Source organism: Bacillus cereus group sp. BfR-BA-01492 (genome assembly GCF_022662815.1).
Lineage (GTDB): Bacteria > Bacillota > Bacilli > Bacillales > Bacillaceae_G > Bacillus_A > Bacillus_A cereus_BD.
In genome coordinates, this window is sequence record NZ_JAKUEH010000009.1 from 1 (window position 1) to 115,343 (window position 115,343).

Here is a 115,343-nt window from a genome sequence, read left to right on the forward strand (position 1 = left end):
AGGCGGCTCGTTCAGAATGGGAGGGGGATGGAACTCCTGACAAAGAGGCGCACTTTGCCTCGGAGGAAGGAGTGAAGCCACCGAGCATTCTAGCGGCCGGAGCTGGATCAAGAAAAGCGGAGGCGGCTCGTTCAGAATGGGAGGGGGATGGAACTCCTGACAAAGAGGCGCACTTTGCCTCGGAGGAAGGAGTGAAGCCACCGAGCATTCTAGCGGCCGGAGCTGGATCAAAAAAAGCGGAGGCGGCTCGTTCAGAACAAGAGGGATCGTAATAAAGAAGTGAAATGACCAACAGAGCTGCATCAAAGAAAAGTAACTTGTATTCTGAAGCAATCATTTCTGCAAAGAAAATGGAAAGTTTTTAGGAATATCCATATAATAAAAAGAGCAAAACTCTCTCTGTAAAAGGCGGGGAGAGTTTCCCTTGTTTTTTATACAAACGTAACAGTAATTGCATAGAGGTGAAGGAAATGGAATTAGTTGAAATTAGACAGGAATTAGAGAAAATGGCTAAGAGATTAGCGGCTTTTAGGGGGTCTCTTTGACCTTCCTGCAAAAGAAAAGCGCATTGCAGAATTAGAAGAAACGATGATGGGAGCAGGCTTTTGGGATGACCAACAAGGTGCCCAAACTGTTATTAATGAAGCGAATGCATTAAAAGACATGGTTGGGAAGTTCCGTCAGCTAGATGAAACATTTGAAAATTTAGAAGTAACACATGAACTGTTAAAAGAAGAATATGATAAAGATTTACATGAGGAATTGGAATCTGAAGTGAAATCTTTAATACAAGAAATGAATGAATACGAATTGCAATTATTATTAAGTGATCCTTATGATAAAAATAATGCCATTTTAGAATTGCACCCAGGTGCAGGTGGAACAGAGTCACAAGACTGGGGTTCTATGTTATTGCGCATGTATACAAGATGGGCTGAGAAGCGCGGATTTAAAGTGGAAACAGTGGATTACTTACCAGGTGATGAAGCTGGTATTAAGAGTGTGACACTGTTAATTAAAGGTCATAATGCGTACGGTTATTTAAAAGCTGAAAAAGGTGTACATCGCCTTGTTCGTATTTCACCATTTGATTCTTCAGGTCGTCGCCATACATCATTTGTATCTTGTGAAGTTGTACCTGAATTTAATGATGAAGTTGAAATTGAAGTGCGTACAGAAGATTTAAAAGTTGATACGTACCGTGCAAGTGGTGCTGGTGGACAGCACGTTAATACGACAGATTCGGCAGTTCGTATTACACATATACCAACAAACACGATTGTAACTTGTCAATCGGAACGTTCACAAATTAAAAACCGTGAACATGCGATGAAAATGTTAAAAGCGAAATTGTACCAAAAGAAATTAGAAGAACAACAAGCGGAATTAGATGAAATCCGTGGGGAACAAAAAGAAATTGGCTGGGGTAGCCAAATTCGTTCTTACGTATTTCACCCATATTCTCTTGTTAAAGATCATCGTACAAATACAGAGATTGGTAACGTACAAGCGGTTATGGATGGAGAAATTGATCCATTTATTGATGCATATTTACGTTCTCGCATTTCCTAACAAACATGCTAATAATAGTAGCGCAGATCACAACTATGGTCTGAGCTACTATTTTTTATAATAAGCAGTGGCTTGCATAAAAACTCCGATTTCGTGCGAAAAATGTGTTCTTTCGCTGTTTTTTCTGATGTGAACTTTTCAATTGTTGATGAGAAGAGGTGGCATGTATAAACTGTGGATTAATCTTTGATCAAAAATTAAAAAAGGGCTCCAAAAACTCAAGTTTCGCTGCTTTTTTGGATACCCCATATCGGAGAAAAAACAGGGGATAAAAAGAGGCTTTATCTGTATAGGTAGGAAAAAGGAGGAGAAGTTGAGTAGCAACTTCTTTTTGCTGGAGTTGCTTTTAGCATACAAGGTTACATATTGTTTTGTAAAAAGCGGAAAATATAAGAATTAGGATATAAATGAAGAAAATACATTCAAGATTTTCGGTTGTTTTTTTCTGAAAAAACTTCTTTATAAAGGTGTAGAGATGTTCACAGAATTGAAACAATTGGCAGAAGTGCTATATCTATAGTCTTTCTAGAGGAATTGTTAAAATTATTCTATGCAGGTTAGTTTTTCTTCATTAGGATAATGATTATAATGACAAGTGAGAGCATATGAAAGGTATAGCTACATCGATTGCGAAATGAATATGAACAATGGGAGCGATAGAGTTGAAAAAGAAACTGTTGGCTGTTGTCTTAGGAACATCATTAGTTTTTGCCCTAGGGGCATGCGGAAAGAAGGAGGAAGAGAAATCTTCTAATCAATCTGCAAGCACTGATACTGCAGAACAAATTTTCCAAAAGAGTTGTGCAGGTTGTCATGCGAAGGATTTATCTGGAGCAACTGGACCTGACTTAAGAAAAGTAGGCGATAAATATGATGCCGCTGATATTGAAGATATTATTAAAAAGGGCCGCGGATCAATGTCGCCAGGATTGATTCAAGGTGAAGATGCAAAAAAAGTAGCGGAATGGTTGGCAGAGCATAAATAAGAAGTGAGTTACTGAGGATACAATTGAGAAACCGAGCAGACTTAAACTTTCATCAGATTAATTTTTTATGTATGAAACGAGAGTTTGCTCGGATTTTTTGTTGCGTATTTGAAGGCAGTGGAATTCTTTTATCCTGTAACATAACTGTAACAAAAATGTATCTGAATTGGAAACCGATTGATGTTACAATGTAATTTGTAGAATTTTGATGAAAGACATACATAAGGTAACGATAGTGATAAGGAATAAAGCTTTATCACTGTTATTTTGTATAGGTTTTGATGCAATAAGAATTGGGGAGTAAGAGCTATTACTCTAAGTTTTAAATAGATAAAAAAAGTGTTTCGAAAAAAATCATTAAGTATTGGGTGATAAATAATGATAAAAATGACGAATGTTTATAAGGAGTATCCGAATGGTATGAAAGCCATTTCTGGGATTACGGTTACTATTAAGCAGGGTGAATTCGTATATGTAGTTGGGCCGAGTGGAGCCGGGAAATCAACGTTTATTAAAATGATGTATCGTGAAGAGAAACCATCAACAGGATCTATTAATGTAAATGGTCTTGTAATTGAAAGTTTAGCAGAAAGAGATGTTCCATATTTCCGCCGCCAATTAGGTGTCATCTTCCAAGACTTTAAATTACTACCTAAATTAACGGTATATGAGAATGTTGCGTTTGCCTTAGAAGTAATTGAAGAAGAACCTGATGCAATCCGTGAGCGAGTAACAGAAGTATTAAGTCTTGTAGGTCTTGAGGATCGCGCAAGTGCACTTCCAAGTGAGCTCTCTGGTGGGGAACAGCAACGTGTGGCAATTGCAAGAGCGATTGTAAATAGACCAAAGGTTGTAATTGCCGATGAACCAACAGGTAACTTAGATATTGATACAGCGCTTGATATTATGAATATTTTTAAACGCATTAATGAGCGTGGTACAACAATTATCATGGCAACGCATAATGCAGATATCGTAAATACAATTCGCCATCGCGTAATTGCGATTGAAGATGGAAAAATTGTTCGAGATGAGATTGAGGGAGGATACGGATATGAAGGCTAAAACCCTTAGTCGACATTTACGAGAAGGTGTAAAAAATCTATCCCGTAACGGATGGATGACGTTTGCTTCTGTAAGTGCAGTAACAGTTACATTATTACTTGTAGGTGTCTTTTTAACAGCGATTATGAATATGAACCATTTTGCAACGAAAGTAGAGCAAGATGTAGAAATTCGTGTACACATTGATCCAGCAGCAAAAGATGCTGATCAAAAGAAATTAGAAGATGATATGAGTAAGATTGCAAAAGTAGACTCTATTAAATATTCTTCTAAAGAAGAAGAGTTAAAACGTTTAATTAAAAGCTTAGGTGATAGTGGAAAAACATTTGAGTTATTTGAACAAGATAATCCACTTAAAAATGTATTTGTTGTAAAAGCAAAAGAACCAACAGATACAGCGACAATCGCGAAGAAGATTGAAAAAATGCAGTTTGTAAGTAATGTTCAGTACGGAAAAGGACAAGTTGAAAAATTATTTGATACTGTAAAAACAGGCCGTAACATCGGAATCGTGCTAATCGCTGGTCTTTTATTCACAGCTATGTTCTTAATCTCTAACACCATTAAAATTACAATTTATGCACGAAGCACGGAAATTGAAATTATGAAACTTGTAGGTGCTACAAACTGGTTTATTCGTTGGCCGTTCTTGTTAGAAGGTTTATTCTTAGGTATTTTGGGTTCTATCATCCCGATTATCGTAATTTTATCTTCTTACAACTCTTTACAAGGTATGTTTAATGAGAAACTAGGCGGAACAATTTTTGAACTATTACCATATAACCCATTCGTATTCCAATTAGCAGGTTTGTTAGTATTAATTGGTGCTTTAATCGGTATGTGGGGAAGTGTCATGTCAATTCGTCGCTTCTTAAAAGTATAAAAAGTTGCAAACATAATTCGTACAAGCTTATCATATAGTAGAAATAGGTAAAGGCATCACACAATGTGTGATGCCTTTTGCTACACCACCTGTGTGTTTTGGAAAGGGGAATTCCGCATTGAAACGTAGAGTCGCGATTATTGGAATGATTGTTACATTTTTAATCGGTGCTGGTGGAATGTTTGCGGGTATGTATCTGTTTGGTATTAACCCGTCATATGTTGCGCAAACAATAACAAACGATCGTGCTGGCACTACACAAGAGAATTTAACAAAAATGAGTGAAGCGTACGCATTGATTCATTCGCGTTATGTGGAAGACGTGAAGGATGACAAGCTTGTGGAGGGTGCGATACAAGGAATGTTATCTACTCTGAAAGATCCTTATTCCACGTATATGGACAAAAAGACAGCAAAACAGTTTAATGAAGCTCTTGATCCCGAACTAGAAGGAATTGGAGCAGAAGTGAACAAAACAGATGACAAATTGATTATTGTTTCTCCAATTAAAGGGTCACCGGCAGAGAAGGCAGGTATGAAACCGAATGATGAAATTTTATCGGTAGATGGAAAGAGTGTAAAAGGTTTATCGCGTGAAGAGGCTGTGTTAAAGATTCGTGGTAAAAAAGGAACGACGGTTGCAATTGAAATTAAGCGTGCAGGAGTCACTGATCCAATCGAATTTGAAATTAAGCGCGATAAGATTCCGATTTTTACTGTATTTAGTTCCGTGAAGAAGGAAATGGACAAAAACATTGGGTATATGCAAATTACTTCGTTCTCTGAAAACACAGCGAAGGAGTTTAAAGATCAATTAAAAGAGCTTGAAAAGAAAGATATTAAAGGATTGATAATCGATGTACGTGGTAATCCAGGTGGCTATTTAAATAGTGTTGAAGATATTTTAGGATTAATCATGACAGATAAAAAGCCAATGTTGCAAGTAGAACAACGCAATGGTGAGAAAAAGAAATTCTATACTTCATTAAAAGAGAGAAAGTCGTATCCAATTTCGGTATTAATTGATAGTGGAAGTGCTTCTGCTTCGGAAATTTTAGCTGGTGCGTTAAAAGAAGGAGAAGGGTATAATTTAGTTGGTGAAAAAACATTTGGTAAAGGAACTGTGCAACAAGCTGTTCCGTTTAAAGATGGTAGTAATATTAAATTAACGATGTTTAAATGGCTAACCCCTAATGGCAATTGGATTCATAAAAAAGGGATTGCCCCAACCGTAGAGGTAAAGCAACCAGATTATTATCATGCAACACCAATTCAAATTGAAAAGACACTTTCTTATAATTCAAATGATGTACAAGTGAAACATGCTCAACAAATGTTGAAAAGTCTCGGATATGTGCCAGGTCGTGAAGATGGATATTTCAGCAAAGAAACAGAATCAGCTGTTAAAGCGTTCCAAAATGCAAATCAGATGGAAGCAACGGGAGAGCTTGATAAAAAAACAGCAGAAGCTATTCAAAATAAAATTATTGAAAAGATTCGCTCTGGTGAAAATGACTTGCAGCTGCAAGCAGCATTAAAATTAATGGCGAAATAAGAAAAAACACAGGCAAAATGCGATGCCTGTGTTTTTTTATGCGTGTTAAACAAACGCTTGTTTAGTTGTGATAATATAAAAAGAAAGAATGATATAAATGGTGGTGAATGAATTCGTGGAGGCGTGGGCTTTTGAAATTATACGAGCAGTTGGACGCTTTTTTTTGCATCCTGCTGTCTATATATTTGTAATAAGTAGTATTTTTGTTGGCTATTTACGTATAGTAAGAGAACGAAAAGATTTTTCTTTTAAAGTATATGATCTTTGGTTTGAACTGCGAACATCTTTATTGGCTGGAATTGGATATGGGCTGTTCGCATCGATTGTAACGATTGGGCTTGGACTTGTTGTATCAGAGGCAAGTATATGGATGATTTTCATTTGGACACTCATATTTGCTTTAACGGCTTGGTATCGATATTTATCGGCAGCTTACACATTTGGGATAGCGATTGTCGTCGTTTTATTATCTACAAATATACCAATCTCTCTGCTAAAAATAGGTGCAGGAGAAGAAGAGACGATTGTATCACTTGCGATTTTACTCGGGATCATGCTCGTTATTGAGGGACGATTAATTTCGAAGAATGCAGTCCGATATTCTACACCGATGTTAAAAAGAAGTAAGCGCGGCTTAAAGATTGGACTGCATGAATCGAAGCGTATCTGGCTCGTTCCACTCTTTATTCTTGTTCCAGGTGATGCTGTAACACAACTATTTTCATGGTGGCCTATTGTTTCAGTAGGTTCACAAACATACTCTTTATTTCTTGTTCCATTTTTAATCGGTTTTATGAGGAAAATTAAAAGTTATGAGCCGAGAGAAGCGCTGCTATTTACAGGAAGACGTGTATTTGGATTGGCTATAATTGTGCTGGTTTTAGGTATTGCAAGTTATTGGTGGCATGTATTAGCCATTGTAGCGATGGGAGCCGCGATGCTTGGACGCTTTACAATTGCGATGCAGGAGCGAATTGCCGATGAGACACGCCCAGCCTATTTTGCAACACGTGAAGCTGGACTAGTAGTATTAGATACGATTCCAAACACTGTTGGGGCAGAACTACAATTAAAGCCAGGAGAGATGATTACAAAAGTAAATGGTGTGATTCCAAAAACAACAGAGGAATTTTACGATGCTTTACAAACGAAGACAACAGGAGCGTTTTGTAAACTAGAAGTACTTGATACAAAAGGTGAGCTTCGTCTTGCGCAAACGGCATTGTATGCAGATGGACATCATGAATTAGGGATTGTGTTTGTAGAACAAGATCATCAGTGGGATACAGAAGCTGTATAAAGTGAAAGACCTTCGGAATAGAAGGTCTTTTTCAATAAATAAGCAAAGCAATGACAAGGAACTGGCCTATTATGTTGAATTCTATCTATTTCTTGGGAAATATGAAATGTCTTGCTGAAATATAGGGAAGCTGATGAAGAGCTTCCTTATTTGTTAGTTTTGTTTCAGTAGTTGATTATACAATTGTGCTTTTGCTATTGCATCTTTATCATTAGAAATGTCTCCTGGTGCATTAGCCTCTCCGATTATATAGCCCGCAAATGATGGACCGACGAAATCAAAAATGTATTGGAATTGAGCGATAAGCGGTAATGCTTTTAATGTTGGATGATCCCCTCCAACAATGACAACATACATTTGTTTCGATTTCATTTTTTCTTTGAAAGGAAGAGATGCATCTTGTAAACTTTGAGACCAACGATCAATAAAGTTTTTCATATGTCCGCTCATGCCATACCAGTATAGCGGTGTAGCGAAGATAATGGTATGATGCGCTAGCATTTGTTCAATGAGATTTTGATAGTCATCATTGACTGGTTGAAATCCTTTCGTATCATGACGTTGATCTGTAACGGGTTGAATATTGTAATTACGCAAATAAATTTGTTTTGCCTGAATACTATCAATCATCACATGTGTAAGAGTTTCTGTATTTCCATTTGGTCGGGAACTTCCGTGTATAACGAACATAGAATCACTCCTTTTCTTTTGCTTGTTTTAGGAGTGAAACGTGCCTTTGTAGATTTGTTTGAATGGTAGAGAGTAAGGGAGTTTGCCTTGTTACTTCAGTCAGTTTATCTTCATACAGTGTCAAAATACTACTGCATGGATTTTCATAAAGATTTGGTTCAAATTTCTCGGCAGCGTAGCATTCGTGCCGTTTCTTCTAAATTTAAACCAATCCTTACATACATTTGGATCAGCTCTACCTTCTCGATAGCATTCTCATCAAAATCACGATATCCATTGGCGAGGCGCTTGGAAGGCAGCAATCCTTTTTCTTCATAATATCGCAATGATCGTTCACTTACGCCAGTTTGTTTGGCTAATTCTCCAATTCGCAATGCACGCCCCTCCTTTCATATACAGTATAAACCTTTACATTAGTGTAAAGGTCAATCTTGTTTGTTTGTAAAAGACTGTACATGATCTAGAAAGACTTGAATAGCTTTGGAAGGAGTAAAATATTTACCGCGAACAATCGAGAAGGGGCGAATAAGCTTCTCATTGGGAAGTGCAATATGGAACAACTCTTTTGCTTGTAACTCTTTTCGAATGGTCCAGTTAGAAAGGATGGCAATACCAAGCCCTGCGCTAACGGCTTCTTTCACACTTTGAATACTACTAAATGTAAAGAACCGTTTCATCTTTAAATGATGCTGATGAATAAAGCGATCACTATAAGCGCGTGTTCCAGATCCACTTTCTCGTAAAATCCAAACTTGATCTTGTAATGTATGCTCATTTATTTCATTTATATAAAGCAATGGATGATTTGGTGGAACGATGAGCTTCATTTCATCTTGCATAAAGGGTTCTACGTCTATGTCGGCATATACAACTTGTCCTTCTACTAAACCAATATCAATTTGATTCGAGCGAAGGCTTTGAAGTACTTCTTCTGTATTGGAAATGAACGTATGCACTTCGACATAAGGATTTTCTTTAGCATAGGGCGCTAATATTTTAGGAAGTAAGTATTCGCCGATTGTAAAACTAGCACCAATGCGGAGAGTTCCTGTTACAACGTTATGTAGCTCGTTAATTTCCTGCTTTGCTTCGTCATAAAGAGAGAGTATTTGCTTTGCATAGGTATATAAAATATTGCCAGCTTCTGTGACTTGGACATGCTTTGGAGAACGTTGAATCAGTGTCGTGCCAAATTCATTTTCTAAATTGCGAATATGCATGCTAACCCCTGGTTGAGAAAGGTTGAGCAAATCCGCAGCACGAGAAAAATGCTGTTGTTCTACGACCGTAACGAATATTTTTAAAATGTCGACATTCATTATATGACTCCCTTTATATTTTTTATTATGAAACTTTTTTTAAAGTAAGCTACCTGCGCTTCTTCTTTTCATTTTATCATAAGTTTTTTTTATGATTGGGATTATATATTGGTATTAAACTTATTATTAAAGTTCTTCTATAATGTAAATAGATAGAACATGCATGTTCCAATATGACTATTGGAGTGGTACGAAGTGGAAGAAACAGTTGTTATACAAAAGAGAAAGCGTTTTGGTTTTTCGAAAGGAATTGGGATTACGTTATTCATTGCGATTGCTGCAAAATATTTAGCCAATTTTCCCCTTTTCAATATAATGGGGCAATTAGTGATTGCTATTTTAATTGGGATGATTTGGAGAGCGAAAATTGGTCTGCCTTCCGAAGCGATTGCGGGTACGAATTTTGCGAGTAAGAAGTTGCTTCGCTTTGGCATTATTTTGCTCGGGATGCGCTTAAATTTAATTGATATTGTGAAGGCGGGGCCAAAGGTGTTAGTGATAGCTGTAATTATTATTACCTTTACGATCTTTGTTGTATATGGGTTAACGAGGATATTCCAAGTAGATAAGAAAATAGGAATTTTAACGGCGTGCGGTACGGCAATTTGTGGCGCGGCAGCAGTCGTGGCTATTGCGCCGCAAGTAAAAGCGAAGGACGATGAAACTGCAGTTGGCGTGGCAATCATCGCAATTTTAGGTACAATATTTACACTCATTTATACTTTATTATATCCAGTGCTTCCTTTATCACCATACGGTTATGGTGTCTTTTCTGGCGCAACGCTACATGAAATTGCACACGTCATTGCTGCGGCCGCGCCAGGAGGAAGTACAGCTGTTGATATTGCAGTGATTGTAAAACTAACACGCGTTGCTATGCTTGTACCAGTAGCCATTTTAATTGGTCTATGGTTCGGAAAGAGCGAGGGCAGCAAGCAAAAAAGGTCGTGGCGTGATCTTCCAATTCCATGGTTCATTTTTGGATTTTTAGCGATGAGCGCGGTGCATTCACTTGGAGTGGTTTCAGAGCTTGTTGCGAGTTCCATTGTCGTCATTGCCTATATGCTAATTGCGATGGCGATGGCAGGGCTCGGATTAAATGTAGAATGTAAAGCGTTCCGTAAATTAGGAAGCAAAGCATTTGTAGCAGGGATGATTGGCTCCGTTTGTCTTTCTATTCTTGGGTACATTTTAGTTTATGTGATATAGAGAAAGGAGGCATAAGTTATATGCCTCCTTTTTATGTAATTGAATGAATACTTTTTGATAGGTGAGAGTTGTTATTTTCTTGTCGTGATTTGTCGACGCGCCGATATTTTCTGTCGAAATGCCGATAAAAGTGGTTCAAACGCCGATATTTTTCATTTTGCGCCGATAAAAGTGGCTCAACCGCCGATATAATTTCATGTACCGATAAGAATGCTGCCGGAACATTGAATTTCATGTACCGCCCTTTCTCGCCCTCGCCCACTCTATTTACCACGACCTTCAATCTATGTTATTTTTTTACAAAATACCTTGAAAGTTACGTTACGTCATCTTTTACAATAGAATGGAAAGGGAAATGAGGATGATTTCGATTCAGGAACTGACTAAGGAGACCGGAGTTACGGTGAGAACGCTTCGTTATTACGATCAAATCGGTTTATTAAAGCCAAGTGGCAAAACGGATGGAGGTCATCGGTTATATAGTGAAGCGGATGTCATTCGATTGCAGCAAATTTTATTTTTAAAAGAAATGGGTTTTTCATTAAAAGAGATTATGAATATGTTAGTAACAGATCAATATAGCTTAAAGGAGTCGTTAGAAAGGCAACTGAAATTTGTTCAAGGGGAACAAAAGAAATTTGAACGAATGGAGAAAATACTACAAGCTGTTATATATTCTACGGAGTTAGAAGGGGAATTAAATTGGAAGGTCATGTTTGAACTGATACAACTTTCAAAGCAGTCCCCGCATATACGTGGACAATTTCAACAACAGGTATTTTCAGAGGAAGAAAAGAAATTTCTTGAGAAATTACCAAATATGAGTGATGACAATGAAAATGTTCAGGAATGGATAGAATGATTTAAACAGTTACGTGGATTTATGATAGAAGGGAAAGAGCCATCCCATGCTGATGTGCAGGAAGCTACGAAGCAATTCATGATGAAATGTTTGGCGATGGCGGATGGAGATGAAGCCTTTTTAGATAAATCATGGGAAGTGCGGAAATCAAAAGAGGGCTCACAAAATATGAACATGTATCCAATGGAGGAAGAGTTTTTCGTATATATGGATGAAGCTTTTCGGATATACGATGAAAGGGAGCGAGGAAGATGAGTATACTGACAGAATATAGGTGGTATTTTTTAATTGGTGCGGAAATTGTATTTTGGATATCGGCGATTGGATTTTTTATTTTGCGGTATGGGTTTCGGCTTCGGAAAGCAAGTTTTATTGCAGGTATTGTATTACTTTTAAATGAAATATTTATACTCGCGCTAGGCGTTCTTGACTATTATCAAACAGGTAAGTTTTCAAACTTTCAACTCATCACCATGATTATACTAATCTATGCACTTTTATATGGAAAAAAGGATTTGCGAAAATTAGATATGTGGGTACAAAAGCTTATTGCAAAATGGCGAAATGAGCCGGTGCCTCCTATTGAAAAAGTATCAGAATTGACTGGATGGGCTTATACGAAACAAGAACTAGGACAGTGGGTGTTACATCTTATTTTATTTATGACTGTTCATATTATCTTTTTCTTTATGTATGGGCTTGCTCCATTGGAAGAATGGAAGAATTGGTTGGACGACGGGATTGTTTTAGATAAATCGGCAAGTCGTTTCAGCCGAGTGTGGGGAATTGTTTTTTTAATTGATACGGTCATTACTTTTTCATATGTGATTTTTCCGAAGAAAGAGAAGGGGAAAAGAAAGTTGCTTTCTTAATGATGAAAGCAGCTTTTTTCTTTTTTCATTATATATTGTCGAAAATTTTACCGAATATTTGTTCGTTTTCTTGGTCTTTTTATGGGTATTCGTGGTAAAATGGGAATACAAATTTTTTAGAGGAGGTCGGATTTGGTGGAACGTGAATTTGAAATTGTTTCAGAATACTCCCCGCAGGGTGATCAGCCGAAAGCAATCGAGCAGCTTGTCGAGGGAATTCAAAGCGGTAAGAAACATCAAGTGTTGCTTGGAGCGACAGGAACGGGTAAAACATTTACAATCTCGAATGTAATTAAAGAAGTGAAAAAGCCGACACTTGTTATGGCTCATAATAAAACATTAGCAGGACAACTGTATAGCGAGCTAAAAGATTTCTTTCCAAACAATGCAGTTGAGTATTTCGTTAGTTATTACGATTATTATCAACCGGAAGCATATGTGCCACAAACCGATACGTTTATTGAAAAAGATGCACAAATTAATGACGAAATTGATAAGCTGCGCCACTCGGCAACGTCAGCTTTATTTGAGCGTGATGATGTCATTATTGTAGCAAGTGTATCTTGCATTTATGGCTTAGGTTCTCCAGAAGAGTATCGTGAGCTTGTCGTTTCACTGCGCGTTGGCATGGAGAAAGATCGCAATCAATTGCTGCGCGAGCTCGTTGATGTGCAGTATGGACGCAATGATATTGATTTTCAGCGCGGAACATTTCGCGTTCGCGGTGATGTCGTAGAGATTTTTCCAGCATCTCTTGATGAACATTGCATCCGAATTGAGTTTTTTGGAGATGAGATTGATCGCATTCGTGAAGTGAATGCATTAACAGGTGAAGTATTGGCAGAACGTGAGCATGTAGCAATCTTCCCAGCATCTCACTTCGTTACACGTGAAGAGAAGATGAAAGTCGCGATTGAAAATATTGAAAAAGAATTAGAAGAACGTTTAAAAGAATTAAATGAGCAAGGGAAACTGTTAGAAGCGCAGCGCATCGAGCAACGGACGCGTTACGATTTAGAAATGATGCGTGAGATGGGTTTTTGCTCAGGGATTGAAAACTACTCCCGTCATTTAACGCTCCGTCCTGCTGGTTCAACGCCATATACATTATTAGATTATTTTCCGAAGGACTTTTTAATCGTAATGGATGAATCTCATGTAACGGTTCCGCAAGTAAGAGCGATGTATAACGGCGACCAGGCGCGTAAGCAAGTGCTTGTTGACCATGGGTTCCGCTTGCCTTCAGCTTTAGATAATAGACCGCTTAAGTTTGAAGAGTTTGAAGAGAAAGCGAATCAAATTATATATGTTTCGGCAACGCCAGGTCCATATGAGTTAGAGCATGCACCAGAAGTTGTAGAGCAAATTATTCGTCCAACTGGGCTCTTAGATCCGAAAATTGAAGTAAGACCAATTGAAGGACAGATTGATGATTTATTAGGAGAAATACAAGATCGAATTGCGAAAAACGAGCGCGTGTTAATTACGACATTAACGAAGAAAATGTCAGAGGATTTAACAGATTACTTAAAAGATATCGGGATTAAGGTAAACTATCTGCATTCTGAAATTAAAACGCTTGAGCGAATTGAAATCATTCGTGATCTTCGTCTTGGTAAGTTCGACGTACTTGTTGGAATTAACTTATTGCGAGAAGGTCTTGATATTCCAGAAGTATCGCTTGTTGCAATTTTAGATGCGGATAAAGAAGGTTTCTTGCGCTCAGAGCGATCGCTTATTCAAACGATTGGCCGTGCTGCGCGTAATGAGAACGGTCACGTCATTATGTATGCAGATCGTATAACAAAATCGATGCAGATCGCCATTGATGAAACGAAACGTCGCCGTGAAAAACAAGAAGCTTACAATGAAGAACATGGCATTACACCAAAAACAATTCAAAAAGAAGTGCGCGATGTGATTCGTGCGACAGTAGCGGCGGAAGAAACAGAAGTATATGAAGCGACACCAACGAAGAAACTGACAAAGAAAGAACGAGAAAAAACAATTGCGAAGATGGAAGAGGAAATGAAGGAAGCAGCAAAAGCTTTAGATTTCGAGCGTGCGGCTGAGTTAAGAGATGTAATACTAGAACTAAAAGCGGAAGGGTGAAGAGAGTGAGCAAAGACCATATCGTTGTAAAAGGTGCGAGAGCGCATAACTTAAAAAATATTGATGTAACCATTCCGAGAAATCAACTTGTTGTTGTGACAGGGCTATCTGGTTCAGGGAAATCATCGTTAGCATTCGATACGATTTATGCAGAAGGGCAACGCAGATATGTGGAATCTTTATCTGCGTATGCGCGTCAATTTTTAGGACAAATGGATAAGCCTGATGTCGATACGATTGAAGGCTTATCTCCAGCGATTTCAATCGACCAGAAAACGACGAGCCGTAACCCGCGTTCAACAGTTGGAACAGTAACGGAAATTTATGATTACTTACGTTTATTATTTGCTCGTATTGGGACACCAATCTGCCCTAAGCATGGGATTGAAATTACTTCCCAAACAGTAGAGCAAATGGTCGACCGTGTTCTTGAATATCCAGAGCGTACAAAATTACAAGTATTAGCGCCGATTGTATCAGGGCGTAAAGGCGCTCATGTGAAAGTACTAGAAGATATTAAGAAACAAGGGTATGTACGTGTTCGTGTGGATGGGGAAATGCTTGATGTATCTGATGAAATTACATTAGATAAAAATAAGAAACATTCCATTGAAGTTGTCATCGATCGTATCGTTGTAAAAGATGGAATTACAAGTCGTCTTGCTGATTCGCTTGAAAGTGCGCTGAAACTAGGCGGGGGACGTGTGTTAATCGATGTAATTGGCGAGGAAGAACTGTTATTTAGTGAACATCATGCATGTCCGCATTGCGGTTTCTCAATTGGCGAGTTAGAGCCGCGCATGTTCTCATTTAATAGTCCATTTGGTGCATGTCCAACTTGCGATGGACTTGGTTCAAAATTAGAAGTAGATTTAGAACTTGTGATTCCAAACTGGGATTTATCTTTAAATGAGCATGCCATTGCTCCGTGGGAACCGACAAGTTCACAATATTACCCGCAATTATTACAATCTGTATGCAAACATTACGGTATCGATATGGATATACCAGTAAAAGACATTCCAAAAGAGTTGTTTGATAAGGTGCTGTATGGAAGTGGCGAAGAGAAAGTTTATTTCCGTTATGTCAATGACTTTGGGCAAGTGAAAGAAAGCGAAATTGTATTTGAAGGAGTCATTCCGAATATTGAACGTCGCTTTCGGGAAACGAGTTCTGATTACATTCGTGAACAAATGGAAAAATATATGGCGGAGCAAGCGTGTCCAAAATGTAAAGGCGGCCGTTTAAAACCGGAAAGTTTAGCTGTATTCGTAGGCGGAAAAACAATTGCTGATGTGACAAAGTACGCTGTGCAAGAAGTATATGATTTCTTTTCAAAGATTGAACTGACAGAAAAACAAGCGAAAATTGCTTACCAAATTTTACGTGAAATTAAAGAGCGGCTTACTTTCTTAAATAATGTCGGGCTCGATTATTTAACGTTAAGTCGTGCGGCAGGGACGCTGTCAGGCGGTGAAGCGCAGCGCATTCGCCTCGCTACACAAATCGGCTCTCGTCTTACTGGCGTTCTTTATATTTTAGATGAACCGTCCATTGGGTTACATCAGCGCGATAATGATCGCCTTATTCATACATTGCAAGACATGCGTGATTTAGGAAATACGCTCATTGTTGTTGAACATGATGAAGATACAATGATGGCGGCAGATTATTTGATTGATATTGGTCCTGGCGCGGGTATTCATGGGGGACAAGTTGTATCAGCTGGTTCGCCAGAAGAAGTAATGAATGACGAGAATTCATTAACTGGTCAATATTTAAGTGGGAAAAAGTTCATTCCTGTTCCGCTTGAAAGAAGAAAAGGGGACGGGCGTAAAATTGAGATTATTGGTGCGAAAGAAAATAATTTAAAGAATGCAAGAATGTCATTCCCGCTCGGCACTTTTGTAGCAGTAACTGGTGTATCTGGTTCTGGTAAAAGTACGATGGTTAATGAAGTATTGTATAAGTCTTTAGCGCAGAAACTATATAAAGCAAAAAGTAAGCCAGGGGCTCACAAAGAAATTAAAGGTCTTGAACATTTAGATAAGGTAATTGATATTGATCAATCGCCAATCGGACGGACACCTCGTTCTAATCCAGCAACATATACAGGTGTTTTTGATGATATTCGTGATGTGTTTGCACAAACGAATGAGGCGAAAGTACGCGGCTATCAAAAAGGACGCTTTAGCTTTAACGTAAAAGGCGGGCGCTGTGAAGCTTGCCGCGGTGATGGGATTATCAAAATTGAAATGCACTTCTTACCAGATGTATATGTTCCGTGTGAAGTGTGCCATGGCAAACGCTATAACCGCGAAACGTTAGAGGTAAAATATAAAGATAAAAATATTTCTGAAGTATTAGAGATGACGATTGAAGACGGAGTGGAATTCTTTGCGAATATCCCGAAAATTAAACGGAAATTACAGACGCTTGTAGATGTTGGACTTGGATATATGAAGCTCGGACAGCCAGCTACGACATTATCAGGTGGTGAAGCGCAGCGTGTAAAACTAGCATCTGAATTGCATCGTCGTTCTACAGGACGTACACTATATATTTTAGATGAACCGACAACGGGCTTACATGCACATGATATTGCGCGCCTTCTTGAAGTGCTGCAACGTCTTGTTGAAAGTGGTGAAACAGTACTTGTGATTGAACATAACCTAGATGTGATTAAGACAGCAGATTACATTGTTGATCTTGGTCCAGAGGGTGGAGATAAAGGTGGACAAATCGTCGTTTCAGGAACGCCAGAACAAGTCGTAAAAGAAGAGCGTTCGTACACAGGTAAATATTTAAAAGGGATTTTAGAGCGTGATACAGCCCGCATGAAAGAGAAAATAAAAGAAGTGGAGGTAGGGAGCTAAGCCGATTGGCTAGCTCTTTGCTTTATTTTTGAGGAGTATAGGATGGAATTTGTAGATAGATTGAAACATAAAAAAATAAAGGTAAGAGAAATTTCGAAGTGGGGCCCGTACTTTAGAAAGCGATGGGCAAGTCACTTTGCAAGTCATTTAAGCGAAGAAGAAAAAGAAGAGATGGGTCTATATAGTAATCGTGATGCATGTGGCTACTTATGGTATATGTTTAGTTATGAGAAGAAGCGGTATTTAGAAGGTGAACAGGCAGAGCAAGCATTTCATGGTGAAAGGAAAAATAGTTGTTATATTTTTTATCAACATTGCAATGAGGTGCTCATAATAAAAGATGCAAATGCACTACATGCTCATGATCTGTTACGAGAAACAGATGATTTGTTCAAAGGAGATATATATGTTGTAGATGATGATTTTACGTGGACGTATGTGAAAACCCATGAAGCAAGATGGCATGGCCCATATTTTACTCGTAATCATTGGTGAGAAGAGAAGTGGGTATACAAGAGAGAAGGATAGAATAAGTTGTTATAGAAGTTTTCTCGTTTGGATTCGTACTTGGCGTTTATAGTCTATTAGCGTATGATTAAATATATATATAGTAAAAGGATGTGTAAGAAAATGAGATGGATTCTATCACTTCTTGTAAATAGCGTAGTATTAATTGTTGTATCCGGTCTTTTAAAAGGAATCGCACCAGACGCATTTTACATAGAAAACATTCAAACAGCCATTATTGCAAGTATTATTTTGGCGATTTTAAATGTAGTTGTAAAACCATTTTTAATTTTAATTACATTACCAATTACGGTACTCACATTTGGCTTTTTCCTTATTATCATCAATGCGATTACTTTAGAAATAACAGATTCATTATTAGGCGATGCTTTTAATATATCTGGATTTGGCGTGGCCATTCTTGCAGCCATTTGTATTTCTATTCTGAACATGCTGATTGATAAAGTGATTGTGGAGCCGTTATCTGAAAAGAAATAGAAACGTGACAAATAGAAAAACATTTCATCCGTGCTATGAAATGTTTTTTTCTATTTGTTAGAAACCTTATTTCTTGTTTTCAGAAAAAAATGGTACAATATCCGTTAGAATGGAATTGTACATCAAATGAGAACGAGCCCGCAGCGGAGTGGAGGTTTATATATGCCGAAAGTAAGGACAAAGGATTTAATTGAACAATTTCAATTGGAACTCGTAAGTGGCGAAGAAGGGATTCATCGTCCGATTGATACAAGTGATTTATCACGACCTGGAATTGAAATGGCAGGTTTTTTTACTTATTATCCAGCAGATCGTATTCAGCTTCTTGGAAAAACAGAGCTTACTTTCTTTGATACGTTAACAAATGATCAAAAACAAGAAAGAATGAAGGCACTTTGTACAGAAGAAACACCTTGTATTATCGTGACGCGTAATCAAGATGTACCTAAGGAATTATTACAAGCATCACGTGAATCAGGTGTGCCATTGTTACGTTCTTCCCAAACGACAACGAGATTATCAAGTCGTTTAACGAACTACTTAGAAGGAAAGTTGGCACCAACAACAGCTGTTCATGGTGTATTAGTAGACGTTTACGGTGTTGGCGTTTTAATTACAGGTCAAAGTGGCGTTGGGAAAAGTGAAACGGCTCTTGAACTTGTCAAGCGTGGCCATCGTCTAGTAGCTGACGATAGTGTAGAAATTCGTCAAGAAGATGAAGATACATTAGTAGGAAGCTCTCCAGATTTAATAGAACATTTATTAGAAATTCGTGGTTTAGGTATCATTAACGTTATGACGTTATTTGGTGCAGGTGCTGTCCGAAATTATAAGCGTATTACGCTTGTTATTAATCTTGAGATTTGGGACCAAAATAAAAACTATGATCGCCTAGGTCTTGATGAAGAGAAAATGAAGATTATTGATACAGAACTTACGAAGATTACGCTTCCGGTTCGTCCGGGCCGAAACTTAGCGGTCATTATCGAGGTAGCGGCGATGAACTTCAGATTAAAACGTATGGGAGTGAATGCAGCTCAGCAATTTTCAGAACGGTTAATGAGTGCGATTGAATTAGGAAACCAAGAGTAAGCACAAAGGGAGGTCATACATATGATTTTAGGGTCTGTACCGCAGTTAGACCGCATAGCGATCCAGCTCGGACCATTCCCAGTCTATTGGTATGGGATTATTATTGGGACTGGCGTTTTACTTGGGCTTTGGCTGGCTACTCGCGAAGGAGAACGATTAGGTATTCCGAAGGATACATTTGTCGATCTTGTTTTATTTGCGGTGCCAATTGCGATTATTTGTGCAAGAGTATACTATGTTGCGTTTGAATGGGAATACTATATATATATACAAAATCCAATTCAAATGATTAATATTCGGCAAGGTGGATTGGCGATTCATGGTGGTCTAATTGGGGCTGTTATGACGGGAATCATCTATGCAAAAGTAAAAGGAATTTCATTTTGGAAGCTAGCGGATATCGCAGCACCAAGTATTCTTCTTGGACAAGCAATTGGTCGTTGGGGCAATTTTATGAACCAAGAAGCTCATGGTGGTGAAGTGACAAGACAGTTTTTAGAAGGTTTGCACTTACCGGACTTTATTGTGAATCAAATGTATATTGATGGTGTCTATTATCATCCAACGTTCTTATATGAATCATTATGGAATTTTGCTGGAGTCATTTTATTATTGTTATTGCGAAAAGCGAACTTGCGCCGCGGTGAATTATTTTTTACGTATTTAATTTGGTATTCAATTGGCCGTTTCTTTGTAGAAGAATTGCGTACAGATAGTTTAATGTTAGGACCGCTTCGCATCGCGCAAGTGATGTCTATCGGGCTTATTATTATTTCCATTATTTTTATTATTGTAAGACGTAAAGCGGGACAAGCTGATAAAAGATATTTAGAAAAGTAGAGGAAAGTAGCATCTTATAGAAGATGCTGCTTCTTTCGTATTGAGCCAGCTGAAATAGAAAGGAAAATGAGAAAGATGAAGATAAATACAGTGTTATTTGATTTAGATGGAACGTTAATTAATACAAATGAACTCATTATTTCTTCTTTTTTACACACTTTGAATACATATTACCCAAATCAGTATAAACGTGAAGATGTCTTACCATTTATTGGACCATCTTTACAGGAAACATTTCATTCTATTGATGAAAGGAAAGTAGAGGAAATGATTACACGCTATCGCCAATTTAATCACGATCACCATGATGAACTAGTAGAAGAATATGAAACTGTTTATGAGACAGTTCAAGCATTAAAAGAAAAGGGTTATAAAATTGGGATTGTCACAACAAAAGCAAGACAAACAGTGGAAATGGGATTGAATTTGTCCAAGCTAAATAAATTTTTTGATGTGGTGGTCACAATTGACGATGTAGAACATGTGAAACCGCATCCTGAGCCAATTCAAAAAGCTCTTCAATTATTAGATGCAAAACCAGAAGAAACGTTAATGGTTGGCGATAATCATCATGATATTGTAGGTGGACAGAATGCTGGTACAAAAACGGCAGCGGTAGGGTGGACCATTAAAGGAAGAGCATATTTAGAATCCTATAAACCAGACTACGTACTAAATAAAATGAGTGATTTATTATCAATTTTGTCTGAATAATGGAGAGAGGGAGTGTGTGAAAGTGCGACGGACAACGCGCTACCCTGTTTCAGGAGCAAATTCATTATGGAATGTATATAAAACCGTATCATTTTGGAAGGTCATGAAAAACTTTATTGTGATTCAAATTGCGCGTTATACACCATTTTTAACGGTAAAAAATTGGCTATATCGCACGTTTTTGCGAATGGAAGTAGGAAAACAAACCGCATTTGCGCTTATGGCAATGCCGGATATTATGTTTCCAGAAAAGATTACAGTTGGAGCAAATTCAATCATTGGTTATAATACGACAATTTTAGCTCATGAATATTTAATTACTGAATATCGACTTGGTGAAGTAATCATTGGAGATGAAGTAATGATTGGGGCAAATTCAACAATATTACCAGGCGTTACAATTGGGGATGGTGCTATTGTTTCCGCGGGTACGCTCGTTCACCGCGATGTTCCAAAAGGTGCGTTTGTAGGTGGGAATCCGATGCGTATTATTTATACGAAAGAAGATCAAAGTTAAAAATGTAACATTTTCTTTCTCTTTTGATGAATAAAAAGGAAATAATTGATTATAATATACTGTTTTGTTTTTTTAAGAATCGTTTATACTTAAAGATAGAATAATGTGTGAACGTAGAAAACAAAAAACTGGAGGATTTATGGGGAAAAATCAAAGAATATATAAGGAGAATGGACAAGTTATCTCTTTTCATCAATTAGCGGATTTCTTTTATAAAAAAGGGATGAAAGCGTATCAAGGGCATAAATTAGAAGATGCGATTAAATATTTTCGTAGAGCGGCACAAAATAAGAAAGAGCCGTTTATTTTATGCCAATTAGCAACTGTGCTATCTGAGGCTGGTGAATATCAAGAGTCGAATCAAATTCTTCTAAAATTGATTCGTTCTCATTCTGAGATTGAACAGTGCTATTATTTTATCGCGAATAATTATGCCTATCTTGGCTTATTTCAACAGGCAAAAAAATATGCGGAGCAATATTTAGAAATTGCAACCGAAAAGGAATTTGTAGAAGATACGTTAGAATTACTTGAAATTATGGAAGAGGAATCATTAGATGCTGAAGAGATGGAAGATGAAGACGAACTGATTGTGATGCAGGAAGAAGCAAATCGTTACATTCGTAATGGTCAATTAGAAGAAGCGATTGCTACTTTAGAAATTGTTACGAAGGATTATCCGGAATTTTGGTCCGGTTATAATAATTTAGCAATTGCTCATTTTCAGTCGGGGAATGTAGATCAGGCGCTGAAGTTAATAGAAATGATTTTAGAGAAAAATCCCGGCAACATGCATGCTCTTTGTAACACACTTATTTTTCTATACTCAATTGGAGAACATAAGCAAGTAGAAGCGCTAGCAGAGCAAATGAAATCTGTATATCCAATTTCATTTGAACATCGATTAAAATTAGGAACAACGTTTGCAACTATCGGTCATTTTGAGCATGCTTATAAATGGTTAAAGCTATTGAAACGTCAAGGATATGAAGGGGATGTTAGCTTTTATTATTGGTTCGCATACGCTTCTTATATGGTAAAAGATTATCGTACAGCGGAGAAAATGTGGCAGTCAGTGGTAGAGTTACACCCTGATAAAAAAGGAAAAGAACCTTGGAATGCCTTGAATTTAGCTGATGAAGGGCAAAAAGTTTTATTTGAAGAATTGCGTAAAACATTTCAAGAAAGTACAACGTTAGAAGAGCAAATGTTAGCACTATATTTAATGAATGAACTGACAACGCCCGAAAAAATTGGTTTTTTCTTTGATATTGTACAGGCGAAGAACGGTGTTCCCGTTGTGTCGGAAATTGCAAAATGCTTCTTCTTACTTGGTAGTCATAAGAGTATTCCGTCTGAACTAAAGCCATTTGAACAATGTATTCGAATTGCGGATATCTTATATAACTACACAAATAAAGAAGATGAATTAATTGAAGAGTGCTTACATTTTTGGTTCTGTACTTTCATACGTTTATATACTTCCGATACGGCTTTTACTAATATATTTGGATGGTCAGCGGCAATTGAATATATTGTCCGCAGTGAGAAAAAAAATAAAATGACACAGGCCGAACTAGGAAATATATATAATGTATCTGTAGCTACGCTAAGAAAATATGTGCAAGCAGTAAGGCGTACACATGCATAGGCATATCGCTAGGAAAAAGCAAATGCTAACAGTATAATGAGGGTAAGTTGTAGGTATGAATAGGAGTGAATAGTGTGTCAGAAGAAAAAATTTATGATGTCATTATTATTGGTGCAGGACCAGCTGGGATGACAGCTGCAGTTTATACATCTCGTGCGAATTTAAGTACACTTATGTTAGAACGCGGTATTCCAGGTGGACAAATGGCAAATACAGAAGAAGTAGAGAACTATCCAGGTTATGAATCCATTTTAGGACCGGATTTATCCAATAAAATGTTCGAGCACGCAAAGAAATTTGGTGCTGAATATGCATATGGTGATGTAAAAGAAGTCATCAATGGAAAAGAATATAAAACAATTATAGCAGGTAAAAAAGAGTACAAAGCACGTGCCATTATCATTGCAAGTGGGGCAGAGTATAAAAAACTTGGTGTTCCAGGTGAAAAAGAACTTGGAGGCCGCGGTGTATCGTATTGCGCAGTATGTGACGGTGCATTCTTTAAAGAGAAAGAACTTGTTGTAATCGGTGGTGGAGACTCAGCGGTTGAAGAGGGTGTCTATTTAACACGTTTCGCTTCAAAAGTAACAATCATTCATCGTCGCGATGCTCTTCGTGCACAGAAAATCTTGCAAGACCGCGCTTTCCAAAATGAAAAAGTAGACTTCATTTGGAACCACACTGTAAAACAAATTAACGAGGAAAACGGTAAAGTAGGTAGTGTTACAATTGTAGATGTAAACACTGGTGAAGAAACAGAATTTAAAGCGGACGGCGCATTCGTTTATATCGGTATGTTACCATTATCAAAACCATTTGCTGAATTAGGGATTACAAATGAAAATGGTTATATTGAAACAAATGAGCGCATGGAGACGAAAGTACCTGGTATTTTCGCAGCTGGCGATATTCGTGAAAAAATGCTTCGCCAAATTGTTACAGCAACTGGCGATGGTAGTATAGCAGCACAAAGTGTACAGCACTATGTAGAAGAGTTATTAGAGGAATTAAAAACTGTAAGAGAGAAATAAAAAATGTATTAGAAATGTTGATTTAAAAGGTAAATTCGGTCTTGTATCGAGTTTACCTTTTTTATTTTGTGCTAATATAAAAAAATTTGTTCAGTTATGAAAACAATAATTTTTTAAGAACTTTCTCTTTATAATTAAGGTAAAATATGGAATTTTAAAAATTATTTGTAAGTTAGAAAGGTCGCAATAAGAAATATGCGTGATACACTGGGGTTTTCTTAAATTATATTTTTTATAATGAACTGGAAAAGAGCTTATATGAGGGGAGTAGGAGTAAAAAAATCTGGATACTATGAGGGGGATGATATTAAAGGAATATTATTATCAAGAATATGTTTATATTCGATAAAAATAAAAAGTGAAGAATTAATTAATAGCACTTAGTAGATATAACGATATGAATACTAATATATTAAGTGAGTATTCAAAAGAAGAAAAAGTATTTTTTAATACTATTAAATCAACTATAGGATACGTGCTTAATTCATTAAAAAATAGGAAAGGTTATTTCTATTCTTAATAGGATCATATCTCTGCAACTCTGTATTGTGAAAATTACATTACATGTTATGTCAGGTAAGAGTTCTGGTTACTATACCGTAATAGGTGGTTTTTAGGGAGTGTAGATGTAATGAAAAAATATGTAAATGGAGACGATATATGAAATCAATCATTGAATTTTCAATTGGAAATAAGCTAGCCATTTGGATTGTAACGTGCTTTATTATTGTGTTTGGAATATACGTAGGTTTTTCTATGAAACTAGAGACTATACCTAATATTAATGAGCCAGTTGTAAACATTACAACTGTATACCCTGGAGCATCACCAGATACGATATTGAGTGATGTAACAGAACCAATTGAAAAAAAGGTGTCTAACCTGGAAGGGGTTAAAAATATTACTTCTACTTCTTTTGAAGGTGCTTCTACAATCGAAATTCAGTACGATTTCAAGACCGATATGGAAAAAGCAGAAAATAAAATTAAGGAAATGGTATCTGGATTGGATTTTCCTGAAGGAGTTATGAATCCAGATATAGCAAGAGCTAACTTTAATGGTTTACCTGTAATGGTGTTATCTTTAACTGATAATACTAAAAAAATAGAGGATTTAAGTGTGTTGGCTCAAAAGGAGATAATGCCTGCATTTGAAGAGGTGGAAGGTGTTTCTAAAGTTGAAATTATTGGGAAGAAAAACAAGGAAGTGGAGATTAAGTATAAACAAGATAAGCTAGATCAATATGCTTTGTCTGTAAAAGACGTAACAGCATATTTAAAAACTATTAAAACTGATATGAATTTAGGAATGCACGTACTTGATGGTAAAGAAAAAATCATAAAGGTTAATGGCAATGAAGATAGTTTTGAAAAGATAAAGGAATTACCTATTCCTATAAATTTAAAAGCACAAAATAATAATTCTAATGAAAGAGAAACTTCGGTTACTCTCAAAGAGGTTGCAGATGTAAATATTGTTCAAAAATCTCAATCTGTTTCTAAAGCTAACGGGGTAGAAGGAATTGGTATTCAAATATTACAAAGTAGTAATAGTAATAGTAATACGGTAAATGTAGTGGATGATATCAAAGATAAAATGAAAAAATTACAACAGAAGCATAACTCGTTAGAGTTTGTATCCGTTTTAGATAGTGGAGAGCCAATTAAAGAATCTGTTGGAGTGATGATAAATAAAACATTGATGGGTGCTGCTTTCGCGGTACTAATTATCTTACTGTTCTTAAGGGATATAAAATCTACAATTATTGCTGTTATTTCTATACCAGTATCACTTGTCATTTCTTTAATAATGTTAAAACAGTTAAATATGACATTAAATCTAATGACATTAGGTGCCATGACGGTAGCAATTGGAAGAGTTATAGACGATTCTATTGTAGTTATAGAAAATATCTACCGACGCATGACATTAACTGAGGAAAAATTAAGTGGAGTTAATTTAATAAAGGCAGCAACTTCTGAGATGTTTTCATCAATTATGTCATCTACTATTGTAACTATTGCAGTGTTCTTGCCATTAGGTTTAATTGATGGACCTGTTGGAGAGTTGTTTATGCCATTTGGAGTTACAATTGTATTTGCTTTATTAGCTTCTCTAGTTGTTTCAATTACTGTTGTTCCAATGATGGCGCATTTAATGCTTAAGAGGAAAGGGGAAGTTACTAAGAAAACATCTTCGAGTCGAGTAACTAAAAGCTATCATGCGATATTGAATTGGAGTTTAAATCATAAATTAATTACTTTTTGTTTAGCCAGCGCACTATTTATAGGAAGTATATTCTTAATACCGTCTATTGGAGTCAGTTTCATCGGTTCCAATGGGAATAAAATGATATTAGCAACTTACAATCCCGTACCTGGTGCTACAGACGATACAATTAAGAAGGACGTTAAAAAAGCAGAAGAATATCTACTCAAACGGGATCACATAAAGATGATACAGTCATCTTATGGAGAGGGTAATCCGCTACATCCAGCTAACAAGAAACAAGTTTTGTTTTTTATTACTTATAAAGATGGTTTAAAAGATTTAACCAAAGAGAAAGATATTATTTTTAATGATCTTCAAAAGTTGGGAATGGGTGAGTGGGGATTCAATAGTTCAGGAAATAGTAATGGGAGTGTAGATGTTTTCGTTTATGGAAAAACGATTGAAGAAATTAGACCAGTTGCAGATTCGGTGAAAAAAAGCTTGGATAATAATCAGAAGGTTACAAATGTTAAGTCGGATTTATCGGATTCTTTAAGACAGGTGAATTTTATATTAAATACAGAAAAAATGGTTTCTTTAGGAATTCAGCCAACGCAAATATATAATAAACTTGGTTCGGCTAAGGAAGAACAGATTGGTGAATTAAAAGTTGATGGGCAAAAAATACCAATTAAGACTGTGGAAAGAGATAATATAGTACACCAAGCCGAACTTACTAAACAGCAAGTTACTACAAATTCAACTCAAAAGGTAGAGTTAGGAGAAATCTTGAGTGAAGCGGAGGTGGATACCCCGGCGTTCATAACTAAGCGAAATGGAGATGTATATACAAAAATATCAGCTGAGATAACTGATAAAGATGTTGAAAAAGTTACGGAGAATATTCAAAAGAAAATCGATGAATTATCAGTACCGTCAGGAGTACAAGTTAATGTTGGTGGGGTAACAGAACAAATTGATGAGTCTTTTGCACAGATAGGAATCGCAATAGGTAGTGCAATTGTAATTGTATACTTTGTTTTAGTGGTTACTTTTGGAGGCGGATTAGCTCCATTAGCTATACTATTCTCTTTGCCGTATGCTCTAATTGGAAGTTTATTAGGTTTATTAATTACAAATGAATCAATTAGTGTCTCTGTAATGATTGGTGCATTAATGTTAATAGGTATCGTTGTAACAAACGCTGTTGTTCTAATAGATAGAGCAATTAAAAACGAGAAAAAAGGTATTCTATTAAGAGAGTCAATTCTTGAAGCAGGAGTAACTAGGTTGAGACCTATTCTTATGACTGCTATTGCTACGGTAGGTGCATTATCGCCATTGTTATTTACGGAAAATTCAGATGGTAGTGGACTTATTTCAAAGGGACTAGGAGTCACTGTAATTGGCGGACTGACATCTTCAACGTTACTAACATTAATTATTGTGCCTATTGTATACGAAAGTTTAATGAAGTTGAAATATAAATGGACAAAAAAGCGTAAGAAGAAACATGAATTTAAAATTGGTGCTTAGTGAAATATGCTAAGCCCCTCTTTTTTATAAATGAGGGATAAATAAAAATTTTAATTACAATTTATTATTTCGTTGTTTTAAAAATGAAAACAAGAAAAAAGAGGGAGTAATATGGAAGCGGTAGCTGAGGATCAGGAGTATTTATCAAATTTATTTAGAAATAAACCCTTTATTTTAATTATGATGGCAGCAGGATTTTCTAGTTTAGGTTCATCAATGTTTCTTTTTACACAGACATGGTATATAGTAAGGTTTTTAAATTTAGGAGAAGCGGTAGGGTGGGTAATGATGGGGTCGAGTGTTCCACAAATATTATTTTTATTTGTAGGAGGTGTGCTTGCTGATCACGGGAATAAGGGGAAGATTATGTTATGGTCAGATTTTATGAGAACGATTCTTGTAGTCTCTATTGTTTTATTATTCCTACTATTCACAAGAGTTCACTTTACAATATTTATTGCCTACTCTTTTTTATTTGGAATATTGAACGCATTTTTCTATCCTGCTAGGGATTCAGTTATACCATTAATAGTCGGATCATCACAATTAGCAAGAGCAAACTCTATTATTTATACGACAAATCAGTTTACAGTAATCGCAGGACCTGTAATTGCTGGGATATTAATAGGGAAATACAATTATATGATAGCATTTATATTTGTTGCTAGTATGCTACTAATAAGTACGATTATGGTTGCCTTTATTAAGATTCAGCATGATAAAAAGAAAAGTGTAGAGAGAATTAGGATTGGAACAGAAATGCGAAAGGGTATTCAATATTTACACCTATCTAATATTTTGGTATCTCTTGTATTAATTTCTATTTTAGTGAATTTTCTTATAGTTGGGCCCTTATTTATAGGATTGCCTATTTTTGTTGATACCATATTAAATGGAGAAGCATTTGACTACAGTTTTTTAGAGGCGAGTTTATCATTAGGTTTATTTATTGGATCCATTATTATGGTATTACTCAATGTAAAAAAGCAAAGAGGAAAATTAATTCTTATACTTCTTATGTGTTTATCTATAAGTTTTATAATTTTTAGTACATCGATAGAACTTTTGTATAGTGTAATTATGTTGTTTCTTGTTGGATTGTTCACACAAATGATAATAATTCCAGTAATTGGTATCATTCAAGAGTATACAGAAAAACAGTATTTAGGAAGAGTTATGAGTTTACTCACTTTAGCATCGATGGGACTAACACCGCTTTCTTATGGAGTCACATCAATACTTCTTACGTATAACATTGGGATTTCAAATATTATATTTTGGAGTGGTATTTCTTTGTTTGTTGTAGCGATTGTTTTTTATTCTTTCCGTCAAGGAATACGTTATGTTGAATAAGTTGTTCTAGAATATAAATTGTTAGGCCATAGTTAGAAATATGAAAGTTGGCAAGTATATAGTAAACAAATTTTTAATTGAGTGAATTAAAAAAAGGGAAATATAGTTTGACATACAGGAGGATAAGAAATGATTAAAAAAATTGAGCATATTGGAATTGCGGTAAATTCTTTAGAAAGGGCATTACCTTTTTATGTAGATGTCCTAAAGCTAAAATTATTAGGGATAGAGGAGGTAGTGGTACAAAAAGTAAAAGTTGCCTTTTTAGCTATTGGTGAAAGTAAATTAGAGTTATTGGAACCATTAAGTCCAGAAAGTTCAATTGCACGATTTATACAGAAAAATGGGGAGGGAATACATCATATAGCATTAGGAACAACCTCGCTTGAGGAGAGGATTCAGCATATGAAGGAATGTGGAATACAAATGATTAATGAAATACCTCAAAGAGGGGCAAAAGGTACGTCAATTGCTTTTATTCATCCTAGTTCAAGCTATGGTACATTGTACGAGCTATGTGATAAGGGGGGAGAATATGATTGATATTTACAGTAAAATAACTGAATTGTATGACAAAAAGAATAGTATTGAAATTGGAGGAGGTTACAAAAGAATAGAAAGGCAGCACCAAAAAGGTAAACTGACAGCGAGAGAACGTATAGAATTGCTACTAGATAAAGATACATTTGTAGAGTTACAACCGTTTATTGAACATAGGTGTACAGATTTTGGGCTAGATAAAAAAGTAGGTCCTGGTGACGGAGTTATCACAGGATATGGAAAAGTAAATGGCCGTCCAATTTATCTATTTTCACAAGACTTTACTGTATTTGGTGGCGCGCTCGGAGAAATGCATGCGAAGAAAATTTCAAATATCATGGATTTGGCTGGGAAAAATGGTATTCCCATTGTTGGTTTAAATGATTCAGGTGGTGCACGTATTCAAGAAGGGGTGCTATCTCTAGATGGATATGGTCAAATTTTTCATAGAAATGTGAAATATTCAGGAGTTATCCCTCAAATATCAGTGATTTTAGGAGCTTGTGCAGGAGGAGCGGTATACTCTCCAGCTATTACAGATTTTGTTATTATGGTTGAAGAGAAAAGTCAGATGTTTATTACAGGACCAAAAGTAATTGAGGCAGTAACAGGAGAAATAATTTCACCTGAGAATTTAGGTGGAGCGATGGTTCATAATAAAATCAGTGGAAATGCGCATTTTTCTGCAGTGGACGAGTATGAAGCATTGTATCTTGTTCGTACACTTCTTTCATATTTACCACAAAATTATCAAGAGAAATCACCTATAATTAAAGAAGAATCAGTGGAAGATTATCGTGAAGATTTAGCTGATATTATCCCTGATGATAAACAAAGGCCTTATGATATACGTCATGTTATTGAACAAGTGGTTGATATTACGTCTTTTTTTGAAGTGCAAAAAAGTTTTGCGGAAAATATTGTGATAGGGTTTGCTCGTATAAAAGGAGAAGTAGTTGGTCTTGTTTGTAATCAGCCGAAGAAATTAGCTGGAAGTTTAGATATTGATTCATCTGATAAAATAGCACGTTTTATTCGTTTTTGTGATTCTTTTCAGATTCCATTGATTACATTTGAAGATGTAACGGGTTTTTTTCCGGGTGTAAAGCAAGAACATAATGGTATTATTCGTCACGGTGCTAAAATTTTATACGCTTATTCTGAAGCAACAGTTCCGAAAATTACAGTGATTTTGAGAAAGGCTTATGGTGGAGCATACGTTGCATTAAATAGCAAGGCTATCGGAGCGGATGTTGTATATGCATGGCCAAATGCAGAAATTGCAGTAATGGGATCGCAAGGGGCAGTAAATATTATTTTTTCAAAGGATATTCAAAAGAGCGATAAGCCTGACATGAAACGTAGAGAGCTGGGTAAGGAATATAGTGATAAATTTGCAAATCCATATATTGCTGCAAAGTATGGGTTTGTTGATGATGTTATAGATCCAAGGGAAACACGTATAAAATTGATACAGGCACTTGATATGTTACGAACGAAGAAAGAGGAGAAAGTCATGAAAAAACATGGGAACATGCCACTTTAAATTCTTTTGCATTAAGTTGATTTTTTGTTATAAAACATACTAAGATTAGTAGCACAGACCATGGCCATGGTCTGTGCTACTAATCTTTAATAATTACAAAAAGTTTTTTTATTAGTGCATATACTTTCTATATTTAATAAGAAGTATTTTTTGATGTCCCTTCTTTAGGAAAGAATGTATAAGATAGAGAGATTACTGCGTCTATAGCTAGTATAAGTGACCAAATCCTACTTAAATTATTAAAAGCAATGTTATTAGATGGGAAATGTGGTTGCTTTTCTTCAAACCAAGTTACTAGTGTATTCCATATACTGTGAATATCGGTGAGCTGATCAGATAGTCCGAATATGGAAACCAGTATAACATGAGCTACTATATAAATAAGTAAATGGATGAAAAAATGTTTTCGTTCACTTTTTGCATGTTCTTTTCCGGATAATTTTTTAACATCCTGAAATTCAGGTATAGGATTTCCCTTCCATTTTGCAACCTTTTTTTGGATAAAAGCATCGAGTTTTCTAAAGTCAGTTTTTCCATAAGTGAGTGCATATACAATAATTATCACTATAATGGTTTGATAATTGGAAAATTTGCCTGTGTTTAAATAATCAAAAAATCCCATAGTAGCAATCCATAAATCATTTACAATAAATAGTATGAAGAATGCGATACTTAATTTTTTAAATTCAAACCAATAACGTAGTAATAAGAAGCATATAATAGAAACCCAAAATATAGCCTCAGCCATAATGAGAAATGTCCATTTATTTTCTAGAATAAAATCCATTTTTAATCCTCCTTAATCTTTTTGAAACATATCTAGCCACTTTAAATCAGCTTCTAAATGAAGCAGTTTCCCTTCAATTAGGAATGACATTCCTTCACTTTCTTTAGTAGAATCAATATTGAGCCGTAATCTTTGAAGCTGTAATATTGTTTTGATAATAGATTCTTTTTGTTGTTTAATCATGCTGGATAGTTGAGAGTAGTGTAATCTTTTTGCACATAATAACTTAAAGTAAAATTCATCTTTTAGGATTGAAGTTTCTACAGGGAGGAGAAGCCAGTTGTGAAGTTCCTCTTCCCCGCTTTTAGTAATTCTATAAGTTTTTAAATCAGATTCACTTTCTTCGTATATCTCTTCTACAAATCCATCCCTAATTAGTCGATCTATAGTCGTGTAGATTTGCCCGGTATTTAGTTCCCATTGATTGTAAACCATCGTATCAAAAGAGATTTTTAAATCATAACGATGTCGAGGGGATTGAGATAACAATGTTAATATCGCATGTTTTACTGACATATTTATTCACCACTAATCTTCTTTTAGTGCTCTATCAAGTTTAGTATTTGATGCCTTGTAAGCCGGTATAATAGCGGACAGACAGCTAACGAGAATACCGGAAATAATTGCAGTTACTAAGGTAGGAAGTGACATGGAAAATTCAATTAAAGGATCAGACGCAAGTGAAGTGTTTAAGTATATAGTAAGAATTCCTAGGATGACCCCTATAATTACACCGTTTATTCCTATAATAAGGCCTTCGTATATAATCATTTTATATACTTGGGTAGTTGTGAAGGCAACTGCTCTCATAATAGCGATTTCTCGTGTGCGATCTATTACATTGATAATTAAAGTATTTAAAATTCCAATCCCAGAAACAATGATGGCAATAATAAGTAAACCGTTAAATAAAGATTTTACACCTGGTAGAGCCCGTTTTTGTTTTTCAATTTCTTCATGTAAAGTTCGAATTTCAGAAAGTTCATTCTGGAATGTTTTCAGAAAGTTCCGTTTTATATAAGCTTCATTCTTATTATTGGTAGTTAGTATAAGTCCTTTGTAAGCCTCTATCCCATGGAAGTGAGTATCAAAGTTTTCTTTCTCCATGAAAGCGGTATAGCCACCGTATACCGAAGCGCTGACTTTCCCAACTACTTGTAGTTCCTTTGTTTTATTATTATCTTGCAAGATGGTGATAGTTTCTCCTATAGATCCGCCCCATTCTTTAAATGCATAATCACCTAATAAAATTCCATTTGTATTTTTAGCTAGCTGTTTTAATAGTTCTTTTTCTTTATGATTTGGATCATAAAATAAGGGATTTTGTTTATACCAATTTATATCTGTACTAATAATGGTGAAATTACGAGTCTCTTTTTTGGATTTCCAAATTACTTCTTTTTCTTTATAAGAGATAACCTGTTTTACACCCTCCATCTTTTGGATTTGTGGCAATATATTAGTAATAGGAGTTTCAGTTGAAAATTGTAGATTTCCACCAAAAGAACGAGTCACATCTTCACTTAAATTTTTTTCTAAGGAAGTAAAGATAGAAGAAACTAGTAGTCCTAAGCAGATAGCTAAAGCTAAAATAGCTGACATATTAGCTGATCGTTTTAATGTGAATAAAGTATTGTTACTTGCCACTTTCCCTTCGTAACCTAATATTCTCCTTCCGCCCAATGATTTTGTAATTATTCTCGTTAAAAAGGGAAACAGCAATATAATTCCTATAAACAAGAATAATATTGAACTAATATGATTAATGAAGATACCCAAAAGTGAAACAATACCGATGATAGCACGCAGCTTACTGTTTTTTACTTGTACAGAAGGCACATTTTTTAAGGTAGCAATTATATTAACTTTACTCGCATACGTTACTGGAATAATAGAAGCTAGCATAGGTATAAGGATGCCCAGGAATAGTGTTGCAGGTAAAGCAAATTGATATTGTATTGTATATGCCATATTTTCTTGAAATGAATTGAATAATGTCCCCTGTAAGATAGTAGCCAAACCAAATCCGAGTGGAACCCCAAATATTAAGCTTATACCAGCTAGCATAATTACTTCCGTAAGAAAGAACTGCTTGATTTGAAAAGGGGTATAACCAATTGTTTTCATAATGGCAATTTCATTCTTTCTCTCTACGATGTTAACATACAAAGTATTATAAAGAATAAAGGAGCTAATAAACATTGCTAATCCACCGATTGCATAAAGCATAAAATATAAATCATCTAACTGATTGGTTTGTTTTTCATCTAGAATAACCTTTTGTACTGATATAAAAGGATCAGTAATGTTAGATTTTAAAGATGTTACAGTTGATTGAGAATCTGATGTAGATTGTAATTTTAGTCGTATTTCTTGTATTTCGTTAGGAAGATGAAACCATGATTGAACAGCAGTCAATGAGGATAGTGCTCTCCAACTCTTATCACTTGCTTCCTTCCAATTATTTGGTCCTTCTAATAAAGGAGTGTTTTCAACAATAGCAGCAATTGGGACTAGCTTTTTCCCAGACGGAAGATTTAGTGTAATAGTATCTTGCACATTTACGCCCCAAATTTCAGCTGTTCTCATTGGAATGATGATTCCTTCATTATTTAGATTACCATGAATTACTTTAAGGGAAAGTAATTCATTTTGAAAAGAAGAAAGCCCTGTAACACGAATTCTAGTTTGAGTAAAACTTCGATCTTCTGTTAGATGAAAGCTAGCTTGCTTGTGAAGTACAGCTGTTGCACTACGTACTCCTTTTTCCCGTTCTGCAATATTTAATATGTCTTTCGAAAATAGGTGCTTACTAGATGAAATAGTATAATCTGCGTTTCCTGTATAGAGTTGTAGACGCTTATTTGTTATTCCTTTAGCGGTTTCTACAGTACTAATTACTGCAAACATGGTGGAAATTCCAATGATAATTGCCATGATCGTGATAAGTGCTCTTAGTTTTTTACGTATTAAGCTTCGATAAGACACTCGCCATAACATCATCAGTATCGCCCTCCGTTTTTATATCTGATTCAATTAATCCATCTCTTAGTAGAATAATACGATCTGCATAACTTGCAGCTAATATGTCGTGAGTAACCATAACGATGGTCAATCCTTTGTTACGATGTAGAGAGGATAATAATTGCAAGACTTCAGTGCCAGTTTTACGATCTAAATTTCCTGTTGGTTCATCAGCTAAGATCAACTTAGGATTCATTGATAGCGCTCTTGCAATTGATACGCGTTGTTGTTGGCCACCGCTTAGCTGAGAAGGAAAATTATTCTCTTTTCCTTCCAGTTTTACGGCTTGAATAAGAGAGGAAACTTTTTCATTAATAGCATTTTTATTTAAATGCGCAGCCTGCATAGGGAAAGCGATGTTTTCTGTAACAGTCATGTTAGGTAGTAATTGATAATTCTGAAATATAAACCCTACATTTTTTCTTCTAAATAATGTACGTTGTCTTTCGTTTAATTTATTGATAGTATTCCCATCAATAAAAATATCTCCTTCGTCAGGTGTGTCAAGACCACCAAGTAAATTTAGTAAGGTGCTTTTTCCAGAACCAGATGGCCCCATTATTGCTATAAATTCCCCTTTAGGAATCTCTAAAGTGATATCACGTAGTACGGGAAAGATCGACTCTCCAAGAAGATAATTTTTATTTATATTCTGCCCTTTAATCATAAAGTACCTCCTATTCATTGTATATACTCAGTATATACCAAGTGTATACTGAGTATATACTGGGTGAATAGAAGATGTCAAAAAAAAATGAAAATTACTTTTATTTTTGGGGGGCTGAATATAAAGATGCAATAGTTGGGAGCTGAATGGGGTGAAAAATTATATTGTTTTTTGTGCAAATGCAGGTGGAGTAACTATTCTTAACAATAAAGCTATTGAGTCTCCAATCTTCAATATGAAAATTATTTAAATTAATGTCTGTTGTTAAATAACCTGAAATGTTATTTGGCGCTTTTTGAAAACCGGTTCCCTCTGCTTTAACAATAGCTTCTTTTTGAGTCCAAAGATGATAAAATGCATAGATCTTTTCTGATTGGCTGAGTTTATGAAAATTTTTTAATTCTGTATCAGTCATAATATGGGGACTAAGTTCGTTAGGATTGAGATTAGAATATATATTCTCAATATCAATACCGATAGTTTGATATTGGGAGAAAGAAAAAGCGGCAATATCTTGAGAATGTGAGAGACTAAAATTTATACATTGATAGTTTTGTAAAGGAGATACGTGTGGCTTACCATATGAATTATATTCTAGTTTAATTTCTTGCGGGTCTAGCTTAAGGTATATACCTAATAAAGTACGTAAAATGCCACGACAAGCAATAAAAGTCTGTTTGGACTTTTGATTTATAAATTGGTTTGCTCGCATTCTTTCATCTTCTGAAAGGATGCTATTTAATAGATAGGAAGATTTATCTAATTCTAATAGCCAAACATGAACATTAGTTTCTGATAAAGCTGGAACATCCTTTAAGTAATCTTTAATTATAATCATTTTATCTCTCCTTTTAGGATTGTTTTCTTTTAACGTATTGGAAATATAAATAGGAGTCAATATAGTTATGGATTTCTTGCGCTTTATACGGATGTGTAGAATGTTGAGAAATATTACAATTTTGTTGAGTAAGTAGATTGGAAGAAAGGAGAGTTTAACATTTGAAGGATTTACATTTGTTTGTAACACTACTTGTTGTACTAGTAATAATTATTGCAGTATCACGGTTTATAGGATATTTATGTTTGCGTGTTGGTCAACCGCGTGTTTTAGGAGAGATGATAGCGGGGGTTTTATTAGGACCGACTTTGTTTGGAGCCCTTGTACCGGATTTACATGCAGTGCTATTCTCAGCTGACATCAAAATGGTATTGTACATGCTTAGTAATCTAGGTTTAGCTCTTTATATGTTTTTAGTTGGGGCGGAACTTAACTTTGGGGAATTTGACAAGCGTTTTTATAAAAATTCAGTTGCTTTAGCATCAGCGGGGTTTATTACTCCTTTTGTATCTGGTATTTTTCTGGCCCTATTATTACACAATCAATTTTCAAAGGGAAGTAATTGGTTACATTTTAGTTTGTTTCTCGCGATTGCTATTTCTATGACGGCATTTCCAATGTTAGCTAGAATTTTCCAAGAGAGAAAATTAATGAATTCTAAAATTGCTAACATTACTTTGTTAGCTGCTAGCATTATTGATGCACTTGGTTGGATTGCATTGGCTATTGTAACGGCTTTAGTGACAACAAATTCAGTTAGAGGTGGCTTGATTGCTGCAGGAGGAGCGCTAGTTTTTATGCTAGTATTGTTAACTGTTATTAAACCGTTAATGAATAAGTTTGGAAAACTTGTTGAAGAAAGAGGGCGTTTATCACAAGGACATTTAGGGGTTATCATTGCTCTTGTATTGAGTGCTGCGGCTGTAACGGACTATATCGGCGTATATTCAGTGTTTGGTGGTTTTATGTTAGGGCTTGTTATGCCAAAAAATCCTAATTTTCAAAGAGAACTTCGTTCTAAATTAGAGGATATAGTTGTAGTATTTTTAGTTCCTATTTTCTTTACTTATTCTGGAATTAATACAAGTTTTGCAACTTTGAATTACTCTCTTTTTGTTGCCTTTCTTGCTATCTTGTCAATTGCTGTCGCTAGTAAATATATCGGTTGTCTTTTAGTAATGAAAAGAATGGGGTTTGGATGGAGAGAATCTTCTGCCATCGGTTCTCTTATGAATGCAAGGGGATTAATGGAATTGATTGTTTTAAATATAGGACTCGCTTATGGGGTAATTTCCCAGGAGTTATTTTCTTTGTTGGTCTGGATGGCTATTATTACAACAGCCTTGGCAATGCCAGTATATAATCTTTCTTTTTCATTAAAGAAAAAAGTGAAAGCGGAAAATAAAGAGTTGAAAGTTAGTTGATTTTTTACTTGTTTGGTGCTATTTAAAATTTATTTCAAAATATATAGGGGGATTTAGAAATGGAGAAATTTATTCATGATGTAGTAATTATTGGTGGGGGACCTGGTGGCATACAATTAGCATTAACTTATAAAGAATTATGTAGAGAACAGGGAAAAGAGCCTAACATGGTAATTCTTGAAGCTTCTCATGAGGTGGGACATTCATTTAGTAAATTTCCGGTCCATGGTAATTTAATCAGTAATAATAAATTATATTCAGGAAAGCCTTATAAGAGCCGGTATGCAGAGAGATTTGATTGGAATAGCTTAGTTACAAAAGATAAAGATATTCTAATGCGTAATTATAGTACGGATTTTTATCCGCGTCGAGAAAGCGTTGTTCAAATGTTAGGTGATCTAGTATGTAAGTATGAATTACCAGTTCAATATAGTACGAAATGGATAGGGACAAAAAAGAACGAAGACGATTTATTTGAAGTGGAAACAACAAAAGGGGTGTTTTTAGGACGTATAGTTGTTGTGGCAACAGGACTAAAACCAAGTAAGCCCAAGATCAAAGGTATTGAGATGGTCACGATGTATGAAGACATGAAACCGAAAGAATATTACCGAGATAAAAGAGTAATGATCATTGGAAAAGGAAATAGCGGGAGTGAAAGTGCATTAGATATTTTAAATGAAGCAAATGTTATTATGTTAGCCAGTCCTACGCCAGCTAAATTAGCTTATCAAACACATTATGTTGGTAATCTGCGGGCTGTCAATTCTATTATTGCAGAGAATTATCAATTAAAACATCAGGCGGCTCTACTTGATTGTAATATCGTGAATATTGAGAAAGTTGAAAACGGATTTGAAGTTACTGTAGCATACGTACATGCTAAAGGAGAGGTTGAAACACTATTTTTTAATGAAATTATTGCTGCAACTGGGTTTGAAGCAAATGTGGAATTGCTTATTCAAGATTTTGATATTAACATTCTTCACAATAAATTCCCTTCTATTACAGGAGTGTTTGAATCTACTGAAGTTGAAAATTTATACTTTGCTGGGGCGCAAACACATGGTTTAGATTATAAAAGTACATCTACAAGTGGTTTTATTCATGGCTTCCGTTATAATTCAAAAATTCTTGCTCACCACATAACTGAAAAGTTAGGAATGGTGGAGAGAGGAGCTAAGTCTGTGGAAGGCTGTGTAGTGAAGCTGATTTTGGATGAATTAAATAACTCAGGGGAGCTCTGGCTTCAACCGGCTTTAGTGGGCCTTTTATTACGACAAAAGAATAATAAGTGGCATAATATGGGGCATCGTACATCATATGAATTCAAAGAGATGAAAGTGGAAGAAGGGGAGGCGCTTGTGTTTGTAACCCTTGAGTATGGGGATATCCATAAATTCCATGAGGTTTTGAATATACCACGTGTTCCAGGAGATGCTTCTCAAAGTGTTCATATTCACCCTGTTATTCGTGTGAAAATAGAAGAGGATATTAAAGAAAATCATTTAGAAGAACATTTAGAATCTCGTTTTGATGAAGACAAATATGCTCCTTTTCTTGAAGGGATTATGAATCAAATAGAAGGAGCGCATGTAATAAGTAAGTAGAATTGATGTAGTTGTATTTTTGCTGAGTAGAAGATAGAGAAATGCTAAATTAATTTATATTAATTATCTATTATTAGGGTGATTTTCAACAAATTATTTTGAATTATATGTTGGAATAACCTTTTATGGTTACAGTCTATTCTTTTTGTAGTATAAGAAATCGAGGGCAATATGAAAATGATTAAGGTAGTTCTCTTTGTATGAGAGTTTCCTTATATGCTTCTGAAATTTTACTATGGTTTCAATATTTATGGAAAAATGTATAGTTTATGTCAGAGTCTACTATCTATAGTTTTTTATTTTTAAGGTTGCGGAAAATACGGATGTAGTTATACCTATAAATTTGTAGAATAATAGTAAATTTCAAAGTAAAAGGAGATTGCTGTGAAAAGACGTGTAGTGGTAACCGGTATGGGAGTTGTTACACCCATTGGGAATGATGTGAAATCTTTTTGGGATAATTTACTGCAGGGTGTAAGTGGAGTAGGGTATGTAAGTTCTTTTGATACAGAAGGTTATGCAACTAAAATAGGTGCTGAGGTGAAAGGATTTGATCCTAACATTTATTTTAACTCTAAAGAAATCAATCGTATGGATAAATTTACACAATATGGGGTAGTGGCCGCAAGGCAAGCAATTGAGGAAGCCAAATTAACTATAGATAAAATTGATCCATACCGGATTGGAACTATGGTAGGTTCAGGAGCAGGTGGTATGAATATGCTTCTGAATAATCATAAGAAATTTCTGGATAAAGGACCTAGAGCTATAAGTGTTTATGTAGCTTCTGGAATTTTGATTAACAGTTTATCGAATGAAATTGCTATTCGTATAGGTGCAAAGGCAAAGAGTGGAGCATTTGTAACTGCTTGTGCAACTGCAGCTAATTGTATTGGTGAAGGAATGCGTGCTATACAGCATGACGAGGCAGATATCATGATTGTTGGGGGAGTAGAAGGGGATTTTACCCAGTTTGATGTAGCTTCTTTTTCTAAAATGAGGGCGCTTTCTACTAGGAATGATTCTCCTCAAGGAGCAAGCCGACCTTTTGATAAAAATAGGGATGGTTTTGTAATTGGTACAGGTGGTGGGGTTTTAGTTCTAGAATCAGAAGAATTTGCAAGGAAAAGAGGGGCGAATATATTAGCTGAATTATCTGGATATGGAACGACAACGGATGCCTATCATATCACTGCACCAGATGGTAAAGGAATGTTCATGGCAATGAAATTGGCTCTAAAAGAAGCTGGTTTGATGCCAAATGATTTAGACTATATCAATGCTCATGGAACAAGTACGAAACTTAATGATTATTGTGAAACAATGGCAATTAAAAAAATGATGGGGGAAAAGGCTAAGTCAATTCCAGTTAGTTCTATCAAGTCTATGATTGGTCATCTGCTTGGAGGTGCTGGAGCGGTAGAGTTAATTGCAAGTATTTTAACTTTAAAAGAGCACGTTGTTCCTCCGACGATTAATTATAAGGAACAGGATGAAGGGATGGATTTGAACTATGTACCTAATGAGGCGCAAGTACAAAAGGTTAATGCGGTAATGAGCAACTCATTTGGATTTGGTGGACATAACACTTGCCTTGTTGTAAAAAAATATAACAAATAAACTAAAGGGGGGAAATGAATAAAATGAAGAAGGGGTATAGAGAGGATAACATGGAAAGATTTTTAAATATGGATTTATGTATTCATGAGCTAATAGAAAAACAAGTTGAACTAACGGCTGACGAAACAGCAGTTATGTTTGAAGGGAAGAAGCTTTCTTATAAACAACTAAATGAAAGAGCAAATCAATTAGCAAACTTTTTAATTCGAAAAGGTTTAGAAATAGAAGACCCAGTTGGAGTTTGCATGGAGCGTTCTATAGACTTAGTAGTTACATTATTAGGGATTTTAAAGGCTGGGGGTGCGTATGTACCTTTGGATCCGTCGTATCCGAAGCAACGATTGGGTTATATGCTTGATAATGCTAGTCCAGCATTTATTATCTCAACAAAAGATAAAAATGGATTGTTTATATCATCTTTTGATCAAGAAAAATGTATTTACTTGGATGAGTGCAAAGAATTGGAAGCTGAAGCTAAAGTTAATCCTAATATACCAGTTAAATCAGAACATCTAATGTATATTATTTATACATCTGGTTCGACTGGTAAACCTAAAGGTGTAATGAATACGCATGCAGCTCTAAATAATCGTCTTCAATGGATGCAACAAGAATTTAATTTAGGAGAAATGGACCGTGTTTTACAAAAAACTCCATATAGTTTTGATGTTTCGGTATGGGAATTCTTTTGGCCGTTGCTTTCTGGGGCAACTCTAGTAATGGCAAAGCCAGATAAGCATAAAGATCCAAAATACCTTTTGAAAGTAATTGAGGAATATCAAATTACAACGGTTCATTTTGTACCCTCTATGTTACAACTCTTTTTAGATGCTTGTGAATCAAAACAAGAAAAAACATCTTTAAAGAGGGTAATCTGTAGTGGAGAAGCGCTACCTAAGTCAATGGAAAAAATGTTCTTTGGGAAAATGGGAAAAGTAGAGCTTTATAATCTATATGGACCAACTGAAGCAGCTATTGATGTTTCTTATTGGAAATGCAATGGGCAAGAAGTTGCGAAGGTAGTACCAATTGGAAAACCTATTAGTAATATACAACTTTATATACTAGATGAACATCAGAAACCCATTGAAGAAGCAGGGGTTAATGGTGAACTATATATTGGTGGAATAGGTGTTGCGAGAGGATACTATAAAAATCCTAAATTGACAGAGGAAAGATTTATTAAAAATCCATTTAAAGATGGAGAAAGGTTATATAGAACGGGTGATATTTGTAGATTTCGTCGAGATGGTGTAATCGAATATGTAGGAAGAAGGGATTTCCAAGTTAAAATCCGTGGTATAAGAGTTGAATTGGGAGAAATTGAATCCGTTATTGAAAGCCTCCCTTATATTAAACAGTGTGTTGTATCTGCATTTTTTGAAAAGGATCATACATATTTAGCAGCCTATATAACACTAGTTAAAGGAGAGAATTGGGATGAAGAGGCGACGAGAATAGAGATTGGGAATTTACTTCCTGAATATATGGTTCCGTCATTTTGGGTGAAACTAGAAACTCTACCTTTATCTTTAAATGGAAAAATAAGTCGAGGTCAGCTACCGAATCCGAAAATTCTAAGAGTTATCGAAGAAAGTGAAAAGCCTGTAACCGATACAGAAAAATATATAGCTAATTTGTGGGCGGAATTTCTTAACTTGGAGCAGGTAGGTCTTAATGAAGCATTTATTAATATAGGAGGGAATTCTTTATTTGTTGCAAGATTTGTGGCGCGGATAAAGGAAGAATTAAATGTTTCTATAAATTTACAACATGTATTTGAATATCAAACTGTTCGTAAGATTAGTGAGTTTATTGAAGGGAGAAAAATTGATTCAGAGCATATAGAATTAGTTGCGAATACTTCATCTGATATCCAGATGAACCTGTCATATTCACAAAAAAGACTGTGGTTTATTAATGAGCTGGAAGGTTTAAGTTCTTTATATAGTTTACCTAATTATATGGAGATTGAGGGAGATTTACATGTTTCAAGTTTGGAAAAAAGTTTAAATCAGATAATAGAGCATCAATCGATTTTAAGGAGTAACTTTTTTTCAAGGGAAGGTGTACCATATCAGAAAATTAATCCTCATAAGAAGCTTGTTTTGGATATTAGTGACTTTTCTCCATATGGAGAAGAGAATGGAAAGAAAGAAGCAATGAAGGAAATGCAAGAGGATGCTAGTATTCCTTTTAATCTTGAGACAGAGTCGTTATATCGTTTCAAATTATTTAAAATTAATGAAAAACGTTATATTTTATATTTCAATATGCATCATATTATCTCAGATGGATGGTCGCATAATGTGTTAAGGGATAAAATATTAGAAAATTACAAAAAAATACGCAAATCGAAAGCTATTAGGGAAGAAGGTGGAATTCAATATAGTGATTATGTGAATTGGCAGAATAGCTCAAAAACTAGCGAGTTATACAAAAAACAGTTGGCTTATTGGAAGGAGAAGTTATCCGCTGAGGTACCTATTGTTCAGTTAACTGCAGATCAAAAGAAAGTCCCATTTGATAATCATAAAGGAAATATAAAGGTGTTTAAACTATCAAATCAATTAATAGGTCAATTGGATAAATTTTGTAAGAGGCAGGGCGGTACATTATTCATGGCCATGCTTTCTATATATAAAATTTTCTTATATCGTCTTTCATCTGAGAATGAATTGGCTGTAGGAACACCTGTCGCTGGTCGCAATCATTCGAAATTAGAGGAGTTAATAGGCTTCTTTGTTAATACATTGGTTATTCGCGATAAAATTGAAGAAGGTATGTTATTTGAAGACGTATTAAAAAGTGTTAGAAAATCATCGATTGAAGCATTTTCTAATAGTAATGTGCCGTTTGAAAAGATTGTAGAAGAGATTCAGCCTCAACGATCTATAAATCAAATGCCATTATTTCAATATATGTTTGCTTTTCAGGAATTTCCTGCATCATTAGTGGACATTCAAAATTTAAATATTAGTAATCCAGTACCTATTCATAATGGAACAGCTAAATTTGATTTAACTTTATTTATTGAGAGGGACAGTGATGGTTATTACGGGAAATGGGAATATAGAACTGCTGTCTTCAGTGAGGAAGCAATCGAATGTTTTACAAATGTCTTTTTAAATATACTATCTGCTGTAGTCAATGACTTCAATCTTCCTGTAGAGGAGCTTGCGTTACTTACTAAACAGGAAGAAGAATTGTTAATAAAAGGGTTAAATCCAAGGCAGAACGAATTTCCTGATGTTTGTTTGCATGAACTTTTTGAGCAACAAGTAAGTCGTACACCTGAATATATTGCAGTAAAGTATGAAGGGAAACAACTAACATATAGGGAGTTAGATGAAAAATCTAATAAATTGGCGCATTTTCTTATAGATAAAGGGGTTACTCCAGATACACCAGTCGGGCTAAGAATTGATCGATCTTTAGAACTCGTTGTAGCAATATTAGGAATTCTAAAAGCGGGTGGAGCATATCTTCCAATTGATACGGGACTTCCGGAAAATCGTGTGTATTCTATACTCAATGATGCTTCTGCATCATTATGTTTGACACAGAATTCAGAAGCCACTTTACAAAGCAAAGATATCGAATACGTAGAATTTTCTTTAGAAGAAGAGAAATTTAACTGTTATCTGGATGATAAGCCACAAGTTGCGTTAAAGCCAGATAACCTTGTATCAGTTTACTATACATCGGGATCTACAGGGAAGCCAAAAGGAGTTAGCAGTACACATAAGGGTTGGGTAAATAGAATGAATTGGATGCAAAATAAGCATCGGTTAAATGAGAAAGAGGTCGTTTTACAAAAGACTACTTTGACATTTGACGATGCTGCAGTAGAATTCTTTTGGCCGCTGATGGTCGGTGGAACTATTGCACTTATTCCTAAAGGTGCTCATAAAGACCCTAATAGCATAATAAACTATGCGATTCATTATAAGACTTCAGTATTACAATTTGTTCCGAGTATGCTGGAAATGGTTTTGGAGTTGATTAAACCAGAGCAAAAAAAATTATTATCTAATTTAAGAGTAGTTGTTTCAAGCGGTGAGGCTTTAAAGACGGAGCTTGTTAATACGTTCTATAAAAAAATGCCAGGGAATCTATTTAATTCATGGGGAGCAACAGAGGTATCTATTGATTCTACTTGTTTTGATTGTCAACCAGTTTATGATCAATTGCCAGAGATTGTATCAGTAGGTAAACCAATTGATAATAATCGTGTTTATGTACTTGACCGCTATTTGAGACCTGTTCCTTGCGGAACTATTGGTGATTTATACATTGCAGGTATAGGTTTAGCAAGAGGATATTTGAATAATCCCGAAAGAACAGAGGATGTTTTTATTTCAGATCCTTTTTATCCAGGAGAGTCTATGTATCGGACAGGGGATAGAGGATATTTGCAACCCGATGGAAATATTATGTTCGTTGGTCGAGAGGATAATCAAATCAAATTAAGAGGGATGCGGGTTGAACTTGGTGAAATTGAAAATAACTTGAGAATGTTGAAGGGGATAAAGGAAGCGGTAGTAAGGAAGATGGATTATGATATTGAACATTTAGTGGCATATTACACAAGTGAACAGGATAATCAGGATCCATGGATTATAAAACGAGAGTTACAACAAGTTCTACCGGATTATATGATACCAAGCTACTATATAGAGATGGGAAACTTTCCACTTAATGCAAATGGGAAAATTGAACGAAATAAACTCCCAGGTCCTTTACAAGAACATTTAGTAATTAACTCTCAATTTGTAATGCCAAGAACTCACATTGAGAAAAAATTGGCGTCTATTTGGAATAGAAGATTAGGAGTAGAACGTATTGGTATTAAGGACAACTTCTTTGAACTTGGAGGACATTCGCTACTTGCTGTACAAATTACAGCGGATATTAATAAAGAGTTTCAAACTAATATGCAGGTTAAGTTGTTATTTGAGAATCCTACAATAGAAGGAATCAGTAATAATATTCAAGAGGGAAAAGAAGAAGTTGCAACTAAAAACCCTATTGATAAGATTGATCGAAATAAAAACATTCCTTTGTCAGACGCTCAAAAGCGAATTTGGTTTTTAAATCAATTAAATCATGATACTAAATACAATATGCCTCTTGTATTAAATTTTAGTGGGTTAATAGATGAAAAAAGGTTAAATAATTGTATTAATCAACTTATAGCTAGACATGAATCTCTGAGAACTGTATTTATTGAAGAAGAGGGTGTTCCTTATCAAAAAGTATTATCTAAAGGCAACATTCCTTTGCAAATAAAATATTTTAAAGGAAATGATTTACAAGAAATTATTCAAGGAGAACTGCAAAGACCTTTTAATTTATCACAGGCGCCTCTAGTGAGAGGAGTACTAGTGAGAGGTGTTACAGAAGATACATTAATTTTAGTATTTCACCATATCATTTGTGATGGATGGTCACTAACAGTTTTAAAAGAAGAACTTCTTCAGCTGTATATGGGGAAATTGGATTTGTTAATGGAAGAGCCTACTCAATATCCCGATTATGCTGTGTGGCAAATACAGCAGAGTCAAGAATTGGATTATAAGAAGCAGGTTTTATATTGGAAGAAAAAATTTGAGAATCCAATTCCTTTGCTGCAATTACCGACAGATAGAAAAGTAAATAACTATAAACAGGGTAATTATACAATCCATAAAGTGCTTGATAAAAAAATTTCAAAGAGAATTAGGTCATTTAGTAAAGAACAAAAGGTAACATCGTTTATGTGTTTTTTGACTGTATTTAATATGTTATTGAGTAAGATATCGGGGCAAAAGGAAATAATTGTAGGAACTCCAGTTATAAATCGGAAATTAGAAGAACTCTCAAATTCAGTTGGTCTTTATTTAAATACGTTACCACTGAAAACGGATATTAAGGATGAGGTAACATACTTGGAGTTATTACAGCAAACAAAGAAGAGTGTTATAGAAGCCTTTGAGAATCAAGATGTTTCATTTGAGAAGATTGTTGAGGAAATTCAACCAGATCGGAACTTAAATAGAAATCCATTATTTGATGTTTTAATAAATTATAGAAATTTTGAAGAAGAGACAATATATGAATTAGGGAATTTGAAGGCGAAAGAGGTTGTTGTAGATTCCATTGAATCGAAATTCTTTATGACACTTTATATTGAAGAGACTTTAGAAGGTTTTAATATCAGTTTAGCGTTCCAAAATGATAGATTCTCCACTGAGAGAATGGAAGAGTTACTGAATCAGTATATCTATCTTTTTGAACAGACATTGCAAATTTCGGTAAGTCCATTGAGTGAGTTTTCCTTAATCACTCATCAAGCTACAAAAGTGTTGCCGGATCCAACAGAGAAACTGAAGGAAGAAAAATTTGAGAATGTTACTAATAGTATTGAGGAATGGGCTTTAAAGATGCCACATCATATAGCTGTTGAAGAGGGGGATAGGCAATATACATACAGCCACTTACAACATAGGTCTTTCCAAATTACAAAAACGCTTGTAAGTAAAGGTGTAGAGGCTGGAACAGTGGTAGCTGTATATGGAAAAAGAAGTTTTGAAATGATTACCTCGATTTTAGGAGTTCTGTGGGCGAATTCTATTTTTCTTAACATTGATTATCAGGTACCAGAGCAGAGAATGAAGAGAATGTTAGAGTTAGCAAAAGTGAAATGCATTTTAGCAACTGAACCAATGTCGATGGAACATGAGGAAATTGTTAAGAAGCTTGGAATATTGGTACTTAGAACGGATAGAATACCTCTCTCTATAGAAGAACAGAAAATGAATATTCCTTCTGAAATTTCAAGTGAAGAGGCATATATTTTCTTTACATCAGGGACAACCGGTGAACCAAAAGGAATATTAGGTACACATAATGGGTTAGCGCAATTTTTAGAATGGCAAAGACAACAATTTCAAATAACTCCGAAGGATCGTGCTGCCCAATTAACACATGTAGCTTTTGATGTATATTTAAGAGATATATTTTTGCCTTTAACAAGTGGAGCAACTCTTGTTATCCCGATAGAGGACGAGACGAATATTCTTGGATGGTTACAAAGAGAAAATATAACAGTACTACATGCAGTACCGTCTCTTTCAAGGATTTGGTTAGATCATTCAACCAAAGAGGAATATCTAAAAGATTTGCGTCATATTTTCTTTGCTGGAGAGCGATTACAAAATAATTTAGTACAAGATTGGCAGCAGGTAACGGGTGCACAAATCAGTAATTTTTATGGACAAACGGAAACAACTCTTGCAAAATGCTTTTTTGAGATTACACAAAAACTAGCATTTGATGTGATTCCAATTGGACGTCCAATTGACCAAGCTCAGTTGTTGATTTTAAATGAAAGAGGGAAACTTTGCGGGATTGGAGAACCTGGTGAAATTGTCGTTCGGACACCATATTGTACGAAAGGGTATATTAATAAAAAAATGGAGGCATTTTTTGAAAATCCTTTTACAAAACTGCCAGGTGACAAATTGTATCGCACAGGGGATATGGGAAGATTTTGTTTGGATGGTGGAATTGAAATTATTGGACGTAATGATGGACAAATTAAAATAAGAGGTGTCCGTATTAATAAAGATGAAATAACGGCTGTAATCCTTAAACAAACAAATATAAAACAATGTATTGTGTTAGATGTTCAAGAGTCACAGGAAACAAGGCTTCATGCGTATATAGTATTTAAGGATAAAGATAAAGCTGATTTTAATTTATTGCGTAGAGAGTTAATGAGAGAGCTAGCATTAGCTATGATTCCTAGTCAATTTATCGAAATTGATAAAGTTCCTGTTACTAAAAATGGGAAAATAGATCGATTACAATTGATAAAATGTGTAGTTGAAAGAGATACGGTGCTTAATGAAAGATCTCTACATCCTCTAGAGAAAGAGCTTTTGGCTATTTGGTCAGAATTATTACTTAATAAAAATATTAAGCATATGGACAATTTCTTCGAATTAGGAGGACACTCTTTGTTAATTGTAAAAATGATTTCTACTGTTCGTGAGCGTTTAAATTATGATATTAGTTTAAGAACAGTTTTTGAAAATCCAACCATTCAAGAGCTAGCAACTTATTTGCTTAATAGCGAAAAGAAAAAAAATATAGCTATTATGAAGGTTGAGAGGGTCAAACATAGGATTAAAGAATAATGAAGGAAGTGAGTGAAATGAGTCAAATGGTAGTTGAAAAGGAAGCATACATGCTTCCCGCTTCCTATGGGCAAACTCGAATGTGGTTTTTTGAACAATTCTTTCCGAATAGTATAACTTACGGTATCCCCTTTATTTTTAAGATAAAGGGGGGGCTGAATAAAAAAGCACTAGAACAAACGCTTCAAACAATTATTAATCGTCATGAAATCTTACGCACAACTTTCTATGAACGAGATGGAGAAATCTTACAAAAAATTTTGATAGATGTTCCAGAATTTAATTTAAAAGTAATTGATCGGAAGGTGGAATTTTCTTTAGACCCATACTTGAAACAGCTCGCATCAGAAATGTTCGATTTAGAAAAAGGGCCGCTAATAAAATTCAAGCTTATTCAATTAGAGGAAGAATATCATTATCTCTTTGTTAATGTACACCATAGTATATTTGATGCATGGTCTATTAATATATTAGAAAAGGAAATATTGAAAATCTATCCATACTTCGATAAAGGGCTAGATATGGATTTAGAAGAGTTACCTTTACAGTATGCAGATTATGCGGTCTGGCAAAAGAAGAGCTTTAAAGGTTTGGATTTAGAAGAAAGTATGGATTTTTGGAGAGGTTATCTAGCAAATGCTCCTTCAATTTTAGATCTTCCGGTAGATAGACCTAGACCTAAGCAACCTTCTTATCAAGGAGATAATTATAAATTCACGTTTCCTCAAAATTTGTCTGAGGATATTCGGGATTTTTGTAGAGCAAACAATACCACGTATTACGCATTCTTTTTGGCGGTTCTAAACATGATGTTATATAGATATTCAAGCCAAAAGGATATTGTAGTAGGAACTCCTATTACAAATAGAAATGATAAACAATTACAAGAATTAATAGGCTTTTTTGTTAACACCTTACCGATTAGAACTATCATTCAATCTAATAAAAGTTTTCGCGTGTTATTAAAGGATACAGTTGAATCCTTTCTTCAGGCTCATGAGAATGGGGAGGTACCATTTGAAAAAATTGTACAAGAGGTAAGTCCTATACGTGATAATAGTTATCATCCTATATTTCAGGTGCTTTTCACATTGCACGAGAGTAAGCAAGAGAAGCCATCCCATCAATTATTAATAGAGCATGAAAAAATTAATACCGGCACTTCAAAATTTGATTTAGTTTTATATATTTCTTGTGAAGATAATGACATGACTGGAGAGTTTGAATACAGTACTGATCTTTTTGATAGGGAAACAATTAATAATATTTTTACAAACTATGTATCTTGTATTCAAACAGTCCTTGAATTACCAGATGAGCCTATTTCCACAATAAATATGTTATCGAAAGAAGAGAATAGTGCATTGGTAATTGAAGAGAGCAGGAAAGTAGAGGGGAATGAATTTGTACATCATTTGTTTGAAAAAGGGATTGGCAATTATGAAAATAGGGTAGCGATAAAAGGAACACAATACTCTCTTTCATATAGGGAATTGAATGAACGAGCTAATCAAGTTGCAAATGAGTTACAAAAACAAGGAGTTCAATCTGGGGATATCATTGGTATATGTCTTAAGAGATCCCCAGAGCAAATAGCTACAATAATAGGGATTTTAAAATGTGGTTGTGCCTATCTCCCAATTGATCCAGCTTTACCTAAAGAAAGAATGAAATTTATTGTAGAAGATTCCGGAACTAAGCTGGTAATAACGGAAGATATAGAATTAGAAGAGCTAGTAAATGTACCATTTCTTCATTCGGAGGCAATCTTTACAAACGGAAGTAAAGAAGGAATTAAATGGGGTCCATATCAGGATCCAAAAGAACAGCTGGCTTATGTTATCTATACTTCTGGTTCAACAGGAAGGCCAAAAGGAATAGGTATTACACATTCCTCTTTACTTAATCATATTAGAGGTATGCTCCAAGTATTTCCTATGTGTGATAACGAGAGGGTTTTACAGAATATTACGTATAGCTTTGATGCATCAGTAACGGAAATATTTTCCGCGTTATTGAGTGGAAGTACGTTAATCCTTACTCATCCCGATAAACAATTCGATATTGAGTATCTGGCTGATTTAATAATTAATGAATCTGTGACAAGAGCACAATTGTTTCATAGCCTAGTAGAGAAATTATTAAGTTTTCCTTCATTCACTGAAAAGAACAAACTTCGTTATGTATTTACAGGTGGAGAAGCGCTTAGTAATCAATTGGTTAACTTATTCCATGAAAAGATGGATCATACAGTTTCATTTATAAATCTGTACGGTCCAACGGAAGTAACAGTGGCCTCCACATATTGGATAAGTAAACCTAACTGTGATCAAAATTCTGCACCTATTGGTTTTCCTCTACCTGGATATCAGTTACTTGTTCTAAATGCTGATATGCAGCCTGTACCTAGGGGGGGGATAGGTGAACTTCTAATAGGTGGAAAAGGTGTAACACCAGGATACCTAAAAGAAAATAAATTGAATGAATCAAGTTTTATTTCTATTAACATTAATGGAAATAATAATTTGTATTATAGGACTGGCGATTTAGTTAAACAGTTAGCAAATGGTCAATTCATTTTTATTGCAAGGAGAGATTCTCAAGTTAAGATAAGGGGATTTCGAATTGAATTGGATGAAATCAAGAGCCAGATATTAAAGCAACCAGAGATTGAAAACGCAGTTGTGACGACAAAGGAGGCTGGCGGGGAGAAAAAAATATTTGCATTTATCATACAGGCAGAGGGAACAAATATATCGGTAAATGAAGTAAGGGATAGACTTAAGAATACGTTACCTCATTATATGATTCCACAAGTAATATGTTGGATCAGCAAAATTCCTATTACGTTAAATGGGAAAATTGATCAAAAAAAATTACCGTTTGGGAGAAACGATTTAATTAGTCAGAAAAAAACGCTTCCTAGAAATGTATTAGAACAGCAATTGGTAGCAATTTGGGAAGAGATACTAAGTTTGAGTTCTATAGGAATAAATGATGACTTTTTTGATTTAGGTGGTCACAGTATAAAAGCTATTGAGGTTATAGGAGCGATTCGAAAAAAATTAGAACTTCAATTACCACTGTCTTGTTTATTTGAACACAAAACAATAAAAGAATTATCTGAATATATAAAAATAAAGAATACACCTGATGATGAATCTCTTATATTCCCTCTAAAAGAAGGAAGTTCTTCAGAAGCTCCATTATTCCTTATTCACCCAGGTGGTGGTGGTATATTATGCTATGTGCCATTAGCAAAATGTATTGTCAATGACGTGAGAATATTTGGTATACAATCACGAGGATATGAAACAAATAGAGAACCGTTGAAAAGCATTGTTTCGATGGCGAAGCTCTATACAGAAGAAATACTGAAAATTCAATCTAAAGGACCGTATCGTTTAGCAGGATGGTCTATGGGAGGAACAGTGGCTATAGAAATAGCTAGATTGTTAGAGAAGAAAGGGGAAGAAGTTTCATTTATTGGTTTAATAGATGCACATCCATTTGATCAATCTAAGAAAAGAATGGAACGTGAAGATTCGTTAGCAGTGTGGGCGTATAGTTTAGGAGTTCAATCTCAAGAATTTCATGAAAAAAATGAGAGTGAAAAGTATCACACTGTATTGGAAGCGGCAAAAGGGAGAGGGATACTTCCAAAAAATGCAGCGTTAGAAGATGCAAAACGAATTATAAAAGTAATGGCAGCAAATAATATGGCAAGCGACCAATATGAATTTAGTGAACCAATACAATCAAACTTAACCTTGTTAAATTGTGAAGAAAGGGATTTGCATTCTTCTCATGATTTAGTAGATGCTGAATGTTGGAGAAAAAGAACGAATGGCAAAGTATCTATTTATCCTATTAAAGGAAATCATAATAATTTGATGCTATCCCCACAGGTTGAATATATAAGTGAGAAAATTACAAGTATTTTGGAGGGGAGATAGAAGGTATGGAGACGCAAGTAACAGGACGTATTCAAAAATCTCCCGATGAGGCATATATAGAGAATGTTTTATTCCCACAATTTGAATTTGAGTTAGAAAATTATCTACCTCATTATTTGAATATTGAAAAGGTTTTTTTGAAGGCTTATAAGAAAATGGGGGTTTTAACTGAAGAAGAAGTTTATGAAATATGGGAGTCCATTAATCGGATTGACATGGATTCTATACTTAACATTTCAAGGGATAATATGACAGATATCGCATTCAGTATAGAAAGAGTAATAGAGCATAATTTGTCTAAACCTATTGCAAAGTGGCACATTGATCGAAGCCGTAATGATTTTCAAGCTTGTGCGCAATTAATGTATGCACGTGACAAATGGATTCAGCTTACTAAAAAGATGAATTCATTTGCTCAACTTGTAATGAAAAAGGCTAAAAAGCATATCCATACTGTTATGCCTGGTTATACTCATTATCAATCTGCACAAATTATAAGTGTAGGGTTTTACTTAACTGCTATTAGTCGTCATTTATTAAAAACAATTAATAAGATGAGTAACGTACTAGATGCTATGAATAAACAATGCCCTTTAGGATCAGGGGCAATGTCAGGTCAAGAATATGAATGGAACTGTAGTCAAATGGCTGATGACTTGGGATTTCAATCTTATATTGGTCATGCGCTGAGTGGAGTGGCTTCTCGGGAATGGGTATTAGAAATTGCAGGATGTATTTCATTCTTCTCTAATAATATGAGTCGGTTTTTAACGGATATTATGCATTGGGGAAGTAGCGAATATCAGTTTATAGATTTACCAGATGAGCTAACTGGTATTTCTTCATCCATGCCTCAAAAAAGAAATTTCCCTATTGTTGAGAGGCTTAGAGGGAAAACGAGTCATTTACTTTCTTATCATATCGACTTTTTAATAGGTCAACGAAATACACCATACAGTAACTTAGTTGAAGTATCTAAAGAAGCAAGTAGGAATCTATCTACACTGTTTAATGAAACCGATAGCTTACTAGATTTACTAATTCTAGTTTTTGAGAATATTTCTTTTAAAGAAGAAAATATGAAACAGCGTTGTGCCTTAGAATATTATGGTGGTTTTACGCTAGCTAATATATTAACAGAAAAAAACAATATTCCATATCGAAAAGCTCAGGTTATAGCGGGAAGGTTTGTTACAAAATCCCTAGAAAGCAATATTGTTCCTGCAGAAGCTTCTATTCAAATGTTGAATAAAATTTGTTCCGAATATGGATATTCAAATAAGGTTTTGGTAGGAGAATTGAGAAATGTATTTAATGTTGAAAAAGCATTATTTTTTAAAAGGACACAGGGTTCTACGAATCCAAAAGCTGTAGAGGAGATATTGAAGAGTCAACATTTAGAGAGAGAAGATTTATACAAGGAATTCTATACCATTATGAATAAAATCAGAAATAGGATTGATATGCTTAAGGACTGGAGAACTATTCGTGAGGAGATTATATAATGAGACAATCAAATCAATTATTGCTAGAAAAGGAGCAAACTCGGGTTATTAGAAAAGGGAATGGGAAGGCTTATGGAACCTTTGGAGAATTGCTACAAGGAGTGTTACCGGAAAATAGGGATTTTTCGGTAACGCTCCCTATTAATCGATATTCGCGATGTGAGTTTATTTCTATACCTGAATTAAAGGAGCTTAGTATTTATCCCTCAAATCAGACAAAATCTTTAGAGATGGCAAAACAGATTTTACAATTTTATAACTTACCAATTGGAGGGTCTATCAAAATATACAGTGAGCTAAGTAAAGGTAAAGGATTAGCTAGTTCTACAGCAGATATGGTGGCAGTTTCACGTGCGATTGAATCGTGCTTTGAAATTAATATTCCTAATTCAATCTTAGAGATATTATTATCCAGAATTGAACCATCCGATGGGGTAATGTACCCAGGAATCGTGTCTTTTTATCATAAAGAAGTTAAAGTCCGAGAATTAATTGCTGATTGTCCACCGTTAACCATTATGGCATTAGATGAAGGGGGAAAAGTTGATACAGTTACCTTCAATGATCTTCCAAAGCCGTTTAATTTAGAAGAAAAGCAAGAGTATCAAAAGTTATTAGATCAAATGGTGCTTTCTTTACGGAATAAAGATCTCACTTTATTGGGAGAGGTAACTACTAGAAGTGCCGAATTAAATCAAAAACTTCATAAGAAACAGACATTTGAACAGGTACGTTCTATTTGTGAAGCCATTGAAGGATTAGGGGTTGTAATAGCACATAGTGGAACTTATGTAGGAATTTTAATTTCAGACACAGATCCTTTTTATTCCCAAAAAATTGCGGCTGGTGTATTGAAATTAAAGGCTTTAGGTTATCCAACATCGATATTTCATACTATATCATCGTTTTGTTCACAAGAAGGGGGAGGAAAATGAGAAACACTATTATTGATTTAATTGGCCAAACGCCGTTGGTAAAACTTCGTATCAATGATGAAAAGAGAGAAGCAGCTGTTTATGCAAAGTTAGAAATGCAAAATCCGTATGGTATGAAGGACCGTGTTGCGAAACAAATGATTTTAGAAGCAAAACGTAAAGGGTTATTGGAAGAAGGGGCTCCGATTGTAGAAAGTTCCTCTGGTACTCTTGCAATGGGGATTGCAATGGTTGGAACATATTTAGGACATGACGTCCATATTGTCACCGATCCCCGAATTGATGATTTAACTTATAAGAAATTAAAATCTTTAGGGGCTAGCATCCATATTGTTGAAAAAATGGAGGATACGGGTGGATGGCAACGAGCAAGATTGCAGTATTTAAAGGAACTACTTATAAAGTATCCAACAGCATATTGGCCAAAACAATACGAAAATGTTCAAAATCCTTTAGCTTATGATCAACTTGCCAAAGATATAGTGGCACAATTAGGGAAAGTTGATTATTTAGTCGGAGCAGTGGGGAGTGGGGGTTCTTTATGCGGTACTGCAAATTCGCTTAAGTTTACTAATCCTAATTTGAAAGTTTTAGCCGTTGATGCGGTAGGTAGTTCGGTTTTTTTTCAAAAGGATAGACCGTACCGTCTTCAAAGTGGACTTGGTAATAGTTTAAAGCCGCAAAATGTTGATTATTCGGTTATCGATGATGTGCACTGGCTAAATGATGAAGAGGCTTTTAATTGGACACTGGAATTAGCACGCCATGAGAAAATTATTGCGGGAAATAGCTCGGGAAGTGTATATGCAGTTGCGAGATGGTTAAGTACACAAGTTGAGAGAGATAAAGTAATTGCTTGTATTTTTCCAGATAGAGGAGATCGCTATGTTAACACGATCTATGACGAGAATTTTTATCTAACCCATAGGTTAAATAGGGGGAATCTAAATATGAATCCAATAAAAATTGCTAATATACAGGATGTTGAGCAGTGGACTTATTTTCATTTTAATAAAGGAAAAAGCCTAAATGAAGAAACTATTATTTATTGAATCAAACACAACGGGAACTGGAATGTTAGCCTTAATAAAAGCTAGAGAGCTAGGATTTACACCGGTATTGCTTACAAATAACCCCGGGAGATATATAGGTCTAGAAGAAACAAAATGTATAGTTTTAGAATGTGATACGAACAATTTAAATTGTATTAGAGAAATAATTGATTCGGAGTTCGAAGCAGGCGAAATAAAAGCTATCACAACAACCAGTGAATTTTATATTGAAGTAGTAGCTATTTTAGCAAAAGAGTTAGGCCTTATTGGTAATCCTGTAGATACTGTTAAAACATGTAGAAATAAAGCAGAAATGCGCCTGTTACTAAAAGGGGTAGAGAATATTTATGAACCATGGTTTTATATTATTGGTTCTCTTGAAAAGTTAGAGTTGGTTAAGGATGATATAAATTTTCCGTGTATTGTTAAACCGGTTGATGATAGTGGCTCTAATAACGTATTGAAGTGTTATTCATATGAAGAAGTAAAAAGGCATACTGAAAAAATTTTGAGTAATAAGTATAATGTTAGATCTCAAAAAAATGCCCAGAATATACTGGTGGAAGAGTATGTATCTGGGCAAGAATATAGTGTGGAAATTTTTGCTCACACTGGTAAGTGTAAAGTTGTTGGGGTGACTCAGAAGATTGTGGATGGAGAGCCGTATTTTATTGAATGTGGTCACATATTTCCAGCACCAGTCTCTGATGATATAAGATTAGTTATTGAAAGAGGAGTAACAAAAATTATAGAAAAAGTGAATTGGCAAAACGGTCCTTGTCATCTAGAAATTAAGATAAGGGGAGAAAAAATATTTTTAGTAGAGTTTAATGGCAGGCTTGCTGGGGGAATGATACCAGAATTAATTAAGTATGCTACCGGAATAGATTTGCTTAAAGAGCAATTAAAAGTCGTAACTAGGATGAGGCCAAAACTAGATCAGAATCCTATTTTATATGCAGGGATACGATTCATTATACCACTTAGAGATGGAAAAATAACAAGTATTTTTGGAGCAAAGGATATAGAAAATACTGTAGGGATTAAAGAGGTAAAACTTCGTACAATTGTGGGGGAATCTATCCGAAAAGTTGAAAATGCTTATGGACGGATAGGGCATGTAATTGGAGCAGCTGAAAATATAAATGAGCTAAATTCTATTTTAGATAAAAGTATGGATGCTTTACATATAGAAATAGAGGAGTGTGAAGACTATGAAGACTTTGATTAATTATTTGAGTGACACAGTTACATTGCCTACCGAAGAAATGTTAAAAGCAATTCAAAATGCTGAATTAGGTGATGATGTATATGGACAAGATAAGACGGTTAACCAATTAGAGGGATATGCTGCTAATATGCTAGGAATGGAATCTGCTTGTTTCATGCCAAGTGGTACAATGGCCAATCTTGCTTCTATTTTAGCTCATTGTCCAAGGGGATCTACAGTTTTGGTTGGGGATGAATCTGACATTTATATTTATGAGGCAGGTGGAGCAGCTATCTGTGGAGGGCTTATGTATCAACCAATTAAAACGCAGCCAGATGGTCGATTGCTATTGAGTGATTTAGAGGCTGCTTTCCCTAACGATGTAAAAGACCCGCAGTTTGCACTGCCGGCATTAATATGTCTTGAAAATACTCATAATCGTTGCGGTGGGAAAGTACTACCGCTCAAATATTTAAAAGAAATAAAAGAGTTTGCAATGAGACGAAATATCCCAGTTCATATGGATGGTGCGAGGGTATTTAATGCAGCAGTATATTTGGGAGTTGAAGTTAAAGAAATCGCACAATATGTGGATTCTATTCAGTTTTGTTTATCTAAAGGTCTATCGGCACCAATTGGTTCAATTGTAGTGGGAAGTCGTAAATATATTGAAGAAGTAAGAAGGATTCGAAAAATGTTAGGTGGAGGAATGCGTCAAGTAGGCATTATTGCAGCACCGGCTATGGTAGCTTTACAAACAATGACCCTGCGTTTACAAGATGATCATATTAGAGCGAAGAGGTTGGCAGTTGGATTAGCAAATATCGATGGTATTGAGGTCGATGCCTCAGAGATACAAACAAATATTGTAATGTTCCGTATAACAGATCCAAACTATAATTGGGTAAAATTCTTAAAAAAAACAGAGGAGAAGGGGATTATTTTTTCTGAAATGGGCTATGGCCGGATGAGGGCTGTTGTTCATCGGCATATTAAAGAAAGTGATATTGAACATACAATTGAGATAATAGCAGATTTATTGAATAAAAGCTCTGTAATTAAATGATTATAATTGTTTGTTTAGAGGATTTATTAGCATACTATTTTAGTATGCTTTTTTGTTTTTCATGAGGTTGCCCAAAGTAGCTGAATAGCTACTTTGGACAACCTCTTTTTTTACGTAAAACATAAAAAAAGAATCGTCCTTTTTGATATAATTAAGTCACCACAACAAAATTACCAAAAGAAAGGAACGATTCTCTTATGTTTATAGATTATAACCAAAAAACAACTCACTTTTCCATTAGATGTTGAGCTTCATATTCTTGAATATCATCTTTCACGTGTGATTCATACAGCTGTAGAAGCAATGGATTAGGTGGTGGCAGACCACCTTATTATCCAAAAATGATGTTAAAAGTCTTACTATATATGCCTATGCAAAAGGAATTTATTCTTCTCGAAAAATTGAAGAACAACTCCATGGAAATATTCATTTTATGTGGCTTTCTGATGAAAAAACAACAGATTTTCGTACAATCAATCGTTTTCGACCCGAGCGCATGAGAGACGTGATTTATGAAACTTTCTTCTCTCTTATCGATCTATTGAAACAAGAAGGGCTGGTCAAACTCGAAAATTATTTTTTAGATGGAATAAAGAGTGAGGTAGATGCCAATCGATATACGTTTGTGTGGAGAAAATCAACAGAAAAGTATGCTTGAAAATTAGATGAGAAGTATCACAAGATTGTCGTGACAATTGAATAAGTAAGTGAAAAAAATCAGAAAGCTGAATTAGAAGAAAAACAAACAAAAGATGCCTTTCCTGTTACTTCTGAAAAAATTACACAAACCCTTCAACACTTAGAAAAGCGCCTTCAAGATGAACCGAAAAATAAAAAGATGAAAAAAGCAGAACGTCAGCTAGAAAAAGACCTTCTTCCACGAAAAATAAAATACGAAGCTCACAAAGAAACGTTTCAAGAAAGAAATAGCTTTTCGAAAACAGATACAGATGTGACATTTATGCGGATGAAAGAAGATCACATGAAAAACGGTCAACTCAAGCCAAGGTATAATATACAAATTGGAACTGAGAATCAACTTATTACGGGATTTAGTATTCATCAAAAGCTGAAGATACGACTTGTTTGATTCCTCATTTTGAAATATTCGAGAAGTATAATCGTGTAAAACCTAAACATGTAGTTGCGGATGCTGGTTATGGAAGTGAAGAGGAACAAACGAAAGCTTGGACGAAACAAATCGGTCGCGTAGAAAATATGTCTTATGATGAAGAGCTAGATGAATGGATTTGCGCAAATGAAAAACGCCTTGTTTTTTTATATGAAAGCAAACAAAAAAACAAGCAATGGTTATACGTCAATCAAAAGAACCTATCGTTGTACAGAATGTTTGAGCTGTCCCCTTCAAGAACCATGTGCAAAAGGAAAAGAAACAAAATCCATCAGTGTCTCTGTAAAAAATCAAAAACAGCGAAAAGAAGTACGAGAACGTTTCAGTACAAAAGAGGGGAAAGAATTATATGATCAACGGAAAATAGAGGTAGAACCCGTATTTGGTCATATTAAATAGAATCGTTTCTTCCAACGATTCTCCTGATGAGGTCTTTCCAAAAAATAGGGTGGAATGGGGGCTTATTTGTGTTGCCCATAATTTGCGGAAATGGACAACAACTATTTAATCAAAAGACAAAATCCACAGTTATAGAAGGAAATCAGTAGGTTTCCTTTCCTACAAAGTATTTTTTATCCATATAAAAGGAAGAGAATATATCCAAAAGGTCGTTTTTAACGACCTTTTGGGAGAACCTCACTACTTATTGATGAAAGTCTAGTACAGGTAAGGGTCAATTCGTTTAGTAGTTGGTAGGCAACTAATGAAGAAATTCTAGGGGCGGAGTCTTGTGAAAAAATAGCTACTCTACTTAATTAATTTGTTATAGTGGCTGTTTTCTAACTGTCTATTTATTTCTGTAAGAACATTGTTGGTCTGTTTAATAAATTGAGATTTAGATTCAAGGGTAAATATTGATAAAGCATTTTCCAAATATTTCTTAGCATTAACTAAGTCTTTCTTATTTTTATGTAATATCCCAAGCATATGGTTGATTTCTCCAGCTGAATAAGAAAGATGGTTAGAAATAAGATAGTATTGTAAATGATATGCGATATCAAGCGATAAATTTTCTTGATTATTTAAGTAATATACATGGGCTAAGTTATAACCAACCCTGGGATAAAGTGATTTATCCTCTACGAATGGTAAGTTTTCAAAAGTATTTATCGCATTCGTGAGTACAGGAATGGCTTGTATTGAATTTTTTTGTTCTATAAGAATAAGAGAAAGTGAATTTGCGATATTTATATCAAGTTCAGTAATGATTTTATTATTTGGAAGAAGAGTACGGAAAGTTTTTTCTGCTTTGGGAAGATTATGTTCTACTTTATGAAATATAATGCCTTTTAACCAATCGATAAGTTTTACCAAATTACTATTTCTTGTACCTGGATGTTTGTTAAGGAATGTATCACATTCTTCAAGAAGATATTGGATAGAGATGAAATCTTGGTAATATAAATTTTCACGGCATAATAATTTGATTTTATTTAGATATTTAATTGTATTTTCGTCCTCGTAGGAAATAATGTAGTCAATAGGTATATTGAGTTTAGTACAAATGTTTTGTAAAATATCTAATCTTGGAGATTGTAGTCCTTTTTCGATACGGTATAGTGTGGAAGTATCACAAATATCTTCTGCAAGTTGTTGCCGAGAGTAACCGCTTTTTTTGCGGAAAAATTGGATTTTCTCACCTATATTACTCATGAAATCCCTCCTTTTATAAGTTAGAAAAAATAACATTTATAATGGTATAGTATGAGCACTTAATGTGCTATTTTTTATGGTTATCGTATAGAAATGTTTTCATAGGATATAATACATTCCTATTAATACACATACATGTATATATTAACAGAATATTCTATCTTAATAAAGGCGTTTACATAAATATATCAATGAGAAAATGTAGTTCCTTAATAAAATATTTTTGATTGCTATATATTAATGTGTATGCAACACATTAGATGTGTCTGAATGTTGCATAAATGCATATGTATATTTATGGTAGTTTTAATTATAATGAAATCAACAAAGAAATACAGGAGTGAAGATATGAATGAAAAATAAAATCTTTTAGATACTACCATAATTAGAATATTAGTCATAGGATAGATCTCTTTTAAGAAAAACTAAGTTAAAAGGGAATATGTTACGCAAAATTATAGGTATTAGTTAGTTTAGTATTCAAGTATATGCGTTGATATTTCTGAATATTCAGTAATTAATTTGTGTTATCAATGATAGAATGCTTATTTTGAATAATATGGAGGAGAAAAAGATGAATAAAAAGAAATCAATTTTTTTAGGGGCTATTTTAAGTGTCTTATTAAGTATAACGTCAATGGTTGAAGTTTCGGAAAGAGGTATTGATAGTAAAGTAGAACATGTAAAAATAGAAATAAGTAATCCTATTTTTCTTTCGGATGAAATGATTGGTGGGCATCATTAATGGTATATACAAATATGGGAAGAAAAAGGATTTTAGTTGCTATTCAAAGTGAGAAGGTTGCCTCAGTCTATTCGGAATTAGGAGGAAATGGGCGTTTTCAAATTCATATTCTCAATAATAAATATATGTTGAAGGATTTTTCATTTTTAAGTACTTTTGACTTTTTAATCACAGATATTGTTAATTATGACATTTTAAAAGGTAGGTTAATTGGGCTTCCTCATCTAATAGTTCTTATGAGTAGAAAGGAGGGACATTTGTTTTCAATGAGTGAAGGAATTAAAGCCATCGTGAAGAAGGGAGATCCTGATGAATTAGAAATAGCTTTACAGGCTATTGAAAGAGATGATTTATATATATCTAATGAGTTCAAGTTATTAATTTCGGAGAAAAGAAATAGTTTACTGTTAAATAAATTAAATTCTCCAAAAGAGAATTTGTCAAATTTATTAACTAAGACTGAACTTCAAGTTATGAGGGAATTAATTAATGATAAGACGAATCAACAAATTGCTGACACCTTATACTTAAGTAAAAGGACAGTCGAATATCATATAGCTGCTTGTATGCGGAAGTTGGAGGCAAAGTCTCGAGTAGGATTAGCAGTGAAAGTTACAAGGGAAATTTTATTAAGAGAACAGCAATATGAATATAGTGTTTGATTTATATAGAGAATAATAGTTTAAAAGAGGCTGGGACATAACTAGCTTCAATTAGTGAGAAATCCGAATTTGAATGAATTCAAATTCGGATTTCTCTATTTTTTATGTTGTCTCCATATAGCTCTTAGCTAATGGTTGTGAATTTTCTTACATTCACAGCCATTAGTGCGAGGCCCATTTCGTTATCAACCTTCGATTTTCCTCGTACAGAAAATCGAGTGAAACGCAAATTAGCCTTCAAGAATCCAAAAACTGGTTCCACGTCAATTTTACGTTTACAATAAATGGTACTCGTTTTTTCTTCTGAAAGCTTCGTTCTCACATATTCTTTTTGTTGTTCCCACTTCTCATTCACCATTAACTTACAATGATTTCCTTCTTCTGCTTTTGTACATAATGAACGGAAGGGGCATCCGTAACAGTCTTTACACTCGTATACCTTAAACTCACGCATGAAATCATACTGATCCGTTCTCGTGGTACGGTATTTGAATACAAGCTGTTGTTGGTTTGGACAGGTGTATCGATCATTTTCTTCATCATACTTCCAGTTCGCTGTATTGAATTCGTTTTGCTTATACTTTTTCTTCTGCTCTTTTACATACATGTTGTACGTGATGAAAGCTTCTCGCTTACGATTTGAAAGGATACCATCATAATTTTGTTGACTGCCATATCCGGCATCTGCGACGATGTGTTTTGGTAACTGAAAATCATGTTGTTCGATTTCATCTAAAAATGGAATTAACGTACGTGTATCCGTCGGGTTCGGAAAAATACTATAGGCAAGCGCATACTGACCTCCTGTTGCCACTTGTATGTTATAAGCTGCCTTCAATTTACCGTTTTTCATATCGTCATCTTTCATACGCATAAATGTCGCATCCGGATCTGTTTTCGAATAACTATTTCGTTCGCCAAAGATTTCGAAGTCTCTTTGATATTTTCGTTTACGTTCTATATAGTCGATCAATTGTTTGCGAGCTTGCTTTGGGAATTTCCATTCCGTTCTTAAAGCCTTTCGCTCTGTTACATCTGATGAGTCCTCAATTTTTCGATCATATTCAGAAATTACTTCCTCTACTTTTTCGACCATTTGAGTAAGGTCTTCTAATGCGAATTCCTTTTCATTTTCCCGTTCTATTTCTGGTAGGATTTCTTTTTCAAGCAGCTCATCGTATAGTTGGTTTGATTTTTCAATTCGTCCGTTATGATATTTCTCAATCGACTTTTTCCACACGAATGTAAATTTATTCGCATTCGCTTCAATCTTTGTTCCATCAATAAAAATAGTTTCTTGATCAATTAATTTTCTCTGTACCAACTGGCAGCGAAATTGAACGAAGCATTGACGAATCAACTCTTTCACCTCTGGTTGAACGCGGAATCGATTGATTGTACGGTAGGTTGGTTCATATCCTTGAGCTAGCCACATCATTCGAAGACTATCTTTTAAAAGTGCTTCCATTTTGCGCCCTGAGAAGATAGATTGCGTGTAGGCACATAAGATAATTTTAAGCATCATGCGTGGATGGTAGGCAGGACAGCCCTCATTTCGAAGGAACGGTTCAAACGCTTCGGGCGGGATACTTTCGACTAAATGGTGGACATGGAAGGCAATATCATTCTTTTGTAACTCCACTTCTAAATCTAAAGACAAAATGAATTGATTCATGTTATAATTTTTAAACATAAGGACTCCTCTTTCTGTATAGTTTTGTTGTGGTGACTTAATTTTATTAGAAATGGTCCTTATTTTTTATGAAAAAAATTTAAAGCCGGTGAAATTTTACTGATTGTAAAATTTCACCGGCTTTTTAGTTTAGAGATGGGTTTTGTCCCAGCCTCTTTTTTATTTATAGCTGATTATTTGTCAAAAAAGTGGGGAATTAGCACTGTAGGATTCAGTATTGTTGGGTAAAAGGGATGTTATTGTAATATTTGTTTGCGTGAATTACGGGTGTTTTTGAAAAAGCTGATGTTTATGATAGAAGTAAGATTTCGATATATTAAGGGAGGTTATTATGAAGGGGCATTTTGTTCAGTTGCAGGCTTTAGAAGAAGAAGATTATAACTTGTTTTCTAAGTGGGTTAGACCTTCGAAAATAAGTGCATTAGCCAGAGGGTCTCAGGATTTTGCCACTGTAAGAGAAATTAAAATGGATATTGAATCAGGTAATACACGCTACGCGACGGTGTTGACACATGAAGGGAAAAAAATAGGATTTATTTCGTGGCAGCCGTTGAAGTATGAAGGGAGTTATGTTTTAGGAGGTGTTATTGGTGATTCAAACTTATGGGATATGGGGTATGGAGCTGAAGCATCTATATTAATTATGGACTATCTTTTTCATTTTAAAAATGCACATAAGATTCAATTTGTAAATGGTTTATATAACCTGAGAACTATTCGTTTTTTAATGAAGAATAATGTAGTAATTGAGGGGATTCTTAGAGATCATTTCTTCCTTGATGGTGAATACCATGATGCAGTGATTTCCTCTATTTTAAGAGATGAATATTATGCTGCTGGAGAAGGAGAACAACCAGAAGATATAATTCCTAAAGATGAGAAAGAACAAATTAGAACGGAATTGTATGAGTACCTAAATAATTATTGGGAAAATACTCTTTTTTCAAGATTAAAGAAGACAGGTGAGGAAAATGGAATGGAAAGATAAAGTAGTGTTTGTTACCGGAGCTTCTAAAAGTTTAGGAAAGGAAATCTCTCATCATTTTGCAGAATTAGGAAGTCGATTGATTCTAGGATATAGAAGTTCTCTTGAAGAAGTACAAAATGTAGTGAAATACATTAAGGAAAGGTCAGGAAATCCTGATGTTACCTATGTAAAACTTGACGTAAATGATTATGCTCAAGTCCAAGAAGCGGTACAAGGAATTATAGATAATTATGGAAAAATCGATGTTCTTGTGAATAATGCTGGTGTTAGTTATGGAGGAGCATTAATTCCAAGTAATTCTCTTGAGAATTGGAGAGAAATTATTAATACAAATATAATGGGGACAATTAACTGTATACATGCAGTTTCTTTTCATATGTTAACAGAACAAAAGGGCTCTGTTATTAATATTTCATCGGTTGCAGGACTTACAGGAATGGAAAGACTTAGTGCATATAGTGCTAGTAAATCAGGAGTGATTGGTTTAACACGTTCGCTCGGAAAAGAGTATGCTCCGTATAATGTACGGGTGAATAGTGTGGCTCCTGGATATATAGAAAATACTGGTATGGTGAATAGAATACCAAAGGATCAGATGGAGGCCTTTGAAAGGAAAATTGCAATGAGGCGTTTAGGAACTGCGAAAGAGGTGGCTGAGGCGGTTTCATTTCTAGCATCTGAGAAGGCTAGTTATATAACAGGGCAAACATTGGTAGTAGATGGTGGCCTGATGTAAAGGGAGTTGGAGGTAATATTAAAATGAAATCGGCACTGTTGTTTCCGCCATTAATGACATTGAAAAAGGGTAATTTCCATGAATTATATAAGCATATTCCAAGTGTACGGAGGAAATTTGAAGAGGCTAGTAATATTTTGGGTATAGATCTTGCTACGCATTTTTTCTCTGATGATGAAAAAATTATAAATAAAGGTATTATAGCAAGGCCTAGTATCGTGACGATAACTGTTGCATTATATGAATTATTTAAGGGGAAATTGGAAGGTATTGAATACTTTCTTGGTCCTAGTTTGGGACAAATCACAGCATTTCATTGTAGTGGGTGCTTAGATTTCAAAGACACATTGAATATGGTTCGCACGATGTGTGAACTTGAGGAAACGGAGTTCATTGGCAAGCAATACGGCATATACTTTTTTTACAATATTGATTCCAAAATCTTGGAGCGTAGCATTTATAATTTGTGTCAAAAAGGATATGTATTAGAACCGTGTATGTATGCTACATCTAACCAAATGATTGTCAATGGAGATTTTGAGAGTTTAGAAAAACTAACCGAAGAAGTGCAAAGTTATGGAGCATTAGCTGTTAAGATTCCATATGGCCCTCCTGGGCATTGCTCTTTGTTAGAGAATGTAAAAGAGAAATTTAGTGAAAGTTTTATGTCTAGTATGCAGTTGAAAACGCCAATCAAACCATTAATAAGTAATGTTGATGCAACGGAAGTTTTTAATAAGTCACAAGTATCTTACGACATAGTGGAACAATACACAAATAGTGTGAAATGGTATCAATCGTTACAGGCATTGTCACAACGTGGAGTTAATAAACTGTTTGTATTAGGACCAGGGAATTTTGTATATAAGTCTTTAGAGTTTACTGATATTCCATTTGAAGTTGTACCACTTGTAACCTTATTAGATGTGCAAAAAATGATAGGCGAATTACAGGTTAAGGGGGAATAAGAAATGAAGGGAATTGTTCTGCCAGGAATAGCGCCGTCTAGTTATCAAGAAGTTGAATTTTTTATTAATAATGACTCTTTTGCTATTCAACGATTTAAAGAGGCAAGTGAAGTTTTAGGTTATTCACTTGCGAGTGCTTTTAGGGAAGCGGATGAAACAAATCAAGAAGTGTATGAAGTTTGCTTTCTAGCTAATACGCTTGCGTTGCTAGACCATTTCTATAAGCGTTATAACTATCAGCCTGATTTCACAATTGGAGTAAGCTTTGGTGGAATGAGTGCAGCGGTACAGACTAATACGCTTACTTACGCTGAAGCAGTGTGGTTGACGCATGAAGCGGCAAAGAAATCAAAAGAGTTTTTTAAGCAGATGAAAGAGGATTATCAAACACATTTTATTTATAATATGTCTCTTGATGAAGCGAAGACTATTATACGACAGTTTCAAGAAGAGGGAATGTATTTGGAATTAGTTGGCTTTCTGAAAAAAGTGGTATGTCTATGTGGAAATGCACAGACTATTAAATTACTTAAAGAGAAGATTAATACAATACCAAAGATATCTTCACTACACACTATGAATCAACCAATTCATAGTGTGCTTTTAAAAGACTTGAAAGTACAGTTAGAACACGAATTGTTCAATCAAATTAAATTTAAACCGATGAAAACATCAATCATATCTGATGTGAACGGAGAAATAATAACAGATTCTGAACTATTCAAACAAAGTTTATTAGATGGGTATGATAATCCTGTTAGGTGGGACTTAGTAACAGACACAATGAAGAAGCAAGAAGTATCACAGGCTTTTGTTATAGGTCCGAGAAATTTATTCGCACAATTATTAAAACAAGATTTTAATATAGTCAGGATTAGTCCTGATGAAATTGAAAATATAGCTACATTATAATGAGTGGTGGGGAATAATGGCATATAAAATTTATACTCCAGAAAAGGTTTATTCTATACAAGAGTTTAAAAAAGATATTAAAGGTTACACAAATTATTTAAAGGAAGTCGGGGTTACTGGAGAAAGGGTAGCGCTTATTGCCGAGAATTCTTATCGCTTTTTAATCGCCTTCTTTGCATTAACAGAGTTAGAGGCTTCCATTGTTTTGGTAGATTGCTTGACAGGTGAAAAGGAATTGAATGAGATTGTAAGGGATTCCAGAAGCAAAGTATATATTTCGGATCATGCGATTAATCTAGCGACGGAGTTTAAGAAGATTCCATTGAATCCTTCAATTGAGAAGTACTCCCTTGAACTGGATATAGATCAGATCAATCCTACATGGATGAATAAAGAAGATGCTTTAATATTATATACATCTGGATCAACTGGTCATCCTAAAGGGATTGTTAAATCTGGAACATCATTTATTTCGAATTTAATGAAGACGATAGATGTCATGCAATATCGAAATGAGGATGTTTTACTGCCTTTAATTCCTTTTACTCATTTTTATGGTCTGTCCATTTTATTCATATGGCGAATTATGAAATGTGAACTAGTTATTTGTAACTATAAAAAAATCCGCTCAATTATAAAAACAATTACAGAAAGAAAAGTAACTGTTGTTGATGGGATTCCCTCCACCTATTATGTCTTGGCCAATATTATGAAAAAACGAGAAGAAATAAAAAGTAGTTTAAAACAATCATCTGTTCGCATGTGGTGTGTTGGCGGTGCACCTCTGTCGAAAAAATTGGCGGGGGAGTTTCAAACATTGCTAGAGAAGCCCCTATTAGATGGATATGGATTATCTGAACTAGGAAACGTGGCACTTAATGTAAATGGTCAGGAAGGTGGCTGTGGTAAGTCGCTCGAGGGGGTACAAATTAAAATTGTAAATGAAATGAATGAAATTCTCCATTCTAAAGAGGTTGGAGAAGTGATTGTAAAGACACCAGAAGTAATGGAAAGATATTTGAATTTATCTAAAGAAACAAATTTAGTTTTAGTTGATGGTTGGTTTAAAACGAATGATTTAGGCTATTTGGATAGTGACGGGAATCTCTTTATTATTGGTAGAAAGGGAAAAGAGATTATTCGGAATGGTTATGTTATCAATCCAGCAAAAATTGAAAAGCAATTAGAGGATAACTTAGGTGTAGTAGGAAAAGTTATTGGTTTTCAGGATGAGAAAAAGGGAGCGTATATCGTTTTGTTTCTTGAGATTCCATTGAAGGAAACGGATCATATAAAGAAATTGGTGTTTGAAAATCTCGATTCTTTAATGAGACCAGACAAAATTATTTTCCTGGAAAGATTTCCTTATCTTACTAATGGAAAAGTTGATCTTGTTGCACTTGAAGTTCAAGCAAGGACATATATAGGAGTGGAGGAAGACTTATGCAAAGTTTGACACCGGTCATTGATTCACCTGAATTGTTAGATGAGCGGAAAGAAAGAATTATTTCTTGTATACAATATATGAAAAGAAATAAGCTCGAATTTTTAGAGATTTTGACAGAAATCAGTACGTACCAAACAGCTGAGAAGGAGTTTAATTGTTCATTACTAGCTTTAGAAAACGCAATCGATGAAGTAACGCAGAATCAACCACCAACTATTGATCGAATGTCTGTGTTTATGCCGTCCAATGTCGTATTGTATTCCTATATTTTATATTTAATAATTCCATCATTATACGTAAAGCACATAGAATTCCGTGGTTCTAGTTTAGTAATTAATCAGGTTAGAAAACTTCATGAGTTATTTGAAAAAGTTCATCAATTACCAATTGAATTAAGGGAGTACTCATACAGAAAATATATTAAAGAGTCTGCTTTAAAAGCAAATGTAGTTTTGTTTACAGGAACTTATCAAAATGCTGAGAGTATTAAATTCCAACTTTCACAAGATCAGTTATTTGTCTTTTTTGGACAAGGTGTAAATCCATTTATAATAACGGAGTCCGCGGATTTAGAAAAAGCTGCAAGAGATTTAGTTGATGTAAGAATGTTTAATACAGGACAAGATTGCATGGGACCAGATGTAGTTTATGTATCTGAACAGATTAAACCCCTTTTTATACAATTATTAAAAAGGGAATTGGCTAATTTGAAATTTGGTGATAATTCAGATGAAAGAGCGGACTATGGATCAATTCACTATACGTCTACATTAGAATCTGTTGCGCAATATTTAAATCAAAACAGTAAATATATTATTCGTGGTGGCAATATAAATTATAAAGATAAGGTAATAGAGCCAACAATTTTGGTTAGTTCTTTAGAAGAGAAACTTAAGATTGCTGAATTTTTCTCGCCAATTTTTAATATCGTGAGTTACGAAAATCTGGAAGAAATTAAAGAGGTTTTTAATACAGGTTACTTCCTCGAACGAGCTATGGGTGCAACTGTATATGGAGAAGGGCAACATGAATTGATTACATTTTTGAAGAGAAAACATACCGTTTCGGTTAATCAAACTTTATTTGATATAGAAGATGGTAATACAGCTTTTGGAGGATATGGACCAATGGCTAATTATATTTACTATGAAGGTGAATTATTCATTAAACCAATCCTTCTTTCATTGGTTTGTAAGCAACATTTGAAAAAAAGAGGTGGACAATGGGACAAATAAGTGTCTACGAAGCAATTGCAAATATTTTGAAAAGGAATAAGATAGATTTAGTTTATGGGTTACCAAGTGATGATCTTCAATTAATGAATGTTATTGAAGAGTATGGTATTGAATTTTTAGTAAATAGGGACCAACGCAATGCTGTATTTATGGCGACTGGACATGCATTAGCGTCTAAAAGCTTGGGAGTGTGTATTGTTGGGAAAGGTCCAGCAGTTTCTAATTGTGTTACAGGATTATTAGAAGCCCAATCTCAAAATGTGCCTATATTAATAATAGCATCTGGAACAAGGACCAAAGTGTACGGTGATAAAAAGGCCTTCCAGGAGGCGAACCAGATGTCACTTGTATCCCCATTAGTGAAATGGTGTCATCGGCTAGAAAACCCAGATTCTATCGGTTGGGTTTTAAAGAAAGCATTATTTATGGCGTTAAATGGAAAGCCAGGGCCAGTTTATATTGAGATTCCAGAAGATATTGGTGAATTATATGTAGATCTTGAATCAGTGCAATTTTCACCAATTTCAATTTCAAGAACGTTACCTGACCCTAATTTTTTAAGGGAGTTTCGGAAAAAGATAATAGAAGCTAAGCGTCCGCTTCTATTACTAGGAGGAGGGAGTAACAGTTTAACAGATACTTATTTACTTACTCAATTTTCTAATGTCATAAATGCTGCAGTATTTGTAACTGCATCTGGAAGAGGCGCGTATGATGAAAGCCAAAAGTTATTTTGCGGACTAGCAGGATTATATTCGCCTAAACAATTGTTTCCAATCGTACAGGATTCAGATCTTATAATCACAGTTGGAAGTAAGCTAGAGGAAACGGCTTTATTTGGTTGGGATCAGGTGCTTAGGACGAAAGAGGTAATCCAAATTAATAATACCGAAGAAGATTTTAACTTGAAGTTTAACGGAATGAGATTAGTAGGGGATGCTGAACTTACATTAAATTACATCCTTTCTATGATTGAGGCACCATTAGATAAGGAAAAATGGGTTGAGCAAATTGTGCAGTTAAAAAAACAGCTAACAGAAAAGAAGATAGAATGTTTAGAAAATAGTGAGTATTTAAAAGTTGCACATGTATTAAATGGCATGCAAATGTATGCACCTTCTAATGCTATATTTGTTCACGAAAATGGTTTGCAAGATATGTGGTCTTATTATTTTCCTTATTTAAGCTTAAAGGAAGGACAAAATGCAATTGTTCCAAGTGAACAAACAAGCCTTGGTTTTGGAGTAAGCGCTACAATTGGAGTGGCGAAGACTAATATAAATCGACCTGTTATAGCTTTCGTTGGTGATGGTGCATTTAATTTATTCAGAAGTGAGCTGGAAACCGTTATAAATAACAAGATACCTGTTATTTATGTGGTATTAAAAAATGGAGGATATGGTTGGTTACAATTTCAAAATAAAAATAAAGAGAGACGAAATCCATACTCTTTTGTTAATCAAGAGTTGCCGCTAGTAGGAATGAAAAATTCACAACTGGAAGTACTTTCCTTAGATGATAAAGATGATGTGTTAAGCACCTTTAAATATGTTTATGAGCAATATGCCCAAAGGAAGACGGTTATTTTAGAATGTATAGTTCAACTTGAAGATGTTCCAGATTCATTAAAAGAAATATATGGAGATTTTCCGGAGAAGGAGGAAGTTTAATTGGAAATGGAGACAGTAGGTATAGAGAGGGCTAGGAATGCAAGTGGTCTTGTTACTCCTGTGACAATACAGGGAGTGGGCGCTTATATACCAGATGAAGTAATTACAAATGAGATGCTGACTCAAACTTTAGAGACGACTAATGAATGGATTCAGGTGAAAACAGGCATTGAAGAAAGAAGATTTTTGCAAGAAGAGTTTGTGACATCGGATATGTGTGTGTGTGCCAGCAATCAGGCAATAAAGGATGCTGGGATTTCAGCAGAGAATCTTGATGCTATCATTTTAACTTCGACTACGCCAGATCAAAAATTACCTTCTACAGCACTCATTATAAAAGAGAAAATAGGTGCTACCAATGCAATTCCTATTGACTTAAATCAAACAGGATGTGCGGGTGGAATTTTCTCGATTATGTTAGGGGCTCATTTGTTACAAAACGAAAATATTCATAATGTATTAGTAATTGGAGCAGAAGTGCTATCACGTATTACCAATCCGGAAGATCGTTCTACAAGAGTGTTTTTGGGTGATGCTGCTGGAGCAATGATTCTTCAGGAAACGAAAGAGGGAAGTGGTATATTATCTTGGAATATTGATTCTAGTTTATCTGATGCGGTGGAAATTACTGGTGGAGGAACAAAATCAGTAAGAGATGAAGAGATTTATAGGAGTCAATTTATTAAAATGAATGGTCGAGAAGTATGGAAGATGGCTACAAAAAGTCTTCCGAAATCTATGTGTTCCGTTATAGAGAATGCGGGCCTTAAGGTGAAGAATATAGATCACTTCATTCTTCATCAAGCTAACTTAAACATTATTAAAGAAGCGATGAGTGCAATAGGAGCTTCAATGGATAAAACGACTCTTACGGTACAGGAACAAGGTAATACGGGATCAGCAACTATTTTCTCTGCTTTTAACAAGGCAATAAGTGAAAATAAAATCAAACAAGGAGATTATGTAGTTTTCTCTGCAATAGGAGCTGGTTTTCTTTGGGGATCAATATGTTTGAAATATATAAAAAATGAAGAAAAGGGGTTTGAAAATGATTAAATTGCAAATAAAAGAGAAACTTGTAGAGATGTATAAAATATCTATTAATCCTGCGGAAATTGATAACGAAATGCCTTTATTCGGGAAGGATTCTCCTTATGGTCTGGATTCTATGGATGTGTTAACCTTTATTAATGTTCTTAAAAAAGACTATGAATTGAATATCGGTGCAGTTGATATGAGTGTATTTAGAACTATTAATAGTATTGTCAAATATATAGAAGAACAGAAAGGGACAAGCATTATTGAATAGTAAGGCATATCCAATCTTTAGAATTTCTTTTGTAAGAGAGAAATGAATAGGATAAAAAATATTGATTTAGCTCATAAGTTCATTAGCTATTTAGAGATAGGATTTTGATAAAAAAGAGATTGAATTTTTTGCAGGAGGAATAGTAAGAAATTAATAGTGTGAATAAAAAAACTTTTGTTTATGTATGAACGGATTCACTTATTTGGTACTTAGGGGAGACACTTATATTCTATATTGCTTCTATATCTATAGGACACGGGTAGTCTAACTTTGTTTGAATACGTTCTGTATCGTAATACTCGGTATAATCATGGGAGAATTGTTTTTCTTGTGAATAAGATAGTTTTAATTTTGAAGAGGAATAAAAAGATTTTATTAGGGCATTATCACGGTAGTTTCTTTTATGGAACATGCTTGTGGTCATGCCTTTTTTGGCTAGAGATTTGAAACTGTATGAAGTATATACACCTGTTAAAACAATATGTAAGATAATTTTTTTCAATTTCGTGGTGCATTTTTAAGTTCATATTCTTTATCTCAGTTACTCTCTCCATTCGCTCTTTGTGTACTTTTTATTTGAATTTACTCGATTACTTTATTGAGTTCAAATATTATAGCTTATAAAGGTTTTAAACGTTAATATATTTAATAATGATGTATTTGATTTGGCGCTTGAATAACTAAATGTCAAATATTTGTCAAAAAATGTTTAGATTATAAGATTTCTTATTGATATACTAAAGTTTACGAAAAAATGCTGATAAGAAATGAGGAGTTTATTCGATATGGAATGGCGTAATATATATCGTGGATTTTGTATGGGAGTTAGTGATTTAATTCCGGGTGTAAGCGGCGGAACAATCGCAGTTGTATTAGGGATTTATGAACAATTGCTTGCGGCAATTAGTGGGTTCTTTAGTCGTGAATGGAAAAAACATTTAGGATTTTTAATTCCACTTGCTATGGGCGTGGCAGCAGCTTTTTTAACGTTAAGTCATGTTATTAAATATTTACTTGCAAATCATTATGAACCGACTCAATTTTTCTTCCTCGGTTTAATTGTTAGTATATTACCAATGTTGATGAGAGAAGCTGATGCAAAGGCGACGTTTAAAGGTGGTCATATCATCTTGTTAATCATCGCAGCAATTCTTGTTGCAATAACAGCTTTCTTTAAGCCTGATAAAGCGGCAGATCCAATTACGACGTTAACAATTTTAAATACAATCGGTTTATTTTTCGCAGGATGGATGGCTAGTATGGCAATGCTTCTTCCTGGTATTAGCGGGTCGTTTATTTTATTAATTATCGGCGTATACCCAACTGCAATTCATGCATTAACAACATTGAATTTGCCGCTAATTGCCGTAATTGGTGCGGGCGTTGTAGTAGGATTTGTTGTAAGTAGTAAAGGAATTAGCTACTTATTATCAAATTATAAAAGTGCGACATTCGCTGCGATTATCGGGCTTGTAATTGGATCGATTGCAGTCGTATTTCCTGGAATTCCGACCGGTAGAATTTCCATTGTAAGTTCTATTATTACATTTATTTTAGGGTTTGCGATTGTATCCTATTTTGGTAAGAAATAAGAAGACACTCCCCCTTAGCGATATAGTTCGTTAAGGGGATTTTTTATATGTGTGTATGCGCAAGTAAGCAGAGAATCCCTTATTTTGGGAGAGAGTCTCCTTCATTGTGACAAACTGTTTTTGATAGTATAATGAAATAAGTATGTGATGAGATGAGATCATTCATCGCAAGTAGCTGAGGTGAAGAAACATGCAAAGAGTCACAAACTGTGTGTTAATAAAAGGTAATGAAGTCCTCCTACTCCAAAAGCCACGTCGAAATTGGTGGGTTGCACCTGGCGGGAAGATGGAGCGCGGTGAGACAGTAAGAGATTCAGTCGTTCGCGAATATCGTGAAGAAACAGGGATTTATTTAAAGAACCCAGCATTAAAAGGGGTCTTCACCTTTGTCATCCAAGAGGGTGATAAAGTTGTTTCTGAATGGATGATGTTCTCCTTCTTGGCAACTGATTTTGCAGGAGAAAACAAATTAGAAAGCGAAGAAGGCATTATTGGCTGGCACACACTTGATAAAATTGATGAATTACCAATGGCACCGGGAGATTATCATATTATTGATTACTTAATTAAAGGAAACGGTATCATTTACGGTACATTTGTATATACACCAGATTTTGAATTACTTTCATATCGATTAGACCCAAGCTAAATCTTCCGGGAGGGGATACGATGACAGAGAATAATGATATTAAAATGGTAATTATTACAGGGATGTCTGGTGCTGGAAAAACAGTAGCACTACAAAGCTTCGAAGATTTAGGGTATTTCTGTGTAGATAATTTACCTCCGATGTTATTGCCAAAGTTTGTTGAGCTGATGGCGGATTCAAAAAGCAAGATGAATAAAGTTGCACTAGGTATTGATTTACGTGGCCGCGAGTTTTTTGAACATTTATGGGGAGCACTTGATGATTTATCAGAACGCACTTGGATTATCCCTCATATTCTATTTTTAGATGCGAAGGATAGCACGCTTGTAACGCGCTATAAGGAAACAAGACGCTCGCATCCACTTGCGCCAACTGGTCTTCCTTTAAAAGGAATCGAGGCAGAGCGCAGTTTATTAACAGACATGAAAGCAAGAGCGAATATTGTGCTTGATACATCGGATTTAAAACCGAAAGAATTACGTGAAAAAATTGTTCAGCTGTTTTCAACCGAAACTGAGCAAGCATTTCGTGTAAATGTTATGTCATTTGGATTTAAGTACGGTATTCCGATTGATGCAGATTTAGTATTCGATGTTCGTTTTTTACCAAATCCATACTACATTCCACATATGAAGCCATTAACAGGACTAGATGAAGAAGTTTCATCGTATGTACTGAAGTTTAATGAGACACATAAGTTTTTAGAGAAATTAACGGATCTGATTACTTTCATGCTGCCTCATTATAAAAGAGAAGGTAAGAGTCAACTTGTAATTGCAATTGGATGTACAGGTGGACAGCATCGTTCTGTTACGCTCACAGAGTACCTTGGGAAACATTTGAAACCAGATTATAGTGTTCATGTATCTCATCGTGATGTGGAGAAGAGAAAGGGCCATTAAGGGATGAAAAAAGAGAGAAAACCTAAAATTGTCATCATGGGAGGGGGAACTGGACTTTCTGTTTTATTAAGAGGATTAAAGCAATATCCTGTTGATATTACAGCAGTTGTTACAATCGCTGATGATGGTGGCAGTTCAGGTAGATTACGTGATGAGCTAGAAATTCCACCCCCAGGTGACATTCGTAACGTACTTGTTGCGTTATCGGATGTAGAGCCGCTGGTGGAAGCTTTATTTCAGCATCGTTTCACAACAGGAGACGGACTGAAAGGTCATGCGTTAGGAAATCTATTATTGGCAGGTATGACCTCGATTACAGGCGACTTTTTCCATGCGATTACAGAAACGAGTAAAGTATTAAATGTCAGAGGACGTGTATTACCAGCAGCGAATCAAAGCGCCGTACTTCATGCGGAACTAGAAGATGGGGAAGTTGTAACAGGTGAATCAAAAATTCCTTATTACGGAAAGAAGATTAACCGTGTCTTTCTAACTCCAGAAGATGTAGAGCCATTGCATGAGACGTTAGCTGAGATTAAACGAGCTGATTTACTTGTTTTCGGTCCGGGAAGTTTGTATACGAGTATATTGCCGAATTTAGTTGTTAACAAAATTGGGGACGCTGTTCTTGCTGCAAAAGCGAAGAAGGTATATGTGTGTAATGTTATGACACAAGCCGGTGAAACGATGGGATATACTGCTTTTGATCATGTGCAGGCGTTACATGATCATTTAGGGCAACCATTTATCGATACTGCAATTGTGAATAACCGTGATATTCCTTGTGAATTACGTAAGTTATATGAGAAAGAAATGTCTACACCAGTTGTAGTGGATGAAGAACGTTTTACTGAAAATAATATTGAGGTCATTCAAGATCAATTAGCGAAATATGATGATCATGTTGTAAGACATGATACGTTAAAACTAGCTTCTATTTTATATTCATTGTTATAAATATGCGTTGCCTCGTTGGAGGTAACGCTCCTCATTCATATAGGACAAGATTTTTGTTCCAAAAAATTGTATAAGGAGGTGTTGACTGTGTCATTTGCTTCGGAAACAAAGAAAGAGCTCACAAAGCTTGAAATGAAAGAATGCTGTGAGAAAGCTGAGTTATCAGCATTACTTCGAATGAACGGATCGCTTTCTTTTTCAAATCGTCGTCTATCCATAGATATTCAAACGGAAAATGCAGCAATTGCGAGAAGGATTTATACACTTTTGAAAAAGGGCTATAACGTAACGGTAGAATTGCTTGTTCGAAAAAAAATGCGATTAAAGAAAAACAATGTCTATATCGTTCGGCTTGTTGAAAAATCACGCGAAATTTTAGCGGATCTTCAAATTGTTCGAGAGGACTTTTCGTTTATCCGCAATATATCACAGGAATTAATTGAGAAGAAATGTTGTAAAAGATCGTATTTACGAGGAGCATTTTTAGCAGGTGGTTCAGTAAATAACCCAGAAACATCATCTTATCATTTAGAAATCTTTTCGTTATATAAGGAACATAATGATTCTATATGTGAATTGATGAATGGATTTGATTTAAATAGTAAGACGTTAGAAAGACGAAAAGGATATATTACGTACTTAAAAGAGGCAGAGAAAATTACGGAATTTTTAAATATTATTGGCGCGCATAATGCACTCTTAAAATTTGAGGATATTCGTATTGTTCGTGATATGCGTAATTCTGTCAATCGCTTAGTAAATTGTGAAACCGCTAATCTCAACAAGACAATTGGTGCGGCATTAAGGCAAATTGAAAATATTCGCTACATTGATGAGACGGTTGGCCTTGATATTTTGCCAGATAAACTAAGAGAGATTGCACAACTAAGGGTTAATTATCAAGATGTAACATTGAAAGAATTAGGCGAGATGGTATCTGGAGGGAAAATTAGTAAATCAGGTATCAATCATCGTTTGCGTAAAATCGACGAAATTGCGGAGAAATTACGTGCGGGGGAAACAGTAGCAAAAAAATAAAGGTAAAGGGGAAATGGAGCCGTGGTTCAAAAAAAAGTTGAGGTTGTACGAAAAGGTGGTTTGCAAGCACGTCCGGCTGCGTTGTTTGTGCAAGAGGCAAATCGCTTTCATGCTGATATTTTCATTGAGAAAGATGACAAAACAATTAACGCTAAGAGTATAATGGGGATTATGAGTTTAGCGATTGGATCTGGTAGCCACATAACAATTATGGCAGAAGGTTCAGATGCAGAAGAAGCATTAGAAGCGCTCGTTGCTTACGTGCAAACTAATCAATAAAAGCTATCGCGTAAATGCGATAGCTTTTATTGATTGGATGAACTTGTCGAATATTGTCTAGTGGTCGATAACTTGTGTCAAACCGCCGATATAATACGAAATGCGCCGATAACTTGAGTTGGATCGCCGATATATTTCGATTTGCGCCGATAACTTGTGTTAGGTTGCTGATATTTAGTAATATGCTCGATAAAAAGGGCTATCGCAATGTGTTGCGATAGCCCTTTTTTATGTGGCGATTCAGAGCGAGCCGCCTCCGCTTTTAGATGTATCTAGCTCCAGCGGCAAGAATGTTCGGTGGCTTCGCGCCTTCCTGCGAGGCAAAGGGCACCTCTACGTCAGGAGCTCCATCCCCCTCACATTCAGAGCGAGCCGCTTCCGCTTTTATTGGTATTAACGATTTGTAAAGATTTTATCGATTAGGCCGTATTCTAGTGCTTTTTCAGCTGTCATGAAGTTGTCACGGTCTGTGTCGCGTTCGATGATTTCTAGTGGTTGGCCTGTGCGTTCTGCAAGGATTTTGTTTAATTTATCGCGTAGGAATAGGATGCGTTTTGCAGCGATTTCAATTTCAGTTGCTTGTCCTTGTGCACCGCCAAGTGGTTGGTGAATCATAACTTCACTGTTTGGAAGTGCGAAGCGTTTTCCTTTTTCACCAGCTGCAAGTAGGAATGCACCCATAGATGCTGCCATACCGATACAAATAGTTGATACGTTTGGCTTAATGAACTGCATTGTGTCATAGATTGCCATACCTGCTGTAATAGAACCACCAGGGCTGTTGATGTATAAATGAATATCTTTTTCTGGATCTTGAGATTCCAAGAATAAAAGCTGGGAAACGATTGAGTTTGCTACATTGTCATCAATTGCGCTACCAAGCATAATGATGCGGTCTTTTAATAGTCGAGAGTAAATATCGTAAGCGCGTTCTCCACGATTTGTTTGTTCAATTACTGTAGGAATTAAATTCATCTGTTATTTCCTCCTTTGAAAGCTTTCTTAGTCTTATAATACAATTATGGTCAATAAAGGTCAAACAAAACCACTTTAAATCAAAAAATATGTAGTTGTAAGATGATTTATTCGCTATGCTTCTTGGAATTCCCTGCTTATGTATCTTTCAACATCATAACCGAATTTTATAAAATTAAACGTAACAAAAAGTGTAGTAATAATAAAAGAACGCCTGTTTTATAGAGGCGTTCTTTCATGTTTTATTCTTTTAAAAGGTAGGTTACTTTATTTAAAATGTATTCGATTTGTTTTGCATTTTTGCTATACATTTCACTTGCTGATTTTGATTTTGTTTCTAATGAGAACAATTCCAAATCAGCTTGGCATTTTTTTAAAGATGCTAATAATAAAGGTTTATTCTGCGGGGAAGGCATTTGAAGTTTATCATTATAGACATCAATCGTAAGTTGTCCATACGAATCAACTTGACCGAGAAATACATTTTCAATTACGACACCGAGTTTTTCCAGTTCAGCATGTAGCCAAGCTCGATTATGCCCGCTTGCTGACAGAGGTTCATCGAGTACATTACCATCCATAATGACAGTTTGTGGCTCTTTTTCGTTTGGTACTTTTAAGCCGATGTCTTTTGCTGTAAGTGGTTGGCGATCTTTTTTTAATAATACGTTTAATTCACCGCTTGGCTCCAGTACTGCAAATTCTACTTCGGATATACTGAAAGTTCCTTTGTTTCGAAGAAGCTCGAGTAATTCGTCGCTTGTATATTTTTCTTTTTTTAAGTTATCCTCGAGAACTTTACCATCCTTTATAAAAACAGTAGATTTTCCTTCAAAAAAATCTCTGGCTGCTTTGTTCTTTAAAGAAAGAATACCTGTGAAAAAAGGAACTACCGCAAAAATAAGAATGGCAAAGACGCCGTGGAAAAATTTTTGATCTAGCCCTGTTGTTATTTGAGCAGCAATATCACCAATTGTCATTCCCGCTATATATTCAAAAAAGGAAAGTTGAGAAATTTGTCTTTTACCTAACCATTTTGTAATAGCGAATAAAATCATTAATATAAATACAGAACGGAGAATGACAAGTGTCCATTCGGGTAGATGAGACATAGCAAATTCCTCCAGTCTGCTTAAAACCCTTTATATTGAGGTTCTTCACGTTCTAATAGTGAAACTCGATCTTTTAAATCAGCGATAACGCTATCCATCTCTAACATGCATTCATGAAATACGCGCTTTGCTTCTTCATCCGCAGCATTTTGCGAAAGAGTACTTAAGCTTGCTTGAGCACCCTTTAAACTAGCAAGACACGTTTTTACGTTAGCAATAACTGTCATGAAAACACCTCTTATCCTTTTGGTTTAAATAGTAGTGCACCGATAAATCCGAAAATAATTGCTGCTGATATCCCGGCACTTGTTACTTTAAACATGCCGGTAATTACTCCGACAATCCCGTGCTTTGCAGCTTCTTCCATTGCACCATGAACGAGAGCGTTGCCAAAACTCGTAATTGGCACAGTTGCTCCAGCCCCAGCAAAATCAATTAACGGCTCGTATAAATTGAATCCATCTAAAATGGCACCAGCAACAACAAGTGTAGCCATCGTATGAGCAGGTGTTAGTTTGACAATATCAAACAGGAGTTGACCGATTACACATATGAGACCGCCAATGACGAAAGCCCAGAAAAAAATCATTGCTTTGCACCTCCAAGTTCAATTGATACAGCATGAGCGATACAAGGGATCGTTTCTCCTTGTTGAAAAGTAAGTGGAGAGAGCAAAGCGCCTGTTGCAACGACAAGGATTCGTTTCAACTCTCCTCTTCTCATTCTGTTTAATAAATGTCCGTATACGACAGTTGCGGAACAACCAGGGCCACTTGCACCAGCTAGTACAGGTTGACCTTCTCGGTAAATGATGATTCCGCAATCTTGAAATTGCTTGCTCGTTATGTTTAGCCCATGTTTATGTAGTAAATCGTAAGCAATTTCACGTCCAACATGTCCAAGGTCGCCTGTTACGATTAAATCATAGTAAGAGACATCGATTTGTCGATCGCGTAAATGGGCTTCAATTGTATCAACAGCGGCGGGAGCCATCGCACCTCCCATATTGAAAGGATCAGTTAGTCCCATATCAACAACACGTCCAATAGTTGCCGATGTTACTTGTGGACCATTTCCTTGGTTACTTAAAAGAGCAACGCCAGCTCCAGTTACAGTCCATTGAGCGGTCGGAGGCTTTTGTCCTCCATATTCCGTTGGATAGCGGAACTGTTTTTCCACTGCGGTGTTATGACTTGAGGCACCGGTTAATAAATATTTTGCTCCTTTTGCATTTATAATGCTTGCTCCAAGCGCCAATCCTTCCATAGAGGTCGAACAAGCTCCGAACAATCCGAGATAAGGAGTGCCAAGTGTACGACATGCAAAGCTTGTTGGCGTAATTTGGTTAATTAAATCGCCTGCGAGTACAAACTGAATATCATCTTTACGAAGTTTTGCTTTTTCAATAGCGCGGCTACAAGCTTCCTCAAATAAAATTGTATGTGCTTTTTCATAAGAATCTTGTCCGAGCCATAAGTCTCCATGAAGAGTGTCGAAGTCTTCGGGAATTTTGCCATTTGCTTCAAATGGGCCACCGACGACTCCCGTTGAGATAATAACTGGTTTATTTTCAAATACCCATGTTCGGTGTCCTTGTAGCATTTACAACCCTCCCCATTGAACAAGAATGGTTTTAATTAAAGCGATAACAAAAGCTGAAAATACACCAAATAAAATAACGGATCCAGCTAACTTAAACATGTTACCGCCGACGCCGAGAACAAATCCTTCTGTTCGATGCTCAATACAAGCGGCAATAACAGAATTACCAAATCCAGTCACAGGTACTGCTGTTCCAGCTCCAGCGAACTGTCCAAGGCGGTCGTATACTCCAAACCCAGTAAGTAGCATGGAAATAAAAATAAGAGTCGCAACTGTCGGGTTTCCAGCGGAACGCTCAGTAAAATCAAAAAAATGAATGTAAAAAGTTGAAATCAGTTGGCCGATAAAACAAATGAATCCACCAACAAAAAAAGCTTTTATGCAATTTTTTAAAACAGGCCGTTTTGGCTCCCGTTGTTGTTCGAATTTTTTATATTCTTGTTGTACAGGTGTTAAATTTTTATCTTTACTGGACATTTGAATCCTTCCTTTTCCTTTAGAACACGTGTCATTACGTATTAGATTCCATTTCTGTTTGAATGAGTTTCAATTGTTTTTTAATTTTATCTTTGTTTACTCGTTTCTTCTGAATTTTATTTTCCAGCTCATCTAATAGCATAAAGATTTTTCGATCGGTACTGACGCGAACATTAAATGTTGGATATTCATCACTCAGTCGTTTTTTTAGTTTGCTTCGTAAAGGTTTTAGTGTAAATCTTTCATGATGTTCTGGTTTGATGGCTATGTAAAGATCTAAATTGGAGTTAACGGCTGTAGCTTGTTCAATCTCTTCCATAGAAAGCGCCATTTTCTTTGCGCCTTGTGAAATAGATTGATTAAAGGATTCCGTGCTCATTTTTGTTAACTCTGGTCCTTCTTTTTTGTCTTGCCTTTTTGTTTCTTCTTTTTTTACTTTTTTATCTAAAGGGCTATTGTCACAGCCAGTAAATACACTAAATAGGAGTACGAGTAGCGTGATGATAACTCCAAGTTTTCTCATAATCATCCTTCCATTTCTATTGCTTTATGTAATTTGTTGAAAAAGGATGATATAGAATCATCCTTTTTCTAGATAAGGTGGTACTTTCATTTATTGTTGTGTATATTGAGGCTCTTCTTGTTGAACTTCTTCTACACGCGGGTTTAAAGAATCGATAATAGATTGCGTTTGTTGTGCAGCTGTTTGGAAAAGCTGTTTTGCTTGTTGATTATCTGTATCAAGAGCGAAGCCTTCTAAACTCGCTTGTGCACTTTTTAAACCTGCTACTGTTTGTTTTAGCTTTGTAATAACAGTCATTGAATAAAGCCTCCTTTTGAATATCAATTCACAAGTTATATTTTGTAAGTGGGAGGAAAAATATGTTTTCCAAATTTAGGTCTATTAAGAGAGGGAATGGAAAATTAACCAAAGTTTATGAATAGGGCAGGGGGATATTGGTGATTTGACAATATAAGAAAGATAAAGCAAATATGAAAGTTGAATGATCAGTAGTCTGCTCTTTTTTTATTGAAATGGAAGAATGCTTCTTGTATAATTAGAGGTATGATTTTACACCTTGGACTAAAACTTTCATGAGGAATTATTTAGTCTACAAGTAAAGAACAAAAGAGTTTCAATCTTTGATGTTACAAAGTTTTCTCATGCGCCCATAGCTCAGCTGGATAGAGCGGTGGTTTCCGGTACCACGTCTGCCGGGGGTTCGAATCCCTCTGGGCGCGTCAAAAAGTCCTAACTTACAATTGTGAGTTAGGACTTTTTTATGCCAAATATGTTTGAAAATAGGGGATGCATGAATATGCGGAGAGAATACTTTTTGAAAATACACTTGTTATATCTGATAATAAGATTTACTATTAGTATGTGGTAATAAAATAGTTTTTTTTCAATAATATTCATTTTTCAGTTGTAAGAGATAAGTTTCATTAATACATATAAATTAATAATATTTTGGAATGGGTGTCTGCGTTAGGATTCTCCTTTTACCAAACTTATTGTACAATAGAAACAAGGGGGAGATCAGTTTGAAGGCAAGTCTTTTACAAGAACAAAGCTTACGTTTGGCAATGACACAAGAGTTGAGGCAAGCGATTACCATGCTCCAGTATAACGTGCAAGAATTATCGGAGTTTTTGTATGAGCAATCGCTAGAGAATCCCCTTATTGAGTTAGGTTGTTTTGAGAGGGAAAGAAAAAAGAGCTCTAGCAAAAGTAAAAGTACGAGCAAGCAAGTTGATAATCAAATGGAGATTTACAGTGTGGATTCTAAAACGATTCAACAACATTTATTGAATCAAATACAGTATTATAAAATAGATGAAGAACATCGGAAGACAGCTTCTTTCATCATTATGAATCTGGATGAAAATGGGTATCTAGAAGAAACGAATGAAGAATTAGCTGAACTATTTACCATGCCCATCGATGTCGTCGAACGTTCTGTGGAGATTGTCCAATCACTAGAGCCAGCAGGGGTAGGAGCGCGGAATATTCAAGAGTGTCTAGCAATCCAATTGAAGCGCTTACAAAAAAAGAATGTACTTGCGGAGATGATTGTAGGTGAATATTTTTCTTATTTTGTGAAGAAAGATTGGCGAAAACTAATCCAATTGATGAAATGTAATAGTGAAGAATTACAAGAGGCGGTTGATTGTATTACATCATTACAACCGAAGCCCGGACTTGCATTTTCATCTGAAAAGCCATTATATATCGTTCCTGATATGGCAGTGAAAAAAGAGGGAGAACGGCTTATTTTACAAATGAATGAAAGAAATATGCCAAGAATTGAAATTCATTCAGAATATAGCGCACTTCTGAATAATAGTGAGAGTGAAGTTGCTTCTTATGTTTCTGAGAAGTATCAGCATGTGCAATGGATTATGCGCAGTTTGAAACAGCGGAAACAAACGCTTTTACAAGTGATGGAAATTATTATGAAGAAGCAACATGATTTCTTTTGGAAAGGGCCAGAACATTTAAAGCCGCTTTCTTTGAAAGAAGTAGCGGAAGAGTTAAGCGTACATGAATCTACGATTAGTCGTGCTACACGTAACAAATATGTACAAACGCCATATGGGTTATTTGAGATGAAATCATTCTTTAGTAATGCAGTCATTACAACAGAAGATGAAGCAATCTCTACAAAACGTGTAAAACAATTGATTCAGACGCTTATAGAAAAGGAAAATAAAAAAAAGCCACTTTCAGATCAAAAAATTTCAAAATTATTAGAAGAAGAGCATGAGATTGTAATTTCAAGAAGAACGGTCGCGAAATATCGGGAACAAATGCACATTCCGGCATCTTCTTTGAGAAAAACAATTGGATAGGTGAAGAAGATGAAGATTATTTTATATACGAAAACAGACTGTGGTCTTTGTGTAAAGGCAAAACAAGTTTTGAAGGAAGTACAAAAGGTATATTCTTTTCATCTCGAGGAAATAGATATATATGACAACGAGGAGCTTTTAGAGAAGTACCAAATGATGATTCCGGTTGTAGAAATTGATGGAGAACAGGTAGGATATGGCGTTATTCACAGAGATGTCATAATAAACTATATAAACAAGTCAGTTAAGAGTTGAATAAGTTTCTATCTCCTGTTACAATAATACACGTAGCAGGGATTATTTTTTTAAGCCATGTGGGACACAAAATGTCACTGCGGGACATAAAGTGACCATATAGTGAATGAACCAATGTAGTGAGGAGAAATGATATGCGCTCATGGATTCAGAACATGAAAAAATTATTACCCGATTTGCTACCGGTTATGCAAACAAGAATGCAAATTCTTCAGCACATTCGTCTCATGCAGCCGATTGGAAGAAGAAATTTATCTGCAAGTCTTAGCATGACAGAACGAGTATTGCGAAGTGAAGTACAAGTTTTGAAAGAACAAAACTTAGTTCACGTCGCTTCTTCTGGGATGACTTTAACAGAAGAAGGAACAGCTTTAGTTCTTGCTTTGGAAGACTTTATGAAAGAAATTTCCGGGTTAAAGGTTTTAGAAAAGCAACTTAAGGAAACATTAGACTTGGATGAAGTTTTCGTTGTCCCTGGTGATAGTGATGAATCACCTTGGGTTAAACTGGAGATGGGCCGTGCTTGTGTAACTTGTATAAAAGACCGTCTGGAAGCAAATAATATCGTTGCTGTGGCTGGAGGAACAACGCTAGCTGCCGTCGCGGACATGATGCAACTAGACTGCAAAGATTTACATATGCTGTTTGTCCCAGCGCGTGGCGGAATTGGAGAAGGGGTCGAGTTAGAGGCCAATACCATTTGTGCGAAAATGGCACAAAATACGATGAGTCATTATCGCTTATTGTATGTTCCGGATCAAGTGAGTAGCGAAGCGTATGCATCTATTGTAACGGAACCTTCCGTGAAAGAAGTTCTTGAGTTGATTCGCTCTTCCAATATCGTCATTCATGGAATAGGTGATGCGTTAACAATGGCACGTCGCAGAAATACTTCAGAAGCAGATTGGTTAAAAATTAAAGACAATGAAGCAGTTGGCGAAGCTTTCGGTTATTACTTCAATGAACAAGGTAATGTCGTTCATAAGGTACAAACAGTCGGCATGCAATTAAAAGATTTACAACATGTATCTCATGTTGTCGCCGTCGCTGGAGGTTCTTCAAAAGCAAAAGCGATACAGGCTGTAATTAAACAAGGGCACACTTCAATCTTGATTACAGATGAAGGTGCAGCAAAACAGTTAACAAAGGGTACTACCCTTTAATATAATCCCCCAAGGAGGAAATTCAAATGACAGTTAAAATTGGTATTAATGGATTTGGACGTATCGGACGTAACGTATTCCGCGCAGCTCTTAACAACTCTGAGGTAGAAGTAGTTGCAATCAACGACTTAACAGATGCTAAAACATTAGCTCACCTTTTAAAATATGACTCAGTTCACGGTTCTTTAAATGCAGAAGTATCTGTAAACGGCGACAGCATCGTTGTTAACGGTAAAGAAATCAAAGTTATCGCTGAACGTGACCCAGCTCAATTACCATGGAGCGACTACGGAGTAGAAATCGTAGTAGAATCTACTGGACGTTTCACTAAAAAAGCAGACGCTGAAAAACACTTAGGTGGATCAGTTAAAAAAGTTATCATCTCTGCTCCAGCTTCTGACGAAGACATCACAATCGTTATGGGTGTTAACCACGAAGCATACGATGCAGCTAACCACAACGTAGTATCAAACGCTTCTTGTACTACAAACTGCTTAGCTCCATTCGCAAAAGTTCTTAACGAAAAATTCGGTATCAAACGCGGTATGATGACAACAGTTCATGCTTACACTAACGATCAACAAATCTTAGACTTACCACACAAAGATTTACGTCGTGCACGTGCAGCAGCAATGAGCATGATCCCAACTACAACTGGTGCAGCGAAAGCAGTAGCATTAGTATTACCAGAACTTAAAGGTAAATTAAACGGTGGAGCAGTACGTGTTCCAACTTCAAACGTTTCTCTTGTTGACTTAGTTGTTGAACTTGATAAAGAAGTAACAGTTGAAGAAGTAAACGCAGCATTCAAAGCAGCTTCTGAAGGTGAACTTCAAGGCGTTCTAGGTTACAGCGAAGAGCCATTAGTATCTATCGACTATAACGGATGCACAAACTCTTCTACAATCGATGCATTATCTACAATGACTATGGAAGGTAACATGGTTAAAGTACTTTCTTGGTACGATAACGAAACTGGTTACTCTAACCGCGTTGTAGACCTAGCTGCTTACATGGCTAAAAAAGGTCTTTAATCCTTAAGTTTATAAGTTATCAATGACAAAACGAGGGAGAGGGTTTGTTCCCTCTCTCTTCTTTCGTTTTATAAGCAAATGTGATAAGCTTTTGAATGGGTTTTGTCAATCCTAACTAGTCGGAGGGAAATCCAATGAACAAAAAATCAATTCGTGACGTAGATTTAAAGGGTAAACGTGTATTTTGCCGCGTTGATTTCAACGTGCCTATGAAAGATGGAAAAATTACAGACGAGACTCGTATTCGTGCAGCTCTTCCTACTATTCAATATTTAGTAGAACAAGGTGCGAAAGTTATTTTAGCAAGCCACTTAGGCCGTCCAAAAGGTCAAGTAGTAGAAGAAATGCGTTTAACTCCAGTAGCAGTTCGTTTAGGTGAGCTTCTTGGTAAAGACGTGAAAAAAGCGGACGAAGCATTCGGACCAGCTGTACAAGAAATGGTTGCAGCAATGAACGAAGGCGACGTTTTAGTTCTTGAAAACGTTCGTTTCTATGCGGGCGAAGAAAAGAACGATGCAGAACTTGCGAAAGAATTTGCAGCTCTTGCTGATATCTTCGTAAATGATGCATTCGGTGCAGCTCACCGTGCTCATGCTTCTACAGCAGGGATTGCAGATTACCTACCAGCAGTATCAGGTTTCTTAATGGAAAAAGAATTAGAAGTACTTGGAAAAGCACTTTCTAATCCAGATCGTCCATTCACAGCAATCATCGGTGGTGCGAAAGTAAAAGATAAAATCGGTGTAATTCGTCATCTATTAGATAAAGTAGATAACTTAATCATCGGTGGAGGTCTTGCTTACACATTCGTAAAAGCATTAGGTCATGAAATTGGTCTATCTTTATGTGAAGATGACAAGATTGAACTAGCAAAAGAGTTTATGGCACTTGCAAAAGAAAAAGGCGTAAACTTCTACATGCCAGTTGATATTGTTATTACAGAAGAATTCTCTGAAACTGCAACAACTAAAGTTGTAGATATCGACTCTATCCCATCAAACTGGGAAGGTGTGGACATCGGACCAAAGACACGCGAAATTTATGCAGATGTAATTAAAAACTCTAAGCTTGTTGTATGGAATGGACCAATGGGTGTATTCGAAATGACTCCATTCTCTAATGGTACAAGAGCAGTAGGACAAGCATTAGCAGATGCAGAAGGTACATACTCTGTTATCGGCGGTGGTGACTCTGCAGCAGCTGTTGAAAAATTCGGCATGGCTGATAAAATGAGCCACATTTCTACTGGCGGTGGTGCGTCATTAGAATTTATGGAAGGGAAAGAACTTCCAGGTGTAGTTTGTCTGAATGACAAATAATTAGCAGCCAAAGAAAAAAGGACGGTGCAAAGCATGCGTAAACCAATTATCGCAGGTAACTGGAAAATGAATAAAACTCTATCTGAAGCAGTTAGCTTCGTAGAGGAAGTAAAAGGTCAAATTCCAGCAGCTTCAGCTGTTGATGCAGTTGTTTGCTCTCCAGCTCTATTCTTAGAGCGTTTAGTAGCAGCGACTCAAGGAACTGACTTAAAAGTAGGTGCACAAAACATGCACTTCGAAAAAAATGGTGCATTTACTGGCGAAATTAGCCCAGTAGCACTTAGCGACTTAAAAGTGAGCTACGTAGTACTTGGTCACTCTGAACGTCGTGAAATGTTTGCTGAAACAGATGAAACAGTAAATAAAAAGACTCTTGCAGCATTTGAACATGGTTTAACACCAATCGTTTGCTGTGGTGAAACTTTAGAAGAACGTGAAAGCGGAAAAACATTTGATTTAGTAGCAAATCAAGTGACGAAAGCACTTGCAGGCTTAACAGAAGAACAAGTGAAAGCTACTGTTATCGCATATGAGCCAATTTGGGCAATCGGTACAGGTAAATCTTCTTCTGCAGAAGATGCAAACGAAGTATGTGCACACATCCGTAAAGTTGTTGCAGAAGCTGTTTCTCCAGCAGCTGCAGAAGCTGTTCGTATTCAATACGGCGGTAGCGTAAAACCAGGAAACATTAAAGAATACATGGCACAACCTGACATCGACGGCGCTTTAGTTGGCGGTGCAAGTTTAGAGCCAGCTTCCTTCTTAGGTCTTTTGGAGGCGGTAAAATGAGAAAGCCAACAGCTTTAATCATTCTTGACGGTTTCGGACTACGTGAAGAAACTTACGGGAATGCTGTAGCACAAGCTAAGAAACCTAATTTTGATGGTTACTGGAACAAGTTCCCTCACACAACGCTTACAGCTTGTGGTGAAGCGGTAGGTCTTCCAGAAGGTCAAATGGGTAACTCAGAGGTTGGACACTTAAATATCGGTGCTGGCCGCATTGTATATCAAAGCTTAACTCGTGTGAATGTTGCGATTCGTGAAGGTGAATTCGATAAGAATGAAACATTCCAAAACGCAATTAAACATGTGAAAGAGAAAGGTACAGCCCTTCATTTATTCGGCTTACTTTCTGATGGTGGTGTGCACAGTCACATTGACCATATGTTTGCTCTTCTTCGCTTAGCAGCAAAAGAAGGCGTGGAAAAAGTATATATTCATGCATTCTTAGATGGCCGCGATGTTGGACCACAAACAGCAAAAGGCTATATCGATGCAACAAATGAAGTAATAAAAGAAACAGGAGTAGGACAATTCGCGACAATTTCCGGTCGTTATTACTCCATGGACCGTGACAAACGTTGGGATCGCGTTGAAAAATGTTACCGTGCTATGGTGTATGGCGAAGGCCCTACTTACAAAAATGCATATGAGTGTGTAGAGGATTCTTATGCAAATGGTATTTATGATGAGTTCGTATTGCCGTCTGTAATTGTAAATGAAGATGAAACGCCAGTTGCAACAATCAATGATGATGATGCAGTCATCTTCTATAACTTCCGTCCAGACCGCGCAATCCAAATTGCACGCGTATTTACAAACGAAGACTTCCGTGAGTTCGATCGTGGTGAAAAAGTACCTCACATTCCAGAATTCGTTTGTATGACACACTTTAGTGAAACTGTAAATGGTTATGTGGCATTTAAGCCAGTAAACCTTGATAACACATTAGGTGAAGTTGTTTCGCAAGCGGGATTAAAACAACTTCGCATCGCGGAAACTGAAAAGTATCCACACGTTACATTCTTCTTTAGCGGTGGTCGTGAGGCTGAATTCCCAGGGGAAGAACGTATTTTAATTAACTCACCGAAGGTTGCAACATATGACTTGAAACCTGAAATGAGCATTTACGAAGTAACCGACGCTTTAGTAAATGAAATTGAAAATGATAAACATGATGTAATCATTCTTAACTTTGCAAACTGTGATATGGTTGGCCATTCTGGGATGATGGAACCAACAATTAAAGCAGTAGAAGCAACTGACGAATGTTTAGGAAAAGTTGTAGAAGCAATTCTTGCAAAAGATGGTGTAGCACTTATTACAGCTGACCATGGTAATGCAGATGAAGAGTTAACTCCAGATGGAGATCCAATGACAGCTCATACAACGAACCCGGTTCCTTTCATCGTTACAAAGAAAGATGTAGAATTACGCGAAGGTGGCATTTTAGGAGATATCGCTCCAACAATGTTGACACTTCTTGGTGTTGAACAACCGAAAGAAATGACAGGTAAAACAATTATTAAATAATTTATGTAATTAAAGGAGAGAAAATATTATGTCAACAATCATTGATGTTTATGCTCGCGAAGTCCTTGATTCTCGTGGTAACCCAACTGTAGAAGTAGAAGTTTATACAGAAAGCGGCGCATTTGGACGCGCATTAGTACCAAGTGGTGCATCTACTGGTGAATATGAAGCAGTAGAATTACGTGACGGTGACAAATCTCGTTACCTAGGTAAAGGTGTTCTTAACGCAGTTAAAAACGTTAACGAAATTATCGCTCCAGAAATCGTTGGTTTCGATGTAACTGACCAAGCTGGTATCGACCGTGCTATGATCGAATTAGATGGTACTCCAAACAAAGGTAAATTAGGTGCGAACGCAATCCTTGGTGTGTCTATGGCAGTAGCTCACGCAGCAGCTGATTTCGTAGGTCTTCCATTATACCGTTACCTTGGTGGATTCAATGCAAAACAATTACCAACTCCAATGATGAACATCATCAACGGTGGTTCTCACGCTGATAACAACGTGGACTTCCAAGAGTTCATGATCTTACCAGTTGGTGCTCCATCATTCAAAGAATCAATCCGTATGGGTGCTGAAGTATTCCATGCATTAAAAGCTGTATTACATGACAAAGGTCTTAACACTGCAGTAGGTGACGAAGGTGGATTCGCTCCAAACCTTGGTTCTAACCGTGAAGCATTAGAAGTAATTATCGAAGCAATCGAAAAAGCTGGTTACAAAGCTGGCGAGAACGTATTCTTAGGAATGGACGTTGCTTCTTCTGAGTTCTACAACAAAGAAACTGGTAAATATGATCTTTCTGGTGAAGGTCGCAGCATGACTTCTGCAGAAATGGTTGATTTCTACGAAGAACTTTGCAAAGACTTCCCAATCATCTCTATCGAAGATGGTTTAGACGAAAACGACTGGGATGGTCACAAATTATTAACTGAGCGTCTTGGTAAAAAAGTTCAATTAGTAGGTGACGACTTATTCGTAACAAATACGAAGAAACTTGCTGAAGGTATCGAAAAAGGTATCTCTAACTCAATCTTAATTAAAGTTAACCAAATCGGTACTTTAACTGAAACTTTCGAAGCAATCGAAATGGCTAAACGTGCTGGTTACACAGCAGTTGTATCTCACCGTTCTGGTGAAACTGAAGATGCTACAATCGCTGACATCGCAGTTGCAACAAACGCTGGCCAAATCAAAACAGGTTCTATGAGCCGTACTGACCGTATTGCGAAATATAACCAATTATTACGCATCGAAGACGAACTAGGCGAAATCGCTGTTTACGATGGTTTAAAATCTTTCTACAACCTTAAAAAATAATGGTAGAAAGTAAGGGCAGACCGTGAGAAATCACGGTCTGTTTTTTTATGTAAATGAAAAGAAGATGATGTTTTATCGCAATAGCAAAATTAAAAATTCGGAAAATAAAAACTTTTATCTTTAGGTCAACATTTTTGACGTAAATTCGAATCAAAAATCCAGTCATATCAAGGATGTAAGCGTATAACACATGCATTTTCCTTTGTCAAGTTGATGAATTGCAGGTTTTTACAATTTATACTATGATAAGGATAAGAAAGAAAAGATCGTATAAACATGAGGGATGATGAACATGAAGTTTACAAAGATTATTGTTCAAGTCGTAGCTCTGTATGTGTTTTACATGTTAGGAACATGGATACAAGAAACGTTAGAAATTCCAATACCAGGAAGCTTGATTGGGATGTTTTTATTGCTTATTTTACTTGGTTTGAAAGTTCTCCCTGTGAAATGGTTTGATTTAGGAGCCGAAACACTCGTCGCGATTATGCCGTTTTTATTAATTCCACCAACGATTGGTTTAATGAATTACGGTGCTTTTTTTATGAGTAAAGGAATTTCTCTTTTCATTACAGTTTTAGCGAGCACATTTTTAATTATTATTGTCGCAGGACATACAGGACAATATCTTGCGACTAGAAAGGAAAAAGAGACAAGATGAGTAGTATATTAATCGGGATTGGTTGGGTTCTTCTGACAGTGTTCGTATATCAATTATCTAAAATGATTTATAAGATATTGCCAACGCCGTTTACGATTCCAATGATTATCGCAACAGTGCTCATGATTATTTTATTAATGATGCTGGATGTACCGTATCAACAATACATGCAAAGTGGCGGGGGCTGGATTTCTAAATTGCTTGGACCAGGTGTTGTAGCATTTGCAATTCCGCTCTATAAACAGCGTCATGTACTTCGAAAATATGTTGTACCGATTGCTGGTGGTGTTATTGTAGGAACAACGGTTGCGATTGCAAGTGACTTTATTATTGCGTCGCTGATGGGAACAGATAAAAGTTTAATTTTATCTTCTTTACCAAAATCAGTAACAATGCCAGTTGCTATGAGCGTATCAGAACAAGTTGGTGGTGTACCGTCATTAACAGCAGCGTTCGTTGTTGTTGCTGGAATCAGTGGGACGATTACAGGGCCTTTTTTATTGAAATGGAGCCGTGTGACAAATTCGGTTGGTAAAGGAATCGGATTTGGCTGTGCTTCACATATTATGGGTGTTATGAGAGCGATGAAAAATAATGAGAGTGAAGGTGTTATTGGATCGGTAACAATGACATTAACGGCTATTTTAACATGCTTACTGGGACCTTTATTTGCAATGATGTTTGTATAATATAGAAAAGCGAGAGCAAGCGAACGGCTCTCGCTTTTCTGTACAATTTATGCTACAGTTAAACTAACTGAATCTTGTAGGAGGTACGCTGAGATGCATACGTTTTTATCAGTTTTACTAATTATTGTATCGATTTTAATGATTGTGATGGTACTTATGCAATCTAGTAATAGTTCAGGCCTTTCAGGTGCAATTTCAGGCGGTGCGGAACAGTTATTCGGCAAGCAAAAAGCACGCGGAATGGAAGCGGTATTAAGCCGCATTACAGTTGTTTTAGCTGTATTATTCTTCGTACTAACAATTGGTGTTACGTACTTTAACTTATAAGAAAAAAGAAGAAGCATTAGCAATGTTGTGCTAGTGGTTCTTCTTTTTTTGTGCTTTATGTTGGAAACAACGTTTCAAATTAGATTATAGAAATAGAACTATGGTAAACTAAGGACAGAAACAATACGACTAGATTACAGAAGAGAAAGAGGAGAAGATGATGATGAAATTAGCATCTCCGAAACCATTTACATTTGAAGGTGGAGACCGCGCCGTTTTGTTATTACACGGTTTCACGGGAAACTCAGCTGATGTACGTATGTTAGGGCGTTTCTTAGAAAAAAAAGGATACACTTGCCACGCCCCTATTTATAAAGGCCATGGTGTGCCGCCAGAACAGCTTGTACATACAGGTCCTGAAGACTGGTGGAAAGATGTAATGAACGCGTATCAGCATTTAAAAGATCAAGGATATGAGAAGATTGCTGCTGTTGGATTGTCACTTGGTGGTGTATTCTCATTAAAGCTTGCTTATACAGTTCCAATTTTAGGTGTAGTACCAATGTGTGCCCCAATGTATATTAAGAGTGAAGAAACGATGTACCAAGGTATATTGGCATATGCGCGTGAGTATAAAAAACGCGAACAGAAGTCGCCAGAGCAAATTGAACAAGAGATGTTCGAATTTAAAAAGACACCAATGAATACATTAAAGGCACTACAAGGTTTAATTCGTGACGTACGCAATAATGTAGATATGATTTATGCACCAACATTCGTTGTGCAAGCACGCCATGATGAAATGATTAATACTGACAGTGCAAACATTATTTATAACGGTGTAGAATCTACATTAAAAGAAATAAAATGGTATGAAGACTCTACTCACGTCATTACGCTAGATAAACAACGTGATGAGCTACATGAAGATGTATATAACTTCTTGGAGCAACTAGATTGGTAAGATCTAGTTGCCTCTTTTTTTCATGGGGATGTAACTTTTTTTAGGTAGAAGTAATCGCAAGATAAATGGTGAAAAATGAATGTTTATAGAAGTTTCACTTTATATATCCCTCATCTTTCGGATACACTAGACAATATGAGGGTTTAAAGGAGGTATTTGTGCTTGGAAGATATCATTCAAGAACATATTGATAAGTTGTTATTATTTATGAAAGAAGAAGCGTATAAACCGCTAACGATACAAGAATTAGAAACTGCCTTTGGAATTGAAGATTCCGCAGGGTTTAAAGATTTCGTCAAAGCGCTCGTTATGATGGAAGAAACGGGACTTGTTGTGCGTACGCGCAGCAATCGCTACGGCCTTCCAGAAAAAATGAATTTAGTGCGCGGTAAATTAATTGGACATGCACGCGGCTTTGCATTCGTTGTTCCAGAAGAGAAGAAAACGGGAGACGATGATATTTTCATTCCGCCGACAGAATTAAACGGTGCACTTCATGGAGACACAGTATTAGCACGAATTAGCTCGCGATCTAGCGGCTCACGTCAAGAAGGTACGATTATTCGTATTGTGGAGCGCGGAACGAAAGAATTAGTTGGTACATATACAGAATCAAAAAATTTCGGGTTTGTTATTCCGGACAATAAAAGATGGACAAGCGATATTTTTATCCCGAAAAGCGCATCTATGGGGGCTGTTGAAGGGCATAAAGTAGTTGTGAAAATTACTAGCTATCCGCAAAATCGTTTAAGTGCAGAGGGCGAAGTCATTCAAATTTTAGGTCATAAAAATGATCCAGGGGTAGATATTTTATCAGTTATTCATAAACATCATTTGCCTTTAGCGTTCCCAGAAGAAGTAATGGAGCACGCAAACAGTGTACCGGAAACAATTTCGGAAGAAGATTTAAAGGATCGCCGTGATTTGCGTGATCAAATGATTGTGACAATCGATGGTGCAGATGCGAAAGATTTAGATGATGCAGTTACAGTCACGAAGCTTGAGAACGGTAACTATAAGCTAGGCGTGCATATTGCAGATGTGAGTCACTATGTTCATGAAGGCTCTCCAATTGATGTAGAAGCAGCAGAGAGAGCGACAAGTGTCTATCTTGTAGACCGTGTAATTCCAATGATTCCGCATCGTTTATCAAATGGAATTTGCTCATTAAATCCCAAAGTAGATCGTTTAACATTATCTTGTGAAATGGAAATTAATCATCTAGGCGATGTTGTAAAACATGAAATTTTCCAAAGTGTAATTAAGACGACAGAACGCATGACATATGCTGATGTGAGAAGCATTTTGGAAGATGAAGATGAGGAATTAATGGAACGTTATGAGCCGCTTGTTCCGATGTTTAAAGAGATGGCAGAATTAGCGCAAATTTTACGTGAAAAACGCATGAGACGCGGTGCTATTGACTTTGATTTCAAAGAAGCAAAAGTGCTAGTTGATGAAGAAGGAAAGCCGACAGATGTTGTGCTGCGCGATCGCTCAATATCTGAAAAGCTCATTGAAGAATTTATGCTTGTTGCAAACGAAACAGTGGCAGAGCATTTCCACTGGATGAACGTACCGTTTATGTACCGTGTTCATGAAGATCCGAAAGAAGATAAACTAGAACGTTTCTTCGAGTTTGTCACAAACTTCGGATACGCGGTAAAAGGACGTGCAAATGAAGTGCATCCTCGCGCTTTACAGCAAATTCTTGAAATGGTGCAAGGTCAACCAGAAGAACCAGTTATTTCAACAGTGATGCTTCGCTCTATGAAGCAAGCGCGTTATGATGCGGAAAGCTTAGGACATTTCGGTCTATCAACAGAATTCTATACACATTTCACCTCGCCAATTCGTCGTTACCCAGATACGATTGTTCACAGACTGATTCGTGAATATATCATTAATGGCAACATAGACAATGAAACACAAGCAAAGTGGCGTGAGAAGTTACCAGATATAGCAGAGCATTCGTCCAATATGGAACGCCGCGCTGTTGAAGCAGAACGTGAAACAGATGAACTGAAAAAGGCAGAGTACATGCTTGATAAGATTGGTGAAGAGTATGACGGTATGATTAGCTCTGTAACGAACTTTGGTTTATTTGTAGAGCTTCCAAATACAATTGAAGGTCTCGTTCATGTTAGTTATTTAACAGATGACTACTACCGTTATGATGAACAGCACTTTGCGATGATTGGTGAGCGTACAGGTAACGTCTTCCGCATCGGTGATGAAATTACAATTCGCGTAATGAATGTTAATAAAGATGAGCGCGCGATTGATTTTGAAATTGTCGGTATGAAAGGCACGCCAAGACGTAAATTCAAAGATCGTCCAGTTGTCATTGAACAACCTAAAGGTGGCAGAAAGAAACGCAGTGGCCGTGGTAGTGACGAGCGCGGAAAAGGTCGCAAACATGAGCGAGGCAGTCGCGGAAAAGGCGGAGCGGATCACCCTGGGAAAAAAGGTGGCAAAAAGAAAAAGCCATTCTTTGAGAACGTCCCAGGATTCAAGAAGAAAAAGAAAAAGCGTAAGTAAGGGATGGCTTCGCTTGTAATAGAGCGGAGCCACTTTTACTTTTTTTATAATCTAGCTTCAGTTTCAGTGGCTTCGCTTCTTCTCACGTTTTGAGCGAGCCACTTCCGCTTTTTCATAATCTAGTTCCAGTGGCTAGAATGTTCGGCGGCTTCGCTTCTTCTCGAGAGGCAAAGAGCGCCTCTAGTTCAGAAGCTCCATCCTCCTCACATTCTGAGCGAGCCACTTTCACTTTTTCATAACTTTTGTTAAAATAGTACAAATAGAGGAGGGACGTTAAATGCCAAAAGGTAGCGGTAAAGTTATTGCACAAAATAAAAAAGCATTTCATGATTATTTCATCGACGAAACATACGAAGCAGGGCTTGTCCTTCAAGGAACGGAAATTAAGGCGATTCGTGCTGGGCGCATTAATTTAAAAGATGCTTTTGCTCGCGTACATAATGGTGAAGTTTGGGTATATAATATGCACATTAGTCCATATGAGCAAGGGAATCGCTTCAATCATGATCCGCTTCGCACAAGAAAATTACTTCTGCACAAGAAAGAAATTCAGAAACTAATTGGTTATACAAAAGAGACAGGTTATACACTTGTTCCGCTAAAAATTTATTTGAAAAATGGATTTGCAAAAATGGCACTTGGTTTAGCGCGTGGTAAGAAACAATATGATAAGCGTCATGACTTAAAAGAGAAAGAAGCAAAACGTGAAATTGCACGTGCTTTCCGTGATCGTCAAAAGATGTAATACAGAAATTTACATTTGTAAAATGTCGAACGTATGATATAATAATTCATGTAAGGCCAGTGAACATTGAAAAACAGCTCATTTGTAGCTATCACGCATATACTTCGTATGCTCCATTTCTTATATGGGGACGTTACGGATTCGACAGGGATAGTTTGAGCTTAAGTTGCGAGTCGAGGGGATCGGCCTCGTTAAAACGTCAAAGCCTATAACTGGCAAACAACAAAACAACTTCGCTTTAGCTGCTTAATACAGCTTAGCGGTTCCTCCCTCCATCGTCCATGTGGTAGGGTAAGGGACTCACTCTAAGTGGACTACGCCGGAGCTCACCGTCTGAGGGCAAAGGAAGAGAACAATCAGACTAGCGACTTGGAAGCCTGTCGATAGGCCGAAAAGTTTGCGAAATGCTAATATATCGACTATGCTCGTAGAAGCTTAAGTGCCAATATCTTTGGACGTGGGTTCGACTCCCACCGTCTCCACCAATACATATTTGGTGGTTTTTTTATTTTACGGAAGAAATTCGTGTCGAAATTTGGCGAGTGGTCGATATTTCATGTCGAAGCGCCGATATCTGGGGTTAAATCGCCGATATAGTTCAAGTTGCGCCGATATTTTGGACCCAAGCGCCGATATATTTTAAAGGGGTGCTGAAAATGATTGTGAAAGAACGGAAAAAGCCGATTTATTTGCGTCAATTAGAAGCATTATTAAGAAGATTACCTGCAAATCACCCAAAAAGAGATAGAATTGCTGAAAAGTTTGCGAGGCAGAATGCTGGATATAAAGGAGAACAAGCGGTAGATTACCCGCTTAGCTTTCTACCGGATAAAGAGTATTATATTTTGCATGATATAAGGCTCTTTGATCAAAAGCATTTTTTTCAAATTGACACCCTCATCATATCCTCACGCTTTATACTCTTTCTAGAAATTAAAAATATAACAGGGACATTGTTTTTTGATACGGAATTTCATCAGCTTATTCGCGTATCAGAACAACATTCAGAAGGATTCCCAGACCCGATATTGCAAATAAAAAGACAAGAAGTGCAACTTCGAAAATGGCTTCATTTATATGGTATTTCTAACCTTCCAATTGAGTCCCTCGTTGTGATTAGTACACCGCGTACAATTATTAAAACTTCATTTCATAATCCAGAACTTCTCCAAAATATTACCCATAGTGCAAATCTCCCAAATAAAATTAAGCATTTAGAAAATGTACATGTAAAAAAACGGTTATCAGCCAAGAAATTAGAAAAATTAGTCGAACATATTATAATTGAACATTCCCCGTTACAACAAAATCTTCTTGAGCAACATAATATTACAAAAGAGGAATTACAAAAAGGTATACAGTGTTCAGAATGTTTATCTTTTGCAATGATGAAAGTAAAAACTGGATGGCGTTGTCCGAAGTGCAATGCTTTTTCCATAGAAGCACATACATATGCTGTGCAAGATTATGCGCTTCTCTTAGGAACGACGGTTACGAATAGAGAGTTAAAAGAATTTCTAAACATCGAATCCAGTTCAGTCATCAAGAGATTAATGCACATGATGCAAATTCCGTACACAGGTGAAAAGAGGGGAAGAAAATATGATTTAACAGCCTTTAAAATATAATGTTGTTCAATTCTCTGTAAGTCAATCTAGAGAGTCATAAATAAATTGAAGAATTTTTTAATTATATTGGATAGATTTTCTAGATATATCGCAAGATAAGGGTAGTTTTCATGCAACATTGAATAAAAGAAAGGAGCTGTTCATGTTCTTTCGAAAGAATCAAAAAAAGGTTGATCAGCAACAACAAGTTTTACTTTCCTCGGATCTAGATGAAAATTTAGAGATTCTTCGCTCTATGTATCAGGATTGTTTTGATGTGGTTTTTCGTATGTTTTTGATTCGTGGACAAACGAGAGCAGTTCTTATTTATGTAGAAGGATTATCTAATGTTGAGGAGATTCATACTCATGTGCTCTCTCCGCTTATGTCGGAAGCAGAGGGGAACAGGCTTAGTCCACTGGAAGTGTTAGAAAAACAGATCCATCTTTCAAAGACGAAAGAAGTCAGGACATTTACAGATTGTATAGAGAATATCTCCAGCGGACACCCTGTACTTCTCGTGCACCAGGAAATGTCGGGGCTTGCGTTAGGGCTCGAGAAATGGGAAAAGCGTTCGATTGAAGAACCGGTGGCTGAGAATGTCGTACGAGGACCGCGTGAAGGTTTTGTGGAAACGTTGTCAGTTAACACCTCCTTACTTCGCAGAAGAATCAAAAGCCCGGATTTCAAGATGAAATTAATACAAACCGGTCGCTATACGGATACTTCGGTTGTACTTGCTTATATAGAAGGACTTGCGAATGAATCACTAATTGAGGAAGTCGAAAGCCGATTGCGGCGCATTGACATAGATAGCATATTAGAAAGTGGTTATATCGAGGAATTGATTGAAGATAATCCTTATTCACCCTTTCCGCAACTTATTAATACAGAACGGCCGGATGTAGCTGCTGCGAATCTCTTAGAGGGACGTGTGGTGATTCTGGTGGATGGTACACCTTTTGTCTTAATTGCTCCGATTAGTTTCTTTTCCCTACTTCAATCGCCTGAAGATTATTACCAACGTTTCTTAATTAGTTCAGCCATTCGTCTGTTGCGCTTTGTGTTTATGATATTTTCTCTTGTTTTGCCTTCTATCTATGTAGCTGTATTAACGTATCATCAGGAAATGGTGCCGACACCTTTGCTAATCAGTATGGCATCTTCGCGGGAAACGGTTCCTTTTCCAGCTCTTATAGAAGCATTAATGATGGAGATTACATTTGAAGCACTACGTGAAGCGGGGGTTCGGCTTCCAAAACAGGTAGGCGCTGCTGTTAGTATTGTTGGAGCTTTAGTTATTGGTCAAGCTGCTGTTCAAGCTGGATTGGTTTCCGCTCCGATGGTTATCGTTGTTGCGATTACAGGTATTTCCTCTTTTATGGTACCGCATTATACACAAGGGATTGCGTTGCGGATGCTGCGCTTTCCAATTATGTTTCTTGCCGGTTCTCTAGGATTACTTGGGGTGATGCTTGGAGTGATTGCCATCGTCGTTCACTTATGTACATTGCGTTCTTTTGGTATTCCATACCTTACACCAATCGCTCCGATGAAGACACATGAGCTGAAAGACACTTTGATTCGAGCTCCGTGGTGGAAGATGAATACACGTCCCCATTTAACTAATGAATTCAATCGTTACCGACAGGCCTTTGGTCAAAAACCAAATCCAAGCGAAGGAGACGATTCATAGAGCAAAGATATGACGAGAAGGGTGTGAACAAGTATGAATCTCTTATCTCGGAACATCATAAACAGGTTTCTCATTCTTCTCTTTTTGTTAGCTAGTGTCTTACTTTCTGGTTGTTGGGACAGAAGAGAAGTGAATGACACGGCGCTAGTGTTAGGGACTGGCATTGATAAAGAAAAAGGGAAAAACATTAGGCTTACCGTTCAAATTTTGGTGCCTCGGGCTGTGAACGGAGGACAGTCCGAGGCCGGGGGAGGAAGTGGTGGAGGCTCTCAAATTTTGGTAAGGTCTGCGATTGGAGAAAATATGGCGGATGCTGCGTCAAAGCTTCAAGCGAAATTTCCACGTAAGCTCTTTTGGGGGCACTGTAAAATATATATTTTCAGTAAAAAGTTTGCTAAAGAAGGGGATATTCATAAGCAAATTGACTTTTTACTTCGCCACCCAGAACCTCGGGAACGAGCTTATTTGTTCGTTAGTGATGGAGAAGCAATCGATCTTCTGAAGTTACAGCCACCTTTAGAGTCATACGTGGGAGAAGCGCTCCGAAAGCTATCAGAGCTACATATCGGTATAAATGTGACAGTGATAGATTTTGAACAGATGTTAATAAGTGAGGCAGGAGTGGCTCTACTACCTTTGATTAAAAAGCTACCACCAGTATCCCGAAAAAACAAAGATGAAACGATGGCTACTGTAGTTGGCACAGCTGTTTTTAAGAAAGATAAAATGATCGGTCGAATGAATACGAAGGTAACTAGAGGGATATTATGGTTACGAAATGAAATTCAAGAGAGTGTGGTGACAGTAAATCCCAAAAAAGGAGAATCCATCTCGTTAGATCCAGTTCGTCAAAAGACAAAGCTTCTTCCTACTATTGAGAATGGAAAGTGGAAGATTGTAGCGAGAGTTCAGTCAGAAGGTACAATTGTACAAAATGGAAGCCATCTTGACATTATGAGCCCCAAAATTGTGAAGAAGGTAGAAAAAGAGTTAGAAAAAGATATTAAACAGTACATGAACCTAGCCTTGAAACAAGTGAAGAAGGGAATGAATGCGGACGCGTTTGGTTTTGCAGATGCGTTTCACCGCAAATATCCAAAAGAATGGGAGAAAGTTAAACATCGTTGGGATAAGCTCCTTCCGCAAGTGGATGTGAAGATTGTTATTAAAACGCGCGTACGCCGACCTGGTTTGTCTACCACACCAGTGGGAGTGAAAGAAAAAGAGGTCGAAAAGAAATGAAATGGCTAACAATAGCAGGAATAACAGTGTGCATGGCTGTCATTGCCTTATATGAGTGGCCAAAAATGAATCGGGATCAGAAAAAGGAGAAAGTGGCCTTTATCACCTTAACAGCGATCGGATACTTGCTCGCTATTCTTCTTTTGTTTTTTCCGGACATGTTAGGGCCTACGCAAATGGTTGAGGAGCTTTTTAAACCGCTTGGTAAACTGCTTGAGAAAAAGTAGGACAAAAAGGAGACAAGAAAATGGTCGAGAAAGGGAAAATTTCTGCGTTTCAGATGGCGCTTATCATCATACCAACAATCATTGCAACGGCTGTTCTTATTGTTCCAGCCATTACAAGTGAGTACGCAGAGCGCGATATGTGGATTTCACCAATTTGGGCGTCCCTCAATGGTTTTTTTACTGTATTTGTCGTATATCAATTGCATAAGCGTTATCCAGAGGAATCGATTATACAATATAGTAAATATATCGTCGGCCGGATCCCAGGGAAGATCCTTGGGCTTGTCTATCTGTTCTTTATTTTGCATATATGCGGCATCATAACTAGGGAGTACGCAGATTTCGTTATTGGTTCTTTTTTACCTAAGACTCCAATCATTGTAGTGATTGGAAGCATGGTTCTAATTTGTGGGTTTGCAGTTCGAGGTGGTATAGAAGTATTAGGAAGGGCATCTCAACTGTTCGTTCCGCTATTTTTACTTCCACCTGTCCTTTTTTTCCTACTTATACCTGACTTAAAAATAGAGAATATGTTTCCGGTTATGGAGCATGGTATGCTGCCTTCAATCCTTGGTTCCACTGTACCGCAGGCTTGGTTCAGTGAAATTTCTCTTATCTCTATGCTACTTCCTTTTGTAACGGATCGTGAAAAAGGGAGAAAGTGGGGGATGATTTCGGTGTTTGTCGCTATGTTCATTCTGCTTTATGCTAATGTAATTGGAGTTTTGCTGTTTGGAGGAACAGTAATTAGTCATATATATCCAGTGTTTACTGCTTTTCGATACATTAGTGTTGCTACTTTTTTTGAACATCTTGAGTCAATTGTGATTATTCTTTGGGTGTTGGGAGTGTTCATCAAAATTTCCGTATTCTATTATGTACTTGTTCTCGGAACTGCTCAATGGCTGCATCTGTCTGACTACCGTCCCATAGTGTTTCCGCTTGGTTTTCTTGTCATACTATTTGGTATATGGGCATTTTCTAGCGGGCAGGAAATGACTCAATTTTTAGGGAATATTTCTCCTTTTTATATACCGTGCATGATGACGCTTATTCCGACAGTGCTGTTACTTATCACTTTCATTAGAAAAAAGAGGTCTTATACCATGAAAGAATAATATCGTATGTTCCTTAGGCAAAGGAGAAAAAGATATGAGGCAGGAAAAAATAGGATTTATGCAACTTTTTTATATTATGATGGCTTTCGAAGTGGGAAGTACAGTGATTTATGGATTAGGGGTAGAAGCGAAACAAGATGCTTGGTTAGTCATTCTAGTCGGCATGTTCTGTGGTCTCGTTTTAATGTGGATATATACAAAATTATTCGAGTACTACTCAGGAGATACCCTTACACAAATGATTCCTAAAATTGTGGGCAAGTTTATCGGTTACCCTTTGAGTGTAATCTATATTCTTTATTTTGTGTATATAGCCGCACGAGTATTGAGAGATTTCGGTGAACTTATAACGGGAACCTTCTTGCCGAAAACGCCTCTTATTATCGTTATCGGCAGTTTTATAGTTGTTATTGTGTATTGTTTATATGGTGGACTTGAAGTATTCGGACGTATGGGGGAGATATTCTTTCCTTTTCTGTTTCTTATTGCGATATTAACATGGGCTATTGTATACAGCTCTCAAGTTGTTGATGTAGAACAGCTCACACCTGTACTAGAAAAAGGGTTCGGACCAGTATGGAAGGCAGCCTTTCCTCTTACCATCACATTTCCATTCGGTGAAATGGTATTGTTTATGATGTTTTGGCCGGCATTACATGATCCGAGAGAGGCAAAGAAATTAGGGATGGTGGTGGTCCTTGTAGCGGGAATTTTATTAACTGTAAATATGATCAGTATTCTTTCCGTTCTAGGACCCAATTTAATTAGTATGAAAACATATCCACTGCTTACAATCGTGAGGATAGCATCTATTGGAAATCTAATTGAACGAATGGATGCAGCTATCATTATAACAATGATGGTCGGTGGATTTTTTAAAGTGGGATCGTTTTTATATGGTGCCGCAGTAGGAACTGCTCAATTGTTTAGATTGAAAAGCTATCGTTCTATAGTTGTTGTGTTTGGTGCAGTAGTAGTCCTGTTATCAATTATGGTTGCGACGAATTATATGGAGCATGAAGAAATTGGACTGAAGACGATTCCAATCTTTCTACATATTCCACTCCAAATTGTAATACCAGTTATTTTATTCGTTATCGCTACGATTCGGAAAAGGATACAGTCGTGAGAAAATAATCGAGTTGGCTATTTCATTTACAATGGGGAAAATGTGATCTGATCAATAAAAAGGTAAGAAATACAGCTTCAACTTCCGTAGAATATAATTTTACTATAATATATAAGTATGAATAGGAAGAGGAGTTTTAAAGGAAATGAAATTATTTAATATCGATCACTTTATCGCAGGTATTTTACAATGGATTTTAAACATTGCACTTATTATATTATCCATTGTTTTAGCTATCTTTTTAGTGAATGAAACAATTACGTTTATACAGTACATATTTTCAGCCAAAAAATTTACATCGTATAAGCTTGTTGAAAGCATTATTGTGTACTTTTTATATTTCGAGTTCATTGCGTTAATTATTAAGTATTTTAAATCAAATTATCATTTTCCGTTACGTTATTTTATTTATATAGGAATTACAGCACTTATTCGCTTAATTATTGTTTCTCATGAAGAACCATTTGAAACGTTATTATATGCTGGATCAATTCTTATTTTAATAATCGCTTTATATATATCGAATTTGAGAGATTTAAAAAAACATTAAAAAAGTAGTGCAGACCGTGCGATTGGTTTGCACTATTTTTTTGATATGATAAATACAAATTTATCTATCTTACATATTGCCATACAAGTTGGATTAGAGCATCAGTCTTCTTTAACTCGTTTGTTCCAAAAGTATGAGGGGATGTCACCGAGTCAATATCGCAAAGGTGATCGGGAAGTTGTAACGAATATATGACATATAGATAAAAACAGCTGATTTTTGGTGAAACATCTTTTATTTTATTTGTCTAAAATGTAGGTAAGTATTTCAAAAAATGGGGGTAATATATATGGCAACGATTGAAGATTTTATGAAATTAGATATCCGCATCGGAACGATTGTAGAAGCAAAGCCATTTCCAGAAGCGCGGAAGCCTGCGATAAAATTAAAAGTTGATTTTGGAGAAGAAGTGGGGATGAAACAATCTTCAGCCCAAATTACGAAAAGATATGAGCCGGAAGAGTTAATTGGTAGACAGGTCATTGGAGTTGTGAACTTTCCACCAAGACGAATTGCGGGATTTAAATCAGAGGTGTTAATAATAGGTGGTGTTCCGGAAGAAGGGGATGTTGTGCTTTTAAAACCTGATGAGCTAGTTCCAAATGGAACACCAATTGGATAAAATAACAAGCAAATTATACTACAATCAGCTGTAAGGATAAGGAAGCTGTTTGATATAAATAAAGTTTTACGAATCGGGCTGTTACTGCCTTAAAATAGCAGAATAAATCAGATAATGTGATGGTTGTAATTTCCTGTATGTTTTTATGAAATCAACACAATCTAGTACTGGGTGAAAATCGATTCCATATGGAAGCTCAAAATGGAGGATAATCAATGAAACATATTGTTGCTTTATTGATTAAGTATATGGCAATTAGTGCTGTATTGCTTATGGTACTAGGTATTTTCTGGGAGGTTTCAGTTCCTAGAGTTTTGTTTATCTCATTAGTCATTACAGGAGCAGCCTATGTAATTGGAGATTTATTTGTTCTATCTAAGTATGGAAACACAGTTGCCACTATTGTTGATTTCGGTTTAAGTTTTTTCGGAATTTGGGTATTAGCATATCTTCTTACAGGTATTGATGCAACTCGGAGTCTTACTGCATCTTCGTTTTGGGCAGCACTTCTGATTGGCATAGTAGAAGTGTTCTTCCACATATATATGAAGAGAATGGTTTTGCAGGAAGAAGAGCATGTGCTGACCTCTCCTAAGAAGTATCGAGGAACATATGCTACAGAGTTTTCAGATGAATATATAGATCGTTCTAAAATAAGAAAAGAACGATTGCTTGAAAAAGTAGAGAATCATAAGAAGGAATAGAAAGGAAAAGGGATGGTAGTTGTTACCACCCCTTTTATTTTTATGAACTACCTATTTTGATTCCGATACATGCAAGTACGATTCCGATGGTATAGGTTGCTCCTATGTACAAGAACCCAGTTCCACACTTCTTATTTGTAAAAAGCTGAATGGATTCTAATTTAAAAGTAGAAAATGTAGTGAAAGCTCCCATGAAGCCTGTTCCTAGCAGCAATTGCCAACTTTTATCGATGCCTTTTCCGACGATGAATCCGAGCAAGAAAGCGCCTGTTATATTGATAAGGAATGTGGCAAGTGGGAAAGATGTTTTAGTTCTTTTCTTAAACCAATTGTTTATATAAAAGCGTGTAATCGCACCGAAGAAGCCGCCGATAGCGACGAGTAATGCATGATATTCTGGCATTGTTTAGTCCCCCTTTTTCGTTATAGCGGCGCGCTTTGTGAATAAGACAGTTCCTAATTTGTATCCCATACTAGACATGAAAAGCCCACCGAATATGCTGCAGAGTACATATACGATAGCAATCGACCATGCTGATTGGTTGATTAATTTCATTGTCTCGACACTAAAGGTAGAAAATGTAGTAAAAGATCCTACAAATCCTGTTCCAATCCCCGTAACGACCTCTGAAGGAAAAATGTTTAGACGAGAAATATAAGTGGTAATCCAGCTTAATAAAAAGCATCCAATCAAATTAATAAATAGTGTAGCAAGTGGAAAGGAATGATGCCACAATACATCAATACTTAGTCCTAAATAATATCGTGAAAGAGCACCTAATACCCCAGCTAACCCAACAATAAGATAGACCATTTTCTTCACCTCTCTCTTAGTTTGTTCAAAAAAAATAGACCCCTACCAGTGTGTATCCTGGTAGGAGTCATTAGCTAAGCAGCGGTTATGGCGAACTCCATCGCCGTATTCATTCCATTTACTAGTGTACTAAATATTTTGGTGATTTCCAATAAGTACGCATAGATTTTTTTCATCTCGAGTGGAAAGGACAATGAACATAAATATTCATTAAAATAAATATAATAATATAAGGTGTTATTGTGATAAAATGTTTTATACCTATCTGTAGGATACGTGTCGTGAACACAACGTAGTGAGTGTTGTGTTCAAATTGAAATAAGAAAGAGGGGCTTAGTCTAGTAAATGGAATGGCTAAATAAAACATGTTTTTCTAACCTTGAAAAAGAAACACAAAGGAATCATTTATTGCTTTTTATTACAGTTTGTAGTCTTCTTCTTGGAACAGCTGCGATTAGTTATTATGGTTACATATTTACCACTAGAGCGATTCCATTTTGGATTTGCGGATTCTGTTTAATGCTATTTGGTACATTATTTACTTTTATGAGAAGCATGGATTCTTTGTATAAGTATATCATGACTTTCATGTTACTTGTGATGTCCTATATCATGGTACAAGCTTTCAATGATAGTCCATCTGTATTTCAAATGGTGAACTTTACATTGGTAGTTTCGTTAATTTATTTAAATGAACGCCTTGTTCTCATTCTTGGCGGAACAGCTGTGACTACAACATTTTTACTATGTAGATATTGGCCGGAGTACTTTTTTACTTACACAACAGCTGCAGAATCAGTGAATTTTGCAGGCCTTCTAGCAGTTACGACGATTGCTATGTGGGGGGTAACAAAAATAGGAAAGAGCCTTCTTTCTCGTTTGTATAATGAGAAGCAGGAAGTGATGCGAAAGGCGCAAGATTTAGAAGAAACGCAAAAGCTTATTGAAGAGACTGTCATAAAGTTAAATGAGAATTTTAATAAATTAAAAGAAAACATGAATACATCGATGGAATCGATGAGTGAAATGAATGAAGCTTTTGAAGAAGTAACAGTTGGTACCCAATCGCAATCAGAAATGATGTCGCGTTCTGTTAAAGTATTGCATGATATCGAGAGAAGCATCGAACAAATCATTCAACAAGTGAGAGATGTTTCCATAAGTGTTGATGAAAGTTTAGAAATTTCAAAGATAAGTGTACATACTTTAAAAGGTTTTGCTAAGAATATGAGAAGTTTAAATGAAGTTATGACACAATCGGGAGTCGTCTTTAAGGAATTGATGGTACAATCGAAAAATATTAATGAAATTGTTGATATGATAACGAATATTTCTAAACAGACGAGTTTATTAGCTTTAAATGCCAATATTGAGGCTGCAAGGGCTGGGGAGCATGGAAAAGGCTTTGCTATTGTGGCAAATGAAGTTTTAAAACTTGCTGAGGAATCCAATCATTCAGCAGGGAGTATTCAAAAGATTTTGAAAGAGTTTAGTCAGCAAGTAAATAAGGTAGAGGATCAGGTAGAGAAGTCAGAAAGAATACAAGAAGAATGCAATGAAATGTTATCAAGTGTTTTAAACAATGTGAACAACCTTGGGAATTTTATTCATGCTATTAATGATTTGATGCAAGAGGTTGAAGAGTATCAAGAAAACTTCCAAGTGAAAACAACAAATATCGTACAAGATATTACATACGCTTCTAGCGTAATTCAGCAAACTTCTTTAGCGACGGAAGAGGTATTAGCAAGTGTTGAAGAGGAAAAAGGACGTAATGAAGCGTCTATATATACATTACAGAATACAACAAATCAAGTGAAAGTATTAGAGTCAATTCTCGAAAAATAAAGTTTTTTTAGGAGCATATGATTTATGCTCTTTTTTATTTCTCTATTTTTGGATAGTAGGATTTTTACCTCAAGATTCAGAGAAAACAAGGAAGTTAAGTAGGTATTCGGCTATCTATAAAAAGCTTGATTGATGAAGGAGAATCATCAGGGAGAAATGAAAAAAACAATGGATTAAAGTTTCACTTTATCTTTTATATAAAATGAATTGCTTTTCTCGTCTTTATCTGTCAAGCTTAAGGTAAGAAAATATTGTAGAGAAAGAAATATATAGGTGAATAATATGATTGAAATTAAGACATCTGCACTTAGTAGTGGGGAATTTAATCGAGGGGTATTTGCAACACGTGATATAAAAAAAGGTGAGCTATTGCATGAAGCGCCAGTTATTTCTTATCCAAACGAAGAACATATATTTATTGAAAAAACGTTACTTGCCGATTATGCATTTGAGTATGGGATAAATCATTCAGCGATTCTATTAGGGTACGGTATGCTGTTTAACCATGCGTATCGTCCGAATGCCACATACGAAATCAATTTTGACAATCATACATTCGATTTCTATGCTTATACAGATATAAAAGCAGGGGAAGAGATATTGATTAATTATAACGGTGACGTTGATGACGATGAGTTATTATGGTTTGATAAGGAAAAAGAAGACAATCAATCATGAAGAACAAAAGCACATCCTAGTGGATGTGCTTTTGTTGTGGAATAAAAATATTATTTTTTGAAACCAAATAGTAGTTCAGCGTATCTAATACAATGAAAGGAGGGATACGATGGATGAGATAAAATTAGTGAAAAAAGCAAAAAAAGGTAATGATGAGGCCTTTAAACAGTTGATTCGTTTATATCAAGATCAGCTATATCGCACCGCTTACTTATATGTAGGGAATAAAGAAGATGCGCTAGACGTTGTACAAGAGACTGTATATAAGGCGTATTTGTCTATCGAACAATTAAAGAAACCAAACTATTTTTTAACATGGCTCACGCGTATTCTTATACATAATGCTTACCGATTGCTAGGTGAGAAGAAAAAAATAAAGGAAATGGATGAAGGAAAAGCTGTAGACACATACATTCAAGTATCAAATACGTTACAGCAAGTTGAACAACAAATTGATTTGCAGGAGGCAATTCAAAAGTTAGATGAAAATTATCAGACAGTAATCATTTTATATTATTATTATTATTTTTCAATAAATAAAATTGCTTGGCAAATGAATATCCCTGAGGGAACTGTTAAAACATACTTACATCGCGGAAGAAAATCTTTAAAAAAACAACTAGGAGGGAGTGAGGAGAATTGGATAAACAGTGGTTTCATGACGAAATAAATCAAATTGATGTTCCTGAGGAAGAAATGAGAATGGTGATTAAACAGGGAATTGCAAGAGCGAAGAAGGACAGGCCGATGAAAAAGAAGTATAAAAAGAGAAAAATTATGCTTTTAACAGCAGCATCAATCTGTATAGGAGTATTAGGGTCTGGGTTTGTTTTTCCGCAAATGAGTCGTGTCCTAGCAGAAGTGCCGATTATCGGAAAAGTATATTCGTATTTTCATGATTCAATTGGAGAAAATTTATCAGAAAGTAAATTAATAACAGAGTTACATGAACAAGCAGTGAGCAACGGAATTAGCGTAACGATGAATAGTGTGTATTATGATGGTGATAGAATTGGCATTACATTTCAGGTAGATAATCCCGAACAAGTGAAGATAAGTGATACTCCTGCAAATCGTTTTTATTATGATTTTAAACTTGTTGATGGAAGTCAAAAATGGGGAAGTTCAGCTTCATTTGATGGAAGAATCACAAAAGATGGTTGGTTCGGAAATATTCACATTGATTATCCAGAAAAAGAGCTCCCTAAACATACAACATTACCGATTACAATTACATCGATTGGAGATACAAAAGGGGTTTGGAAGTTTGATATTCCAGTGAAACAATTGGAGAATAAAGAAATCCATCTTCAGCAAGCTATTAGTAGTAAAGATAAAGAACATATATTTCATTTTGAGAAAGTAACAATAGGTAAGCAATCTATGGCCATTGATTACAAAGCGATTTATCCACTTGCTGGAGAAAATGATTTAGCGAGAATTGGAAAAGTAACAGATGATAAAGGAAATGAAATCGATTTTAAAATGTCAGGTATGGAATTTGGACGAAACAAGGTAGGGAATCAAGTGGAATCTGATGAACGATCGATTTTTGGGAAAATTCCAGAGGATGCGGCTTTTATTACATTACATCCAAATGTGCAATTGTCTGAAAAAACATCCATTCAAAAATTAACGCAAAAAACACCATTTGAAATCAAAAGTACTCGTAGTGATATAAAGATTCTTATCAATAAAATTGAGCATAAAAAACAACGCTTAACCGTGCAGTATGAATTGCAAAATGTCGATACAAAACATAAATCGTTAGATGAATTGATCAATTATGGAGAAGTGATGAATTTAATAGATTCTTCCTATTTGGATAAAGAGTTTGCACCGATTGGTCATGTCATAAAGGGAAGTAATGTGAAAGTATTGAATAAGAAAAAGTTACAATTTCAAGCGACATTTCAGCTAGATGGGGAATATGGTGTAAAGAATTTTAGTCTAAAAAATTATGTGTTAGAAATAGAAATGTCACCGTATCATCCTGAAAAGATACTGCCGCAAGTTAAAGTGCCTCTTAAATAGGAGGATATTATTTGTAAGCTATCCTCTTTTTCTTATTTATTTCGTTATTTTATCCCGCTATTTTAGGGCAGTAAGACTCCCACCTCAAGATTCAAAGAGAAGCAAGGAAGATAGGTGGGAGTAGGGCTGCCCGTAACAGCCCGATTGGTGAGGGCTCATAATCAGTGGGGGATGAAGAAAACCCCCACTGATTAAAGTTTCACTTTATTGCAATGCGACCTTCATCGAAACAAGAAAGTTAGGTGCAAGTTCATAATTAGTAATGTACGAAGAAAATCCTCAATAATTTAAGTGTCACTTTATTACACCGAGGTTACAAATTTGTAATATATGGAGTTTCGACCTATTTGGGTTGCTTTATTGAGAAATATATATTTTAATATGAGTGGCACACCTTATAAAGTAACAGATTTATAAGGTATGAAACTGAGATTGGAATCTTGTATAATCACAGAGTAGTTTTGTGGGAAAATATGCTTTAATGAGTAAGAGTTTTTATCTGTTGCATGATTTCCAATTAGACGTTTATAGCTTATCTACCACGCTATGTTGTTTCTTAACATATCTTTTTAGTGGGGATATGATTGCCCGTCATAAGCGGGGAAAAAAGAATATAGAAATAGAGGAATCGGATCATGAATATGCAAGAGGTTTATAAATACTTAAGTGAAATATTACCAGAGAATCATGTGAAGCAAGATGAAATGTTGAAAAATCATACGCACATCAAAGTCGGAGGTAAGGCGGATGTGTTTATCATGCCTACTAGTTATACGGAAATTCAAAAAGTTGTAAAATATGCAAGCGAGCACAATATTCCCATTACATTTTTAGGGAATGGCTCTAATGTCATTATAAAAGATGGGGGCATCCGTGGTATTACATTAAGCCTAACTCATATAACGGATATTACTGTGCAAGGAACATCAATCATAGCACAAAGTGGTGCGGCGATTATTGATGTTTCAAGAGCAGCGCTAGAACATTCTTTAACAGGCCT

Annotated in this window: 96 protein-coding genes, 1 tRNA gene, 1 other RNA gene, 5 pseudogenes and 1 riboswitch (1 of these 104 running past the window's edge); of the genes and pseudogenes, 83 read left to right on the plus strand and 20 right to left on the minus strand. The window is 35.9% G+C overall.

Annotation, left to right across the window (positions count from 1 at the left end):
* The first annotated feature begins 71 nt into the window (after window positions 1-71).
* The 7 genes from MR063_RS12595 (at window position 72) to MR063_RS12625 (ending at window position 7,361) form a co-directional block, all read left to right on the plus strand.
* A complete protein-coding gene (locus tag MR063_RS12595) occupies window positions 72-272 on the plus strand; it encodes a hypothetical protein (protein ID WP_242198203.1) in 201 nt (66 codons plus the stop codon).
* A gap of 198 nt (window positions 273-470) precedes the next feature.
* A protein-coding gene (gene prfB / locus MR063_RS12600; protein ID WP_242143839.1) for a peptide chain release factor 2 occupies window positions 471-1,572 on the plus strand; the annotation gives its coding sequence in 2 pieces (ribosomal slippage) (window positions 471-542 and window positions 544-1,572; 1,101 coding nt in all).
* Between the two features lie 662 nt (window positions 1,573-2,234).
* Window positions 2,235-2,558, plus strand: coding sequence for a cytochrome c551 (cccB, locus tag MR063_RS12605; protein ID WP_041810127.1), 324 nt, complete (start codon window positions 2,235-2,237; stop codon window positions 2,556-2,558).
* A gap of 378 nt (window positions 2,559-2,936) precedes the next feature.
* A complete protein-coding gene (gene ftsE / locus MR063_RS12610) occupies window positions 2,937-3,623 on the plus strand; it encodes a cell division ATP-binding protein FtsE (RefSeq protein WP_277927868.1) in 687 nt (228 codons plus the stop codon).
* Complete coding sequence (gene ftsX / locus MR063_RS12615) at window positions 3,613-4,506, plus strand: permease-like cell division protein FtsX (protein WP_242143840.1); 894 nt, start codon at window positions 3,613-3,615, stop codon at window positions 4,504-4,506. The genes ftsE and ftsX overlap by 11 nt, the downstream gene beginning before the upstream one ends.
* A 118-nt stretch (window positions 4,507-4,624) precedes the next feature.
* Window positions 4,625-6,061 (plus strand): S41 family peptidase, encoded by a 1,437-nt coding sequence (locus MR063_RS12620; RefSeq protein ID WP_472927036.1) that lies wholly within the window; start codon window positions 4,625-4,627, stop codon window positions 6,059-6,061.
* Window positions 6,062-6,158: 97 nt separating this feature from the next.
* Window positions 6,159-7,361, plus strand: a complete 1,203-nt coding sequence (locus MR063_RS12625) for a PDZ domain-containing protein (RefSeq protein ID WP_242198210.1) — start codon at window positions 6,159-6,161, stop codon at window positions 7,359-7,361.
* Between the two features lie 153 nt (window positions 7,362-7,514).
* Here MR063_RS12625 and MR063_RS12630 read toward each other — a convergent pair whose 3' ends face one another.
* The 3 genes and pseudogenes from MR063_RS12630 to MR063_RS12640 form a co-directional block, all read right to left on the minus strand.
* Window positions 7,515-8,051 (minus strand): flavodoxin family protein, encoded by a 537-nt coding sequence (locus MR063_RS12630; protein WP_242198211.1) that lies wholly within the window; start codon window positions 8,049-8,051, stop codon window positions 7,515-7,517.
* Between the two features lie 4 nt (window positions 8,052-8,055).
* Window positions 8,056-8,425 (minus strand): annotated as a pseudogene (locus tag MR063_RS12635) (MerR family transcriptional regulator).
* A gap of 51 nt (window positions 8,426-8,476) precedes the next feature.
* Window positions 8,477-9,370, minus strand: a complete 894-nt coding sequence (locus tag MR063_RS12640; RefSeq protein WP_242198213.1) for a LysR family transcriptional regulator — start codon at window positions 9,368-9,370, stop codon at window positions 8,477-8,479.
* 195 nt (window positions 9,371-9,565) lie between these two features.
* Here MR063_RS12640 and MR063_RS12645 point away from each other — a divergent pair, with 195 nt between their 5' ends.
* From MR063_RS12645 to MR063_RS12725, 17 genes and pseudogenes are all read left to right on the plus strand, one after another.
* Window positions 9,566-10,579, plus strand: coding sequence for a YeiH family protein (locus tag MR063_RS12645; RefSeq protein WP_242198498.1), 1,014 nt, complete (start codon window positions 9,566-9,568; stop codon window positions 10,577-10,579).
* 355 nt (window positions 10,580-10,934) lie between these two features.
* Window positions 10,935-11,696: pseudogene (locus MR063_RS12650) on the plus strand (MerR family transcriptional regulator).
* Window positions 11,693-12,313 carry a hypothetical protein gene (locus tag MR063_RS12655; protein ID WP_242198215.1) on the plus strand — a complete coding sequence of 207 codons (621 nt, stop codon included), beginning with the start codon at window positions 11,693-11,695 and terminating at the stop codon, window positions 12,311-12,313. The pseudogene MR063_RS12650 and the gene MR063_RS12655 overlap by 4 nt, the downstream one beginning before the upstream one ends.
* A gap of 135 nt (window positions 12,314-12,448) precedes the next feature.
* Window positions 12,449-14,425, plus strand: a complete 1,977-nt coding sequence (gene uvrB, locus MR063_RS12660) for an excinuclease ABC subunit UvrB (RefSeq protein WP_242198217.1) — start codon at window positions 12,449-12,451, stop codon at window positions 14,423-14,425.
* Between the two features lie 5 nt (window positions 14,426-14,430).
* Window positions 14,431-17,301 (plus strand): excinuclease ABC subunit UvrA, encoded by a 2,871-nt coding sequence (uvrA, locus tag MR063_RS12665; RefSeq protein ID WP_242198219.1) that lies wholly within the window; start codon window positions 14,431-14,433, stop codon window positions 17,299-17,301.
* Window positions 17,302-17,343: 42 nt separating this feature from the next.
* Window positions 17,344-17,796 carry a DUF4275 family protein gene (locus MR063_RS12670; protein WP_242198221.1) on the plus strand — a complete coding sequence of 151 codons (453 nt, stop codon included), beginning with the start codon at window positions 17,344-17,346 and terminating at the stop codon, window positions 17,794-17,796.
* 135 nt (window positions 17,797-17,931) lie between these two features.
* Window positions 17,932-18,306: a phage holin family protein gene (locus MR063_RS12675; RefSeq protein WP_242143850.1), complete on the plus strand. Its 375-nt coding sequence runs from the start codon at window positions 17,932-17,934 to the stop codon at window positions 18,304-18,306.
* A 162-nt stretch (window positions 18,307-18,468) separates the two neighbouring features.
* Entirely contained in the window at window positions 18,469-19,398 is a 930-nt protein-coding gene (gene hprK, locus MR063_RS12680; RefSeq protein WP_242198224.1) for an HPr(Ser) kinase/phosphatase, read from the plus strand.
* Between the two features lie 21 nt (window positions 19,399-19,419).
* The gene (gene lgt / locus MR063_RS12685) at window positions 19,420-20,238 is read left to right on the plus strand and encodes a prolipoprotein diacylglyceryl transferase (RefSeq protein WP_242198226.1); all 819 of its coding nucleotides are present in this window, start codon (window positions 19,420-19,422) and stop codon (window positions 20,236-20,238) included.
* A gap of 75 nt (window positions 20,239-20,313) precedes the next feature.
* Window positions 20,314-20,952, plus strand: a complete 639-nt coding sequence (gene ppaX, locus MR063_RS12690; protein ID WP_242198229.1) for a pyrophosphatase PpaX — start codon at window positions 20,314-20,316, stop codon at window positions 20,950-20,952.
* Between the two features lie 22 nt (window positions 20,953-20,974).
* Entirely contained in the window at window positions 20,975-21,469 is a 495-nt protein-coding gene (locus MR063_RS12695; RefSeq protein WP_242198499.1) for an acyltransferase, read from the plus strand.
* Window positions 21,470-21,608: 139 nt separating this feature from the next.
* Window positions 21,609-23,120 (plus strand): tetratricopeptide repeat protein, encoded by a 1,512-nt coding sequence (locus tag MR063_RS12700; RefSeq protein WP_242198230.1) that lies wholly within the window; start codon window positions 21,609-21,611, stop codon window positions 23,118-23,120.
* A gap of 74 nt (window positions 23,121-23,194) precedes the next feature.
* Window positions 23,195-24,151, plus strand: a complete 957-nt coding sequence (gene trxB / locus MR063_RS12705) for a thioredoxin-disulfide reductase (protein WP_242198233.1) — start codon at window positions 23,195-23,197, stop codon at window positions 24,149-24,151.
* 681 nt (window positions 24,152-24,832) lie between these two features.
* Window positions 24,833-27,898: pseudogene (locus MR063_RS12710) on the plus strand (efflux RND transporter permease subunit); the annotation flags it as partial.
* Between the two features lie 111 nt (window positions 27,899-28,009).
* Complete coding sequence (locus MR063_RS12715) at window positions 28,010-29,251, plus strand: MFS transporter (RefSeq protein WP_242198237.1); 1,242 nt, start codon at window positions 28,010-28,012, stop codon at window positions 29,249-29,251.
* A 129-nt stretch (window positions 29,252-29,380) separates the two neighbouring features.
* Window positions 29,381-29,794, plus strand: a complete 414-nt coding sequence (gene mce, locus MR063_RS12720; protein ID WP_242198238.1) for a methylmalonyl-CoA epimerase — start codon at window positions 29,381-29,383, stop codon at window positions 29,792-29,794.
* Window positions 29,787-31,337, plus strand: a complete 1,551-nt coding sequence (locus MR063_RS12725) for an acyl-CoA carboxylase subunit beta (RefSeq protein WP_242198240.1) — start codon at window positions 29,787-29,789, stop codon at window positions 31,335-31,337. Before mce ends, MR063_RS12725 begins: the two co-directional genes overlap by 8 nt.
* Before the next feature lie 133 nt (window positions 31,338-31,470).
* Here the strand turns inward: MR063_RS12725 and MR063_RS12730 are convergent, their stop codons facing one another.
* The 5 genes from MR063_RS12730 to MR063_RS12750 form a co-directional block, all read right to left on the minus strand.
* Window positions 31,471-32,124: a hypothetical protein gene (locus tag MR063_RS12730; RefSeq protein ID WP_242198242.1), complete on the minus strand. Its 654-nt coding sequence runs from the start codon at window positions 32,122-32,124 to the stop codon at window positions 31,471-31,473.
* Between the two features lie 12 nt (window positions 32,125-32,136).
* Window positions 32,137-32,640 (minus strand): PadR family transcriptional regulator, encoded by a 504-nt coding sequence (locus tag MR063_RS12735; protein ID WP_242198245.1) that lies wholly within the window; start codon window positions 32,638-32,640, stop codon window positions 32,137-32,139.
* Between the two features lie 12 nt (window positions 32,641-32,652).
* Complete coding sequence (locus tag MR063_RS12740) at window positions 32,653-35,061, minus strand: ABC transporter permease (RefSeq protein WP_242198247.1); 2,409 nt, start codon at window positions 35,059-35,061, stop codon at window positions 32,653-32,655.
* 25 nt (window positions 35,062-35,086) lie between these two features.
* On the minus strand, window positions 35,087-35,815 hold the full coding sequence (locus MR063_RS12745) for an ABC transporter ATP-binding protein (RefSeq protein WP_242198249.1): 729 nt from the start codon (window positions 35,813-35,815) through the stop codon (window positions 35,087-35,089).
* Between the two features lie 100 nt (window positions 35,816-35,915).
* Entirely contained in the window at window positions 35,916-36,653 is a 738-nt protein-coding gene (locus MR063_RS12750) for a 4'-phosphopantetheinyl transferase family protein (protein WP_242198251.1), read from the minus strand.
* A gap of 176 nt (window positions 36,654-36,829) precedes the next feature.
* Between MR063_RS12750 and MR063_RS12755 the strand changes: the two genes are divergently transcribed.
* The 11 genes and pseudogenes from MR063_RS12755 (at window position 36,830) to MR063_RS12805 (ending at window position 60,854) form a co-directional block, all read left to right on the plus strand.
* Window positions 36,830-38,077, plus strand: coding sequence for a cation:proton antiporter domain-containing protein (locus tag MR063_RS12755; RefSeq protein WP_242198253.1), 1,248 nt, complete (start codon window positions 36,830-36,832; stop codon window positions 38,075-38,077).
* Window positions 38,078-38,136: 59 nt separating this feature from the next.
* Window positions 38,137-39,687: an NAD(P)-binding domain-containing protein gene (locus MR063_RS12760; protein WP_242198255.1), complete on the plus strand. Its 1,551-nt coding sequence runs from the start codon at window positions 38,137-38,139 to the stop codon at window positions 39,685-39,687.
* A 384-nt stretch (window positions 39,688-40,071) separates the two neighbouring features.
* Window positions 40,072-41,307 carry a beta-ketoacyl-ACP synthase II gene (gene fabF / locus MR063_RS12765; RefSeq protein ID WP_242198257.1) on the plus strand — a complete coding sequence of 412 codons (1,236 nt, stop codon included), beginning with the start codon at window positions 40,072-40,074 and terminating at the stop codon, window positions 41,305-41,307.
* A 68-nt stretch (window positions 41,308-41,375) separates the two neighbouring features.
* Complete coding sequence (locus MR063_RS12770; protein ID WP_242198259.1) at window positions 41,376-49,490, plus strand: non-ribosomal peptide synthetase; 8,115 nt, start codon at window positions 41,376-41,378, stop codon at window positions 49,488-49,490.
* 50 nt (window positions 49,491-49,540) lie between these two features.
* Window positions 49,541-53,446, plus strand: coding sequence for a non-ribosomal peptide synthetase (locus tag MR063_RS12775; RefSeq protein WP_277927872.1), 3,906 nt, complete (start codon window positions 49,541-49,543; stop codon window positions 53,444-53,446).
* 5 nt (window positions 53,447-53,451) lie between these two features.
* Entirely contained in the window at window positions 53,452-54,951 is a 1,500-nt protein-coding gene (locus tag MR063_RS12780) for an argininosuccinate lyase (protein WP_242198260.1), read from the plus strand.
* The gene (locus MR063_RS12785; RefSeq protein WP_242198262.1) at window positions 54,951-55,886 is read left to right on the plus strand and encodes a GHMP family kinase ATP-binding protein; all 936 of its coding nucleotides are present in this window, start codon (window positions 54,951-54,953) and stop codon (window positions 55,884-55,886) included. The genes MR063_RS12780 and MR063_RS12785 overlap by 1 nt, the downstream gene beginning before the upstream one ends.
* Window positions 55,883-56,938: a cysteine synthase family protein gene (locus MR063_RS12790; RefSeq protein WP_242198265.1), complete on the plus strand. Its 1,056-nt coding sequence runs from the start codon at window positions 55,883-55,885 to the stop codon at window positions 56,936-56,938. The genes MR063_RS12785 and MR063_RS12790 overlap by 4 nt, the downstream gene beginning before the upstream one ends.
* The gene (locus tag MR063_RS12795) at window positions 56,916-58,169 is read left to right on the plus strand and encodes an ATP-grasp domain-containing protein (RefSeq protein WP_242198268.1); all 1,254 of its coding nucleotides are present in this window, start codon (window positions 56,916-56,918) and stop codon (window positions 58,167-58,169) included. The genes MR063_RS12790 and MR063_RS12795 overlap by 23 nt, the downstream gene beginning before the upstream one ends.
* Entirely contained in the window at window positions 58,153-59,214 is a 1,062-nt protein-coding gene (gene ltaE / locus MR063_RS12800) for a low-specificity L-threonine aldolase (RefSeq protein WP_242198270.1), read from the plus strand. Before MR063_RS12795 ends, ltaE begins: the two co-directional genes overlap by 17 nt.
* A gap of 197 nt (window positions 59,215-59,411) precedes the next feature.
* A pseudogene (locus MR063_RS12805) lies at window positions 59,412-60,854 on the plus strand (IS1182 family transposase).
* Window positions 60,855-61,093: 239 nt separating this feature from the next.
* On the opposite strand, the gene MR063_RS12810 reads toward MR063_RS12805, so the two are convergent.
* Window positions 61,094-61,999: a helix-turn-helix domain-containing protein gene (locus MR063_RS12810; protein WP_242198273.1), complete on the minus strand. Its 906-nt coding sequence runs from the start codon at window positions 61,997-61,999 to the stop codon at window positions 61,094-61,096.
* A 574-nt stretch (window positions 62,000-62,573) separates the two neighbouring features.
* On the opposite strand from MR063_RS12810, the gene MR063_RS12815 reads away from it, so the two are divergent.
* Together MR063_RS12815 and MR063_RS12820 are read left to right on the plus strand one after the other, a co-directional pair.
* Window positions 62,574-62,744 (plus strand): hypothetical protein, encoded by a 171-nt coding sequence (locus MR063_RS12815; protein ID WP_242198275.1) that lies wholly within the window; start codon window positions 62,574-62,576, stop codon window positions 62,742-62,744.
* The gene (locus MR063_RS12820) at window positions 62,744-63,406 is read left to right on the plus strand and encodes a response regulator transcription factor (RefSeq protein ID WP_242198278.1); all 663 of its coding nucleotides are present in this window, start codon (window positions 62,744-62,746) and stop codon (window positions 63,404-63,406) included. The genes MR063_RS12815 and MR063_RS12820 overlap by 1 nt, the downstream gene beginning before the upstream one ends.
* Window positions 63,407-63,542: 136 nt before the next feature.
* Here the strand turns inward: MR063_RS12820 and MR063_RS12825 are convergent.
* A pseudogene (locus tag MR063_RS12825) lies at window positions 63,543-65,099 on the minus strand (IS1182 family transposase); the annotation flags it as partial.
* Window positions 65,100-65,430: 331 nt separating this feature from the next.
* Here MR063_RS12825 and MR063_RS12830 point away from each other — a divergent pair.
* The 15 genes from MR063_RS12830 (at window position 65,431) to MR063_RS12900 (ending at window position 79,781) form a co-directional block, all read left to right on the plus strand.
* Window positions 65,431-66,087, plus strand: coding sequence for a GNAT family N-acetyltransferase (locus MR063_RS12830; protein ID WP_242198284.1), 657 nt, complete (start codon window positions 65,431-65,433; stop codon window positions 66,085-66,087).
* The gene (locus MR063_RS12835; RefSeq protein ID WP_242198286.1) at window positions 66,071-66,823 is read left to right on the plus strand and encodes an SDR family NAD(P)-dependent oxidoreductase; all 753 of its coding nucleotides are present in this window, start codon (window positions 66,071-66,073) and stop codon (window positions 66,821-66,823) included. Before MR063_RS12830 ends, MR063_RS12835 begins: the two co-directional genes overlap by 17 nt.
* 23 nt (window positions 66,824-66,846) lie before the next feature.
* Window positions 66,847-67,791, plus strand: a complete 945-nt coding sequence (locus MR063_RS12840; protein ID WP_242198288.1) for an ACP S-malonyltransferase — start codon at window positions 66,847-66,849, stop codon at window positions 67,789-67,791.
* 3 nt (window positions 67,792-67,794) lie between these two features.
* Window positions 67,795-68,703: a hypothetical protein gene (locus MR063_RS12845; protein WP_242198290.1), complete on the plus strand. Its 909-nt coding sequence runs from the start codon at window positions 67,795-67,797 to the stop codon at window positions 68,701-68,703.
* Window positions 68,704-68,719: 16 nt separating this feature from the next.
* Window positions 68,720-70,159, plus strand: a complete 1,440-nt coding sequence (locus tag MR063_RS12850) for a class I adenylate-forming enzyme family protein (protein ID WP_242198292.1) — start codon at window positions 68,720-68,722, stop codon at window positions 70,157-70,159.
* On the plus strand, window positions 70,147-71,385 hold the full coding sequence (locus MR063_RS12855) for an aldehyde dehydrogenase family protein (protein ID WP_242198294.1): 1,239 nt from the start codon (window positions 70,147-70,149) through the stop codon (window positions 71,383-71,385). The genes MR063_RS12850 and MR063_RS12855 overlap by 13 nt, the downstream gene beginning before the upstream one ends.
* On the plus strand, window positions 71,373-73,055 hold the full coding sequence (locus MR063_RS12860) for a thiamine pyrophosphate-binding protein (protein ID WP_242198296.1): 1,683 nt from the start codon (window positions 71,373-71,375) through the stop codon (window positions 73,053-73,055). Before MR063_RS12855 ends, MR063_RS12860 begins: the two co-directional genes overlap by 13 nt.
* A 6-nt stretch (window positions 73,056-73,061) precedes the next feature.
* Window positions 73,062-74,111, plus strand: a complete 1,050-nt coding sequence (locus MR063_RS12865; protein WP_242198506.1) for a 3-oxoacyl-ACP synthase III family protein — start codon at window positions 73,062-73,064, stop codon at window positions 74,109-74,111.
* The gene (locus MR063_RS12870) at window positions 74,104-74,364 is read left to right on the plus strand and encodes an acyl carrier protein (RefSeq protein WP_242198298.1); all 261 of its coding nucleotides are present in this window, start codon (window positions 74,104-74,106) and stop codon (window positions 74,362-74,364) included. The genes MR063_RS12865 and MR063_RS12870 overlap by 8 nt, the downstream gene beginning before the upstream one ends.
* 785 nt (window positions 74,365-75,149) lie before the next feature.
* On the plus strand, window positions 75,150-75,956 hold the full coding sequence (locus MR063_RS12875; RefSeq protein ID WP_242198301.1) for a DUF368 domain-containing protein: 807 nt from the start codon (window positions 75,150-75,152) through the stop codon (window positions 75,954-75,956).
* A 190-nt stretch (window positions 75,957-76,146) separates the two neighbouring features.
* Complete coding sequence (locus MR063_RS12880; protein ID WP_242143859.1) at window positions 76,147-76,605, plus strand: NUDIX hydrolase; 459 nt, start codon at window positions 76,147-76,149, stop codon at window positions 76,603-76,605.
* 20 nt (window positions 76,606-76,625) lie between these two features.
* Window positions 76,626-77,507: an RNase adapter RapZ gene (gene rapZ, locus MR063_RS12885; protein WP_242143860.1), complete on the plus strand. Its 882-nt coding sequence runs from the start codon at window positions 76,626-76,628 to the stop codon at window positions 77,505-77,507.
* Window positions 77,508-77,510: 3 nt separating this feature from the next.
* Window positions 77,511-78,464 carry a gluconeogenesis factor YvcK family protein gene (locus tag MR063_RS12890; protein WP_242143861.1) on the plus strand — a complete coding sequence of 318 codons (954 nt, stop codon included), beginning with the start codon at window positions 77,511-77,513 and terminating at the stop codon, window positions 78,462-78,464.
* Window positions 78,465-78,551: 87 nt separating this feature from the next.
* Window positions 78,552-79,502, plus strand: coding sequence for a DNA-binding protein WhiA (whiA, locus tag MR063_RS12895; RefSeq protein WP_242143862.1), 951 nt, complete (start codon window positions 78,552-78,554; stop codon window positions 79,500-79,502).
* 21 nt (window positions 79,503-79,523) lie between these two features.
* Window positions 79,524-79,781: an HPr family phosphocarrier protein gene (locus MR063_RS12900; RefSeq protein WP_242143864.1), complete on the plus strand. Its 258-nt coding sequence runs from the start codon at window positions 79,524-79,526 to the stop codon at window positions 79,779-79,781.
* Between the two features lie 393 nt (window positions 79,782-80,174).
* On the opposite strand, the gene clpP is transcribed toward MR063_RS12900, so the two are convergent.
* The 8 genes from clpP to MR063_RS12940 form a co-directional block, all read right to left on the minus strand.
* Window positions 80,175-80,756: an ATP-dependent Clp endopeptidase proteolytic subunit ClpP gene (clpP, locus tag MR063_RS12905; protein WP_242143865.1), complete on the minus strand. Its 582-nt coding sequence runs from the start codon at window positions 80,754-80,756 to the stop codon at window positions 80,175-80,177.
* 242 nt (window positions 80,757-80,998) lie between these two features.
* Window positions 80,999-81,868, minus strand: coding sequence for a DUF421 domain-containing protein (locus MR063_RS12910; RefSeq protein WP_242198304.1), 870 nt, complete (start codon window positions 81,866-81,868; stop codon window positions 80,999-81,001).
* A 20-nt stretch (window positions 81,869-81,888) separates the two neighbouring features.
* Window positions 81,889-82,095, minus strand: a complete 207-nt coding sequence (locus MR063_RS12915) for a DUF1657 domain-containing protein (protein ID WP_242198307.1) — start codon at window positions 82,093-82,095, stop codon at window positions 81,889-81,891.
* An 11-nt stretch (window positions 82,096-82,106) separates the two neighbouring features.
* The gene (spoVAE, locus tag MR063_RS12920) at window positions 82,107-82,457 is read right to left on the minus strand and encodes a stage V sporulation protein AE (protein WP_242143871.1); all 351 of its coding nucleotides are present in this window, start codon (window positions 82,455-82,457) and stop codon (window positions 82,107-82,109) included.
* Window positions 82,454-83,470, minus strand: a complete 1,017-nt coding sequence (gene spoVAD / locus MR063_RS12925; RefSeq protein WP_242198309.1) for a stage V sporulation protein AD — start codon at window positions 83,468-83,470, stop codon at window positions 82,454-82,456. The genes spoVAE and spoVAD overlap by 4 nt, the downstream gene beginning before the upstream one ends.
* Window positions 83,471-83,947, minus strand: coding sequence for a stage V sporulation protein AC (spoVAC, locus tag MR063_RS12930; RefSeq protein ID WP_242198311.1), 477 nt, complete (start codon window positions 83,945-83,947; stop codon window positions 83,471-83,473). It abuts the gene before it with no gap.
* Between the two features lie 34 nt (window positions 83,948-83,981).
* A complete protein-coding gene (locus tag MR063_RS12935; protein WP_242198313.1) occupies window positions 83,982-84,470 on the minus strand; it encodes a YhcN/YlaJ family sporulation lipoprotein in 489 nt (162 codons plus the stop codon).
* 90 nt (window positions 84,471-84,560) lie between these two features.
* Window positions 84,561-84,767 (minus strand): DUF1657 domain-containing protein, encoded by a 207-nt coding sequence (locus MR063_RS12940; protein ID WP_242143875.1) that lies wholly within the window; start codon window positions 84,765-84,767, stop codon window positions 84,561-84,563.
* Between the two features lie 346 nt (window positions 84,768-85,113).
* Between MR063_RS12940 and MR063_RS12945 the strand changes: the two genes are divergently transcribed.
* From MR063_RS12945 to MR063_RS13070, 26 genes are all read left to right on the plus strand, one after another.
* Window positions 85,114-85,189 (plus strand) — tRNA-Arg (locus tag MR063_RS12945).
* A 303-nt stretch (window positions 85,190-85,492) separates the two neighbouring features.
* The gene (rpoN, locus tag MR063_RS12950; RefSeq protein WP_242198315.1) at window positions 85,493-86,800 is read left to right on the plus strand and encodes an RNA polymerase factor sigma-54; all 1,308 of its coding nucleotides are present in this window, start codon (window positions 85,493-85,495) and stop codon (window positions 86,798-86,800) included.
* A 9-nt stretch (window positions 86,801-86,809) separates the two neighbouring features.
* Window positions 86,810-87,055, plus strand: a complete 246-nt coding sequence (locus tag MR063_RS12955) for a glutaredoxin family protein (RefSeq protein WP_242198317.1) — start codon at window positions 86,810-86,812, stop codon at window positions 87,053-87,055.
* A 134-nt stretch (window positions 87,056-87,189) separates the two neighbouring features.
* The gene (cggR, locus tag MR063_RS12960) at window positions 87,190-88,218 is read left to right on the plus strand and encodes a sugar-binding transcriptional regulator (RefSeq protein ID WP_242198319.1); all 1,029 of its coding nucleotides are present in this window, start codon (window positions 87,190-87,192) and stop codon (window positions 88,216-88,218) included.
* Between the two features lie 26 nt (window positions 88,219-88,244).
* A complete protein-coding gene (gap, locus tag MR063_RS12965) occupies window positions 88,245-89,252 on the plus strand; it encodes a type I glyceraldehyde-3-phosphate dehydrogenase (RefSeq protein ID WP_242143884.1) in 1,008 nt (335 codons plus the stop codon).
* A 134-nt stretch (window positions 89,253-89,386) separates the two neighbouring features.
* On the plus strand, window positions 89,387-90,571 hold the full coding sequence (locus MR063_RS12970; protein WP_242143886.1) for a phosphoglycerate kinase: 1,185 nt from the start codon (window positions 89,387-89,389) through the stop codon (window positions 90,569-90,571).
* Window positions 90,572-90,604: 33 nt separating this feature from the next.
* Window positions 90,605-91,360: a triose-phosphate isomerase gene (tpiA, locus tag MR063_RS12975; protein ID WP_242143887.1), complete on the plus strand. Its 756-nt coding sequence runs from the start codon at window positions 90,605-90,607 to the stop codon at window positions 91,358-91,360.
* Window positions 91,357-92,886: a 2,3-bisphosphoglycerate-independent phosphoglycerate mutase gene (gpmI, locus tag MR063_RS12980; RefSeq protein WP_242143888.1), complete on the plus strand. Its 1,530-nt coding sequence runs from the start codon at window positions 91,357-91,359 to the stop codon at window positions 92,884-92,886. The genes tpiA and gpmI overlap by 4 nt, the downstream gene beginning before the upstream one ends.
* Before the next feature lie 28 nt (window positions 92,887-92,914).
* On the plus strand, window positions 92,915-94,207 hold the full coding sequence (gene eno, locus MR063_RS12985; protein WP_242143889.1) for a phosphopyruvate hydratase: 1,293 nt from the start codon (window positions 92,915-92,917) through the stop codon (window positions 94,205-94,207).
* A gap of 292 nt (window positions 94,208-94,499) precedes the next feature.
* Window positions 94,500-94,868, plus strand: coding sequence for a CidA/LrgA family holin-like protein (locus MR063_RS12990; RefSeq protein WP_242198322.1), 369 nt, complete (start codon window positions 94,500-94,502; stop codon window positions 94,866-94,868).
* On the plus strand, window positions 94,865-95,557 hold the full coding sequence (locus MR063_RS12995; protein WP_242198324.1) for an LrgB family protein: 693 nt from the start codon (window positions 94,865-94,867) through the stop codon (window positions 95,555-95,557). Before MR063_RS12990 ends, MR063_RS12995 begins: the two co-directional genes overlap by 4 nt.
* A 93-nt stretch (window positions 95,558-95,650) precedes the next feature.
* Window positions 95,651-95,884: a preprotein translocase subunit SecG gene (gene secG, locus MR063_RS13000; protein ID WP_242143893.1), complete on the plus strand. Its 234-nt coding sequence runs from the start codon at window positions 95,651-95,653 to the stop codon at window positions 95,882-95,884.
* 163 nt (window positions 95,885-96,047) lie between these two features.
* Entirely contained in the window at window positions 96,048-96,788 is a 741-nt protein-coding gene (locus tag MR063_RS13005; RefSeq protein WP_242143894.1) for an alpha/beta hydrolase, read from the plus strand.
* A gap of 162 nt (window positions 96,789-96,950) precedes the next feature.
* Window positions 96,951-99,329, plus strand: coding sequence for a ribonuclease R (gene rnr, locus MR063_RS13010; RefSeq protein ID WP_242198326.1), 2,379 nt, complete (start codon window positions 96,951-96,953; stop codon window positions 99,327-99,329).
* 277 nt (window positions 99,330-99,606) lie between these two features.
* Window positions 99,607-100,074, plus strand: coding sequence for an SsrA-binding protein SmpB (gene smpB / locus MR063_RS13015; RefSeq protein WP_242143899.1), 468 nt, complete (start codon window positions 99,607-99,609; stop codon window positions 100,072-100,074).
* A gap of 126 nt (window positions 100,075-100,200) precedes the next feature.
* Window positions 100,201-100,559, plus strand: a transfer-messenger RNA (tmRNA) gene (gene ssrA, locus MR063_RS13020).
* 171 nt (window positions 100,560-100,730) lie between these two features.
* Window positions 100,731-101,702, plus strand: coding sequence for a nuclease-related domain-containing protein (locus MR063_RS13025; protein WP_242198327.1), 972 nt, complete (start codon window positions 100,731-100,733; stop codon window positions 101,700-101,702).
* Window positions 101,703-101,844: 142 nt separating this feature from the next.
* Window positions 101,845-103,377: a spore germination protein gene (locus MR063_RS13030; protein ID WP_242198329.1), complete on the plus strand. Its 1,533-nt coding sequence runs from the start codon at window positions 101,845-101,847 to the stop codon at window positions 103,375-103,377.
* 33 nt (window positions 103,378-103,410) lie between these two features.
* Window positions 103,411-104,619 carry a Ger(x)C family spore germination protein gene (locus MR063_RS13035; RefSeq protein WP_242198331.1) on the plus strand — a complete coding sequence of 403 codons (1,209 nt, stop codon included), beginning with the start codon at window positions 103,411-103,413 and terminating at the stop codon, window positions 104,617-104,619.
* Window positions 104,616-104,846: a hypothetical protein gene (locus MR063_RS13040; protein ID WP_242143927.1), complete on the plus strand. Its 231-nt coding sequence runs from the start codon at window positions 104,616-104,618 to the stop codon at window positions 104,844-104,846. Before MR063_RS13035 ends, MR063_RS13040 begins: the two co-directional genes overlap by 4 nt.
* Window positions 104,847-104,866: 20 nt before the next feature.
* Window positions 104,867-105,964, plus strand: a complete 1,098-nt coding sequence (locus MR063_RS13045; RefSeq protein ID WP_242198333.1) for a GerAB/ArcD/ProY family transporter — start codon at window positions 104,867-104,869, stop codon at window positions 105,962-105,964.
* 34 nt (window positions 105,965-105,998) lie between these two features.
* Window positions 105,999-107,093, plus strand: coding sequence for a GerAB/ArcD/ProY family transporter (locus MR063_RS13050; RefSeq protein WP_242198335.1), 1,095 nt, complete (start codon window positions 105,999-106,001; stop codon window positions 107,091-107,093).
* 145 nt (window positions 107,094-107,238) lie between these two features.
* The gene (gene psiE, locus MR063_RS13055; protein WP_242198337.1) at window positions 107,239-107,643 is read left to right on the plus strand and encodes a phosphate-starvation-inducible protein PsiE; all 405 of its coding nucleotides are present in this window, start codon (window positions 107,239-107,241) and stop codon (window positions 107,641-107,643) included.
* 45 nt (window positions 107,644-107,688) lie between these two features.
* A complete protein-coding gene (locus tag MR063_RS13060) occupies window positions 107,689-107,838 on the plus strand; it encodes an AraC family transcriptional regulator (protein ID WP_242198339.1) in 150 nt (49 codons plus the stop codon).
* A 94-nt stretch (window positions 107,839-107,932) separates the two neighbouring features.
* Window positions 107,933-108,265, plus strand: coding sequence for a chaperone CsaA (gene csaA, locus MR063_RS13065; RefSeq protein ID WP_242198341.1), 333 nt, complete (start codon window positions 107,933-107,935; stop codon window positions 108,263-108,265).
* Between the two features lie 215 nt (window positions 108,266-108,480).
* Window positions 108,481-108,969, plus strand: a complete 489-nt coding sequence (locus tag MR063_RS13070; RefSeq protein ID WP_242198343.1) for a YndM family protein — start codon at window positions 108,481-108,483, stop codon at window positions 108,967-108,969.
* 40 nt (window positions 108,970-109,009) lie between these two features.
* On the opposite strand, the gene crcB (MR063_RS13075) is transcribed toward MR063_RS13070, so the two are convergent.
* Entirely contained in the window at window positions 109,010-109,372 is a 363-nt protein-coding gene (gene crcB, locus MR063_RS13075; protein WP_242198345.1) for a fluoride efflux transporter CrcB, read from the minus strand.
* Between the two features lie 3 nt (window positions 109,373-109,375).
* Window positions 109,376-109,783, minus strand: coding sequence for a fluoride efflux transporter CrcB (crcB, locus tag MR063_RS13080; protein WP_242198347.1), 408 nt, complete (start codon window positions 109,781-109,783; stop codon window positions 109,376-109,378).
* A 54-nt stretch (window positions 109,784-109,837) separates the two neighbouring features.
* Window positions 109,838-109,897: riboswitch (Fluoride riboswitch) on the minus strand.
* A gap of 231 nt (window positions 109,898-110,128) precedes the next feature.
* Between crcB (MR063_RS13080) and MR063_RS13085 the strand changes: the two genes are divergently transcribed.
* The 5 genes from MR063_RS13085 to murB form a co-directional block, all read left to right on the plus strand.
* Entirely contained in the window at window positions 110,129-111,631 is a 1,503-nt protein-coding gene (locus MR063_RS13085; protein WP_242198349.1) for a DUF4077 domain-containing protein, read from the plus strand.
* A 282-nt stretch (window positions 111,632-111,913) separates the two neighbouring features.
* Window positions 111,914-112,309 carry an SET domain-containing protein gene (locus MR063_RS13090; RefSeq protein WP_242198351.1) on the plus strand — a complete coding sequence of 132 codons (396 nt, stop codon included), beginning with the start codon at window positions 111,914-111,916 and terminating at the stop codon, window positions 112,307-112,309.
* A 109-nt stretch (window positions 112,310-112,418) separates the two neighbouring features.
* Window positions 112,419-112,979 carry a sigma-70 family RNA polymerase sigma factor gene (locus MR063_RS13095; RefSeq protein ID WP_242198353.1) on the plus strand — a complete coding sequence of 187 codons (561 nt, stop codon included), beginning with the start codon at window positions 112,419-112,421 and terminating at the stop codon, window positions 112,977-112,979.
* Complete coding sequence (locus MR063_RS13100; protein WP_242198355.1) at window positions 112,949-114,343, plus strand: DUF4179 domain-containing protein; 1,395 nt, start codon at window positions 112,949-112,951, stop codon at window positions 114,341-114,343. Before MR063_RS13095 ends, MR063_RS13100 begins: the two co-directional genes overlap by 31 nt.
* A gap of 635 nt (window positions 114,344-114,978) precedes the next feature.
* On the plus strand, window positions 114,979-115,343 hold the start of the coding sequence (murB, locus tag MR063_RS13105; protein ID WP_242143940.1) for a UDP-N-acetylmuramate dehydrogenase. The gene runs 550 nt beyond the window's last position; only the first 365 of its 915 coding nucleotides appear in the window; the start codon lies at window positions 114,979-114,981; its stop codon lies beyond the right edge, outside the window.

Excerpts from the sequence above, each read along its gene's own strand:
- MR063_RS13050 (WP_242198335.1), top strand. The coding sequence starts at position 105,999 with ATGAGGCAGGAAAAAATAGGATTTATGCAACTTTTTTATATTATGATG.
- MR063_RS12845 (WP_242198290.1), top strand. The coding sequence starts at position 67,795 with ATGAAGGGAATTGTTCTGCCAGGAATAGCGCCGTCTAGTTATCAAGAA.
- MR063_RS13060 (WP_242198339.1), top strand. The coding sequence starts at position 107,689 with ATGATAAATACAAATTTATCTATCTTACATATTGCCATACAAGTTGGA.
- MR063_RS12740 (WP_242198247.1), bottom strand. The coding sequence starts at position 35,061 with ATGGCAATTATCATTGGAATTTCCACCATGTTTGCAGTAATTAGTACT.
- MR063_RS12735 (WP_242198245.1), bottom strand. The coding sequence starts at position 32,640 with ATGTCAGTAAAACATGCGATATTAACATTGTTATCTCAATCCCCTCGA.
- spoVAE (WP_242143871.1), bottom strand. The coding sequence starts at position 82,457 with ATGATTTTTTTCTGGGCTTTCGTCATTGGCGGTCTCATATGTGTAATC.
- crcB (WP_242198345.1), bottom strand. The coding sequence starts at position 109,372 with ATGCCAGAATATCATGCATTACTCGTCGCTATCGGCGGCTTCTTCGGT.
- MR063_RS12990 (WP_242198322.1), top strand. The coding sequence starts at position 94,500 with ATGAAGTTTACAAAGATTATTGTTCAAGTCGTAGCTCTGTATGTGTTT.
- MR063_RS12760 (WP_242198255.1), top strand. The coding sequence starts at position 38,137 with ATGGAGAAATTTATTCATGATGTAGTAATTATTGGTGGGGGACCTGGT.
- MR063_RS12910 (WP_242198304.1), bottom strand. The coding sequence starts at position 81,868 with ATGTCTCATCTACCCGAATGGACACTTGTCATTCTCCGTTCTGTATTT.
- crcB (WP_242198347.1), bottom strand. The coding sequence starts at position 109,783 with ATGGTCTATCTTATTGTTGGGTTAGCTGGGGTATTAGGTGCTCTTTCA.
- MR063_RS12640 (WP_242198213.1), bottom strand. The coding sequence starts at position 9,370 with ATGAATGTCGACATTTTAAAAATATTCGTTACGGTCGTAGAACAACAG.
- smpB (WP_242143899.1), top strand. The coding sequence starts at position 99,607 with ATGCCAAAAGGTAGCGGTAAAGTTATTGCACAAAATAAAAAAGCATTT.
- mce (WP_242198238.1), top strand. The coding sequence starts at position 29,381 with ATGATTAAAAAAATTGAGCATATTGGAATTGCGGTAAATTCTTTAGAA.
- MR063_RS13005 (WP_242143894.1), top strand. The coding sequence starts at position 96,048 with ATGAAATTAGCATCTCCGAAACCATTTACATTTGAAGGTGGAGACCGC.
- MR063_RS12890 (WP_242143861.1), top strand. The coding sequence starts at position 77,511 with ATGAAAAAAGAGAGAAAACCTAAAATTGTCATCATGGGAGGGGGAACT.
- MR063_RS12745 (WP_242198249.1), bottom strand. The coding sequence starts at position 35,815 with ATGATTAAAGGGCAGAATATAAATAAAAATTATCTTCTTGGAGAGTCG.
- gpmI (WP_242143888.1), top strand. The coding sequence starts at position 91,357 with ATGAGAAAGCCAACAGCTTTAATCATTCTTGACGGTTTCGGACTACGT.
- MR063_RS13085 (WP_242198349.1), top strand. The coding sequence starts at position 110,129 with ATGGAATGGCTAAATAAAACATGTTTTTCTAACCTTGAAAAAGAAACA.
- MR063_RS13090 (WP_242198351.1), top strand. The coding sequence starts at position 111,914 with ATGATTGAAATTAAGACATCTGCACTTAGTAGTGGGGAATTTAATCGA.
- MR063_RS12630 (WP_242198211.1), bottom strand. The coding sequence starts at position 8,051 with ATGTTCGTTATACACGGAAGTTCCCGACCAAATGGAAATACAGAAACT.
- MR063_RS12995 (WP_242198324.1), top strand. The coding sequence starts at position 94,865 with ATGAGTAGTATATTAATCGGGATTGGTTGGGTTCTTCTGACAGTGTTC.
- MR063_RS12815 (WP_242198275.1), top strand. The coding sequence starts at position 62,574 with ATGAATAAAAAGAAATCAATTTTTTTAGGGGCTATTTTAAGTGTCTTA.
- MR063_RS12860 (WP_242198296.1), top strand. The coding sequence starts at position 71,373 with ATGGGACAAATAAGTGTCTACGAAGCAATTGCAAATATTTTGAAAAGG.
- MR063_RS12955 (WP_242198317.1), top strand. The coding sequence starts at position 86,810 with ATGAAGATTATTTTATATACGAAAACAGACTGTGGTCTTTGTGTAAAG.
- ftsX (WP_242143840.1), top strand. The coding sequence starts at position 3,613 with ATGAAGGCTAAAACCCTTAGTCGACATTTACGAGAAGGTGTAAAAAAT.
- MR063_RS12870 (WP_242198298.1), top strand. The coding sequence starts at position 74,104 with ATGATTAAATTGCAAATAAAAGAGAAACTTGTAGAGATGTATAAAATA.
- MR063_RS12700 (WP_242198230.1), top strand. The coding sequence starts at position 21,609 with ATGGGGAAAAATCAAAGAATATATAAGGAGAATGGACAAGTTATCTCT.
- clpP (WP_242143865.1), bottom strand. The coding sequence starts at position 80,756 with ATGAATTTAATTCCTACAGTAATTGAACAAACAAATCGTGGAGAACGC.
- MR063_RS12670 (WP_242198221.1), top strand. The coding sequence starts at position 17,344 with ATGGAATTTGTAGATAGATTGAAACATAAAAAAATAAAGGTAAGAGAA.
- cggR (WP_242198319.1), top strand. The coding sequence starts at position 87,190 with ATGCGCTCATGGATTCAGAACATGAAAAAATTATTACCCGATTTGCTA.
- MR063_RS12750 (WP_242198251.1), bottom strand. The coding sequence starts at position 36,653 with ATGATTATAATTAAAGATTACTTAAAGGATGTTCCAGCTTTATCAGAA.
- MR063_RS12875 (WP_242198301.1), top strand. The coding sequence starts at position 75,150 with ATGGAATGGCGTAATATATATCGTGGATTTTGTATGGGAGTTAGTGAT.
- MR063_RS12970 (WP_242143886.1), top strand. The coding sequence starts at position 89,387 with ATGAACAAAAAATCAATTCGTGACGTAGATTTAAAGGGTAAACGTGTA.
- psiE (WP_242198337.1), top strand. The coding sequence starts at position 107,239 with ATGAAATTATTTAATATCGATCACTTTATCGCAGGTATTTTACAATGG.
- hprK (WP_242198224.1), top strand. The coding sequence starts at position 18,469 with ATGCCGAAAGTAAGGACAAAGGATTTAATTGAACAATTTCAATTGGAA.
- spoVAD (WP_242198309.1), bottom strand. The coding sequence starts at position 83,470 with ATGCTACAAGGACACCGAACATGGGTATTTGAAAATAAACCAGTTATT.
- MR063_RS12785 (WP_242198262.1), top strand. The coding sequence starts at position 54,951 with ATGAGACAATCAAATCAATTATTGCTAGAAAAGGAGCAAACTCGGGTT.
- MR063_RS12940 (WP_242143875.1), bottom strand. The coding sequence starts at position 84,767 with ATGACTGTTATTACAAAGCTAAAACAAACAGTAGCAGGTTTAAAAAGT.
- MR063_RS12865 (WP_242198506.1), top strand. The coding sequence starts at position 73,062 with ATGGAGACAGTAGGTATAGAGAGGGCTAGGAATGCAAGTGGTCTTGTT.
- MR063_RS12795 (WP_242198268.1), top strand. The coding sequence starts at position 56,916 with ATGAAGAAACTATTATTTATTGAATCAAACACAACGGGAACTGGAATG.
- MR063_RS12835 (WP_242198286.1), top strand. The coding sequence starts at position 66,071 with ATGGAATGGAAAGATAAAGTAGTGTTTGTTACCGGAGCTTCTAAAAGT.
- MR063_RS13030 (WP_242198329.1), top strand. The coding sequence starts at position 101,845 with ATGTTCTTTCGAAAGAATCAAAAAAAGGTTGATCAGCAACAACAAGTT.
- ppaX (WP_242198229.1), top strand. The coding sequence starts at position 20,314 with ATGAAGATAAATACAGTGTTATTTGATTTAGATGGAACGTTAATTAAT.
- eno (WP_242143889.1), top strand. The coding sequence starts at position 92,915 with ATGTCAACAATCATTGATGTTTATGCTCGCGAAGTCCTTGATTCTCGT.
- MR063_RS12715 (WP_242198237.1), top strand. The coding sequence starts at position 28,010 with ATGGAAGCGGTAGCTGAGGATCAGGAGTATTTATCAAATTTATTTAGA.
- csaA (WP_242198341.1), top strand. The coding sequence starts at position 107,933 with ATGGCAACGATTGAAGATTTTATGAAATTAGATATCCGCATCGGAACG.
- tpiA (WP_242143887.1), top strand. The coding sequence starts at position 90,605 with ATGCGTAAACCAATTATCGCAGGTAACTGGAAAATGAATAAAACTCTA.
- MR063_RS13040 (WP_242143927.1), top strand. The coding sequence starts at position 104,616 with ATGAAATGGCTAACAATAGCAGGAATAACAGTGTGCATGGCTGTCATT.
- MR063_RS13025 (WP_242198327.1), top strand. The coding sequence starts at position 100,731 with ATGATTGTGAAAGAACGGAAAAAGCCGATTTATTTGCGTCAATTAGAA.
- MR063_RS12675 (WP_242143850.1), top strand. The coding sequence starts at position 17,932 with ATGAGATGGATTCTATCACTTCTTGTAAATAGCGTAGTATTAATTGTT.
- gap (WP_242143884.1), top strand. The coding sequence starts at position 88,245 with ATGACAGTTAAAATTGGTATTAATGGATTTGGACGTATCGGACGTAAC.
- MR063_RS12725 (WP_242198240.1), top strand. The coding sequence starts at position 29,787 with ATGATTGATATTTACAGTAAAATAACTGAATTGTATGACAAAAAGAAT.
- rapZ (WP_242143860.1), top strand. The coding sequence starts at position 76,626 with ATGACAGAGAATAATGATATTAAAATGGTAATTATTACAGGGATGTCT.
- MR063_RS12855 (WP_242198294.1), top strand. The coding sequence starts at position 70,147 with ATGCAAAGTTTGACACCGGTCATTGATTCACCTGAATTGTTAGATGAG.
- MR063_RS12840 (WP_242198288.1), top strand. The coding sequence starts at position 66,847 with ATGAAATCGGCACTGTTGTTTCCGCCATTAATGACATTGAAAAAGGGT.
- spoVAC (WP_242198311.1), bottom strand. The coding sequence starts at position 83,947 with ATGTCCAGTAAAGATAAAAATTTAACACCTGTACAACAAGAATATAAA.
- MR063_RS12880 (WP_242143859.1), top strand. The coding sequence starts at position 76,147 with ATGCAAAGAGTCACAAACTGTGTGTTAATAAAAGGTAATGAAGTCCTC.
- ftsE (WP_277927868.1), top strand. The coding sequence starts at position 2,937 with ATGATAAAAATGACGAATGTTTATAAGGAGTATCCGAATGGTATGAAA.
- MR063_RS12625 (WP_242198210.1), top strand. The coding sequence starts at position 6,159 with ATGGTGGTGAATGAATTCGTGGAGGCGTGGGCTTTTGAAATTATACGA.
- MR063_RS12775 (WP_277927872.1), top strand. The coding sequence starts at position 49,541 with ATGCTTCCCGCTTCCTATGGGCAAACTCGAATGTGGTTTTTTGAACAA.
- secG (WP_242143893.1), top strand. The coding sequence starts at position 95,651 with ATGCATACGTTTTTATCAGTTTTACTAATTATTGTATCGATTTTAATG.
- MR063_RS13095 (WP_242198353.1), top strand. The coding sequence starts at position 112,419 with ATGGATGAGATAAAATTAGTGAAAAAAGCAAAAAAAGGTAATGATGAG.
- MR063_RS13070 (WP_242198343.1), top strand. The coding sequence starts at position 108,481 with ATGAAACATATTGTTGCTTTATTGATTAAGTATATGGCAATTAGTGCT.
- MR063_RS12830 (WP_242198284.1), top strand. The coding sequence starts at position 65,431 with ATGAAGGGGCATTTTGTTCAGTTGCAGGCTTTAGAAGAAGAAGATTAT.
- MR063_RS12915 (WP_242198307.1), bottom strand. The coding sequence starts at position 82,095 with ATGACAGTTATTGCTAACGTAAAAACGTGTCTTGCTAGTTTAAAGGGT.
- ltaE (WP_242198270.1), top strand. The coding sequence starts at position 58,153 with ATGAAGACTTTGATTAATTATTTGAGTGACACAGTTACATTGCCTACC.
- MR063_RS13035 (WP_242198331.1), top strand. The coding sequence starts at position 103,411 with ATGAATCTCTTATCTCGGAACATCATAAACAGGTTTCTCATTCTTCTC.
- MR063_RS12655 (WP_242198215.1), top strand. The coding sequence starts at position 11,693 with ATGAGTATACTGACAGAATATAGGTGGTATTTTTTAATTGGTGCGGAA.
- MR063_RS12810 (WP_242198273.1), bottom strand. The coding sequence starts at position 61,999 with ATGAGTAATATAGGTGAGAAAATCCAATTTTTCCGCAAAAAAAGCGGT.
- lgt (WP_242198226.1), top strand. The coding sequence starts at position 19,420 with ATGATTTTAGGGTCTGTACCGCAGTTAGACCGCATAGCGATCCAGCTC.
- MR063_RS12780 (WP_242198260.1), top strand. The coding sequence starts at position 53,452 with ATGGAGACGCAAGTAACAGGACGTATTCAAAAATCTCCCGATGAGGCA.
- MR063_RS12935 (WP_242198313.1), bottom strand. The coding sequence starts at position 84,470 with ATGAGAAAACTTGGAGTTATCATCACGCTACTCGTACTCCTATTTAGT.
- MR063_RS13045 (WP_242198333.1), top strand. The coding sequence starts at position 104,867 with ATGGTCGAGAAAGGGAAAATTTCTGCGTTTCAGATGGCGCTTATCATC.
- MR063_RS12770 (WP_242198259.1), top strand. The coding sequence starts at position 41,376 with ATGGATTTATGTATTCATGAGCTAATAGAAAAACAAGTTGAACTAACG.
- MR063_RS12730 (WP_242198242.1), bottom strand. The coding sequence starts at position 32,124 with ATGGATTTTATTCTAGAAAATAAATGGACATTTCTCATTATGGCTGAG.
- MR063_RS12790 (WP_242198265.1), top strand. The coding sequence starts at position 55,883 with ATGAGAAACACTATTATTGATTTAATTGGCCAAACGCCGTTGGTAAAA.
- MR063_RS12820 (WP_242198278.1), top strand. The coding sequence starts at position 62,744 with ATGGTATATACAAATATGGGAAGAAAAAGGATTTTAGTTGCTATTCAA.
- MR063_RS12850 (WP_242198292.1), top strand. The coding sequence starts at position 68,720 with ATGGCATATAAAATTTATACTCCAGAAAAGGTTTATTCTATACAAGAG.